Consider the following 115,343-nt stretch of genomic DNA (forward strand, 5'->3'; position numbering starts at 1 on the left):
TCGCAAACAACTCGTTTAGTGCAGATTCACAAAAGTCCTGCACCATCGCTAAAAGAAAAAATGAAAAGGCTTATCAATTTATAGGAGGTTCGTTATGAACGAATCAATGCAGAAAAGCATAAACTGGCACCCTTTGGGTATTCAGGGTCAAACGTTGCAGGGTGGGCTGGTGATTGTCTGTAGGCAAACGGCCGCACCACCCCGCACGTTTCTCACGATTGATCAATCTGAGAGTTACGGCTTTCGCCGTGATGCCCGTGTGATCAACCTCTAGTAGTCTCCGTCATCGCCAGGATGCGGGGGAACGGCTGGAAGTTGGCACACGACACTTCCAGCGAGAGCCAAAACCACTAATTTATTACAACTGAAAATCTTTGGGTAAGTGCATTGTGCTACACGGTTTGATGATGCCTGACGCCATTTTGGATAAACTGTTTTGCTTGCTCAAAATCTGCATCTGTGGCAAAAGCATTCCTGGGCAACCAATGTGACACAACTCTGTGCGTGTAAAGTAAAATACCTGCGTCGCTAATGAGTGCATCTTCCATATTCATCCAGGCTTGCGAAAACTCTCTGGCTGGTGTTTGCCCTGTTAAACCCTGTTTGTTGAGCTGCCAAACCATCTCGCTGCCCAAGATTGGTACTCTGCTGGCGTTTCTCTTGGCAAGTTGTTGCAGGATGCTGGGGACTGCCATCATAAAAAGCCCAGGTAGCAAAAGCGGCATGACGTTTATGAGTGATCCTACCTGAGAAATGTTGACGATTGCGAAAATGACAAGCAGGCCACCTAGATAAGGCAAGATTTTGATGAATCGCTGCCGATATTTGGCATGTAGCAGAAATCCTTGCAGGACGATTTCTTTTGTGAGGGTAACTCTGGCTTCAATCATAGGCTCATTTCCTTTTGCAGCCATTGGTTCAGTGCCAGGCAATCTGCACCCAAGTAGATGAAAGCATCAATGCCAGCGGCTTTGTGAGCTTCAATTTGGGCTTTGGGGTAGCCTGCCAAAATCAGGGCGGCGTCTGGCTGTTGCGCTTTGATGGCTTGCGCCAGCGTCGGCACAATCTCCGGGTAGGTGTTATCGGTGGAGCAGATGACGACGGCATTGGCTCCGGACGCAAGCGCGGCTTCGGCTGCAGCCGCGGGTGATTCAAACCCGCTAGGGTTTAGCAGCTCAAAGCCACCCACTTCAAAAAAGCCCCGCGTAAAGTCGGCCCGGGCTTTGTGCTGGCGCAACGACCCCATGTTGGCCAAAAAGATTTGGGGCGGATGACCATGCTTTTGGGCATACGCCTCTGCTTTTCGGCGAAGCTGAACGAAAGGTGCATCTGGATGGAACGGCCGTAACCCATCCACCACTACTTTTTCTTTCCCATCGAAAAGTGCATCGCTCAACTGCTCTAGCGTCGCACCTGCTTCGGCGGCGGCGATGGCCTGATCCATCTGCTCAGTAGGAGTGGCGGCGGTTAATACGGCCAGCGCAGGTTCGGGATTCCGTTCTGGTTGTCGGCTGAGCATGATCGGTTCCTGTTCTGGCTGTGGCAGCGGTTTTTCACCCACGTTAGGGTACATGTTGGTGCCCACCATGACGGCTTTACGTTTGGCTAAATCTTTTTGCCGGGCAACGGCCGTTGCCCCAATTTGCTCCTGAATCATTCCAGCCCTCAGAGCAGCCACCACGCCGCCCGCCGCTTCAATTTCCTGAAAATAAGTCCAGCCGCGCTGGGCCAGTTCGTCCGTCAGGTATTCTACCAGGTGCGCGCCACCTGCCGGATCAACCAGTCGGGACAGATTGACCTCTTCTTGCAAAATGATTTGCACATTACGGGCAATGCGCCGCGAGAAGTTATTGGGTTGGCGTTGCGAGGCGTCGAACGGGGCGATTTGGATGCTGTTTGCGCCGCCCAGCGCTGCGGCGAACGCTTCAGTGGTGGCACGCAGCATGTTCACATGAGGATCTAGCTTGCTCTTGCTGCTAAAGCTGGTTTGGGCGTGGATATTCAATTTTTCGGCAGCTTCGTCACCGCCGAAAGCCGCCACCATCTGTGCCCAGACGGTGCGGGCGGCGCGCAGTTTGGCAATTTCCATGAAAAAGTCGCTGCCAATGCTGAATACGGCCGTTATCCGCCTCGCAATCTCATCAATTGCCAGGCCGCGCTGCTGAAGCTGCCGGATGTGGTGAACGGCCGTTGCCAGCAGCAGCCCAGTTTCTTGCACTGCGTTGGCGCCACAGTCGCGGTAGATGGCCGGCATGACGGCCAGGGTGTGCAGCTTGGGGGCATGTGTGTTGGCCCATTGGGTGAGGACGGCCGTTTGGTTATACAAAGCGTCGAGCGGTTGGCTGCCTTCTGCTGCTAGCCAGGCAATCGGATCGTGCAGCAAGCTGCCGCGCAAGTTGGCTAAATTTTCGCCTTGTGCTGCAGCCAATTGTGCCAACACGGGCAGACCGTGCTGCCCAAGCAAAAAGAGCGGCGTTTGGGCTAAATCAACGTCGGCGAAGATGGTGCGGAGATCGTCGGCGGTGAAATGAGCTTCTGGTACCCAGAAAACGGCCGTTTGCCCATGTGCCAAATCGTGCCGTAGCTGTTCATTTAGCTGGTGCGGTTGACCCTCTGCCAGCCTTTGGGCAATGAGCCACGGCTTGCCAGACTCTATACCGCGCCGATAAGGTGGCTGGTTGGGTACGGCCGTTTGGCGCGGCGCAGTGGCATTCAGCAAGGGGTCAATGGGAATGCCTTCGTAACTGTGATGGGTTAACTTTTCGATTGGCTTACCTTTTAGCGAGGCAACCGTGGCGGCAATCCATTCTTCGGCGGTAGGTGGGGTAAATTCAGCAAAAAGTAATCTGTTTACTTGCGAATCATCAGACATGAACGATTTCTCCCTAGTTTGCATATTGTACCGATGTATCGTAAATGTCTCAATTTTGTCTGTCGAATGATCTCTGTCATGCGGTTCCGGGGTGAAGATCATATCTGTGGGGCGGGAGCTAGAGCGCAGCCGTTATCAAATCCGCAGCGGCCAGGTAACCACCTGATTTCTTGAAGGAGTTGCCAATTCGTTTGGCGTTTTGGCGGTAGCTGTCGTTGGTTAGCACCGTTTCTAGCGCGGTTTGCAGTTCGGTTGGGGTGGTACGGCCGTAGGGTGGATGGTCTCCCAGCACGATGGCCGCTCCGTGACGGGCTGCCTGACGGCCGTTCAGCGTTTGCTCCATTTGCTGCGGCACCACAATGAGCGGCACGCCAAAGTAGAGACCCTCGTTGACGCTGTTCATGCCGCCATGGGTAATAAAGGCACTCACACGAGGTAGGAGCTCTAGCTGCGGCACAAAGTTCTGCACAATGAAGTTGTCGGGAATGGGACCAAGCGTGTCAATTTCGGTGGTGCGCCCAGCGGAGAGGATAAATTGGGCCGGGTAGGTGGCAAATTGTTGAAATGCCGTCTGGTAAAAGGCTTCCTTTTTGTGGTAAACGGTTCCTAAGGAAAGGTAAATGAGGGGACGGCCGTCTGTTGCCAGCAAGTGCCAGGGGAAAGCGGCCGTTTCGCGGGTTTCTGTATTGAGCGACGGGCCAACAAAGTGAAAGGTGTCATCAATAAAACCTGTCTCTGGCTGAAATTCACGCGAGGTGTACACAATGTTGGTGCCGCTGATGCAAGGAAAAATGTGGGAGTAGGGGAAAACATCTGGGCCAAATTGGCGCACCAATCGGCGACGTTGCCGGATAAGGCCAGGCAGTTTGGGCAGCGCCTGCCGCACGATCGCTACCCCATCCCAAAACGTCATCATGCCGCGCACCCCTTCTTGCACAAAGGTAGAAATGGACGATACGGCTGGCAGCTTGAGCAGCGATGCTGCCTGCATTCCCCACAGGCAAATTGAATCGAAGACGACCAGATCGGGCTGTTCTTGTTTTAGTTCTTTTAGCAGCCAGGGCAGCAGCCGCTCGCTTTGTTCCAACAGCCAGAGCGTTACGTTTACCAAATTGCTGGCACGCTGGTTTAAATCCTCTGTGCTGGGCTGTGGCTCGGGATACGGCCGAAATTCAGCCCCGGTTTGGGCAATTTTTGTACCAAAATCGGCCGTGCTGTAATAAATGATGTCATGACCCCGGCGGATTAATTCGGCCGTTACTGGCAGGGTGGGGTTGACATGGCCGTGGCCCGGGACATTGAGAAAGATAATTTTCATGACTTATTCGCAGTCAGGGCGGCAATAATCAGGCTGGGTAGAATCGCCATCGGCAAAGCAGGCAATGCCGTTTTCAGATGAAATCCATAATCATCGTATCCTGCCATTCCTTCTGTGCCGGGCCAGATAATGAATTTTGGTTTTAGCGTTACAAAAATCAACCAATCCAGGATAATTAAGTCAAACAGCCAAAAGTAAAGAAAAAGGCCGTAAGCGTTCAGAAACGCTACTTTAAAGTCCAATTTGCCCTCATTTTGCCGTTTGAGCAGTTGGTTAGACCGGATAACGCCACCAAACAGGATGAGAAAGAAGGGAATGGCGGCCCAGAGGGTTTGTCGTTTTGCCCTTTCGCTTTTTGGCCCAAATTTTTCACGAATGTCTGGCGGGGCGTCATGCACCCAAATTTCAGGGTTGATGTATAGGGTGCCAAAGATAACGGCCGTTAAGCCCAGGTTAATGGCAGTGCCGTCTTTAAGGAGTCGGTTGAGTTGCAAATTGTCCATCCGTTTGCTCCAAATAATTTAGATATGTCTAAATTATAATTAAGGAATGTAAAATGTCAACCGCTTGTGAGAGAAGGTAGCAAAATTGCTACAGTATATTGGCAAATCATTTGCACGGTAGCTAAAATTCTGTTGCTATTAAAAAGTAAAAGATTTCATAAATAAAATCATAAAGCGTATTGCGTATTTCATCGGCTCTACGAAATACGCAATACGCACTATTTTTTTGAAGGAGTATGTTGCATGAAACCATTACCAATTATGTACCGGCTAGGGTTGGCCGTTGCTGTCATCCTGATTTTGGCTGGCTGCAATACTGAAGAGCCTACGCCAACACCAGAGCCAACGGCCGTTGCCGACGCTACTGATGAAGAACAGCCCGATCCAACGGCGGAACCGACGGCCACAGATAAACCCACCGCCACACCAGTTCCCCCGACAAACACCCCAGAACCGACGGCTACACCGGAACCAACCGCTACCCCGGAGCCTGCCTATGTCCCAATCTTTGAATCTGCAAATTGTCGCTTTGTCATTCCCGGCAACCGGGACGTGGAATGTGGCTTCCTGACTGTGCCAGAGAACCGTGATAATGTGGAAAACGGCCGTACCGTCCGTTTGCACGTCGCCATCTTCTCTAGCGAAAGCGACAGCCCCGCCCCAGACCCCATCATTTATTTAGATGGTGGCCCCGGCGGCGATGCACTGGAGACAGTGCCACTCGCCTTTGAGGATCGCTTTGCCCCCTTCCTGGCCAACAACGACTTCATCATGTTTGACCAACGCGGCACGGGCTATTCAGAGCCGTCGTTGGCTTGCCCCGAATCAATTGATCTGACGCTGGACACATTGAGCGACGATTTGAGCACTGAAGAAGGGCAGTTGCTGAGTTTAGAGGCGTTAACTGAATGCCGCGAGCGTTTGGTAGATGAAGGCGTTGACCTGACGGCATACAACAGTGCCGAGAATGCCGCCGACGTGGCTGACTTACGCATTGCTTTGGGCTATGAAGAGTGGAACTTATACGGAATCTCTTATGGCACGCGGCTGGCGCAAACCATCATGCGTGACCATCCAGAGGGGATTCGCAGCGTCATTTTGGACTCTGCTTATCCGCTTGCTGCCAATTTACAGTTGGAAACGGCCGTTAACGCCGAGCGTGCCTTCAATGTATTTTTTGAGGGCTGTGCTGCTGATCCCGCTTGCAACGACGCTTACCCAAACCTGGATGAGGTCTTTGCCCAACTGGTGGCAGATATGAACGAAAATCCACTGCTGCTGAACGTTTTTAACCTGACGGATGGGCAAAATTATGATGCGCTTCTCAATGGTGACTTCATGGTGAGCCTACTCTTTAACGCCCTGTACAGTGTTGAACTGTTTCCCATCATGCCGAAGCTCATTTACGATGTGCGCGACGGCCGTACCAGCGACCTTAACCCCCTCGTTACCAATCTGCTTTATCAACAAGAGTTTGTAAGCCAGGGGATGCAGCTTTCAGTGCAGTGCAACGAAGAGATCAGCTTCAGCACGCCTGGCGACACTGTCCCAACGACCGCCTACCCCTATCTCAATGAGCTGTTTGAAGCCAGCTCAGTGACGGGGCAATTCGGTTTTGCCGTTTGTGATTTGTGGCAGTCTGGCCAGGCAGACCCCATCGAAAATATGTTGGTCAACAGCGATCTGCCAACGCTTGTCCTAGCTGGCGAGTACGATCCAATCACGCCACCTGTTTGGGGGCAAGACGTGGCTCAAGGGCTTACCGACTTCTATTACTTTGAATTTCCTGGCATTGGGCACGGTGTCACCGTTTCTGGCGACTGTCCGTTGGCAATTACCCAAGATTTCATTGCAGACCCCACCACCGAGCCAGATGCAGCTTGCCTGGCAGAAATGGCTGGCCCGGCATTTGTTGTGCCTGCTGCCGTCATCGAGGTTGAGCTAGAAATGTACACAAACGCCGATTTTGCCATCTCTGGCGAGAAGCCTGTAGGCTGGGATGAGATAGTTCCGGGCACCTACGCGCGTGGCGAATCGGCACTGGATCAAACGGTCATCATTCAGCAAGCTGGCCCCCCCGGATTTGATGCGGGCTTTTTCCTCGACCTGCTGGCGAGTCAGCTTGGCCTGGAGGACGGTTTTGCAGAAAATGGCGAATATGTGGATGCAAACGGCCGTACCTGGACACTTTACGTCGCTGACTTCCAGGGTTTCCCCATCAACGCAGGTTTCTTTGCAGATGATGATGGCTTACTTATCGTAATCTTGATTAGCGAAAGCAGCCAAACCGACGCGCTTTACGATGCAGTTTTCACACCGGGCATGGATGCCTTAACCCACAATTAAGTAATTAGAAGGCTGCTTATGCCGAACCGTTTGCAAATTAAAGGCACATACATTTGCTACGGAGTTGAGCAGATGTCTACCAAATAACAGTCTTGGGCGGGTTGGTTGCCTTTTACCAACCCGCCTTTTCTTCCCCTCCAAAAAATCACAATCCCCACAAGATTCCAAAAATAGGAGAACAGTCCCGTTACTCCATGCCTGTCATAATTCTTGACAGATCATTCATCTAATTTTCACAAAGGGACCACATAATCCCCTGCAGGAAGTTTTCCAAGCCTTACATTACAAACCTACACAGTTATTGGCACACAAGGAAGTTATCGTGATGTCGTTTTTTCTTGCATTATTTTGGAGCAAATTTACCCCATTCGCAAAATAGCCCCATATTATGGACGTTCGCGCCAAAGCCATTTTTCGCTTCAATACCCCAATGTGGTGCAGGATTTTGTAAGATGGATTTTCAAGCGCAAAAACGATGTCAGCTAAGTACATTCATCACAAAAATTTGAAGTAGGGAAAATTATTATGGATTCGCAAAAAGTATCATTTAATTTTAATAACCAAAGCGTTTTCAAACGAGTTGGCATAGTATTGTTCACTATAACGGCCGTATTTATTGCCTTTCTTGGGTTATTTGCTTTTATGCAGCCCAATAATGTACTTGCAGCTCCCCCCTTTGCTGTAGAAATTTTGGGTGCTTATAACTATGTTGTTGACTCCAATGTAGAATCTCCATCCACTTATGCCCCTTCTGTGGCTACTGTGGCAGGAGAGTTTTGTAATACAGGAACTACCGCCCTAACCGATGTACAAGGGTATATTGGTGATGCAACGGCAGGGACACCCGGACTGTACCCTGTACGCGATAGTGCCGACGCTGGCTTTATTGCCGAGCATCCCCATTTAGCCAATACAGGCGACTACGCATTAACTCACGTTGGCGGCGCGGCTGGTCTAAACGATGCCTCCCGCTATATCGGCACCTTGCAGCCAGGAGAATGTAAGGTGCAATATTGGCATCATACCTACCCTCAAATTAGCAATGATGTTGCTGGCAATCCCCAGTTTCCCTACGACCCTGATGGTGTTGCCGTTTGGGGGGCTACCAATGACCCCAATGACGATTTATGGCTGGATTACGATATTTGGATGACATCAAATGAAGATCCGATGGCCTCGGCCACGAAACGGGTAACCATGCGTAACGAAATCTCCGCCATGGCCAATAAAATTCAGCCAAACGGCGGTTCGTGGTTCAATACCAATACATCTGTTATCCGTCCCGGAGATGTCATTACCTCCAACGGTGTTTTATACGAACTAGGCAACATCAATAAAGGGTTTGATAATGATGGCGATGGCAACTTCGATTACAATGCCTGGTTACAACCTGTAGGAGATCCATCTTACGATCCTAGCTGTTTCCGCCTTATCCGCACCAGTGGATTTATCACCGTTAGTCGCAGCGGTGGCAATCCAGACTTGGTGATCCCATTTTCAGATCAACTTTACTTCACCGACTTGCCACAAGATAATACAGGCGTCGTTGGCAATGTCTATTACACTTTCATGGCCTTGAATGGCCCTTGTAGCACTGGTTTGACACCTTACCAGGAAGTAGCCTCTGGTGCAGACAATGAAAAATTTAACGGTGATTATGGTGCTGGCATTCCCCCGGTTGCTAGTTCAGAACCAGAAGTTTCTATCTCGAAAAATGCCAACCCGGTAGCTGTAGACCCCACTGATAGTGGTAATAACACAATTACCTATACGTTGGACTTTGCCAATTCTGGGGCAGGCGCTGCTGGTTTGCCTTTGGTCAGTATGCCTCTTGTTTTGCGCGACAGCATTCCGGTGAGTACCACCTATGTCAGTGGAAGCGCTGAGGCCACGTTTAGCCATACGGGCAATGGGGCAACCATTCTTTATTCGACAGATAATGGTGCAACCTGGTCGGCAACTGAGCCTATTCCTGCCTCCAATGTAACTGATATTCAATGGTGGCTCAATGATGCTCTTCCTGCGGGGGAATCGGGCAGTGCTGCCTTTTCTGTGCAGGTTGATGCCGCTTATAATCCTCCATCCGCCTCCTCAACTTATGTGGAAAATACAGGTGAGGTTGGCTTTGGTGATGCGCTGCCCTTTGCTGAAGATGATGCTATTACGATGATTTTGGGCAGCAATGAAATAGGCGATCTCGTTTGGCAAGATGATGATGGCAGTGGGCTGCAAAATGGCAGCGAGGCTGGAATTGGCGGCGTGACGGTCAATCTTTATATTGATGTGAATGGGGATGGCCTGCTGGATGCCGGAGATTTGTTTGTGGAGAGTGCGGCAACGGCCGTTGACGGTAGCTACCTCTTCGATGAATTACCAAACGGTGATTTTCTGGTAGAAGTCGACACTACGACACCACAAATCCCCACTGGCTACAGTGCCACAACCAATACTCTCTTCGGGGTTACATTAGCCAGCAACAATGATTACACGGCCGACTTTGGTTTTGGCCCATCCCTTGCCCTGAGCAAATCATTATTATCAGGACAGGCAAACGAAGGAGAGTTGCTAACTTATCGCATCAATTTAACAAACTTACGACCAGGTAACGGCACTGGTGGAACTGCTTCTTGTCAATACACGGTCTGGTCAACAATTGATCACCCAACAACTGGCATTGTCCCAGTGGGTGGTGGTCCTTCTAATGCTCAATGGGCTAATACTTCTAATGCGTTAGGCCTTGTAGATGGCCTTTTTACAACAACCAACATGAATGACAATGCAGATGTACTCGGTTTAAGCGGATTCAACATGGCGCCGCAAACTGGAAATATCACATCTGTAGAAGCTGTCCTATATTTACGAGAAAACAGTGAATTCAAAGGGACTGATCAACTCCATGTCCGCACATATATTGCTGATGTTGAACAAGTAGAACATTCCTATTCAGGTGCTGCTTATTTTACAAGTCCTGCTGGCACATACTATATATTGAATATTGATGTTACAACTGATCATCCCACAGCTTGGGCATGGTCAGATTTTAGCAACAATACGGCCGAATTACAGCTTGAAGCAGACCCGGGAGGCGGTGCAGGGAGTTCTGGCGACATTGCCCTGGATGGTGTCGCCTACGTAATTACAACCGATCAAACATGTGACTATGGTAATGCCACCTTAAACCCTGTTCCCCTAACAGACACCTACGATGCCGACCGCATGGAGTTTGTTTCGTCAACACCATCAGCTTCTAGCGTGACAACAGGCGGCAGCAGCCCGTATGCCAATACAGGCACAATCACTTGGTCTAATGCAGGCCCAATCTATGCGGGGCAAACAACATCAGTTGAGGTTACTTTCCGTGGTTTGGAACCACCAGATAATGATGCTGATGGTGAAAATGATTCAGCAACGATTACGAATACCGCTTCTGTAACAGGTGCTACCTTTGTCACTGGTGAACCTGCCAATGATGCCCAGGATGATGCCGTTGCCACGATTAACCCCACCGGCACGATTGGTGATATTGTCTGGAATGATATGGATGGCGATGGGGTTCAGGATGCGAGCGAACCGGGCATTCCTAATGTTGCCGTAGAACTTTATGATGGTTCTGGTGATTTGGTTGCAACGGCCGTAACCGACGCCTCCGGGAACTATCTATTTGAAGGCTTGCTTGACGACGATTATACCATTGTCGTTGATCCATCCACACTGCCCGGCACATCCTTTACCCAAACAGGTGACCCAGAAACGCCTGGATCAATATGCCCCAGCAATGGACCAAACGCATGTGATGATGAGGGTGATACAACCTTGAATAATAATGATGGCGCCTCCACCAACGATGATGATTTGGGTATGGATTTTGGCTATCAGCAAACGCTCAACACCGTATTTGGTAATGTATGGCAAGACAATAATGGGGACAGCATGCAAGACGCTGGCGAAAACGGCCTGACAGCCATTACCGTTGAACTACAAGATGGTATATGTACACCTTCTGTAGATTGTCTAACAACAACAACTGATGCCAATGGTAACTATCTTTTCACCGATGTACCAAATGGAACTTACTCTGTCGTTGTTACCCCACCTGCTGGGTCTTGGTCACAAACCGTTGACCCTGATGCCACGATAGACAATATGACTACAACACCACTCAACTTAACAGGTGGCATGATCAGTGGTTCTCATGATTTTGCTTATACAGAAACCGGGTTATCAGATATTGGCGACACCATTTACGCCGATTGGAATGGAGATGGTACGCAAGATTCGCCAGGCGAAGAAGGCTTTGCTGGGGTCACAGTTACCCTGTATGAAGATGCCAATGGGGATGGCCTGATTGATACAGTGACAGATGCCGTTATTGGTACGGCGACGACCACGGCAACAGGATTTTATGAATTCACAAACTTACCTGCTGGCGACTATATCGTTGTCGTGGATGAAGATAATTTGCCCTATGCTGCGGGTGGCTTCCAACAAACAGAAGACCCTGATGCCACCGCAGACAGCCAAACGGTCGTTACTTTAGACGGAACGACCGATAACTTCACGCTTGACTTTGGCTACCAGCCCGTAGGCACAGTCTCCATCGGAGATTTGGTCTGGCAAGATAATGACCGCGACGGCATTTACGACGCAGGCGAATCAGGCATCGAAAATATTTTAGTTACTTTATACGAAGACCAGAACGGTGATGGCCTGATTGACCCTGAAGATGCCGTTATTGCTACAGCCTTAACGGCCGTAGATGGTAGCTATCTATTTGACAATCTACCGGCTGGTGACTATATCGTTGATGTCGATACAACCGACACTGATTTGCCAACAGATGGATATGGTAACCCCTATGTTTTAAGTACAAGTAATGACCCCCTTAGCGTAACTTTATCATCTGGAGAGAGCTATGAAGAGGCTGATTTTGGATTTTCTGTTGGTAGCATTATTGGTGACCTCATCTGGCGTGACGACAACCGCAATGGCAACTATGAGAATACGATTGAATCTGGCATTGCTGGTGTCGATGTTAATCTCTATCAGGATGTAGACAATGATGGTCTCTTTTCAACGAGCGATATTTTGGTAGATACAGCAACCACTGATGCGAATGGTCTTTACCTTTTCACCAGCTTGCCTGCCGACAATTATGTTGTAACTGTTATTACAACAACTTTGCCTGCCAATGTAGACACAGTGCCAACTGGCGACCCAGACGAATCGATTCCTTGTACTGTTTGTGATGCTCAAACCGGGCAAACTTTGTCTCCGGGACAAACGTTTATGGGCGCAGATTTTGGCTTCCCCGTAGCTGGCGTGATCGGTGATGCTGTTTGGGTTGATCTGAATGATGATGGCATTTATGACCAAAACGAAACGGGTCTTGCAAATGTAACCGTAACCATCACCAACAGCCTCGGCGTTGCCATCACGACAACAACAGATGCTGATGGATATTATTTATTTGCCGGTTTGACCGATGACACCTATACCGTCACTGTCAATCTCGCTGATATACCTGCCGGATATACCCTTTCTTATGATTTGGATGGAACGTTGGATGGAGAAACGGCCGTTACTATTACAGGCGGCAATATTAACCTAACCGCAGACTTTGGCTTTACCCCACCCGGCGACATCATCGGACATATTTTTGAAGATACAAACGGCAATGGTGTTCAAGATGCAGGTGAACCTAACTTAGCAAATGTGGACGTTAGTATCACCGATAGTTTGGGTCACACCCAAACCGTTACAACAGACATTGACGGTAACTGGATAGCCACCGTTCCCGAAGGAAGCACAACCGCTGATGTGGACGAAACAACACTTCCTGCCGGATATGTTCAAACAGCCGGTACAGACCCAACAACTCTCAACGTACCAGGTGGAGGAACGGGCGATGCCGGAGATGATGGTTACCAACCACAAGGTACAGTTTCCGGTCATCTATACATCGACACAAATGGCAACGGAACCCAAGATGCAGGTGAGCCCGATTTGGCAAATGTCGATCTGGAAATTACCGACAGCAACGGCATCACGCAAACGGTGACCACCGATGCCAATGGTGACTGGACGGCCACCGTGCCGCCAGGGTCAACCACGGCCGATGTAGATGAAACCGACCCGGATTACCCAACCGGGTACGCCCAAACAGAAGGCACCGACCCAACGACGGTAACGGCCGTTGCTGGTAGCGACACGGATGCAGGCAACGACGGTTATTACCAGGCAGCTATCGTATCTGGCCATCTTTACATCGACACAAATGGTAATGGCACACAAGATGCAGGTGAGCCAGACCTGGCCGATGTGGATGTCATTGTCACCAGCAGCACAGGTGTGACCCAAACCGTAACTACCGACGCCAATGGTGATTGGATGGCCATCGTGCCACCCGGCAGCACCATCGCTGACGTGGACGAGACCGATCCAGAATACCCAACCGGGTACACGCAAACCGAAGGGACAGACCCAACGACGGTAACGGCCGTTGCTGGCACAGACACATCCGCAGGCAATGATGGATACTACCAAGCTGGCACCGTCAGCGGTCATTTGTACCTCGACAGCAACGGCAACGGTACGCAAGATGTAGGCGAACCAGATTTGGCTGACGTAGACCTAACTATTACTAATTCACTTGGTGTGACCCAAACCGTGACCACCGATGCGAATGGTGACTGGAGTGCGACCGTGCCACCAGGGTCCACGACAGCAGATGTAGATGAAACAGATCCCGACTACCCGACTGGCTACACTCAAACAGAGGGAACGGATCCGACAACGGTAACGGCCGTTGCCGGAACCGATACCTCGGCGGGCAACGACGGCTATTATCAGTCTGGCACCGTGTCTGGCCATCTTTACATCGACACAAATGGTAATGGCACACAAGATGCAGGCGAGCCAGACCTGGCTAATGTAGACCTTGAAATTACGGACAGCAACGGCATCACCCAAACGGTGACGACCGATGCCAATGGTGACTGGACAGCGACGGTACCACCCGGCAGCACCACGGCCGATGTGGATGAGACCGATCCAGAATACCCAACCGGGTACACGCAAACCGAAGGGACAGACCCAACGACGGTAACGGCCGTTGCTGGCACAGACACATCCGCAGGAAACGACGGCTATTACCTACCCGGTACTGTCAGCGGTCATCTTTACATCGACACTAACGGCAACGGCACGCAAGATGCTGGAGAACCCGATCTACAAAATGTAGACGTGGTCATCACCGACAGCAACGGCATCACCCAAACCGTGACCACCGATGCCAATGGTGATTGGACAGCGACCGTACCACCAGGGTCTACGACAGCAGATGTAGATGAAACAGATGCAGAGTACCCAACCGGGTACACCCAAACAGAAGGAACTGACCCGACAACGGTAACGGCCGTTGCTGGCACAGACACATCCGCAGGTAATGATGGATATACACCGCCGACAGGCACCGTCAGTGGTCATTTGTACCTTGACACAAACGGCAACGGTATCCAGGACGTTGGTGAGCCAGACCTGGCCAATGTAGACATCATTATTACCGATAGCGGTGGCATTACCCAAACGGTGACAACTGACGCCAATGGTGATTGGACAGCAACCGTGCCACCAGGGTCAACAACAGCAGATGTAGACGAGACAGATGCAGAGTACCCAGCCGGGTACACGCAAACAGAAGGCACCGACCCAACAACGGTAACGGCCGTTGCCGGTAGCGATACAGATGCAGGTAATGATGGGTACTATCAGTCTGGCACTGTGTCAGGACATCTTTACATAGACACCAACGGCAATGGTACGCAGGATGTTGGTGAGCCAGACCTGGCTAATGTAGACCTTGAAATTACGGACAGCAACGGCATCACCCAAACGGTAACCACTGACGCCAACGGGGATTGGACGGCTACGGTGCCGCCTGGCAGTACCACCGCTGACGTGGACGAAAGCGATACCGATTACCCAACAGGTTATACCCAAACGGAGGGAACCGACCCGACTACGGTAACTGCCGTTGCAGGCACAGACACATCCGCAGGTAATGATGGTTATTATCAGGCAGGAACCGTCTTTGGTCATCTCTATATCGATACCAACGGCAATGGTACACAAGATGCTGGTGAACCCAACTTGGCTAACGTAGACCTGCTCATTACAGATAGTAATGGAATCACGCAGACAGTCACGACAAATGCAGATGGAAACTGGACGGCTACGGTACCGCCTGGCACCATTACGGCTGATGTCGATGAAACCGACCCAGATTATCCAACAGGCTATACTCAAACTGAAGGCACAGATCCAACGACGGTAACGGCCGTTGCCGGATCGGACACCCCTGCTGGCATTGATGGCTACTATTTGCCTGGCACGGTCTCTGGACACCTATACCTTGACAGCAATGGCAACGGTATCCAGGATGCTGGTGAGCCAGATCTGACCAATGTAGACATTATTATCACCGATAGCGGTGGCATTACTCAAACGGTGACAACTGACGCCAATGGTGATTGGATGGCCATCGTGCCGCCCGGATCAACGACGGCCGATGTTGATGAAACCGATCCACAGTATCCAACAGGCTACACCCAAACCGAAGGCACTGATCCCACAACGGTAACGGCCGTTGCGGGTACCGATACGTCCGCAGGCAATGATGGTTACTATTTACCCGGCACTGTCTCTGGGCACCTGTACCTCGACAGCAATGGCAACGGCATCCAAGATGCGGGTGAGCCAAATCTGACCAATGTGGATGTGGTGATCACAAATAGTAACGGGATCACCCAAACGGTAACTACCGATGCCAACGGCGATTGGACTGCCACTGTACCGCCCGGCAGCACCACAGCCGACATTGATGAAACTGATCCAGACTACCCAACTGGCTCCACACAGACAGAAGGTACGGATCCTACCATAGTAACGGCCGTTGCGGGCACAAATACACCAACCGACATTGACGGCTTTTACCTACCTGCCTCAATCGGTGATTTGGTTTGGCACGATAGCAACAGCAACGGCATTCAAGATGGTGGCGAACCGGGTCTGCAAAACGTGACCGTGAATCTGTATGACGGCACAGGTGCCTTCGCAACCAGCGACACCACCAACGCCTCCGGCATTTATGCCTTCACCAACCTGATACCTGGCGATTACTACCTGGAGTTTGTGCTGCCATCAGGCTATGCCTTCACTTACGCCGATAACAGCGCTTCTGATTTGAACGATTCAGACGCAAATCCGGCGACCGGACAGACGGCCGTAACCACCCTAACCGCTGGCGAAAACGACCCAACCTGGGACGCGGGGCTTTACCAAACCGTGCGACTGGGCAATCGCGTCTGGTTCGACACAAACAACAACGGCGTGCTGGATGGCAGTGAACAAGGCATTCCGAATATACAGATGGAGCTGCTAGACGGCACGGGCAATCCTGTTGTCTCGCCCGTTACTGGCTTGCCCATCACCACTACCACCGACGCCACCGGGCGTTACGTCTTCGACAGCATTCCGCCTGGTACCTACATCGTGCGGGTAGCCGAAGAGAACTTTGATGACTGGACAGACCCGCTTTACGGTTTTGTCAGCAGCCTAAACGAGTTGCCAACCGATCCGGCAGCTGATCCGGACGGAAACGACAGCGATGTGGACGATAATGGTCGTAACAATCCAGACCCAGCCAACGGCGGCATTGTGAGCTATCCCGTCACGCTTGCCGTCGGTGACGAACCCACCAACGAGGGTCAGGATGAGGATGGCAGTTATGCCAATGCAGACAGCAACCTCACCGTAGACTTTGGCTTCTTCGAACTGCTGACGCTGGGTAACTTTATCTGGCTAGACAATAACGAAAACAGCCAAATTGACAGCGGCGAACCGGGCGTGAGCGGCGTGGTCGTTTACCTGCTGGACGGCAATGGCGATCCGGTGCTGCATCCGGTGACCAATCAGCCCATCAACACCACTACCAACAGCAGCGGCTTTTACCAATTCACCAACCTGTACCCCGGCGAATACCGGGTGCTGGTTAGCGCAGAAAACTTCCAGATCGGCGGGGCATTAGAAGGGTATTGGAGCAGTCCAGGTGCAGTAGATCCAGACAATAATTCAGACTTCGACGACAATGGTGTAGACCAGGAAGAACCGTGGCTTACAGGCATTGCCAGTGAATCGGTGCAGTTAGATTACGACCTGGAACCGGACAACAATGCCGACACCGACGACAATGACAATACCAATCTGACGGTAGATATGGGCTTTGTAGGTACGCCAACAGCCGTTACCCTCACCTCCTTCACCGCCACCAACCTAGGTAACCAACAGGTACGCATTAGCTGGACGACCGAATCTGAAGTAGACAACTTCGGCTTCCGCATCTACCGGAGCAGCAGCAACAGCTTTGGTAGTGCCACCGAAGTTCATTTTGAACCAACGGCCGTTCCTGGTGGAACCGGCCCCGGTGCCAACTACAGCTACGTAGATGATGTGCCTGATAACGGCACCTACTACTATTGGCTCGTAGATGTAGAGACGGATGGCGATACGGCCGTACACGGCCCAATCTCCGTTGCCGTCACGCCATTTTTCAACCTATATTTGCCGCTGGTTATTGGCGGTAATTAAGCAGATGATGGTGGTTAGTTGCTGATTATTGGTATAAGCTACTAACCACCAGCTACAATTTGCACTAGGCATTTTCGGACAAACAGTAAGGAATGCAACCCGAAAATGCCTCTAGCCAGTTCCGAAAAAGACCGCTTTTTATCCCTACCTAATTTTCGGAATTGGCTTTATGAAGGAGACTGATGAATAAAATTGCCCCCTTATTTGTTTTAGTGGCTATACTGTTTGTTTTGATGCTGCCGCGTCAGGCTGCACTGGCTAGCAAAGCCCATATGCTGCCCCAACAGCCAGATGCGCCAGTGGCCGTTACCTCTACCCCAACAGCCATGCCCACGGCCGTACCTACTGGAACTGCACCTCCAACTATCCCTACGCCAGTTCCCGATGCGAATCAGGCCTGTCTGCGGATCAATTTTGAGGTCAGCGGCGATGTAGCCTTAGCCGGAATGTACGAAGTGGTAGAAGTAAGCGGCCGCTCCCTGGTCAGTTGGACAGCCCAAGCAGGTTGGCAAGATAGTGGCTGGCTGCGGAACATCTCTATCTCTTTTGAAGCTGTGCATGTGCAGGTGCTTTATCATCCTCCTGGTGGCGGTGATCCGGTAAACATGGTCATTGTCAATCCCGCCCCCGACCTCCCATATGGCTGGGTAGCAAATGGCATTTGCCACGCCCTTGAAGTCGGCTGGCCATAAGCGATGGATGAATCTGTAGAGTATAGAATTCCGTGTCAATTCTTTAACTTTTGTAAATCCAAATGGTTGTAAATCGGAAAATGACCGCAATAATCACTCAGCAAAGCCGCCCGCTGCTTTTGCTCCTCTTAGGGGTTGGCTGGCTAGTTTTGGGTGGGGAACAAACATATTCAGCCCTCCCAACAAGCGCTTCCCCCGCGCCACAAATAACGTTGCTGGCCGATGGGCTGCACCTGACCTGGAACCTCCCCCAAGTGGAGGAACTCCCTCAGCCTGATGGCTCGGTTAGCCTAACGATACCTGGGTTTGAGATGGAAGCGTTGCCCGGCTACCCGGTTTTGCCCCAAAGTTCGGTTTTGGTGGCTTTGCCGCCGGATGCGGAACCAGAACTGGCCTTTGTGGAAACGGCCGTAAACCACAAATCACTGTCTCACTCGCTCACCATCAATCCCCAGCCACAGGGCGTCCAGCGTGATGCCGCTGAGCAACTGGTTGGGGGTGCGATGGTGCCAGCCCCTCCGCAACAAGATGCACTCCCCATTCTTCAACTGACCGAAATTGGCACCATGCGTGGGGTGCGCCTGGCACGGCTCACCCTGCGGCCAGTGCAGCCAGATGGCGACCAGCTTCGCCTGACGGCGGCCATTACCGCTACGATCCAATTCAACAGCGTATCCAACGCCAGCCGACCTACTGAGACCACTTTTAACCCCCTGCAAACGGCCGTTGCCAGCCAGGTCATCAACCCAGACCAGCTAATCACTGAACAACCCTATAGCCAACCAGCGACAGTTGCTGCTACCGATCCCGCCGTTTTTATTGAAGTGGCCGCACCGGGAATAACGGCCATTACCCACAGCGATCTTCAAGCAGCAGGCTTTGCTGTAAATGAGATTGATCCCGCAAACTTACAGCTTTGGTATGATGGCCAAGAACGGCCGCTGGAATGGTTTGGCGACGGCGACGCCCAATTTGAACCAGACGAATCGTTCCGCTTTTACGCCGCCCCCTGGTTTAGCCGCTGGCAGACCAACGATATGTACAAATTGACCGTCGGCAGCAGCCCCGGCACCAGAATGGGTAGCCAGCCAGCGTCTCCCAGCGGTTTGACGACCGGTTCACTTTGGCTAACGGTCGTTGCCGAGCAAAACAATCTCTACACTCCCGACTGCCTTTGTGGATATTTGCCTGCTGGACGGGATGGCGACCGTTGGGTGTGGGAAGATTTGCGCCAGCCGGGACGGCCGTCTGCCAGCTACAACATCGAGCTACCTTATGTCAACCAGTCCCAGGCTGCCCAGCTAACCCTGTGGGCCATCGGCTTTACCAGCCTCGATGCCAGCCCAGACCACCACCTCAATCTGAGCTTTAACGACAGCGGGGTGGGGAGTGTGAGTTGGGATGGCAAAACGGCCGTTACCAACACCCTTTCCCTGCCTGCTAGCAGCCTACAGGCCAGCAGCACGCTCAACCTCTCCATTCCCGCCGTGCCTGGCGTCAGCATAGACGGCCTTTGGCTGGATGCCTTTGCCGTGCGCTATAGCTATAACGGTAGCCAAATCGCCGCTAACGAGCAGCTTTTTGTAGAGGGCGCATCTGCTCGCCGCGCCTACACGGTGAATTTAGGCAGCAGTGCTGGGCTGCGCCTGTACGATGTTACCGATCCCGCCGCGCCCGCCGTGCTGAACAGTACCAGCTTGCAGGGTAGCGAAATTAGCTGGGGCGATCCCGATGCCGCCGGACACAACTACCTCATCAGCAACAGCAGCAGCCTGCATACTCCCGCCGCCATTCGCCTGCCACAAACGCTGCCCGTGGGCAGTGCCGACATGATTATCATCAGCCACGCCAGCTTTGTACCTGCGCTCACGCCGCTGGTGAATTTGCGGCAAAGCCAGGGGCTTTCTGTGCTAACGGCAGATGTGCAGGCGGTGTATGATGGCTTCGGCAACGGCCGTATCACCCCCGAAGCGATCCGCAGCTACCTGAGTGACCTTTACCATAGCGGCAGCCCAGCCCCCACCTATGTGCTGCTTGTCGGCGACGGCACCAGCGACCCCAAACAGTACCGCACCGATTCACAAGCCACCTGGCTGCCGCCTTACCTGGCCGATACCGACCCCTGGATTGGCGAAGTCGCTGCTGACAATCGTTTTGTTACAGTTGATGGTGATGACTTTCTGCCAGATATGATCATCGGTCGCTTACCGGTGAACAGCTTGGCCGAAGCGCAAACTGTCGTGTCGAAAATTGTAGAATACGAGACGGAGCCGTTTTTTGGGGATTGGAACGGCCGTATCACCTTCATTGCCGACAATACCGATGCCGCTGGCAACTTTGCTGCTCACTCAGCCAATTTGCAGCAAAGCTATGTGAGCGATCCCTGGCAACCAACCAACATCAGCTACAACCCAGCAACCAACACGGAAACGGCCGTACAGACCCAAATTCAGCAAGCATGGCAAAATGGCCAGGGGTTGATGGTTTACACCGGGCACTCCTCCATACACCAGTGGGGGGCAGAACGCTTTTTTCATCTGGATGATGTAGAGAATTTGCAAAACGGCGGGCGATTGCCAGTGCTGTTGCAGATGACCTGCTTCACAGGTTCCTTTACCCAACCGTTTTGGGACACGCTGGATGAGTCGCTGCTGCGCCAGCCAGATGGTGGCGTCGTGGCCGTGTGGGGAGCCACCGGGCTGGGCGTCGGCACTGGCCATGATGCCCTAGCCGGAGGTTTTTTGCAGGCAGTGATTGGGGCAGATGAGGTAAGGGTGGGAACGGCCGTTCTTGCCGGAAAGCTCAACTTGCTCACCGACAAACCGGCCCATCAAGATTTGCTCGACACCTTCACCCTCTTTGGCGACCCCGCCACCCAATACAACACCGACTTCTGGGCAGGCATTCCCACCTACCTGCCACTCATCAGCCGCTAACCACAAATACCCAAAAACCAACGCCTAAAAATATCTGCCAAATAATTTGGAGATTATGCTATACTGACTTTGTGCCAAACAAACAAAGGAGGAAATGTGTCTGTTTCATATTATTTGCACACACCACTGCCTGATAATTCTAATGAATGGCCCGCCATCTCACGCTTGGGTCGGTTGATGCAGCGCCACTTTGGGCAAGCCCAAGACGAATATACCCTTGTTTTTAATATTGATCCCGGCAGAAAAATCATCACCGCCGAGGGTGATACCTTGACGCAGTTAGAAGCGTTACTCATTGGACCTAAATTTGTATCCATCATTGAGTTGAAAAACTGTTATGAACCCCTCCGGGTAGGTTCGCTTACTGGGGCATGGCTTTGTGGTGATTATGAGCTCCAGGGTGGTAAATCACCAAATCCATTTTTGCAGGTTAATTATGCACGCCAAGTTTGGTCCAGTTATTTGGCTGAAAAATGCGCGTTTCACAATCTTGGATTTCAGTTAGATGATTGGCGGAGGCGGTGGGAGCATTTGAGCGTTTTCCTTTTGTTTGTACCATTTTTGCACCCAGATTCAGTATTGCCTCCGCTTAAAAAGGCGGCTGGCTGGCTAAAAGTTGGCGGTATTGACAGTGTGCCAGATTTTGCGTTTCAGACGAAGTCTAAACGTCTTGGGCTGGCTCCTGCAACGATCAACACGATTGTGACGGATGTTTTGGGTGCGAAACCCTGGCCGGAGCTAGCACGCGTGCAGGATGAGCAAATTGGCAGCCTGTACATTGCGGAACCGGATCGGCCCTTAATTCGGATACCGCTGTATCAATTTGATGATATTTCAATCGGCCGTTCGGCAACGCAGTTAGTCCGGATTCATAGAGGATTTCGCCGCATTAGCAAGGCACACGCCCGCTTGGAGGTGCAAAATGGTGAGGTGGCACTGTATGATGCGGGTAGTAAAAATGGGACGTATGTTAAGCTGAACGGCCGTTTCCAACAGATAAAACCTGGCTATGTTTTGTCTCAAAACGAGAGAGCATTGCTTGGCTCTAAAAATAGTAAAAGAGCAGTCCAAGTTTGGTACAAGCTGCACACAAAAGCAGCCGTCAAGACGGTAGATACCAAAACAAAATTCGGCACATTAGACGACAAAGATTGATGAAATGATAGAGTTGCCAAAACGGTATGAATTAGGCGAAAAAATTGGCGAAGGGGCCATGGGGGAAGTCTACCAAGCCTATGATACCCAAACTGAACGAGATGTTGCCATCAAAATATTGCCTGCCGATTCCTTAAAAGGGTCGCGTCGGGCGCGGTTTCAGCGTGAGGCGCGCACCATTGCCCGCCTGGAACATCCTTCTGTAGTGCCGCTTTACGACTTTGACTTGCCAGAGGGACCCGATGAGCAGCCATTTTTGGTCATGCGCTACATGACCGGCGGAACGTTGGCAGGCAGAATTCGGCAAGGGCGTTTACCCAAAGATGACGTGATTCAAATTACCCGCCGCATTGGGCAGGCGTTGGATGCTGCCCATAAGCGGAAATTGGTACACCGAGACATCAAGCCGGGCAATATTTTGCTAGATGATGATGGCTACGCTTACCTGGCAGATTTTGGCATTGTGAAGGACAGTGAAGCGGAAGAGGGGCTTACCAAAGAAGGACAACCAGGCACTGCGCCGTACATGAGCCCTGAACAAGTAATGGGGGATGAGCTAGACGGCCGTTCCGATATTTACGCGCTTGGGGTCGTTGTTTTTGAAATGTTAACTGGCTCACTGCCCTTCAGCGGCAACCTGGGCATGATCTTCCAGGGACATGTGCATGAACCAGTACCGAGCGTCTTTAGATTTGTGGATGATTTGCCGGCTGAAGTAGATGAAATTTTGCGGAAAGTGATGGCTAAAAATCCGCAAGATCGCTTTCGCAAGGCAGAGCATCTGGCACACCTGCTGGATGCTGCCTTGAAATCGCCCACCGCATACATGACCTCGCGGGATGATCTTATTCGCACCCAAGCAGAGACCTTCGACACGGTAACGGACAGCGGTGATTCAACAGGTTCTTACTCATTCGGTTCGGCCGTTTCTGACACCAAACCAACGCCAGAGGTTCCTCCCACGGTGGAGACACAACAACGGCGACGCCTGCAGTGGCTGGCGGGTGGCTTAGGGCTGGCATTGTTGGTTGTTTTGGCACTTTTCATTGGCAGCCAATTGGGGCAATCACCCACACCCACGCTGGAATCCCGTGCCGTGATCATCGAACCGACTGCGTCTCCGAATGTGACTGAGACGCCCAGACCCCCTACGCCGATTGCCAACGTGATTCTGGTGTTACAAGCACACGACAGTGCCGTCTGGCGAAATGGAGAGAATCTGGAGAAGCTACCAGAAGACGGCCGTATTCCCTTCCTGGATACTGTGCTGTTGCAAACAGGGCAGGGGCCGATTGAGCTGTTGCTGCCAGACTTCACCCGCATCATTTTGGATGTAAATACCAAGCTGCTAATAGAAACGGCCGTTTCAGAAGATACCGTTCGGCTTCAGTTAGAAGAAGGGCGGATTCTTGTTAAATCTGAAAAAGCTGTACATATTTACCACGATGCAGGTTACCAAGCAGATTTAGTGAACGGTATTTTTGGGGTAGAGTTTAATCAAACAACAGAAATCTGGGCGGTAGATTGTTTAGAAGGGATGTGTCAGCTTAGCGAGACAGATGAAGCAGACCCTATTGCTTTAATTGATGGACAGTCGGCGCAGTTAGCAGAAGATGTGCCCCTCATCCCGGTGAACACACAGCTTTCACGCATTGCCGCCTACAATAACTTAGATGCCTCCATCGTTGTACCAACCCCTACCGCCACGCCCACGCCAACAGCCACCAACACAGCCACGCTTACCCCAACCAGCAGCGACACGCCAACCCGTACGCCCGATCCGGAATTTCTCGGGTCTGAAACGATTGTGTTAGGAACCTCAGTCGGTGGCCGAGAGATTGAGGTAGTGCGCTTTGGCAATGGGCCAGAAATCTTGTTGCTGGTTGGTGGTATCCATTATGGCTATGCTCCAAATACCGTCGTCCTATCGCAGCAGTTAATTGATTATTTTGAAGATAACATGACGGCCGTTCCCAGTGAGATTACCCTCTATATCATTCCAAACCTCAGCCCCGATGCAGAGGTTGCCCCAGGCACGGTAACGGGCCGCCTGAACGCCAACGGCGTAGACCTGAACCGCAACTGGGATTGCCGCTGGGAACCCAACCCTGAAGTTTTGGGGCAGGTTGTAGGCGGGGGAGGCGGAGCAGAAGTTTTCTCTGAACCAGAAACGCAACTGCTGAAGGATTTCATTGAAGAAAATCAGCCAGCGGCGGTGCTTTTCTGGGGAGCCAGGAACGGGCCAGGGCTGGCTGCCCCCGGCGCTTGCGAACCTGTGAGTCTAGTTTCTGCCCCGCTGGTGCATTATTACGCCCTCCCTGCCGGGCATGAGTTTGTGGCCAATCCAGAGGTGCAAACAAATCCAGATCTCGCTGGGGACGTGTCTAACTGGCTAGACAGCGAGGGCATTCCGGCCATCTTTGTGCTGCTACCTGGCTTTTTGGAGGTGAATTTTGAGCGCGAGTTGGCTGGGGTAACGTCGTTGTTCACGGCCGTCGCCAATCCAGAGAAAATCCAGCAAACACCCACGCCAGAAAGCTGCCCAGACCCCGTGAACCCGGCTTGGGCAGCCACTTACGCAACCTATCGCTTTCAGCTTGGCTGCCCCCAAAGCGGCGTGACCCAGCCCTTGAGCGTATGGCAGCAATTTGCCAACGGCCGTATGCTTTGGCGCGGAGATACAAATACTGTCTACGTGCTGTACGACGACCAAACACTGGATATTTTTGTCGTTGATCAACAAGAGCTGGGTGATTTTCGGGTAGATGAGCTGATCAAAGGTGCCATTGGCTATGTGTACGATAGCAACACGGCCGTTGCTGTCAAGCTCGGTCAGCCAGAAGATCAGGAACGCCAGGCCGCCGACGTCACTCTTCAGGAATTTAGCAAAGGCTTCATCATCTCCTGGCAGGATGAGGGCTTCCAGACCAATCTTATCTATCTAGACGCAAACGAATGGCAAAATCCGTAAGCAAATGGCTGGGATTGGCAGCGGTTGTGGCGGCTGGCGGGGCAATCTATCGGCAGCGGCGGCAATTGATTGCCCGTCTACTCAAGCTCCCGCCGCCCCAAAACAAATACAGTGTTGAACCCAATATGCACATCCCCATGCCAGATGGGGTTACGTTGGTTGCCGATTTGTACCGACCCACAAATTTGGCCGCTGCACCCACAGTTTTGATTCGCACACCATACGGCCGTAAAAACCTCAACCAATTCTTTGCCACCCTTTTTGCCGAACGGGGCTTCAACGTGGTGTGCCAGGACGTGCGCGGCCGTTTTGATTCCGAGGGTCACTTTGAACCCTACGTTAACGAAGCAGCCGACGGCGAGGCGACATTGGCCTGGATTGCGGAGCAGCGTTGGAGCAACGGCCGTATCGGCATGTGGGGGCAAAGCTACGTCGGCTTTGTGCAGTGGGCGGCTGCCTCTGCCGGCACGCTCCATCTGCATGCCCTGCTGCCCGCTATCACGCAATCTAACCTGGGTGGCCCAAACGACGAAGGCTTCATGTGGCTGGATCGCACCCTGCGCTGGATTCTGCTGCTGGAAGCGATGATGGATGATAGCCTGACGCCCTGGCGAAAAATGGGGCTTTCTTACTACGCGCCTGTGCAAAACCAGCGCATCGCCCCTGGCACAACAGAACTGCCGCTAGCAAACGCCGACGAGGCGGTGCTAGGCCATCCGCAAGATTTTTACCAGACGTGGGCAGAACGCTTCCAGCCGGACGATCCATATTGGCAAAATGTTGATTTGCGCGGCAAAGTGTCAGAAATTGACGTGCCGGTTCATCTGGTGGCGGGTTGGTACGATATTTTCCTCCAGGGTCAACTGGCCGACTATGCCGCCCTGCGCGCGGCTGGGCGCAACCCGTATCTCACCATCGGGCCGTGGACGCACATGGAATTTCCCGGCATGTTGGCTGCTGTTCGTGAAGGGCTGGATTGGTTTACGGCAAAGTTGAAGAGGGAGGTGGGCGCGACACGGCCGTATCCCGTCCACATTTACCTCCAAGGCGCAGAAAAATGGCTAGGGTACGAAAGCTGGCCGCCGCCAGCGCAAGAAACCCCGTTCTACCTGCAACCGCTGGCGGAGCTTGCTGCCAACCAGCTACCGCCAGAGTCGCCACCAGACCAATACCGCTACGATCCGGCCGACCCCACGCCCCACCTGGGCGGCGCACTGCTCTCCATTGAGGCAGGCAGGGCAGATAACCGTCCGCTGGAAGCCCGCCCCGACGTGCTGACCTATACCACCCAACCGCTCACCCAGCCGCTTACCATCATCGGCCATGTGCGCCTGCGGCTGTATGTGCACTCCAGCTTGGAACACACGGATTTTTACGGCCGTTTGTGTGATGTGGCTGCGGACGGCCGTTCCCTCAACATTTGCGACGGCCTCTTCCGCATAAAGCCAGGGCGTGGCCAACCCCAGCCAGACGGCAGCTTGCTCGTCGAGGTGGATATGTGGGCCACCGCCTACCAATTCCAGCCCGGCCACTGCATCCGCTTGCAGGTTTCCAGCGGTGCACACCCCCGCATCAGCCGCAATCTGGGCACAGACGACCCCATCATGCACGGCATCGAAATGCGCGTTGCCCACCAAACCATCTACCACGACCCAGCCCATCCCTCCGCCCTCATCCTCCCCCTCGCATAACCCGTGGTAGGGGCGAGGCAGGCGGCAACCGATCCTGCCAAAACGAAACACCATTTCCCCGCCTGCCTCGCCCAAAACTGCCAATATACCGACTGGAATTGTGACCCCGCCTCTGCTAAAATGCACCCAGCAAGGAGGACAGCGTGCCCACAGACAGCAGCGATAATGTGCAAGGCGATAAAGTTGGTCAAGACAAAATTAAGGTAGACGGCCTGGATGCTGAAGCGGCGGCAATTGGCACCAATGCCTCCGTCATCTTCAACAAAGGATATTCCCCCACCGAACTGGCGGAGCTGATTGATGAGTTAATCCGGCGCAGCCAGGCCAAACAGCCCGACGCTGATTTTACTTCTGAAGAACTACAGACCTACCACAAGCAGAGCGTGTTGGAACTAGTAGCACCACGCTACCAATTAGACAGCCGTTTTGTGCAAATTACCCTGCTCGTTGACCAGGGAGCCGAGGCGCAGGGAATTCGCTTTACCCCAGACTCCCAGCGCAAAAAATATAGCAGCCTCACCACCTTGCTGGCCGAAATTGACGACAAAGCGATTGTGCTGCTGGGCAAACCGGGCAGCGGCAAGACAACCCTGCTGCGCCGCTTGCAGCTAGAACATGCCTGGGCAGAGCTAGAAAACCCCACCGGGTGCGTCGCTTTCTTTGTGCCGCTCAACAGCTACCGCCGACCAAATTTAAGCCAACCGCTGCCCGAACCGCTCGACTGGCTAGCGGCTGAATGGCAGATTCGCCAACCCCGTTTGCCAGCGTTCGGCACCTTGTATGAAAACGGCAAGCTGCTCCTGTTGCTAGATGGTCTGAATGAGATGCCTCATAAAGATAAAGCAGATTACCGTGACCGCATAGGCCGCTGGCAAACCTTTTGGCAGCGTACCTGGCAATATGGCAATACGCTCGTTTTTAGCTGCCGTAGCCTGGATTACAGCGCTTCGCTGAGTGGCGAAGTGGCCGTGGTGCGCCAAACCCAGGTAGAGCCGCTTAGCCCAAGGCAAATTGAGGAATTTTTGCATTTACATTTAGATGATCAAATCGCTGAAAATGCCTGGGAAGTGCTGCGCCACGATCCGCAGCGGCTAAACTTGTTCAGTGCACCTTTCTTCTTGCGCCTGCTAGTAGACCAGATTGCGGCCACGGGAACCATGCCCACCGGGCAAGCTGCCCTGCTTACCAGCTTTGTGCGCCGCACCCTGTACCGGGAAATTGCCGAACGCCGCAATCGTTTGTTTGCCCCTGGCAGCTTGTTCAGCGAGGACGATTACCAGCAAACCTTGCACAATGCCTTTGCCGATCCCTACGCTTTGCCAGATGAAGGCGACCTGATCCCTAGCCTGGAGCAATTAGCTTACCAGATGCAGGCGGGTCGCCAAACGGAGGAAGCGGGACTAGTGCGCGCCAAAACGCGGCAGGCGCAAAAGTGGCTGCCGCCAGAAAGTGCCCAGGCAATTATTAACGCGGGCTGCCAGCTTAATATTTTGGACAAAGATATAGCTCGGCGGGAAATCACCTACTATCATCAGCTTATTCAGGAATATTTTGCCGCCCGCGTTATGGCGGTTGAGCCGCAGCCGGAACTGGTGCGCGTGCTCTGGCAGGTTGACGGCGTGACGCCCACTTTGGCCGAGACGGTGGCGGCGCTGGAGGTAAGCGACCCGCTGCCCCGGCTGCCTGCTACTGGCTGGGAAGAAACCACCACGCTGGCGGCGGCCATGAGCCAAAACCAGGAGCAGTTTGTGCGGGATTTGCTGACGCCCAACCTGCCGCTGGCCGCTCGTTGTGCCGCTGCGGCGGAAGTGACTGTTTCCCCACGCCTGACGCGGCAGCTGCAAGACGCACTGATTGCCCGCATTAACAACCCGCAGGCTGATTTGCGCGCCCGCATGGTGGCGGCAGAGACGCTGGGTGAGCTGGGCGACCCCCGCTTTGAGCGGCGTAGCGGACCACATGGTGACTATTTGCTGCCACCACTGGCAATGATTGCAGCGGGTGATTACCCGCTAGGCGACGATGGCAGTAGCTATGATAATGAAAAACCAGCTCATACCGTGACCCTGGCCGAATTTGAGATGGCTGTTTTCCCGGTAACCAATGCAGAATACCGGCTGTTTATGCGAGCAGGCGGCTATGAAGATGAGCAGTGGTGGCAAACGGAAGCGGCCCGCGCCTGGCGGCGTGGCGAAGGCAACAGTGAGGGGCGCAAACAGAGCGTTAGAGATGATTATCAACTTATTGCAGATTGGTCAGAGGATCGGATTCGTAATCTGCAAACAATGCCTGATCAAATAGATTACTTGTTGTGGCTTCAGAGTCTTTCCCCTGAAGAATTAGAGAAAAAAATGGAGGAAGGTTTTCCTTCCGGCCAGCTATATCGCCAGCCAGAATATTGGGAGGACAGTCGCTTTAATCATCCGGCGCAGCCCGTGGTGGGCACCACCTGGTTTGAGGCGAGAGCTTATTGTGCCTGGCTGTCGGCGCAGACGGGTGATTTGTACGCGTTACCCACCGAAGCAGAGTGGGAAGCCGCCACACGCGGGCAGATAGGCCGCATTTATGCCTGGGGCAAAGAATATAGTTCGAGCCGCTGCAACACCTTTGAAACCCACATTCGTGCCACGACGCCGATAGGGGTTTTCCCCGACGGCCGTACCCCAAAAACCAACATCGCTGACTTAAACGGTAACGTTTGGGAATGGACATCAACCATCTGGGGCAGCACCCGGCAAAAATCGGATTTCCCTTACCCGTATGATGCCCAAGACGGCCGTGAAAACCCAAACGACGCTAATTCTGGGCGCGTGGTGCGCGGCGGCTCGTGGCTCATCATTCAGAACAATATGCACGGGGCGTTTCGCTTCAGCTTCCGTCCTGGCAATCGTAGCCACGTTTTGGGTTGTCGGGTGCGTCGTTCCCCATCTCAATAGGGCTCTGGTCTTTGGTCGGCGGGCGCAGCGGTAGCGTAGTCCCGCCATCGCGCGCAGCGCGAGCTGTCAAGTTTTCTCCTCTTCGCCAATTGGAGAATACAAAAGTCTCCAAGACTTTTGTATTCTTCGCTATGCTGTGGCCGGTGTCGTCACCGTGCCACCTACCAACAAAAACTCGAGCATTGTTCAGCATCTTATCTGAGAATGTTTCCTGCTCTTGGTGTAGGGACGGCCGTAAGAAATCCCGGTATAATCCCCAACTATGCAGGTAGAGCGGATTTGTGTGGTTGGTTTGGGGTTGATGGGTGGCTCATTGGCGTTGGCTTTGCGCCTGGCGCGGCGATTGGCAATTCCGCAACGGCCGTTTCACCTTACCATCGTAGACACAAACCCCAAAACCCGCGCCGCCGCTGGCCGCATTGCCGATTTTGTTAGCGACGACCTCGCTTTGGGCGTGGAAAAAGCGGATTTAATCGTCCTGGCAACGCCCGTCCGCACCATCGTCAACGTGCTGAACCAATTACCCAGATTGCGCCCTGATGGCTGTCTGGTGCTTGATCTGGGCAGCAGCAAAACCGACATTTGTCAGGCAATGGACAATCTAACTGCCAATTTTCAGGCCATTGGCGGCCACCCGATGTGCGGCAAAGAAGTGGCGGGCTTTGGTGCCGCCACGCCCGATATGTTCCGCCAGCACACTTTCATTTTATGCCCCACGCAGCGTACCACGCCCCACATGGAAACCGTCGCCCACCAGCTTGTGGCCGATTTGGGGGCAAATCCACTGGTTTTACCGCCCACTTTGCACGACAATATGGTCGCCGTGGTGAGCCATTTGCCCTACATGGTGGCCACCGCGCTCATGCGGAACGCCGCCAGCCTGGACGATGACCGCCTCTGGCCTGTTAGCTCCTCTGGCTTTCGTGATACGTCTCGCGTCTCAGGCACCGATCCCCAGATGATGCTGGATATTTTGCTGACGAACAAGACGGCCGTTCTCCAGCAAATCGCTCATTACCAAAGCCAACTGGGCGAGGTCGCCGCCCTCATTGAGGCCAACGACGAAGAAAAGTTGATGGCATGGCTCACTGAAACCCAAGAGGCATATTGGGCGTATCGAGAAGCAAAGAGAGATATTTGAATTTGATATTGCGTAATGCGTATTGTGTAACCGGAGAGTCGCTACGCAATACGCATTACGCAATAAAAGCATCCTGCGTAATTTAGGAGGCAACTATGTATATGCTCATGATGGTTTTGGACGATACAGCCCATTTGAACGATGTCCTCAACGCTTGGGAAAGTGCAGGTGTGGGCGGTGTTACCATCATCGAAAGCACCGGGCTGCACCGCGTACTGCGCCGACACAGTGCCGACATGGCCTTTGTCGGCTTTAGCCAGATGTTTGGCAGTGCTCGAGTGGGGCACAACACCCTGTTCACCGTCATTGATGATTTGGAATTGGCAGAAGCGGCCGTTTCTGCTACAGAGGCGGTTCTCGGCGACTTGACAGAGCCAGACAAAGGCATCATTTTTGCGCTGCCTGTGGCTAAGACGTGGGGGCTGACATTGGTGAAGTGACAAGGTGAACGGGTGATGCTCTGCAAAAGTCACTCGCTACTCGCATACTTGCCCACCTGCAAACTTGCATACTTAAATTATGGTTTGGTTACGATTTTTACTCAGTGCGGCCGTTGTGGTTTACGCGGCCATTAAATTAGCCGAATATGGCGACATCATTGCCGTCAGAACTAAGCTGGGCGGGCTGTTTGTCGGCACTATTTTTTTGGCAGGAGCCACTTCTTTGCCTGAACTCATCGCTTCGATTAGTGCCTTCCAGGCAGGCTTTCCTAACTTGGCGGCGGGTAACTTTTTTGGCAGCAACATGGTGAACATGATGCTCCTAGCAATTGTGGATCTCATCAATTACCAATTGCCACTGCTGCGGCGCGTTGCCATTAGTCATGCGCTCACGGCCGCGCTCACCACTATCTTGATGCTCGTAGCCATCATTTCCATCATGGATGAAGTAGACCTGAAGATTGGCTGGGTTGGATTGGACAGCCTGGTGATTATTGGGCTGTATTTCGGCGGCATCTGGCTCATTCAGCAAGAAAGCAAAGGGCCAGGTGAACAACAAGCTCCAGCCCCCGAACCGGCAGATGATTTTCCATCCTTGCGTCGCGGAATGATTGGCTTTGGCATTACGGCCGTTGTTCTCGTCCTCATCGTGCCGGTATTAGTTAGCGCCAGCACCGAAATTGCCGAAATCACCGGCCTAGGCACAGGCTTTGTCGGCACGGCGTTGCTTAGTTTGGTCACTTCTTTGCCAGAGCTGCTGGCCGCCCTCGCCGCCATGCGGATGAATGCGTTTGACATGGCCGTTGGCAATCTGTTTGGTTCCAGCGTTTTCAACATGCTGGGGCTGGGTATTGCAGATTTCTTTTATCTGGACGGCCGTTTCCTGGGAGCAATTGATGAAAACTTTGTGCTAGTTGGGCTGCTGGGGCTGTTACTCACAAACATGGCGCTGGTGGGCAATCTCGCCCGCGTCGAGCGTAAATTCCTCTTCATAGAGCTAGACACCATCGCCACCATCATCGTTTACCTGTTGGGGATGTACCTGTTATTTATCCGGGGAATTGGGGCGTGAACGGCCGTTGCTAAACAGAGCCATTTCGTTTAGAATGAACCTACTATGTTGTTAACATAATTCCATGTTTTTGTTTCCTAAAATTAATTCTGTAGTGAGTTCTTGTGGACTTCCAACTGATCCTCAAAACGCTTCGCCATCTCTCACAGCAGGCAGAAAATGCGCTTGTTGCGGCCACCAAGAAAAAAAGTATCGAGGGTCGGAATCTGGTATCGGGACTCCAACACATTTTGGCAGAGTTAGAAGACCAGGTTCGGTTAACAAATGAAAGCAGCCGAGGTCAGCCGTACAAAGGCTTGCTGGCTCATGAATTAAGCGATACCGCCCTTTTTTTTGGTCGTGAAGAGGCAACGGCCGTATTGCTTGAACAACTGCAAAACAACCGCCTGACCATCCTCCATTCCGAATCAGGTGTAGGCAAAACCTCTCTACTAAAGGCCAGCCTGACCCCCCATCTGCTGGAAGCAGGACATCTTCCACTATACTTACGCCCTTATAAGCAAGACCCCGGTCAGGCACTCAAAAACAGCTTTCGCCCCCGTCAGGCATTGACAACTGATATTCAGCCCGCAAGACCAGACCAATCTGTGCTGACTGCCTTACGTCACATCATGAGTGACCGATTTAGCCAAGACGACCTGCAAAACTTGGCATTCGATATGGGCATTGATCTAGATGATCTACCCGCAGTAACCAAAAGCGGCCGAATTAGAGAACTGATCCTTTACTGCAAGCGTCACGGCCGTATTGCCGAATTGCGCCAGACTGCTTATGCGCTGAGACCAGACCTCAAGGCGTTAAGCGAGAATTACCTGTTTGATACGGCCGTACTCAACAACTTTCTTCGCCAAATCACCGAGATTTTAGGTGATGATGTCACAATTTATATCTTTGTAGACCAATTCGAAGAGTTCTTTAGCCAGCTAGAAGAGCCAGACCGTCTTCCCTTCGTTCACCAACTGGCCGACTGCCTCTCTGACAGATCGCTAAACGTCCATTGGCTGCTATCCCTGCGCGGTGAATATCTTAGCCAGGTAAGTGATTTGGCACCCCCTTTGCGTGAACCCTTGGCCAATGAATACCGGCTAAAGCATTTACGCGCTGCCGAGGCACACAAGGTCATCACGCACCCCGCTGCACAGTTTGGTATCGAATATGAGACTGGTTTAGTCAATGATTTGGTAGCTGACTTGGGGCAAAAGGTCATTGTGCCAGCGCATCTACAGTGGGTATGTTCAGCTTTGGTTGACGCTTTACCTCCAGGGCAAACAACTATTACCAAACAGATGTATAAAGCGCAGGGTGGTACAGAGGGCATTTTGGCAGAACATCTAGATCGTTTCTTAAAGCTTAAATTGCCTCCGGGTGAGCGCGTGCTGACCCGACAACTGCTAGAAAGCCTAGTGACCTCCGACGTGCGCCGCGTTGCTCAAACAGAAGAAGCGCTTCTAACGGAATTAACAAAGGCAGATGTGACGCCACAAACTGTGCAGGCGCTCCTACAAAAGTTAGTCAACAATCGCCTGGTGCGCCGCTACGATATGGCTGAAATGGGGCTGCTTTATGAGCTGGCGCACGATTTTTTGGCCGAGCGCATTGAATTAAGCGACGAGACGGTTGTCCGTAAGCAGGCAGAAGAGCTGTTACACCAAGGGCTACATAACTGGCAGCAGCTTGAAATCCTATTGAGTGCTTCTGCCCTGCAAATTATTGGTAAACAGAGAGATAGTCTTGTTTTAGATGACAGGGCGTTGGGACTTTTGCTGCGTAGTGCAGCCAGCCAAGGGCAAAATCCAGCTCAGTGGGTGCAGCATATGTCGCTGCAGGGTCGGCAGACCTTTATTCGCTCATTTCCCACAGATCATTCGTTACGGCTGGATGAGGTTGCTGCATTGTGGGCGGTTCGTAGCGAGCTGCCTCGTTCAATGAAGACGGCCGTTTATCGGCAACATTTAACCTACCGAGCCCTGGCCAATAAGTGGTGGCTTCTTGCAGCACTTGTTGGCTTGTTTTTGGGGGTGCAAAGCCTGGCTTTGATTCCACCATTCCAAACCGATTGGCGTATTGTGGAGGCAGTGCCAGCCAGCATAACTGGGGGAAATTCATGGGTGGTAGCTGCTGATGCTCATGATCCAAACCATGTATATCTGTCTGACCAAACGCCTGGTGGCCTATACCAAAGCCTGGATGGTGGTTTGACTTGGCGCACGGTAGGCGACAGCAATCTACAAGATGTAGCGATCCGAGATGTGGCTGTGTCCGATCAAACCGTCTATGCACTCTCTCAGGAGGCTATCTTTGTTAAAATGCCAGCCAGTGAAACATGGTCGCGCTTTGAACCGCAATCATTGCTAGAAGCAAGAGCAATGTTGCAGGCAGTTGCGCTAAATCCCCTTATTCCAGACCGCGTGTATATTACGACCTTGCCTGCTGGTTTGCTAATGACCCAAAATGGAGGTCAGCAGTGGCAGCCAGTGGACATCCAGCAGATGTCGGCTGAGGCAATCTATGCAGTGGCAGCAGATGGGCAGCGATTGATTGTAGCTACAGACAGTGGAATTTGGTGGCGCGAGATCACTGATGATGCTTGGTTTCAGAAGCCGTTGCCAGAACCAGACGCGACGATTACCGACTTGGCCATTCCCTCGCAAAGCGGCCGTTTTTATATCAGCACAGAGGGTAATAGAATATACGATGCGGATGTGGCAGGAGAACAATATTTCTCTTTATTTGATGCACCGTTGGAGATGACGGCCGTTTCTTCTTTATCCGTTGTCAATGATGCCTGGTATGTTGTCGCCAACAGCCAGCTGCTTTGTCGCCGCACCTGGTTTTGGTGGCAAGCCGAATGGTGGCTGGGGCGATTGGGGCGGCCGGTTCCTTGCCTGGGTCAACCCAATACACCCAACTCCCTTATTCAGTAAGAAAATAACGGAAAAGAGATGATTATCCACGTTTATATTTGTAGCAGTTTATAGTCGTAGTCGCCAATTTGGTGAGAGGAGATTGGGAAATGATTGCAAAAGAACGTCATATTCTGAATGAACATGCGCGTAATGTAAACCGTTGGCAAAAATTGTATCGTGATGAACCGGAAGAGCAGCCTGCTGACCGCCTCTTGGCAACTGTTCTTGCTGACTTTGCCGAGTTTGGGGAAGAGTACCTTGACTATTTCTTTAATCCAAGGGACGAGGAGATTGAGCAAGCATTAGCAACCAACAAGATAACCCGGCAGCGCCTGCAAGCCCGCGCTCTGAACGCCCTACAAGATTATTGGGACGTTGTAGGGCGCGTAGCCGAGCAGCGACAGGTTACCCATTACCGCGAGATTCTTGACGACGGAACGAGTCGAGCAAAGGATTTCCTTGAAAAATTGCCGTTTGAATTGCCTAATGTTCTCATCTGCTTTGACAATGTATGGAAGATTCGTCATGCGCCCTTCACAGATACGCCCTTCATTAGCACCCCTTACTTTTATGTGGCCGACGACGACCCCGCAGAGCGTGATTGGTACGCGATTCCGCATGAATTGGGCCACTATGTGTATTGGAATCTGGGCTTTCGTCAGGTGGATGGCGAACGGCAGTGGACGATTGGAAACCTGGCTGATGTTCGCCGCTTACAAGATGTCTTACAGAGTGACGTAACGGAGCTTCTGACTCAGAAGTTGCCTGATGACTTGACTCCAGAGCAAAAGGATTTGCTGCAAGCGTTGATTTTAGCCTGGTTAGAAGAGATATTTGCGGATGTTGTGGGTACACACTTGGGTGATGCTGGGTTTGCCGAATCTTTGCAAACCGTTATTTTGAATCGGGCTGGTACCTTCAAGGAACTTGCCGAGGATGACGGCAATCACCCTCCGTTGATCATTCGGCCGTTCATTCGAAATCGTATCTTAAACCCTGAGGCAGCAGAATTGACAGGTAATTGGCATGCGTTTTTTAAGGATAACTTTGGCCTTGACGACGTTGCCGCCCAGGTTTTGAAACTGGGTGAAAGGATTCCAGATGAAGAAGTTGAGGACCTGTCTGCTGATCTCATTCATCTTGAACTGACAGTTGCCCAAGTTAACCAGGCTGTATTGCCCGTCGTAGATTATTTACACCAGCAGCTTAAGACGGTTCTAAGCAACTATCCAGCAAATACAAATGATGGTTTAACGCGCTTTACCCGGCTCCGCTTATTGGCTCAGGAAAAACGAGAGGCAACGAAGAAAAAGATTCAGGCCGCTAAACAATCTGCTCGGGAAGCTGCATCAGAAGTTGTAGTTGATGTGAGAAACGAGGTAGAAGATGTTTACGAAACTTTATTGCAGCCACGTATTTTAGAGCGCGGGTACCAGCATACCCATAATCTTTACGGCTACCATCTTGGTATACGCAGATTGCATTTCTATGATTACACACATTACCATTGAGATTGGCAAGAAAGTAGGCAAGTAAACGCTTGCCTGCTTTCTTTGTTGGAGTGGTATCTCCTTCTAGCGGGGCAACGGCCGTTCCCACCCACACAGAACCAATCCCAAAAACAAAAAACGCACACCCCTCAATTGCTTCATGTCGCCTCCCGCTTGAACAGCGGCAAATACTTCGCGCCCAACGTAAATGCCAGAAACGCATACCCTAGCACGCCCACCGAAACCGCAATCTCTACCCAGGATGGCGTGTACGCTACTGCAATTGTGCGCCCCAGCACCCCTGGCGACCATTGGGGCGGCACCACTAGCCCAGACAGCGTCACGTTCCAACGGTTGATGATGACGCCAAATACCACCAGGAACAACGCCCCCATCAGCGGCCACTCCTGCCGCCGCATCCGCCGATTCAGCAAAATTGCCGCAGGCACCAAACCACACAAGAAAACCTCAATCCACCAAAACGACTGCGTGTAGGGCGTGGTGGCTTGCAGCCGGGTCAGCGCATCGGCCGTTCCGGGTGCTTGGCTGTAGTAAGAGGTTGCTGCCCAATCCCACAGCTTCAGGTATAGGTATGCCAGCAGCGTAAACGCCGCCAGCCGCGCCACATCCCGCCGCAAAAACTTGTTAATCAGCTCCCGATTGGTTAACTTGCTCACAATCATGGTGACCAGCAGCGTCGCCGCCACACCTCCGGCAATGGCTGACAAAATAAACATCACCGGCATGGATGGCTTATACCAAATGGCTCGCCCAGATAAAACACCGTAGGTAGCCCCCAACGATGATTGGTGCAGCATGGACAACGCCAGGCCCAGCACCGCCATCACGGGCGTGAGCTTATGCAGCTTGTGGCCAAAAGCACGCCACCGAGGACGGTTATCAAAGAGGCGGCTCTCGAACAAAATCGGCAGCACCTCGATCACCAGCACGGTGGAATACAAAATGACGCACAGCGTAATTTCCCACAGCACGGAATGCACATTCCAATACACCAGCGGATGCCAAAAGCGGTCTGGGCGACCAATGTCCATGGCTAGTGCCAGCATGGCGGAGGTGTAGCCCAAGAAGCCAACAAACACGGCGATTCTGGCCATTGGCTCAAACCGTTTGATGCGGAACAGGTAGACCACGGCCGAAAACGTAAACGCCCCCGCCCCCAGCGCAATCGCCGACAAATCATGCGTAATCCACAAGCCCCACGGCACCTGATCCGTCAGGTTGGTGACCTGCAAGCCGTGCCAAAGGGTTTGGTAGATGCCCCAGCCGCCTACGGCCAACATTGCTCCCAAGGAGACGAGCCAGATATGAAACGGCCGTATCCCACCCCGCTGCTTCTCAGGAATTTGTGTCACAGCCATCTCATGCCTCCTCACGTTCTGGGCGCACGTAATGCACCTTCGGCTCCGTACCAAAATCTTCCCGCAGCCGGAACGTCTCATGCTCATCCAGATATTTAGAAACTGGACTTTCTGGGTCTTTAATGTCACCAAAAATGCGCGCATTCACCGGGCAAATGTTCACGCAAGCAGGCGTCGCCTGCGGATCAACACCGGGCGTTAGCCCTTCGGCCATGCCCCGGTCAATGCGGTGGACGCAAAACGTGCATTTTTCTGCCACGCCCCGTTCCCGGCGTTCTACTTCGGCTACGCCCCAAGTGGGCTGGTACTGGTTTTCTGTCTCGATGGAGCCCCAGTTAAAGCGGCGCACGTCGTAAGGGCAGGCCACCTCGCAATAGCGACAGCCAATGCAGCGATCGTAATCCATGGCCACAATGCCATCTTCCCGCACCCAGGTGGCACCTACCGGGCAAACCTTTACGCAGGGGGCATCCTGGCAGTGCAGACACGGCCGTGTCATGTAAAAGTCGGTGCCGCCTTCCGTGCGCTCTGGGAAGCCAATGTTCCAGCGCATATTGTCTTCCGGCACGTCATTGGTCGCTTGGCAGGCCCAAATGCAATATTGGCAGCCGATGCACTGCGCCAAATCAATCACCATATGCCACTCATGGTCAGAGCTAGCATGGTGGGTCTCCCGTTCCAATCCTTCGATAGCCCCAGAGGATAAAGGCCCCGCCGTGACTGCCTGCGCGATAACGGCCGTTGCCCCCGTCGCCCCAATAATTTTCAGTGCATCCCGCCGACTAAGCAGCGGCGGTTTCGTATTATCGTTATTACTCATTGTTCATCACGCTCTTCGTGCTCGCGCCGCTGGCGAACGTTATTAGCTACAAACCAGGCGGTTGAACCGCCCAGCACTAGCCCCAACACACCCCCCTGAAACAGCAGCGCCAGATTTCGATTGGCCAATGCTGCTTCCAACGTTTGCAATTTTTGTTCTGGCGTTAGCTCATCTGCTTCTGCCTCACCAGCCGATGCCGTCAAAACGTCAATGAGTTCGCCCTCGGCAACTGCATCATGCGAGTAGTCGGGCAGGGCGGTGCCAGCATGAACTGTGTCGGTATGGCAAGCGACGCAAGTTTCGGAATTGATGGTGAATGAATGACCGGTGGGCACAACGCCATCGTCTGGCATCTCTTCTGGTGGAATCACCAACCCGTGACAATCCATACAGCCGATCCCTTCCTGAATGTGCAAATCTTCCAGATAGTTTTCGGCACTATCTTCGTGGCAGTTCAGGCACAGCGCGTCCGACTCTTCAAACAGTGGCTGTTGGCTATGCGGATCGTGGCAATCCATGCAGCCGATCTCTTCCGAGGCATGACCAGTCTGATGCCACTCGCCTAGCGAAGTCGTGTGGCAACTGCCGCAATATTCCGTGTCTGCCAGGATGGGCACTGGTTCTGGTGGATGCTCAGTGGTGGTCTCACCGTGGCAAGATTCACAGGCCACGCCCTCTTCATCAAATTCCCCCGTAGCGGGTTGGAAATTGGTGGTATGGCAAGCCAGACATTCCGCTGGCTCACCCAGGCCAACCCATTTTTCCTGAAAGACCTCATTGGCATACGCATTGGCGTGGGCACTCTCTTCCCAGTGGCTAGCCACATCCAAATGGCACTCCTGGCATTCCTGTGTGGGGATGATGGGCGCATCCGGCTCATCGTCCTGCGCCAGTGCAATTTGCATAGTAAAAAGCAAAACGGCCGTTCCCACCAAACCCCCCAGCAGTACCGACCAGCTTACTTTTAGACTCTTTAAAAACTGTTTCATAGTCGCCTCAATTCTCGGCAAGTTCCAAATTTTTACACCAAACAACTATTTGTGAAAATATTAACAATATAGGCATTCTAACACCGAAAAATAGCGATCTCAATAGGGTAGAGCCATAAAATAATTGGTTTTTGTTATGGATAGGTAGAAGCAAAAACAATAAGTAAAACCTTGAAAAACCATTGATTTCGCCCGCCCGTTGGCTATACTGTTAGTGAAAAAATTCACTAAAGAGTGGATGGTTGTTAGTGGTCAGTAGCTGGGAAAATCACATTTAACTAGCCACCAGCTTCTTGTTTGAATGTAAGGAGATCATTGTGGAACCGATGAAACATCCACAAAAAATAATAAGCTTTTGGGTGAGCCTGCTGCTGTTGCTGGGCGTGTGGGCATTAGCTGGCTGCCAATCGGCAGAGCCTGACGCTATAGAGGAGGCCGTGCAGGTGGCTGATGTGGAACCAGTGCTGGTAGAGGCGGCAACGGCCGTAACCCCCACCGAAGAGCCACTGACCGAACCCATCGAGGAGCCAGCGCCAGCCGATAACTGCCTGGATTGCCACACGAACAAAGACCTGCTCATCCAAACGGCCGACCCCGAAGAAGAGGTGATTAGCGAAAACGAAGGGGAAGGTTGAGGTGGCGAGGTGGCTCCGTTGGAGCCATGGGAGAAGGTTTTGGTAGACGGTGTGCTATTCCCCGAGGAAGTTCACGGACAGATAGCCTGTGCCGATTGCCACGCCGGACAAAACAGGCCCGACAAGTTTGAGGCGCACGTGGGACTCATCGAGAATCCCAGTGAAAATCCGGTGGAATCGTGCGGTGAATGCCACCCCGATGTGGTTGCCACCCACGATAATAATTTACATAACAATTTAGAAGGATATTGGACGGTACTGGATGCCCGCACCGTGCCGGAAGACCACGAAGCCATTGAGACGATGTTTGGCAACCATTGCAGCAGTTGCCATGCAACCTGTGGCGAGTGTCACGTCAGCCAGCCAAATTTGGTGGGTGGCGGTCTCATCGAAGGGCATCTGTTTAACGAAACACCCTCTATGACGCGCAACTGCACAGCGTGCCACGGCAGCCGGGTTGGGAATGAATATCTAGGCAAGCATGAAGATTTGCGGCCGGATGTACATTTTACGCAAGGGCGTATGTCTTGCGTAGATTGCCACTCTGGGCATCAGATGCACGGTGCGCCAGACGATTGCCAATCCTGCCATACCGGGCCAGAGGCGCAGCTAGCGATGTTGGAGGAGCCACCAAACCATAGGTACGACGGTGTGCAGACGCCGCGCTGCGAGACGTGCCATGCCACAGTGGCCATGCAGGGTGATGACATCGAAATGCACCAGGAGCACGGGGGCGACCTCTCTTGCCAAGTGTGTCACTCGGTTGCTTACACAAGCTGCGATGGCTGCCATGTGCAAATTAGTGAGACAACCGGCAATCCGTTTTTTGCCACAGATGATCATTACCTTACCTTCATGATCGGGAAGAATGCGTTGGAAAGTTACGATCGGCCGTATGAATACGTCACGCTGCGTCATGTGCCCATTGCTCATGATAGCTTTGCCTTCTATGGGGATGATTTGCTGAAAAATTACGATGCGTTACCCACCTGGGTGTACACCACGCCGCACAACATTCAGCGCACCACGCCCCAAACGGAATCTTGCGATGCGTGCCACGGTAATGCAGACCTGTTCTTAACCATTGACAAAGTTTATCCAGAAGAAGTGGAGGCGAATTTGCCCGTGATTGTGGACATAATTCCAGCACCAATTTCGGAAATTACAGCCACCACAACCATTACAACAACCACGGTGATTACCACAACAGGGGAATCGCCCTAGTTAAAAATTTTAGGCGGGAGCCAAATGACCACCCGCCAAATACTCAATGAGGAGTAAGAGATGAAGACTTACAAATATTTTGTGTTTTTACTGATTTTTGGTTTGATGATGGTTGCTTGCGGTGGTGACACTGCCACAGAAGAACCCGTTATTGAGCCAGATACCCCGGCTGTTGAGGTTGTCGAAGAAGAAGCCGAAGTAGCCGAAGATCCTGTAGAAGAAGTTGTTGAAGAAACGGTTGAAGAAGTTGTCGAAGCTGCGATTGAGCCAATTACGGCTGAGGAACTGGATGCTGCTTATGGGACTTTTGTAGCCTCGTTACAAGGCTATAATGCCTTGAAAGACTACAGTTTACTCAATGAACAATTAATTTCCGATTCCCCGCCATTCATCTTAGATGTACGTAACCCGGCAGAATTGGAAGAATTAGGCCATATCGAAGGGGCTGTCAATATTCCTCTAAAGGAACTCGTACAAAACCTGGATCTTTTGCCAAGTTTTGATACCCACATCGTTACCTATTGTAAAGCAGGCTGGCGTGCCGCTATTGCCATGACCACCTTAGGCGCGTTGGGATGGGAAAATGTGCAAGCTTTGCATTCCCCCAGCTACACTGGTTGGGTTGAGGAAGGGTATCCAACTGTTGAGGGATTAGCTCCTGAAGCAGAGGTCTTGAATGCCGCCAATCCAAATCCGGCAATGGTGCTTGCTTTGGATGAGGTTTTGAATAGCTACGCAGATAACTGGAATGGCATTGACTCAGATGGTTTGGCAACTGAGATTGTTGAAAACCCAGACCTTATCCTTATTGATGTTCGTACTCCAGGCGAGGTTGAAGCGGGCACAATTGATGCGCCTAATGTAGTTACAGTTGCCTTGGATGATTTCATTGGACTGCAAGAGAATTGGCCAGCAGATAAAGATGCACCCATCGTAACTTATTGCAAGGCTGGACATCGTTCTACCGTGGCGATGAACATTCTGAAATCTTATGGTTACACCAACGTACGCAGCCTGAAAGGTGGTTACACGGCATATTCTGCGGCCGGGTATGCCCTGGCTGGAGTACCTGAACCAACCTATGACATGGATGCGGCGTTCACCACTTTCCTGGACGATATGGAAGCGTACAACACCATCGGTCTGGATGCCTTAAATGTAGCTTTGGTTGAGGACCCACCACCATTCTTGTTGGACGTACGCGAAGTTGCTGAACTGGAAGAAAAAGGCCACATTGAAGGCGCTGTTAATATTCCACTACGTGAGCTGGCTGACAATATTCAATACCTGCCCAGCTTTGATACACCCATCGTAAGCTACTGCGGCAGCGGCTGGCGCTGCACTATTGCCCTAACGGTTCTGGAAGCCATGGGCTGGGAAGATGTTCGTTGCTTGAAGGGCGGCAGCTTTGGCGGTTGGGTAGAAGCTGGGTATCCAATTATTGATGGCGTTGCTGAAGAACCATTGTTGTTGGATGTAGCCAAGGTTGAGCCAGCAGCATTGGATGCAATGAAAACAGTTTTGCACAATGTTCCTGATGGGTTCGGCGGTATTTCTGTTGACGATTTCAACTTGGCATTGCTGGAAAATCCTGACCTGTTTGTTATTGATGTTCGTAGCACGGAAGAGCTGGAAGAGAAGGGCGTGATTGAGGCCGAGAATTGGGTACACATTCCGCTAGAAACCTTTGTTGCTATGCAAGACCAATGGCCAGCCGACCCGGATACGCCCATTGTGGTGTATTGTGGTTCTGGCCATCGCTCTACCATTGCCATGAGCATTTTGTGGGCGTATGGTTACTCAGACGTGCATAGTTTGAAAGGTGGTTTCGGCGGTTGGGTGGAAGCTGGATATCCGTCGGCCGAATTTGTAGCACCCTAACCAATATAAAGCTGTTTTTAATTGATGGCAAAAGTCCTTCGTGCATTGCGGGGGGCTTTTGTCATTTCCTACTTCTAGCATTGGCGTTGTTTTATGGTGGAGTGTGTCTTTTATAATGTTTGCCTATGACGTTTAGCACTATCGGTGGGGCACAGGTTGGGGCATACTGGTTGTGAAATAATGCACAAAGCGGGAGAAACGGCAGTTTCTCCCAATCCGCTTCAGTTTTCCCAGACTGGGGCTTTTGAAATTATAGAGAGAATCCAAACAGAATTTGGGCATTTTCTGGGGATTTTCTAACTGCTTGGTACAGTTTTGGAATTGACCAATTTGTGCCTGTCATTGCGAGGGTATCGTGTTAGATGCACATCAACTTAACGTATTTTTGACTGCGGCTAGAACCTTAAACTTTACTGCGGCCGCACGGCAGCTACATATGACGCAGCCAAGTGTGAGCCAACATATTCAGGCGTTGGAACAGCACTTTGATTTGCGGTTGTTTATTCGGTCTGGGCGGCATTTGCGGCTGACAGATGCAGGTGAGGCGTTGCTGCCGATGGCGCAAGAGATGGTGAGTATCTCGCAAAGCATAGATAATAAGATGGAGTCGTTGAAGGGGGATGTGTACGGCCGTCTCACTGTGGGATGCAGCACAACTGTTGGGAAATACGTTTTGCCATTTTTGCTAGCCAGTTTTATGCAGCAATACCCAAAAGTGGAGGCAAGTTGCTTTGTGACGCCGCGCAAAATTGCCGTGCAAATGTTGGTAGATGGCGAGGTGAATGTTGCTTTGGCCAGCAAGCAAGAACTGAATCCAAATTTGGAGTTTTGCAGGTTTATTACCGACAAGGTGAGTTTGATTGTGCCCCTGAATCATCCGTGGGCAGAGCGAGAGTGGGTTGAACCGAAAGAACTACTACAGGCGAACTTTATCTGGCGCGAGGAGGGGTCTGGTACGCGGTTTGTGGCCGAAGAGAAGCTGCGTGAGCATGGTATTGTCTTTGAACAGTTCAAAACGATCCTGACTTTAGGCAACTCGGAGGCAATTGCTTTGGCTGTGCAGGAAGGAATCGGCGTTGGCTTTGTGTCTCAGATGATTATTTCTAGGCTAGTCAAGGGCAAAGTTAAACCTGTGAAGGTACGCGATATGGATATTGAGCAGGAGATTTTTATTGGTCGAGATGCCAATCGCATGGGTACAACCGCCCAAACGGCGTTTTGGGAGTTTGTTACCGATCCGAATAATCCGGTTCTCACGCAGTTAATGCTAGCGTCTGATGAAAATGGTGATGATTTTACGTTGGCAAATGCCAAAATGAATGGCAAAATGCACGAAAGGGTTAGGTAATCACGGTTGTTCAGGCTGGAAGGGCGCCTCTGGCAGCAGATGGGCAACCAGCAGCTTAAGGAAAAAGAAGGGAATTAGCCAGCCCAAGCCGGGGCTGGGCAAGATGACACCGCTGTTGAGCAGCAGGATACCGCTGTACAGGAGCAGCGTCATCGGCCGTTTCAGATAGAGTGGCGTGCGTAGAATAACGGCCGTTCCCACCAACAAATAACCAAAATAAACGCCAAAGTAAAGCCAGTCGCCGCCGCGAAACAGCCAGGCAACGGCCGCCAGGTGAATGCCATGCACGGCCACAAAGCCGAAGTGGTGAATGAATTGCTGTCCGGCGCGGTGGTACCATCGTTTGGCGGTGGCCGTGGCGTTGGTGATGATGCCCCCCGACAAATCAAAGGCAAACAGCAGGAAAACAACCCATTGCAATGTAGACCATTTGAGTTCGGCGCGTTGGGTGATGTTGATGAGGGTGAGAACGGCCGTTAGACCTAACGCACCTAGTAGTTGTAACCATTGCTCTGCATCGGTGGCGCCTGGGCCAATGAATTTATCCCATGTGCCAGCCAGGCCGTCACGAGGTTTTGGGGGTGTCCAGGAAATTTTCATCGTGGCTCCAGGGCAATAAAGGGAATGGATTCACGCCCTAAGGTGCGATATTCTTCTTCGGTAGAGGCGGTGTAGCCGATGAACTTGACCAAGTTTTTGGCGGCAGTGGGATAGCGGCGGGCGTAATCTGCCATGGCTTCGCCTGATTGATCTGGAGTGAGGGGAACGGCCGTAACCGCCAATTTGCGCCAGCCAACCTGAATGTCCACTTTGGGCTGGGCCAAAATATTCAAATACCAGTCTGACTTTTTGCCAAAGCCGACGGCGATGAAGTGGGTATTTGTCTCCGGGTGATAGTTGACCATTTCTAGCACCGCCTGGCGTGGCTGGCCGCTTTTGCGCCCAATGTGGTTGAGGAGCAAAAATCGCTTGCCCAACAGACCGCCCAGCCCGATGCGATAAAAAAGCAGCGGTGCGCGGAAGAAAAATTTTTTGAGACCGGTAACTGGTTTGTGTTCTGTTTGTGTCATGAGATTTGGTACCTGTGTAAGCTCTAAACTTTTTGGTGTTGATTCAGGAACTGGATTAACTGATTTTTTGCGTCGTCCCATTCCGGGCTGAGCCAGATAAGATGTCCGCTGTGGGGCAGGGTGACGAGCTGGGCATCTGGCACAGCTTCAGCCACAAATTGAGCATTGTCGTAGGTAACATCCGCGTCTGCCCGGCCATGAATGATGAGCGTTGGCAACGGTATTTGTGCCAGAGGTAGTTGCAGTATGTTTGCCAACTGCGCCAGGTCGTTGTCTAAACCGGCTTTACGCAAGCTCATGGGGCCGGTGCTGCGAATGAGGGCTTTGTACCAAGCAATGCGCTCTGGATTGCGCTGCATGTAATTCAGATGATTGTTGATTTGCTCTAGCGGCAAATTGCTCTCGGTTTGGATCATCATTTTGGCGCTAGGCAGGGGGAAGCGGAGCGAGAATTGCTCAAAGAGCCAGGTGCCAATGTCCAGCAGCCAAAGGAAGCCATCGGTGAGGAACAGTTTGCCCAGGAGGGAATCGGCCGTTTCTGCATTTGGTTGGTATGGGAGCGATACCGCAGCCAGCATGACCAGCCCCCGCAAACGCTGCGGGTAGCGCAAGGCTAACTCCAGAGCAATTGGCCCACCTGCAGACACGCCGATGGTCACAACTTGCTCAATTCCTAAGGCATCTAGCAGAGCAATCATGGCGTCTGCTTGGGCGGAGATGGTTTGCCCCGCGCTGAGTGGAGTTCCCAAGTAGCCAGGGCGTGATGGGACGAGTACGCTGAAGCCTGCATCTACAAATTCGCGCATGGTTTCAATCTGGTCATAGCCACCGGGACCGCCGTGTGACACGAGCAGTACGGGACCTTCGCCTTGCCTGGCGTATTCGATGGGGCCAACGGCCGTTTCTACCACCGTTCCCTTTGTTTTTAGTTCTGCGGTGCGGGTCTGCCGCCAGCGCGTGAACTGCCAGCCAGCCCAGACCGTGCCAACCGCCAGCGTCGCAGCAATTAGCTTTTGTTTCATGATTTTCCTTCTTTGGCTGTCGTCATCGTCAGCGTGTTTTGGATGTCGGCGGCGTGGGAATCAAAATGGCGCTTGATGTAGCCAAACAGGTAAGCGACGGAGACGTCGCCTGCCAGCAATGGATCCCAATCTGGGTAACGAACGTCTGTTTGCAGGTCGGTTTCGTCGAGGCTGTGCAGGGTTTTCAGGATGCGCTGGTGGGCCTTGTCGTACTCATCGGCCAAAAATTGGCGGTTTAGGTTGCGGGCGCCGTACCGGGTGAGCCGCGCATTGAGCCAATGAAAGAGCCGTTCTGGGAATATTTTTGGCAGGAGTTTGAGCAGAAACGGCCGTCTTAAAATCAGCTTCACGTCGGCAACCATAAAGCGGGGGGCGATGCTCATGTGGTAAAGCAGCTCGCCAATGGTCCAGGCGGGGTTGCTGCTGGGTTGGCTAAATGCTTCATCCGGGACGCTGTCTAGCAATTGGTGGAATTGGTTTTGTGTGGCTTCAATTTCTGCCAGAAGCTGGGCTTTTGGGTTCATTTTGCTTGTAATCCTTGCAGCAGGTGCTGAACGGCCGTTTCTATATCTTGGCTTAAATCAATTAGCTCTGGTGAAACGGCCCAGACGAGCAGGGCACCTTCAAATAGCGCAATGAATGTTTTGGCAATAGCGTCACCGTCTACGTCACGGAATTCACCGTTGGCGATGCCTTGCTGCACCAGGCTGCTAATTTTTTGCTGGTAACTGTAAAAATGGGTTTGGAGCAGCGTTTTTAGCCCTTCTTCGCGGGCGGCCAAGGCGTAAAACTCCAGTGGGGAAGGGAACTGAGCGGCCAGGGTTTCTGTCTCTGTGCCGGACAGGGTGGCTAGCTGGGTGAATTTGGCAACGGCCGTTCCTTCACTGGCCAACACCGCATCTAGCAAGGCGAGCTGCCCCACAAAAAATTGATCAAACAGGGCGGTGATGAGCGCGTTTTTGCTTTTGAAGTGCCAATAAACGCCTCCTTTACTGAGGCCGCTGGCGCGCACGATGTCGTTCATGCTGGCTTTGGCAAACCCTTTTTCAGCAAAAACGGCCGTGGCTGTGGCTAAAATGTGTGCTTTGCTTTCGTGTTCAGTCATAAGTTTTCATCCAAGACCGACCAGTTGGTCGGTTTATGGGATATTAGCATGGAGGACGGCCGTTTGTCAAGCAAAATCGTTGCGATTTGTGGTACACTGAGCACAGCTTTTTCGTTTCAGTTGTCAGCTAAATGGAGGCAGTGCTGTGAAAACCACAATTTTTTCTTGGGCAAGATTATTTCTTCCGGTTTTATTGGCGACCATTTTAATCAGTGTTGTGTTTACGGCCGTAAGCAACCTCTCTGCTGCTCCCCCGGCTAAACCCAGCTTTCAACCGATAGGCGCTGGCACGTTCACTGTTACGGGAACTGTCACTTCTACAACCATGCCAATGGGCGTGCCTAACGTTCAGATTTTTGCCTTTAGTGGTGAGATTACGGGAGAAACGACAACAACGGCACAAGGCCTTTACACCCTTACGCTAACCAGCGGGATTTTCTACGATATTGTTTTTAACCCGCCTGGCGGCGCTGGCTTGGCATCTCAATTTGTTCGTGCTGTTGACGCGCCCCAAACCATCAACATGACGCTCCCGCCGGGATTCACTATTTCGGGCACGGTTTACGAGGATAGCAGCAAGACAGTTGGGGTGGAAAACACCGCCATCTATGCTTTTAACACGACTACGTTTTCTGGTTTTGGGCTGCCGCCCTCTACGGCCAATGGCAATTACCAAATCTCCCTGGAAGAAGGCAATTGGGACCTCACGTTTACACCGCCCCATTTTAGCGGTTTTGGGCCGACGCAAACCAATGTTACCTTGACCAGTAATATAATTTTGGACATCATCCTCCAGCCTGGTTTTACGGTTTATGGAACAATTAGCAATGCTTCTGCCGAACCAATCGCCAATGTAGAGATCTTTGCCAGGGACTTTTCTCAGCCCAACGGTTTTGGTTTTACGCCCAGCAATGGCAATGGCCACTATACAGGCACGCTTCCTAGCGGTAACTTTGACATTCTCTTTATCCCCCCTCCTTTTCAGGGTTTGGGCGTCACTGTTATCACGGATGTAGCAGGTCCTCCTGACCTGATGCGCGATCTGACTTTGTCGGCTGGGTTTACTCTTTCGGGGACTGTTCTTTCAGAGAACTGCACCGAACCAATCGCCAACGCCTTCATTTCGGCCACACCCCATACGCCAGGTTTAATTGGTCAATTTGACAATGTAGGGAAGTTTTCTGGTGCAGACGGCCGTTATGCGTTGCCCCTCCCGCCCGGTAGCTACACCATCACAATCGAGGCTCCTTCAGGATTGATGTTGCCACCGACAATTTATGCAATTGACCTTTCAGAGGATACATACGTCCCGTTTTCATTTTGCAAGCTGTATTTGCCAACCGTCTTTAAATAGAGAGGCTGTTGTGGCCTGTGCCTGGTACCACTAGGGTGTTATGATTGTGTTATGCAGGGATCACACACAATTTTGCTCATTGAGGATGATACGGCCGTTGCCACCAGCCTAAAAGAAGCACTTGAAGCAGAGGGATACGCCGTTACCTGGACGAAATTAGGGCGCGAGGGGCTTCGTATAGCCAGCGAGGCGCAGCCCCATCTCATCATTTTGGACGTGCGCCTGCCCGATGGCTCTGGCTTTGATTTTTGCCGCCAGCTACGCCAGCAAAAGCTGCGCCAACCGATCCTAATGTTAACGGCCCAGCAGGAAGAGATGGATAAGGTGCTGGGGCTAGAAATGGGGGCGGATGATTACGTCACGAAGCCGTTTGGCGTGCGCGAACTGCTTTCCCGCTTGCGGGCTTTGCTCCGCCGTGCCTACGGTGAACTGGCCGCCACGACCAACGCCAACCAGCTTTTTGTGGCCGATTTGGTGATTGATCTGGATCGCAGCCTTGTATTGCGCGGGGAGGCTCAGCTTGAACTCACGCCAACGGAGTTCCGTCTGTTTGTTTACCTGGCACGGCATGCGGGCCAGGCGCTAACGCGGGCGCAGATTTTGCAGGGGGCCTGGGGGTATGATACGGCCGTAGAAGATGCGCGCACCGTCAACGTCCACATCCGCCGCCTGCGTGAAAAAGTAGAGTTAACCCCCAGTCAGCCCACGCTCATCCTCACCGTTCCCGGTGTAGGTTACCGCCTTTCAAATTAAAGAAATGAATAAAAATTGAAGAAAGGTGCAAAATTGTGTAAACTCTTCAATAAATGGAGGTTTCATATGGCGGTAAATATTAAAAACCAAGACGTAGAGAATTTGCTGAATGAAGTTGTTAATTTGACCGGGGAAACCAAAACCGAGGCAATTCGCAAAGCGTTGGAAGAACGCCGTAGACGTCTGTCCTTACATTTTGCCAGCCCCGATAAGCATCAAAGGCTTGTTGCTTTGCTCGAAGAAGAAATCTGGCCCCAAATTCCCGCTAACCAATTGGGCAAACGGTTGAGCAAAGAGGATGAGGAAGCCATCCTGGGTTATGGGGAAATGGGCATATGATTTTAGACAGTTCCGCTATTGTGGCGATAATTTTCAAAGAGCCTGGACACGAAATTTTGATGACAAAGATGGCTGAGGCCACGGAAGTTGGGATAGGGGCACCAACTTTAGTAGAGTGCGGCATCGTCTTGTCTGCCAGGCTCAACCAGGATGCACGTGGCCTGTTGGGCAGGTTTTTGCGCGATGCGAATATTGTCACGATTCCGTTTAGTGAAGAACATTTTGGTACGGCCATCGGTGCCTGGTTGAAATATGGTAAGGGCAGGCATTCTGCAAGCTTAAATTTTGGTGATTGCCTTACCTATGCCGTTGCCAAATTAGCTAATATGCCGCTGCTGTTTGTGGGGGATGATTTTCCAAAAACAGATATAATCTCAGCCTGATACAAGATTGAAGTTTTAGTTTCTCTCTATGTTGTTAGTTTCCTAATAGCCTTTATTGATTTTGTGATGCTACTAGCCTTTTATAGTTGCTAAGATTTGAAATAAATGACTCATGAGCTCAAATTTACCTTTTGAAATTCGCGAAGCAATCATTTCTGTATTTGGCAAGATTTTTTGGTACAAGGATCCATTTCGATCTTTTCTTGTGCTAGATTGCGGCGTTCCCTCTGAACTGTACGATAGATATTCTGATGAATCAAAATATAAAATTGCGCGTAACATACTTTCCGATTTAGATAGGATGGGGCAAGAAGGATTTTTGATTGAGAGAAAGATTCTGACTGAGTTGTGTAACTTGCGTAATGTTCCTGACGACAATGTTCCAGATCGAAATGCAGGCTTAGATGCCTTGAGGCGATTAAAAAAATTGGCGTCGGAGCAAAAACTCGTTGCTAAGAAAGAGCAAACTGAATCCGATTTAAATTTGAAAGCAGCCCATCAAAGGCAAGCTGCATTAGAAACTCGTGCCAAAAAGATGGAGGAGCTTCGATTGAAATTTGCAGCAATGTCTACAGCAACAAGCCAAAGTGAATTACAGAAGCGTGGATATGAATTGGAAGAATTGCTGGCACAGTTATTTGAGTCCCATGAAATTGATTATCGTCGGCCTTATAGGGTGGCAAATGAGCAAATAGATGGGTACTTCAAATATAAGGGGTTCGATTATCTTGTAGAGGCAAAATGGCGCTCTTCGCAACCAACAGAATCAGATTTAGCTGCTTTAAAGCGCAAAGTTGACAAAAAGCTAGTTAGCACCAGAGGGTGGTTTTTATCGATGGCTGGCTTTCGACAACAAGTTGTTTCAGAATTTACCCGTGGGGTAGCTTCAAACATCATTTTGATGGATGGTCAAGACTTATTTCTCATTTTAGAAGGTCACGTTACTTTAATTGATGCAATCGATATAAAGATTCAAAAAGCTGCACAAGAAGGAATAATATACTTTCCATTGGCTCAAAGATTTAGCGCATAGCGCAATTAGAAAATTGTGTCTTTTTTGAAGCCAAGAAATAAGGTTTTCCCAAGTCAATTGGGTGTACGAACCATGAAGCATCTGATGGTACTTTCTCCATGATGTAGGCAAAAAGATTACGAAATTGTAACCACGTATTACCAAGCTGAAACTTCCCCATAACCAAACGACAACCTAGCCAGCTTATTCTGACACCATGTTGATGGAGGTCAGATGATGAAGCGTTGGATGATTATTTTAGCTGCCATGTTGGGGCTGGCGGTGGTTGGTGGGGCAGGCTATTGGGGGTATGTGTCGCAGCAAACGGCCGTTCCCACCACACCCCCAGCACCCGTTACCATTGCTGCCACCCAGGGGGATGTGCAGAAAACAGTCACTGCGCCCGGCCAGCTCGTTGGCACGCGGCAGCAAATGCTGGGGATGGATGTAGACGGCCGTCTCATCGAACTAAATGTACGCCCGGGAACGGCCGTATCTGCCGGAGACATCATCGCCAAAATTGATCCCACCTCCTACCAAAATGCCCTAAACATTGCCCAAATTGAATTAGCTCAAGCACAAGATGCGCTGGCGCAGCAGGTGGCTGAGGCTGAACTAGCAGCGGCAACTAATGAAGCGCTGGTTGGTTCCACCCAGGCACAATTTCCCCAGCTTACCGCTGCCGAAGTGAATTTGAATTTGGCGCGTGAGGCGGAGGCGTGGGCAGAAAATGAGTACAACAAAGCACTGGATCGCCACTGGGAGCCGCCGGAGGTGGTGGAAGCGTACCGGCTGGAGTGGCAACGCGCCATCGCCAACCGCCAAATTGCTGAGTCTGAGTACAACGCGGTGCTAAACCAGCGCTGGGCTGTGGGGCAGCAGGTGGAAGCACAGCAGACGGAGCTGGATCGCGCCAATTTGGCGGTGGATTATTTGCGGGAGACGGGGGTGAATCCTTTGCTGGAAACGGCCGTTGCCCAAGCAGAAGCCAATCTCGCCGCCACTGTTTTATATGCCCCGTTTGATGGCGTGGTGCTAGATGTGTTTGTCACCGCTGGCGAAGCAGTGGGGGCGGGAACTAATCTGGTTTTGCTGGCCGATCCAAGCCTCGGTGAAGTGCGGACGACGGTGATTGAGGAAGATTTAGCCGATGTGCAGCTTGGCCTGCCTGCGGAACTGTTCTTTGACGCCCGCCCTGATTTGGCGGTGCAGGGAACAGTGGCGCGGCTGGTGCCACAGCGGGTCATTGGTGAGGCGCGACCACTCTACCATGTTTACATAACTGTTGATGAGCAATTGCCCGATGGTGTCTTCCCTGGCATGACGGTAGATGCTTCGATCATCGTGGCTGAGGAGTTGGACATGGTGCGGCTGCCGCGCACGCTGGTTCGGCCGAGGTCTGATGGAACGGCCGTTATCCAACTGTGGCAAAACGGGCGGCGCGTTGATCGAGAGGTAACGGTGGGGCTGCGCGGCGATGTGTTTATGGTCATCCAATCTGGTTTGCAGCCGGGTGATGAGGTCGTGGGTGAATGAGTGCCGTCATTGAAACCTACGATTTGAGCCGCGAATACCAGATGGGCGACCAAATTGTCCACGCCTTGCGGGGTGTCTCATTCCAGGTGGCGCTGGGCGAATTTGTGGCCTTGATGGGGCCATCCGGCAGCGGCAAATCCACGTTAATGCACCTGCTGGGCTGTTTGGATTCGCCAAGCAACGGCCGTTACCTGCTGGCCAGTGAGGACGTGGGGCAATTTTCGCAGCGGCAGCGCGCCACCATTCGCAATGAGCAGATTGGCTTTGTCTTCCAGACGTTTAATCTACTGCCTCGATTGACGGCTTTGGCAAACGTGATGTTGCCGCTTCAGTATGGCGGTCGTCAGCCGGAGGTGCGCCAGCGGGCAGAAGCGGCTTTGGCACGAGTAGGCTTGGCCGACCGAATGCAGCATCGTCCCACGGAGCTTTCTGGCGGGCAGCGGCAGCGGGTGGCCATTGCCCGTGCCCTCGTCGCCGACCCGGCCATCATTTTGGCAGACGAACCAACCGGCAATTTGGATAGCCAAACAGGGGCGGACATCATGCAGTTGCTGGGTGAGTTGAATAGTGAGGGGGGGAACGGCCGTACCATCATCCTCGTCACCCACGACCCGCAAGTCGCCAGCCACACCCAGCGCATTTTGCATCTCCACGATGGTGAAATTGTTCGAGAAGAAAGGTTTACCACAGAGGACACGGAGAACGCAGAGGGTAGAAAAAACTCCGTGCCCTCTGTGCGCTCTGTGGTGCAATAAGATCATGACGCTATTTAATACCATTTTTACCGCCTGGAGCGGCATCATGGGCAACAAGCTGCGGGCAACGCTGACGACGCTGGGCATTGTCATTGGCGTGGCTTCGGTAATTAGCATGTTGGCACTGGGCAACGGGGCGCGGGCAGCGGTGGATGCCAACTTCCGCTATCTCGGCTCGGACATGGTGCAGATTAGCGTGAAGGAAAAGATTGACCAGGGGGAACTCGTTCCCATTGGCGAAATTCTTTCCTTTGAAGATGGGTTGCAGATGCCGGAGGCTGTGCCGCTGGTGCAGCGCGTCATTATGTCGGTGGGGGGCGAGGGCAAAATTCGACGGGATCGCAACGTGCTGGATATGGGCGTGCTGGGCACGACAGCCGACGGACTGGCTAACCTGGTGACGGAGGGGCAAGTGCAGCCGGTGGCCTGGCCGGACGGAGTGCCGCTGACGCCGGAGGGATTTTTGGGAAACGGCCGTTTCTTTACCCCCTCCGAAGTTATTGCCAATGCCGATGTCTGCGTGCTGGGGCATAAAACGGCCGCAGACCTGTTTGAAGGTGACGAGCCACTAGACGAACTGATTTGGGTCAATCGGCGCAAATGTTTGGTCATTGGCGTATTGGCCGAGCTGGAAGTGATCAATCCCTCGCTGCGGAACCAGCTGCGTCCGAATGAGGTGCTTTACTTGCCCATCAGCACCGCTATTTTGAACTTGTTCGATGAAGAGCCGTCGGTGGGCATCATCGCCCGCGTGAGTGACGAGGCGCAGATGGCAACGGCGCGGCAGCAAATCATCAGCTACCTGCGGCAGCGGCACGGCGTGGGGCAGGATGAATTGGGCGATTACGAAGATGATTTTGAGCTGACGACGCGCCAAGAGATTTTGGGGGCACAGCAGGCAGCGGCTCGTACTTTTTCCTTCTTGCTGGCGGCAATGGCGACGGTGTCGCTCGTCGTGGGCGGCATTGGCATTATGAATGTGATGTTGGTGAGCGTGACGGAGCGCACCCGCGAGATTGGCGTGCGGCTGGCAGTCGGGGCACAGCAGGGGGACATCGTGCGGCAGTTTTTGCTGGAAGCAGTTTTGATTAGTGCGGCGGGTGGGGTGTTGGGTACGGCCGTTGGCATTCTCACAGTCCCTTTGGCGGCGTCGCTCAACCGAGGCGTGGCCTTGCTAGACCCAGCGAGCATCCCGCTGGCCTTTGGCGTGGCCTTGCTCACAGGATTGGTTTTTGGGCTTTACCCAGCCGTGCGGGCGTCGCGCCTCGATCCGATTGAAGCATTACGGTATGAGTAAACAGGAATCAGTGAACAGTAAACAGTAATCGGTCAACGAACACTGATTACCAAATTTAAATTGAGGAGTTTTGAAATGAACCGAAAAGTGATGGCAATTTTATTGGTTAGTGTGTTGGTGCTGTTGGGGGCTGGGGCGTTTACGGCCGTTCGCCTACTCAATCCGCCAGAAAGTAATGATCTGCCCGCCGGGGCGCAGGTGTTTGAGGATGTGTACGATGACGGCAGCGGCAGTCCGGTGACGGTGAAAACCGTCATTTTGCCGGCAACTGAGCTGCCAACTGAGGAATTTGCGGCGGGCGGTGTCTTTTTGCGGCAGGAGGATAACAGTTACTTCGTTGGCACTGGCTCTACCAGCGTCAATGTTCAAATTGAAAATGGTGAGCCGCAAGTGGCAGTGGATCACAGCGGCCCAGAAGTAGAGGTGGTGGTAACGCAGGGCACCATCTTTTATGAAGACATCACTGAAGTGAGCTTTGAAGCCTCGGAATCGAAGGAGCAGACATTACAGCAGGCGGTGCGCCAGGTTGATCCGCCAACTGACTTGCAGGGCGGGGCATCCATCACGGCTTGGGGTGAGCGGCGTGGTGACCGGGTGGTGGCGACTTTGATTGTGTTTGCGGAGACGCGATGAGTAAAAGAGCGATTGTGATCGGCACGGCCGTTTTCGTCGTAATCGTTCTGTTGGCAGGCGGGGCGTATACGGCCGTGCAGCTTCTCACAGCCCAAGAAAATCCAAACCTCCCTGCCGGGGCACAGGTATTAGAGGATGGGTTTGATGATGGCAGTGGTAATCTCATTACGGTGAGAACAATCCTGTTACCCGCGCCGGAACTGCCCACAGACAAGTTTGCCGCAGAGGGCATTTTTCTTCGGCAAGAGGACAATAGCTACTACGTCGGGACAGGGGATAGCAGCGTCAACATTAACCTCGGGAGTGATACGCCGGAACTGTTTGTAGGTCATAGTGGGCCAGAGGTCGAGGTGGTAGTCAGCCGCGACACCATTTTTTATGAGGATATTACCGATGTGGGTCTTGCATCAGAATCGTCAGAATCGAAGGAGCAAACCTTGCAGCAGGTGATACGCCAGGTGGAACCACCAACAGATTTACAGCGCGGTTCGTCACTGATGGTGTGGGGTGAGCGGCGCGGTGATCGGGTTGTGGCCACGATACTGTTATTTGTGGAGGGTCGGTAATGAATAAGCGAACTTTTTTGATGAGGTCTATGGTTTTTGCGGTTATCATTTTGTTGGCAGGCGGGGCGTATACGGCCGTGCAGCTCTTGACACCAGATGATGCGGGGGAAACGGCCGTTGCCTCCGGCGGTGGACGTGTGATGCAATCCATCTCCTCCCAAAACGGCGGGCCATCTGTGGCCGTGCAGACCACCATCCTGCCCGCCCCAGAGCTGCCCGATGAGCCATCTGCTGCCTTTGGTATCTTGCAAAGCCGGGAAGACAATACCTTGCTGGTTGGCACGGGCAATATTGACCTGGAAGTAGACGTTGAGGTCAACCCGGACACCGGGCAAGAAAGCACCACCCTTATCCCCTCTACCGATGGCCCTGTTTTAGAAGTGGTGCTGACGCCAGACACCATTTTGTACCGGGACGTGACCGATCTGAGCTTACAGCCAGGGCAGGAAAGCGGCGAGCGCGAAATTGTGCAGCAAGTGCGTTTGGTTGATTCCTCCGACGACATTACGGGCAATTTGGAGCTGGAAGTGTGGGGCGAGCGGCGCGGCGACCGGATTATTGCCACGGTGCTGGTGTATGGGCCGCTTGGCGGCGGCGCGTTTGAGTAATTTTTGCCACAGAGGGCACAGAGATTTTTGAGGTTTTTCTCTTTTTACTCTGTGCTCTCTGTGGCTAATTAATTCAGGTATACTTTTTGCATGATTCCCAAATCGCTTCGCTTTCGTTTGCCCTTAACCTATGCCGGGATTGCCCTCATTGCCACGCTCGTGTTGGGGGCGGTGCTGCTATTGACTTTGCAGCAGGTGTATCGTCAGCAGGAGATCGATTATTTGACGGGCAATGCGTTTGCCATTAGCGAGCGGGTCTTGCCGCTGGTGCGGGAAGGCGATTTGGGGCAGCTACAGGCCAATGTGGAAGGGATGGCCTTCCTTTCGCAGACGCGTGTGCAGGTATTCAACGCGGATAATACTTCCCAAATGGCCGACTCTGGCAATCCCCGCGAGGTAGATAGCAGCACGGAGATCAACGTCTCGGTAGAGATTGATGGTGTTGAGCAAACGTTTGAGCAGCCTGTTGCCAACAGCAATGCGCGTGAAGTGACTGAGACGACCATCGTCATTGAGCCAGGGCTGTTTGGCAGCGTGGATGAAGAAGTGAAGTCACAATTGATTGAGGAGGGCTCAGTTGAAGAAGGGGTGGATGTTGCGGAGGAAGTTGAGGACGCAACAGGTGTCATTACGCGCACCACAACGGTGACACGAGAGGTTGTGAGTGACGTGCTGCCGGTGGTTGGCACGCAGTTTGGCTTTGGCTTCGGCGAGCAGCCAGGTGCAGACGGCACGGTGTCTAATCTGGCGGTGAGTCGGCCGATTGTAGATGAAAACGGCCGTCTTCTCGGCCGTGTTGAACTATCACAAGGGCCAGCCTACGGCCGTGACATTTTGCAAAGTGTTTTTTTGGGATGGCTGATTGCCTCAGCGGTGGCGGTGTTGCTGGCGGGGCTGGCGGGCTGGTTGGTGAGCAGGCGGTTGGTATGGCCGTTGCTCACCCTCACCGAAGTGACCACCCGCATGGCCGATGGTGATTTGGCAGCGCGAACGGCCGTGCAGCGGCAGGATGAGCTAGGCACGCTGGGCAGCAGCTTCAACAAGATGGCCGATCAGGTAGAAGGCACCATCACCACCCTGCGCCAATTTATCGCCGACGCCGCCCATGAGCTGCACACGCCCCTCACGGCGCTGCAAACCGATTTGCAGACGCTGGGGCAAACGGCCACGGCTCAAGAGCCAAATCAAGCCGCCAAGATTGAGCGAATGCAAGCGCAAGCCGTCAGGCTGCAAACGCTCACAGACAGTTTGCTCGATTTGTCGCGCATTGAGGCCAACAGCAATGGAGACAGCGAAATTGTGAATTTGAACCACCTGCTGCAAGAAACGGCCGAACTGTTTGCCTCCCGTGCCGAACAGGCCGACATCCAGTTTGGCCTGACCCTGCCAGACTTGCCGCTGCAGGTTTTGGGCAATCCCCTGCGTCTGCGCCAAGCCGTCCAAAATTTACTGGACAATGCCCTCAAGTTCACCCCCAGCGGGGGTGAGGTAGCTGTTTTGCTGGCGCGAGAAGATGATTTTGCCCACCTCACCATCACCGACACAGGTATTGGCATCCCAGATGAAGATTTGCCCCATCTGTTCGGCCGTTTCCATCGCGGGCGCAACACGGCCGATTTTCCGGGCAACGGCCTCGGGTTAGCTATTGTGCAGGCGATTGTGGTGGGGATGAACGGCCGTATCGCCATCAACCCCCTCACCCCCGGCACCCAAGTCGTCGTTCATCTCCCCATTTCCTGAATTTAGCCACAGATTACACAGATTTCCGCAGATTTTTTCTAATCTGTGTAATCTGCGAAATCTGTGGCTTTCTTGCTTTTAAGAAGGTGACAGAGTTCACGCCGCTTCGGTGCAGTTCCTCCTAACAGGCATTCCCTACAATTTAGTATCCTTACCAAGTGACAGTCACCTCCGAAGGTGACTGTCACTTTACGTCACTATTTGAAGAGGAAAATATGAAACAGATTGCTGTCCTGCACCTGAACCGCCCGGAAACAGCCGAAACCGTCACCTTTATGGGGCAATCGCTCCAGATTCGCCACCTGAACTGTGCCAACGACCTGGACAAAGCGCGTGAACTCATCACCCAGCTAGACGGTCAGGTAGATGCCATTGCCCTGCACGGCATGCCTGCCCAGCTAGAGCTTGGCCCGGCTAAACGCAAACATGCACAGGGGGCTGGCTTGACAGCCGTTGCCCAACAAACACCGGTGGTAGACGGCCGTATCATCCGGGCTGGCTTGGAGCGATGGGGCATCATTTTGGCTGATCGCGCCCAGCCAGGTATCTTTAGCCGCAAGCGGGTGCTGATGACCCCTGGCATTAACCACAATGGCATGTCCCGCGCCTTGGAACGACACGGTTGCACCATCCGCTACGCCGACCCTTTCATTTACTTCCATTTGCCCAAAGTGCCAGGGATCGGCTTCCGCCAGACGCGCAATCAGGCCGCACCGTTCACGCTGGATCGCCTGAAAGATGTGTCGTATGAAACCTTGTATCCGCAGGTGAACGGCCGTTCCCCCGAACCCAACCAAGCCCCCTTCGACTGGGCCGACGTGATTGCCGGGGACATCGGCACGATTCGCCACTTTGCCCCCGAAACGCTCAAGCGCAAAACCATCGTGGTAGAAAACGCCAGCGAGGACGACCTGGCCGATTTGCAAGCGCGGGGCGTGGATATTGTCGTTACCCTCATGCCCGCTCTGGACGACGCTGCTGGGCTGGGGCAATGGTCTGCCGCCACCGTCGAGGCCGCACTCACCGCTCTCCGCCCCGACCCTGCCGCACCCCTCAACGAAGACACCTACCTGGACATGATGGCCGATCTGGAATGGACGCCCGCCATCCGCACCCTCCAGCCGGAAAACGCCGACATCAACCGCTTTGCCTTTGTCATTCACCCGCTGAGCGTACGCTTCATCCATGGGCATCGGGCTTTCCGCTGGACGAAATATTTGCCCGATAGCATCGTCGAAGCAGTGGCCGCCTACATCCCGCCGCTCTCTCTCTCCCGCATCACCGGCGGGCAGTCGCCCACCACCGGGCAGCGCATTGAGGGACATCTCATCAGCCTGGGCGCCACGCCACGCCAGATGATGCGCCACGGCGAACGCTTCACCTACGACCGCCTGCACAAAGCGGCCGAAATGGCTGAACGCAAAGGGGCGCGGATCATGGGGCTGGGCGCGTTCACCAGCGTGGTGGGGGATGCGGGCATCACCGTCGCCCACGAAGCTGATATTGCCATCACCAGCGGCAACAGCCTCACCGTTGCGGCCACGCTGGAAGCGGCCAAGCAAGCGGTCATCAAGATGGGGGCAACCGATCTCACCAAGGGCAAGGTGATGATCATCGGCGCGACGGGTTCGATTGGCTCCGTCTGCTCTCGCTTGCTGGCGCAGGCGATTTATGATGTGGTGCTGGTTTCCATTGAGCCGGAGCGGCTGATTGACCTCAAGCGCACCATTCAGGAAGAAACGCCCGGTGCCAAAGTAGCCATCGCCACCCGCCCCGACGAACTGATTGGCGATTGCGACCTCATCGTCACCGCCACCTCCGCCTTTGGTCAGCGCATTGTGGACATCACCAAATGCAAACCGGGTGCGGTTATCTGCGATGTGGCCCGCCCGCCAGACATCAGCCCCGCCGAGGCCGCCCTGCGCCCCGACGTGCTGGTGATTGAAAGCGGCGAGGTACTCATCCCCGGCGACATTGATTTTGGCTACGACATTGGCCTGCCGCCTAAGACGGCTTACGCTTGTTTGGCTGAGACGGCGCTTTTGGCCATGGACGGCCGTTTCGAGGATTACACACTAGGCCGAAATATTTCAGTGGAGCGGGTCAAAGAAATTTACCGCCTCTTCAAAAAGCACGATTTCCAAATTGCCGATCTGCGCTCTTTTGACGAAGCGGTGACGGACGAGCAGTTTGCCCAAAAGCGCAAACTCGCCGCCGAACTCAAAGCAGATCCCGCCCATTTTGCCCAACTTCAGGCAGAAACAGGCGCAAAGCTAGCCAAAATTCCCGTCCAGGCCAAAGGTGTCAAATCTCGCCGCAAAAATTCTGGTGGGATGGTGGCGGCCATTGTTGCCGTCATTGGTGGGATTGCCATTTTGCTTTGGAACGGCCGTCGCCGTTAACCTGAAATCATTTGTAGGGTGAGGTGACCCATCGTGCGGTCATGCTACTCAAAACACCTATTCTCCCGGCGTGAACGGCCGTTCAGCAGCAAGGTAAATTGGGCATACAAGACAACAGAAGTAGGTATCAATAGAAGGCTCGGGTTGAATAGATAAATCTTCAACTCGAGCCTCTATTTGTTCAATTCCCTCTACCAGTTAGGTATACTTAGGAATTGCCTGGATCAATCTCCAGTAGCTGAAAGCCCACCTTCTAAGGTTTCCACATCAATTGGCGTTCTTTCAATAACTTCTTTTATCTCATGTGCATCTAAATGGTAAAGTTCTTCATGAAGCCCTTTACGTAAACTATAGATCATTATGAGCAGAACAATTGTAAAGGGTAAGCCAGCCGCAATTGACGCAGTTTGTAAAGCAGCAAGGCCGCCACCCAAAAGCAATACGGCCGCCAGCAGACCTTCCATTATCGCCCAAAAAACTCGCTGCGGCACTGGCGAATCAAGCTTGCCACCAGAAGTCAGGTGATCAACAACCAGCGAGCCAGAATCCGAGGATGTTACGAAAAAGAACACAACTAGAACAATTCCGACAAACGAGATTATTCCAGTTAGTGGGAGGTTCTGGAACATTTCAAACATAGCCGTTGCCACATTTTCATTGACGGCCCGGGAAATATCTACGCCTGTCTGTTCATTAAAGATAGCTGTACCGCCAAATACCGACATCCAGAAAAACGAAAGCAGCGTTGGCAGAAGCATCACACCAACAATGAATTCTTTGATCATACGACCTTTAGACACGCGGGCAATAAACATGCCAACAAAGGGCGACCAGGAAATCCACCAGCCCCAATAGAAGACGGTCCAGCCGGCTTGCCATTTATCGCCCACTTGGTATGTTTCAGTCCAAAGAGCCAATTGGGGCAACCTCTGGATATAAAAACCAACATTTTGGAAAAAGGAGCTAAGAATATAAACAGTAGGCCCTAAAATAAGGACAAAAAGAAGCAAAAGACCTGCAATGCGAATATTCCACTCGCTGAGCTTTTTAACGCCGCCATCTAATCCTGCAACAACCGACATCGTTGCAAAACCAGTGATAATTACAATCAGCAGAACTTGAAACCACGTTTCTGTTGGCAACCCAAATAAGAAATTAAGGCCAGCCGAAACCTGTTGTACGCCAAAGCCTAATGATGTAGCGAGGCCAAATAACGTCGCTATTACCGATAGAATATCAATAATGTTGCCCCACCAACCGTAAATACGGTCGCCAAGAATAGGGTAAAAGACAGAGCGAATGGTCAAGGGAAGGCCACGATTGTAAGCAAAAAAGGCAAGGCCAAGGCTTACAAGTGCATAGATACCCCAGGGGTGTAGCCCCCAATGGAAGTAGGTAACTGCAAAAGCCGCCTGCGCTGCCTCTGCGCCGCCCGCTTCAACCCCAAACATGGGCGATGGGCTGCTAAAATGGAAAATAGGTTCAGCAACGCTCCAGAACATAAGGCCAATTCCCATACCTGCGCTTATGAGCATGGAATACCAGGCAAAATTGCTGAATTCTGGCTTTGCCTCTGGGCCACCAATACGAATTTTGCCATATTTACTAAAGGCAAAAAACGCCATGGCAATGACAAATATGTTGGCCGCAGCAATATAAAGCCAGCCAAAGTTTGTGCTAATGCCTGTGAGAAGGCTGCTAAAAACAGAAGCAGCCTGTTCTCCGGCTAGCAATGTCCAAGCCACAAATACAAGTAATAAACCACCAGCAACTAAGGTTACTTGCGGATGGAGATCAAACCCGTACCCAACCCAGTTTGTATCTCCTGGCTCTCGGTGGGCGATCTCCTCATAATATTCAACTTCAGGATCAACCTGCAGGCCATAAAATTGGTCGCGCTCTTCAATTGCTTTGAGGCGCTCCAATTCTTCTTGACGTAAGCGTTCCTCAATCAGCTTACGCTGTTTTGTCCTGTTTTCCTTTTTCATGTTTTCGGTGACCGCAGTCATTTCTTCCTCCTTCTTCAACTAATATTGATAAATGGACATTTGAGGCATTTCTGCCAATTAAACAATTTGGCTGGGGATTACTGTTATTTAATTCACAGATTGGGTCGTATTCCCTGCAGCTTGCTGCGAGAAAAATTCCGATTCCCGGTCTTGATACCCCGCCTACTTGTAGCGGGGTAGTTCATTTAGCTTTTAGTTGGAGGTTTAGCCTGCCGCCCTTTTAGGCTGGTGGCTTACAGCAAAAATGTTGTTGATGTTTCGATGAAAAATTAGCGTAGTGTGTGGGTTGCTTATTTCTGATATATTAGTAATATATCAGTTGATGAGCCATTATAGCCTCCAATTGTCAATAGCGCAAAACACTGACTTATAGAACTCTAACCTACAGATTCAATAATAATCCTATGATGCAAAAACCAAATACGCTTTCACATATTTTTTGCCAATCAGGCTGCTTAAGGAGCCTGTTTTTCCTGGGCTGCTTGCTAACAGGAATGCTATTTGCTGTTCCGCTTTCTGCCCAGGAAGAAGCAAATTCGCCAATTGGCGGAAACCGGCCGATACGGATGGGGCGTGCGACCTGGGATACAGGTTGGTTTCAGGCTGAAGTATATCGGCAATTGCTGCTGGAATTAGGATATCAAGTTGACCGCCCACGCACCTTTGACAATGGTGAATTCTATGAGGCGTTGGCCAGAGGGGATGTTGATTTTTGGGTCAATGGTTGGTTTCCCCTTCATAATGCCTTCCTAACCGATGAGGTGACAGCACGTATTGAGATAGTGGGGACACAAGTGAAAGGTGGTGCTTTGCAAGGCTATATGGTTGATAGGAACTCGGCTGAATTGTTGAGTATTACATCACTGGCTGATTTTAATCGATCTGAAGTGGTGAACTATTTTGATAGGGATGGAAACGGCCGCGCCGATCTTATAGGCTGCAATGTTGGCTGGGGGTGTGAACAGGTTATTGAACATCATCTAGACAGTTATGATTTGCGCGGTGTGATAGAACATGTTCAGGGAGACTATGGCCCGTTAATGGTAAACACGGTTGAGCAATTTGCAGCCAACGAGCCGATATTTTTTTATACGTGGACACCCAATTGGACAATTGGTGCATTGGTTCCGGGACAGGATGTCGTTTGGATTGGTGTGCCACCCCTCGCTTTGTCAGAGGATCAAACAACCGTGGCTAATGTCGCTGGCTGTGTGGTCTCTCCTTGTCCAATGGGATTTCCTCCTAATGATATTCGTACAGTTGCCAACCGAAGTTTTTTAGAGACAAATCCTGCTATTCAAGCATTGCTAGATTCGATAGTCATTCCACTCGATGATATTTCAGCGCAAAATGCTCTGTTACTGGCAGGAGAAGAAGAGCAAACGGATATAGAACGACACGCTACTGAGTGGATTACAAATAATAGGCAAGTCGTTAATGTATGGATGGCAACGGCCGTTGCTGCACATGATGAAACATTGGTGGTTGAGGTTGGGAGTGAAGATTCTAATGAAACACTACAATCTTTGCCACCGTTGCGAATTGTTACAAAGCCTTTGGCTCCTTTTGTTATTTATGATGTTGAAACGCGACAATATACTGGTTTCAGCATTGAATTGTGGAAGTTGATTGCTCGTGAGGCCAACTTAGAGTATGAACTGTATGGAGTGAATACGGTGGCAAAACTTCTTGATGAGGTCGAACGGGGGGCGGCTGATGCGGCAACAGCAGGTGTTGGCATTACCGAACAGCGTGAAAGCAAGCTAGACTTTTCTCACTCTTATTTTCAGTCCGGTTTGCAAATTATGGTAACGACTGAAAACCGGGGGCTTTGGGGCAATAGTTTTTTGAGCCTCATCAATGCCATCTTTTCCCCACAACTGCTCAGGGTATTAGGATTTCTATTCATTTCTCTACTTGTAGCGGCGCATATCATGTGGTTCAGTGAACGACATATCAACGATGATTTTTCTGTAAATTACTGGCCGGGCATTTGGGAAGCATTCTGGTGGTCTGCAGTGACAGCAACGACGGTTGGATATGGCGATAAAACACCCAAAACAATACTCGGACGTATTGTGGGCTTGATTTGGATGTTTTCTGGCTTGTTTGTGTTGGCTTCTTTTACAGCTAGTATTGCGGCAACTTTCGCCGTAAATGAGGTTAATTCTCATATTGCTGGGCCTTCCGATTTGCCTGGTAAACGGGTAGCAACCATTGAGCGCAGTACGGCAGAAGATTATTTGAATCAGCAGGGAATCCGACCGATTTTGTTCCTGCATGAAGGCGATGCTTATGCTGCCCTTCTTAATGATGAGGTAGATGCTGTAGTTTACGATGCGCCTGTGCTACAGCATTACGTTGCCCTTGATGATAGTGGCTCAGTTGAATTAGCTGGCACAGTATTTCAAGAACAACAATATGGTGTTGCCCTCTCCCAAAATCCCCTGTTACGTGAAAGGATAAATCTTGCGTTGCTTCGACTAATCGAATCTGGTGAATATGCTACGATTTACCGTGAGTGGTTTGGGGAGGAGTAAACTTGCATTTTGTCAGTATTCTCTGACATTCTAAACAGCCGTATCACCTGGATCAATATCCAACCCAAGAAGATATTCAGGCTTTGAGGGCGCAGTATCCTATTACCAGTAAGCGTTCACCGATTACCTTCCCGTCAGGATGACCTCACTGGGCACGCCAAGCTGCACAATGACTTCCCGTTGTAGAATAGAAAAGCCGGCTTGCTCAACCAGCGTTTGCAATCGCAACGGCCGACAGCCGCCAAGAATGAGTGGGTGGAGGCGATAGGTGGTTTTCCACAGGCCAACAAGCAGACGGCTGGGCAAATTGATACCTTCGGTGAGGGAAACGAGGATGAGCTTGCCGCCCGGTTGGAGGACGCGGTGGAGTTCGGAGAGGGTTTGGGGGAGAACGGCCGTTTCAAACAAATCCAACACATACGTGCAAAACACCCGGTCAAAGCTACCACTCGCAAAAGGCAACTGCCATGCCATTGCCTGAGATAGCTGCGTTTCCGGCACCCGCTGCTGGGTCACTTTCAGCATCTCCCCAGATAAATCAATGCCAAACGTTTGTCCGCCAGGTGGCAAGACCGCCTGAATCGTCTGCTGCTCCTTGCCCGTACCCACACCCACATTCAGCAACTGCTGCGCGGAACCAGCCTCCAGCAGTTCTAATGCCCGTTCTTTGGCTCGCCGTTCAAAACGGCCGCCCCAATCATGCTTTTCGCCCAGCCAATCGTAAAAACGGCGGGCGGTTTCGGATGAGATTGTGTCGGTTGTCATGGTGTTAGCGGCGGGAAGAGAGTCTGGTTTTGGGCGTAACGGCCGTTCCATTACCGCGTCGTGCATGCAGTCGGCTCAAGCTCTTGTGCTGCGCCACCCACAGACCCACCAGGCCAATTTTTAGCTCGTACAGGGTATTGGCACCGTCATTGAGCTCTCGCATAATTTCCCGCTCAACCAGGCGATGCAAAGCGGCCGTAATTTCGGTTGGGGGTAGCTGGATGCCAAACGGTTCCAGAAAATCCACAATGTCGCTGGGGTGCAGGGTGGTGTCGTCGCTGCTCATGTGGGCAACGGCCGTTAGCACCACCCGCTCTGCCTCGCTGGAACGCTGCCACAGGTACGCAAAATGCACCTCGCCCAGGCTCAACATCTCGGCCAGCCCTGCATTCACATCAGAGATGGTGACATACCCCGTACGTTCACGGTTGGCGCGCTGCACCAGCGTGTAGCAAACAAGCTGCACAAAGTAAGGCTGCCCCGCCGTCACCCGCAAAATCTTGTCAATGGCCAGGTCGTCATAAACCAGATCGGGGGCGACGGGTTCGGTGATGAGGCGAACGGCCGCATCCTCTGATAAAAACGTAATGCGCTCATACAAGGCAATATTAAACAGCACCGACCAATAATCGGCGCTCATCTCCTCCAGGCGGCGCGTGCCTACAAAAATAAAGCTCAAACCCTCGCTGTGCTGCATTAAATGGCGCATAAAGCTGAAAAATGTGGGCGGCAGAATGCCATCTTCCACCAGATTTTCAAACGCTTCAAACTCGTCAAACAGTAGCAGCAGCGTGGTGTCTAGCGGCAGCAGCGATTTTGCTTTGGGGATGAAGCGGCGCTGGAATTCGCCAGTGGGGTCTGTTTGCCACATATCTGGCGGCGGCACATCAATCTCAATGTCGCGCAGGGCCAGCGCGTCGGAGATGAGCCAGGCCATGTCGTGGAACAGGGCACCCATGCCGGGGCTAACCCCCAGCGATTGGCAATCAATGTAGACTGGCAGCAGATCATCGGGCAAATGCTGCCCCAGGCGCAGCAGCGTGGAGGTTTTACCGGTGCGCCGCTGGCCAATGAGAATGAGGACGTTGCGCTGGGACCATTTTCCAGCGTTGTCGGCAATAAAGTGAAACAGTCGTTCTTGCCCAAAAAAGAGGGGGCTGTTGCTGCGAAGCGGCGTGCCGGGCAGGTAGGGGTTAAAAATTGGCTTAAAGTTGCGGGTGGGCTGCAGCAGATGAACCATATCGCCAAAGGCTATTTCCCGGTTGTGCTGGGTGCGATCTTTGTAGGAAACGGTCAGCCCCAGGCGGAAACGATCTGTGACTTGCGGCTCTAGCTGGAAGGAAACGGCACGGCTGCGCCCCGGCGGAAGCAGGGCGATGTATTGCGGGTCGCTTTGCACCAGGTAGCCGGGGTCTTCATTAAGTACAGTGATGACATTTTCGGCGGGGGAACGGCCGTTGTTGGTCAATAGCAGCGTTACACTGGTCTGTTCACTAGAGACGATGCGCTTTGTTTTAAGCTGCACAACCAGAGTCGCTTGCCCGCGCAGCTCCGCACTGGCAGCTGTGGCCACCCCCATCCAGCGACGCACAATGGCTGCCGCCAACGTCTTCTCTATTCGCACAGAAAAGGCCGGGAGTGCTTGCTGTAGTTCACTCAACAAGTGAGTGGCTTCGTTGAGGTAAACCAGCCGGTCATCTGGCAAATCTACCCGTTCACTATCTCGCAAGTTGGTCATAATAGGCAGCAGCGCATCTAGCGTTGGTGGCCATTTGTCTTGTTGCTCTAAATACTCTAGCAAATGGACTAATTGGGGACGTAGCAGCGAAATTTCCGTGATGGTTGGGGCTCCTAGCAAGGCTTGGCTTGTTTGAAACAGACGTTGCCACCGTTCCAACTGCTGCCAGCCGAGGCGTTTTTCCTGTGCATCGTCCAGCGCACCCAAAATAATTGTGAGCCCCACGCGAGGCCGATCTGCCAGCAAAAAGAGGCCGTCGGCTAGGCTGCTTACCAACGAGTCTCCCTGATGTCGGGCACGGCTGGCTAAATAAATGAGAAAGTCCGGCGAGGCGTTGGAGAGATTGTAGCGACTTTCTAACAGGGTAAGCGTAGCTTCTGATTGGTTTTTTAGCTGTCGGTAAAAGCGGCGGGCGCGATTTGCAGGCAGTTGACTTTGACGCACCAAGACGAAGAGGCTAACGGCCGTTACCAAACCAAGTATTGTTAGTGTGGCGGTGGTAGGTGGAAGCAGGCTGTTGTTGGGAACCGCCACGCGGCTTGTGAGTGGGGTTAATTCACCCTGATAAGCGCCATCGTCGTAAGTAAGGCGATACGTGACCGAGCCGTCATTTTCGGGCAGTTCAGAGACAGTCCAGAAGGTGCGATCATTGCCGTTGGCAATAATTTTTGCTCCCTGGCTTTCCCAAATGCCCGTTGCCGGATTTAAAATTTCCAGACGTACCGTTACCTCATCTCCCTCTACATCTGTTACCGAAACGCTAAAGTTGTACTGCCCTTCCACCTGGGGAGCTGTGAGGAGCGGCGGATGATTTTCCTGAGCACGAAACAGTTGCACGACCCCGTTTTCTGTGATTACCAGCAAATCGGCCGCAATTTGCCCATCATTACGAATGACAAGCAAGTCGAACACGCCACTGGAGAGTGGAATTTCATCAATGAGCTCTGTCTGGTTCGAGTAAAGGTAGATGTATCCCTCACTACCTTCGCTATTGCCCACCACAAACTCTGGCTGTGCATCCCCTGTAAGATCACCCCAGTAAAGGCTGGTAATGTTATTAAGACCAATGAGTCGCCACACCTGTGTCGGTTCACTATCCTGTACGCGCAGGCGGCTTAATACTGCCTGGTCGGTGGCAATGAGAAACGATTCAGACGGCCCTTCTTCAAACGTTTCCTCGACGGCATCATTGGCAGGTATGCTAATGATAGGATTCCCTTCAAGCGGCACGGGCCAGGCGGGCATCCGAATACCGCGCCAGGTTAAGCCGGAAACTTCACCATTTACAAATACGAGCAGCCGGATAGCCAGTTCTTCCCCCGGCTGGTTTAGCTGGTAAAGATCGCTAATAGGGCTGGCATACGTAGCGATGATGGGTGCTGGGAATGGGCTGCGAATTTCAACGGCGTAAAGCTGGTTATCGGCGGCGGCAATGAGCATTGGCTCTTGGGTAATAAGATGGTTGGTTAGCAGCAGATGGCTGATTGGTTTGCCTGGTTGCCCCTCGCCGACGGTGCGTTCACGCCAAAGTTCTGCGCCAGCAGTGGAAAAGGCCACAATTTGCCCATCATGCGTGCCGACGATGATTTCGGGATCGTTCTGTTCGTTGACGTTTTGCAGCAGCAAACTGGTGATGTTGGCAGATAGGGGTGCCTCCCATATTTGCTCGCCATTGATGTCGCGCACGTCTACCCAACCTTCAAATATTTGCTCGTTATCTGGCTCTTGGACACTGTTGTTGCGTATGACTACAATTTGTTGGCTTTGGTTTGCTTCTAGCAGGGCCAGGTGGGTGATGATGCCACCAGGGGAGACGAGCCAATCCAGTTCATTTTGCTGGTTGAGGTAGTGTAAACGGCCGTCTCGCGCACCAATTACCAACTCATCTTCACCGTCCTGGTTAAAGTCCACCACTAAAATATCGCCCGGTTCCGAATCAAGTGAATAGCTCCACTCCGGGGCGATTTCGCTGGTGCCTGCCCCCAGCCCCAGCAGCTCTACGGTGGCAAAGCGGGCCAGAAACAGTTCGTAACGGCCGTCCTGGTTAATATCTAGTAGCCGGGTAAAGCCGCTGTCGTCCACCGCTTCGTAGGTGGCCAAGGTGCGCCCGGTAGGCCCCAGCAGCAGCACATCATTCCCACCATCAACTTCGGCTGGAGGAGCCAGGGCTGCGGCTAACAGTGGGGCATTTTCGCCGCTGCCTAGCCGTGCGGCCGTGAGCGACACAACGGCGCGATTGGCTTCAGTTGCCAGGCGACGAGTCCAAAGGCGGCTGCCGTTGGCCCGGTAAGCAACCACCACACCAACCTCGGTGCCCGCCAGCAATAATGGTTCCCCAGCGTGCTCGCCCACCGTCAGCACCGTAATTGCTTTGTTGAGGGTGCGTGGCCACCAGGCACGTTGCCGTTCAGAGTTGATGAGATGGATCTGCCCACCTTCTGAGCCAATGGCAAGTAGCGGTTCTCCATTTTCACCAAATGGTACGACTGCCAGGGTAGAAACGCGGTTGGGAATGGGGTGCTTGTCGGCCCAAATATCTTGCCCTTGCCCGTTGATGAGGCGCAGTTGGCTAAAGCGGAGGGTGGGGTTAAAGTAACCGAGGGCGATCTCTTGTTGGCCATCCTGGTTGAGGTCTAGCACGGTCATGACGGCCGGGTTGTCGCGTAGCGGATAACTGTTACTGTCATCCACCCATATGCGACTGCCAGTTTCGCTATACAGTTGCAGTTGGCCATCGTCAAACAATAGCAGCAGCTCATCACGGCCGTTTCCATTATAATCAAACGATTCGATTTGCCGTACCTGAATTTGGTATTGTGCCTGCCACGCCTGCCCAGCTTCTTGGCTGCCAAAGGCAAGTAATGCCTGGGGCGGGGCAAGTGTATTTAGCACGCTCGACCACAGCTCCCTCCCTTCGCTGTTGAGTACAGTGAGGTTACGCTCAGATACAAACGCGATCTCCATTGCCTGATCGCCGTCCAGATTTGCGGTGCCGATGGCTTGGACAATATCACCTGCGGCATGGCTCCATTGCAGATCGCCAACGGAATTCAGCAGCTCAATACGGCCGTTTTCTGCAGCTATCACAAATTCATCTACACCGTCATGGTTGATATCTTCATTAAGGATATGGTTGATGCGTCGAGGGGCAGAGTGACGCCAGTAGGCAGGATTTTGCTCCTGAGCAAATGCGGTTTGTGGAGGAGATTGCCAAAGAAGAAATCCAGTGAGGAGAAGCAGAAATAGAATTGGCCAACCGAAACGGCCGTTTTTACCAAAACCAGCCAGTTGTGTGGTGCCCCTTTTCATGTTTTTAACCCAGCGGTTCGGTAATCCGTAATCAGTAATTGGAAATTGGATTACCGTTTACTGGCCTACTGGCCCTCAGGTGGTCGCAGCGCGTAGCCCACGCCACGCTCACTGATGATCCAGGTGTCGAAGGGGGAGATAGCCCGCCGCAGCCGCTTGATGAGCGTTTTGAGTCGGTCTGGGTCATCAACGAGAACATCCCCCCAAACGGCCGTTTCCAAATCGTCCCCGTGCACCACCTGGCCTGCGTTTTGGCACAGGCTCACCAAAATGGCAAATTGGGAAGTCGTCAGGCTCAATTCCTGACCCTGCCCCCAAACCTGATGCCGCTGTTGGTCAATAACAAATGGTCCCGCTTGGATGAGCCCGGCAACCTGCTGGCGGCGCACATAGCGGCGCAAAATGGCACTGGTGTATTGATAACCGTCGTCACTGGCCGTCAGCAAGCACTGTTGTTCCAGCAGGCGCAGGCTGTCAATCGGCCCGTCAGCAATGGCCAGTGCGTACTGTTCTTCAGCGGTTAGGTTTTGCCACAGATAGCCCAGGTGAGAATTAGCCTCTACTTCGATGGGGTCGTCTAGCTGGGCAAACTGTTCTTTACTCTCCAACGTGGCTCCCTGGGTGAGTGCCTGGAACGCATGGTAGGCAGCGATATGCAAAAAGAAGGGATGCGGCCCTACCAAATAAATCAAATAGTCAATGAGTTCTTTTGAAAACGAGCAGTCGCTATTTTCCAACCGATTCCGAACCATCTGTTGGCTGGCTTCGGTGCTGAAAAGCCCCAGCGGTAAGGTGACAAAAATGTTGAAGAACGGTGAACTAAGAATTTCTTCTTCGGCGGTGATGGCAAAAAGCGGCCGTTGACTGGCCGTGAGGTAAGCAAGACCATATTTGGTGGTTAGCCCCCGCAGCCGGGCAAAAAAGTAGGGGGTAAGCTGTTCATTGGCGGCCAACAGTTCAAACTCATCAAGGAGAACGACGACGGCCGTATCTTGCTTGTGAATCTGGTGTAAAACGCGGTCTAAAGCCCGGTAAGTACCGGGGGATTGGTTGGCTTTGATAGTGATCCCGGCATCTTGGGCAGCATCTAGCAGACCATCCAACAAAGCCTCATAAATTTCTTCTGGGGGTGAACCGCCAAACTCTTGACAATCAATCAAGACAAACAAAGCGTGGGGTGGATCGAGCTGCATTTGGGCGCGCACTGAAGCCCGCGAAAGGTGGATGAGTAGAGAGCTTTTACCAATGCGCCGCGGGCCAATCAGCGAGACGCTTTGCCCGTTCCGCAGCAAGCCCAAAATTTGGCTAATTTCTGCTTCCCGGTTGTGGAAATCTGGGGCGCGACGGATTGCGCCTCGGTGATAAAAAGGATTGTCAACGCTCGTGTTCCCGATCATACCGTAATTGTAGCGGGGAAATGTGAAAAGGTAAAATTTGGTGGCAACTGTGTGACAGCTTTTGCGGAAATTCGGGCAAGTTCATTGCTAGAAATTGTAAGGGGCAGCTCGGGTTAATTTAGGAAACGGCCGTTTCTTCCTTAGGCGCCAATCTGAAAACGCCAATTAGTAAGGGGAAGACGATGAGATTGATGGCTGCCAAGAGCCGAAAGACGTTGATGAAGCCAATGTTGTCTGTTAGGCCAGTGGCCACGCCGTCGCCAATGGCCGAGCCAATGTTAGAGACGGCCATGGAGATGGCAAACATGGAGCCAGCAATGCGGGCGTCGGTGCGCGTCATGGCGAGCACCATGTAAGTGGTCCAGTGCAGCCCCAACACAATGCCCCAAAAGGTGGCGAGGGTGAGAACGGCCGTAATTGATCCCGCAAAGCTAAACACCAGCCCGCCAAGCGAAACCAGACCCGCTACCAGCATCGCTGTTGTGCGGCGACTGGTTCGGCTAATGAGCCAGCTTGTGATTAAAGCCCCGACCACCGTGCCAACACCCTTGAGTGCCCCGTAGGTGCCAATTTGCGTTTCTATCGCCGCCAGTTCATCGCTCATGTAGAACGTTACCAGTCCCTCAATGCCCTGGTACGCAATCCAAGACAAAATGCCATACGCCGCAAAAATTAAATATTGCGGCTGGAGCAGTGCGCTAAAGGCGCGCCATTCAAAGCTGGGCTTGGTGGCATCGCGGGGCGGTTCCTGCACTTGCAGCACCCAAAAAAGCGGGATCGCCATCAGCAGGGCGATGATCATGAAGACCCAAAAGTAGCCCAACGTCGTGGCAATCCAGCCAATAAGCAGCGACATCACAATGATGCCAATGGCGCGGCCACTGGTCATGATGCTTTGCACACGACTTTGCTCTTCCAATGGCGTAATGTCTACCGCCAGGGCATCGGCTGTTGTGTCAAACAGAGCAACGGCAAATGAAGTTGCCAAAATTAGGATGAGGAAGAGGGTGTAATTTTCGCCCGGATTGATGAATCCTGCCAAAAAGATGCCCGCCATGCTGATGATGAGGGCAACAACGATGTAAGGTAGGCGATGGCCGCGCCCAAACAGATTGACCCGGTCGCTCAACATGCCGTAGAAAATTTTGAAGATGAACGGCACCAGCAGCAGCGTAAACAGCAGACCAATTAGATCGGCATCAATGTTGAAGGTGTTGAGGTAAGGCTTGGCAAAGTTGCCCGTAAAAGCAACAATGATCCCCTGTACAAAGTAGAGCATACCAAACATCAGGTAGCGGAAATTACGTGAGCGGTCTGTAACAAGGTTGCCAAAAGCTGAGGCGGGTATGTTCATCTGATTTGTCCTGTTGTGGCGTAGTGATTACTAGAGCAGAGTGTATCCGAAAGCGGCCGTTTGGACAGGGCGAGTTCACGGCCGTTGCTATCCGCAAATTATTCTCCGGCCGTGTGGATAGTGACTGCAACGCCACCGCTGCCGCGCTGGACATGGTAGCAATGCCCAGCGCCGAAAATTTGGTGGGAACGGCCGTTTACCATCAACATCGTATTTTCATCAATCGCCCAGCCTTCAGCTACCAACCCTAGCTCGACCGCATGGATGAGCCGGGAAAGTGTTCCCATTTGGCTGGCGTGTACGTCTACGGCAAATGGCACCAGGCTCAGGCCAGGGCGCACGGTAAGCGGATCGATCCCTTCGCCTGCGCCCATAAATAAAATCTCCCGCGCTACGTTTTGCCGAGTAGCTTGCCAGCCACCCAAAATGGCCGACTGTGCGGCAATCGCCGCTCCCGCCGACGTGCCCCCATAAGGAATCCCAGTCTCTTGCAAGTAGCGCGTCCAAGAGGTATCGGCACAAACTGCTTGATGATAGGTTGGGGTCATGCCGCCGCAAACAAACAGCCCGGCTGGGTTGGCTTGGGCAACCATTTCATAGGTGAGGGGCTGCGCGGCCGTTACAAACAGGGGGAGTAGCTGCTCGATTGGTACGTTGACGGCCGTAAAAATTACACTATAGGCTTGCCAACTTTCTTGTGCGGCCGTTTCATCCACTTCAGCAATCACCAAAGCCAATTTGTTTGTTGGCTGGCGCAGTGCTGCGGCCGCAAACAGCCCAAAGGTCGCCACACGGCTTTCAGCCTTATCTCCTCCACCATGTAAAAAGATTTTGCCTGCCATTTGAGCGTCTCTCCGCATTTCTTGGGCACTTGATTGATAAGGAAGATTCTAGAGGGTGGTTGTCGATTCAGCAAGGGGGACAGAACGCTAGCGTGTAAGGGCTTAGGGGGTTTGGTTTGAAAATTTTGCTTGACAAGCCGGCTTGGATTTTGTACTATATCGCTGTACGATACATCGCGACGCGACTAACTTGTTAAACAAGGAATAATATATGACAGAGCCTACTAATCCAACTCCCGAAAGTTTTTTACCCTTATCGCCTGCTGTCTTTCATATCTTGCTAGCTCTGGCTGATGAGGAGCGGCACGGTTATGGCATCATGCAGGAGGTCAAGTTTCGTACGGGTGGCCAGGTGCATTTGGTGCCAGGTACCCTGTATGGCGCCATTAAGCGGCTCTTGAAGCAGAAGTTGATTGAAGAGATGGATGAACGTCCTGATCCAGCGCTTAATGATGAACGCCGTCGCTATTATCGCCTGACAGAATTTGGGCAGCGGGTATTGAGTGCGGAAGCGGCTCGTCTGGCTCGGATGGTGGCGCAGGCGCAAGCGAAACAGCTTTTGCCCGGTTGGTCGCCGAATCCTGCTTGGAGAGGTTGATGATGTTGTCTCCGGCAAAATTGTTGGCTCTTTCCAATCGCGTTTACTGTTTGCTGCTGTATCTGTATCCAGTCTCTTTTCGTCGCGAGTATGGCACCCATATGGCGCAACTGTTTCGAGATGATATGCGCGGCACGTTGCGGGACGATGGTAGATTGGCCGTGGTGGGTTTGTGGCTTTTGGCCTTTTTTGATTTGCTGAAAACGGCCGTTGCCGAACATTTCTGGGAGATATTTCACATGCCTATTGAAAAATTAACACGTTGGAGTGGTCTTGCGGCTGCTTTGGGCGGTGCGTTTTTTGTCTTCATAATGTATTTTGAAGTTCCAGTAAACGAAAATTCCCTCTTTCGTTGGACTCTATTGCCGATGTTGCTCCTTTGGGGAGTGGCGTTAACCGGCCTTTACCGGCGTCTGCCAGCTGGGTCTTCTGCAGGCAACAAAATGACCTTCGGTTTAGCTTTGATTAGCCTGTTGCTTTTGGGGGCCGGAGCCTTCACGTTTTGGCTATCTGATCCCGATTTACCTTGGTATTTACTCGGCATTGGTTTCTATGGTCTGGCCATAGGTATTATCGGCATGGGCATTATTGCCCTGAAGCATCAGGTGCTGGGTGTCTGGCGCTTTGTACCCCTAATTTTGGGCGGTGTTTTCCTCGGTTTCATGGTCATCGCTACTATTGCACAACAATTATCATTAGCTTTTCTCATTCTCAACGGCGTTGGCTGGTTACTGCTGGGGATGGCACTTTGGCAAGAATACAGGGAACCACTAGAGCCAGGCTTATTTGCCTGAGTAGCATGAGAGATTGATATGTTTCCATCAGTTAAATTACTGACCCTTTCCAATCGTATTTATTGCCTGCTGCTATATCTGTATCCAGCTTCGTTCCGTCGGGAGTATGGCACCCACATGGCACAACTGTTTCGGGATGATGTGCGCGGCACATTGCAGGAAAGTGGTGGGTTGGCCGTGATGGATTTGTGGCTTGTGGCGTTTTTTGATTTGCTGAAAACGGCCGTTGCCGAACACTTCTTGGAGCTATTTCACATGCCCATTGACAAATTAACACGTTGGAGTGGCCCTGTGGGGGCTGTCGGCGGATTGCTTTATGCTGTGGGCGTTGCTTCGATTATCTACGGCGCCGCTCCCTTTACGATATCACTATTGGCAACAGTGCCTCTTTTGGCATTAAGGCTATTTGGACTTTATAAATGTTTGCCAGCAACAGAGAGCCGCTTGAACACGGTTGCCTTTGCTGCATCTGTGAGTGGGTTGCTCCTGAGCAATATTGGCTCAGTGATTTTAGTTTGGTCATCTAATCCGCGAAGCAATTGGGACAACATGATATTTATTGGTTTGGGTCTGTGGATTATGGGATTTGCTGGTATGGGGGCTATCGCTCTCGTGAATCGTACGCTAGGTCGCTTGAGTTTTACCCCGTTGTTGGCTGTGGTCGCCTTAACTGGTATGGGATCATTATACGGCACTGATCCCACTTCACCCATTGGGATTACACTGCTGACTACTTATGCGGCTAGTTGGATATTGTTGGGCGTGGCTCTTTGGCAGGCAAACCGGGAACCGCTAGAGCCAGGAACATTTGCGTGAAGGAAGATTAAGATGAAGCGAGTTGCTGGAATTGTACTGATTCTTGGCGTAATCTGTTTTATGATCGGTGTGTCTCGCCCCGTCATTCTCGATTACTTCGGCCCAGGCATGGGCTCCAAGGCGCAGCTTATTCGAGAAAGCCCTGACCAATGGCAATTCGGCAACTTGATGATGGGCTTTGGTAGCATCATCGTCGCAGTGGGTGTTGCGACATTCACATTGGCACTAAGGTCAAGAAGCGAAAGCAAACGATTATTTCTAACGGCCGTTGCTTGTGCATGTTCGATTTCACTCGCGGCTGCTTATTGGATGATAGTATCTTATAACCGATCCGTCCTGCCACCTTTAGTTACAGCAAAGAGTATAAGGCTTCCTGATTGGACATGGCCTGCATTTAACATTCTTATGCCACTCGGCATTGTCTTGTTAGGGTTTATCATCATGCAAAGATATTCAAAATGGGGCGGGGGCTTGATAATGGCCATTGAAGTGATCTCTGTCGCTACACAGCAAATCATTACGCAAGATATTATTCCAGGAACCCATTTTCTCCCGCTTCTGATTGCAGGAATTTCCCTCCTTATTTTTGGAGGAGTAGAAAATACACAAAATCCGGTTCGTATGACATAAGACATTTCATTGACTTTGAGTGAGGGAGTGACTAAACACAAAGGCATGGTATAAAAGGCACATGAACCAATGTCCGCACTGTCACCGAACAGATTCTCAAGTTAGAAATGGCAAAACTGTGGCTGGTAGCCAAGTATTCAAATGCAAAGCCTGCAATCGTAAATATGTACCCCAGCCTCAGCCAAATGGCCATCCAATTGCCATCCGCCAACAAGCCATTCGCTTGGTCTTGGATGGCAATAGCCAACGTCAGGCAGCACGACATCTAGGTGTTGCGCCACAGTCGGTCGCTAATTGGCTTAAAGCATACGCTGATAAGTTGCCATCAACCTTGCCCGGCCCTAATGAACCAGTGGAAGTAGCTGAACAGGATGAGCTCTTCACCTTTATCGGTGAGAAAAAAACGAAATCTACATCATGACCGTTGTAGACCGGCAAACCCGCTGTTTTCTAGGGATTGAGCCCGTTTTGCAACGCACGCAGGCAGTGGCACAAAAAATGATTGATGAGGCGCCTGCCGAGCAGTATTACAGTGACAAGTTCCCTCTGTACGACAGTTTGATTTATCGTCGCGGCTACCATTTATCGCTAAGAGATAAGAGCGAAACGTACTCAGTTGAAGGAGGCAATGCGGAACTGCGACACTATCTCACTCGACTAGTCAGAAAGAGCCGTTGCTTCTCACGCAGCTTGGTTTGGTTAAATCGTCATGTGAAAGCGTTTGCTCATGCCTGGAACCGACGTCAGTTGCACAATCGGATGCGGCCGTTTGACAAGAAACATGTGATTGAGTTCGTATGCCTACAGAATTAGCCACTCCCTTGAGTGATGACAAATGACAATTTGTGCTAACCTCCCGTATTTGAACGGGTAGTCGAGGACATTTAGAAAGGTGTTGATATGCAATTTCGACAAGAGGCTGACAGAATTACGGGCTGGTTGGCCATTGGGATCGCTGGGGCTATCGTCATCACAATCGCCTTCTTGATTCTCTTTTTTACGATTGGGACACCTTACGGAAAGGCCAGTGACATTTCGATTGTCCCTGCCGCATTCCTCAGCGCAGTTCTGGCGTCCCGTCTATATGCCATAAATCGTCGTCGATTATCTCAATCCGTGGCACTTAACTCGATTGTCCTTGCCTGGGCGGGGGCGATAGGAGTCTCCATTGGCAGTTTTCTGGTGGTGTCTGGCAATACCGGATACTTCCTCTCCGGTTTAGTGAGTGCACTGGGCTGGGCATTCGTTGGTGTGTGGCTTTTCCTTGCCTGCATGGCAAGGCTCCGACCCATTGCTGAAACTTCAGCGCTGCGGCGCTACGGGCTTTTAACCGGGCTGACGATGATGGTTGGCTTTGTGGCACTACCAGGCATCCTGGCGCAAAGCGATTTGCCCTCTCGTGCATCAATTCTGGATAATATTGCGGTTAGCAGCAATGGCTTCACCTATCTGCTTTTGCTCATCTGGGGATTGTGGGTGGGTCGAAGGGTGTTCAGAGCAGGTAGTTAGCATTTTCGTGCTGTTAGGCCGCTTAGTTGGATCAAGTAAATTAAACGCATCTGTCCTTACCCGCAATAACTGGAAACGCTGCTGTCTCTCAAAGCGTCTGTGATCGATAGACTAAATGATCGCCCCAAGTCACTTACAGGAGAAAGAGGCATATGACACGTAGAATATCCGGCCTGTTTATGTCAGTCGGTGCGCTCGTTTTCATAATCGGCGTTACACGTCCGGTGATTTTGGACTTCGTTGGTGTTGCATCGTCCTGGCATCGGCGTCAGCTCATAGAGCTAAATTACGGAGAGTGGCTGTTCGGAAATTTAGGCATGGGTGTGGGTGGCCTTATCATCGGCGCCGGGATCGTTATTTTTGCCTTCGCCGTGCATAAAAGAACGCCAAACTGGATTTACAGATTGCTGGCCTATGCAGCGGCAATCACAGGAATCGTTGCAACCTTTTGCTGGATGTATACCAGGGTTGGTCACCTTATCGTGCCGACAGAGGTCGTTGTTTTCGGTCTTCCAGAGAGTTACAACATCGCATACGATCTTTATACCGGCTTGATCATCTTGAGTCTCATCCTAACAGGTTTTGTGACTTTATTAACCTTTTCGCGGATTGGGGGCGTACTTATCATGGCGGCCGAAATTGGTGTGGTATGGATCGCGCTGGCGCTTTGGAATGAGATTATTCCCGGTGTTCATCCACCCGCCGCTTTTGTGGCGGGCGTTATCCTCATGATTGCGCCATCGCTCGAACTACGCCGCAATACCGAGCCATTATTGGATACATCACACTGTTAATACGGCCGTTTCCAAGCTCCACAGTGGGTCTGTTAAATATGCCTGCTGGTGGACGGCCGTTCAGGAGAACATTCTCATGCGAAAAACCTTGAAGAGGCTTGGTGTCATTTTGGGCAGCTTAATTGGTCTCATTGTCATTGCCGTTGTGATTGTGTTAGGCATTGGTCGCGCCCGCTTTAACGAGACGTATGACGTTGCTGTACCATCTTTGGAGATTCCCACAGATGAAGTTGCTTTGGCCAGAGGTGAGCATTTGGTAACGGCCGTCACCCATTGCGGCTACTGTCATGGTGACGATCTTGCTGGCGATATTGTCGTCAACAACCCCAATGCCCAGGGAGTCATCGTCGCACCTAATTTAACGGCTGGCGCAGGGGGCGTTGGGGCAACCTACACCAGTGAAGATTGGGTTCGCGCCATTCGTCACGGCGTGACACCTGCCGGGCGCAGCGTCATCATTATGCCCTCTCTCTTGTTTAATGTGATGAGCGAAGCAGATTTGGCCGCGATGGTTGCCTATCTCCAAACCATTCCCCCGGTTGACAATCTGTTGCCAGAGAGCAAACCAGGACCCATGTTTTATGCCTTAATTGGGGCGGGGCCGCTGGCTGAAGGTCTGTCGGGACGGGTGATTGATCATTCTGCGCCATTTACACCGGCATTGGCCGAAGGGGAAACGGCCGAATATGGCGAATACTTCGTGGCACTTGGTCAATGTACAGCTTGTCACGGAGCAGAACTGGCCGGTGGGCAGGCGTGCCGAGACTGCCCCATTGGTCCAAATCTCACCTCCGGTGGCGAACTACCGGGCTGGACGCAGAACGACTTTTACACGGCGATGAGAACGGGGATGCACCCAAACGGCCGCCAGCTCAGCGAGGTCATGCCCTGGCAATACTTCCAACACATGACAGATACCGAACTGGCGGCAATTTGGGCATTTTTACAGGCTCAACCGGCGCTAGCTAGCCAAATGCCTTGAGGAGAGAACACGCATGAAAAGTGAATCTACGACTATTGTGACAGGAATGGCCGTTCAGGAGATAGAATCATGATCAACACAAAATCTAATGTTGAAAATCACTTTGTTCGCCTCCGAATCTTGTTTGAGCCCAATCAATTTTTAGGCAGTGTGCTGGTGGGTATTGTTAGCGGAATCGCGGGAGGGCTTGCAGTGGGAGTTGCCGCTCGCATTTCCATGCGAGCCGTGGCCTTATTGGCCGATATGCCTCCCAGTTTTTCCTTCGATGGCACATTGACCATTATTGGCCTTGGCGCACTATTCGGCGCACTGGCTGGTGTGGTTTACGGATTTGTCTTGCCGTTTTTACCGGGTTCAATCAGAGAAAAGGGGTTGGTTTTTGGGGGGATATTTTCTTTACTTATCACCTTCATCATCTTGTTTATTCAAACAGAAGGTGAACTGGCGCTAGTATCCAAATGGGTCTTATTCGCTCTGTTTGCCTCACCGCTATTGGTTTATGGTTTTGTTTTGGGTCGGGTGGCAGCCTGGGTGGTTCCCAATAACGCGAAATTAGTTGGGGAAAGCGGCCGTTTCGCCCAAACGGCCGCCCTCATAACCATCGCTGCCGCCATAGCGCATGGTCTTATTGAACTCACTCTGGTCATCTTTTATCCGGCCGTTTCCAATTTAGGCTATGATGCCTCAGCTTTTTTAGATAACGCTGCTGGCGCCACCTTGTTGTTGATGGCAATCACCGGCACGGCTGGGTTGCTGCGTTCAACCGCAACGGGCAAAAGCGTCATAGCTAAGATCGGTTTGGGTTTGGCTTTATTGATCCTATCTCTGCTGGGCTCAGGCACAATCAGCGAGGGCTCGAACACAGTAGAATTGCACGGACTTGTAAGAATAATGACGCGCCTGGAATTTGATGAGAATCTCGCGGTGCTACTCGCTTTTTTCTCGGTAGGTTTGTCAGGCTTAGTATTGGCCGGAATCGCTGCCTTACGGGCACAGCGTTGGCAGGGCTGGCATCGATATAGTCCACTGTTGGTGGGAGCGTATCCTTTTCTAAGCCTGCTTTTCCTGCATCCCGCTCTGTTCCCGGCCTTGTTAGAAATTCCAATTCAAAGCCGCAACCAACTGGCACATGGGATAGGCGCACTTTTTGCCCTGTGTTGGCTTATGCTAGGCATTGCTTTACGCGCAGAAACGGGTCAGATTGGGTCAAATGAAATCGATACCTGATTAGGTATTCATTTTACGACTCAGCTTTGCCTAGACCTGCTTCCCGCGCCTTGACGATGGCTTGGCTGCGGCTGGCGACCTGTAGCTTGCTAAAGATGCTGGACACTTGATTGCGAATCGTTTTGGGGTTGAGAACAAGCTTTTCGGCAATAGCGGTATTGGTTAATCCTTGCGCTAGGAGTTCCAAAATTTCCCATTCACGCGGTGGCAATTTCCAAATCGCTTCCTCGCGCAGCGCAATCGTGCCTGTTAATACGCCATCGGCAAAAGTCACCAGATGAATAGGGATACCGCTTCGGTTTGCTTCCAAGACAAAATCTTGAGCAATATCCATCAGTGTGCGCCCTGCGTAATAGTCCGGCCTTGGGTTTGAAACCATATGCTTAGGGTAGGAATAGTCTTAGGGCAATCTGCGAGAGAGGTGATTTTAATCGTGTGCTGTTTTTGCATTAATGCCAGGGGCCTTGCAATGCACCCAACTCCCGCATCATCTCGGCTGAGTTTGCTTGAGAATGTTGTTGGACAATTACACCGTCTACAACCCGGTGAAACATCAACACTTCCGTTTTTATGCGCTTGTTCGTCGCTGGAATGCCCATGAAGGTGCCGGTATGCGTCTGGTGATAAATCGCTTGCGTTGCTACCCAATCGCCATCACAAAATTGAAGCGGAATCTCTGATTCCACATCCGAAAAAGCAGTCGCTAGCATTTCCAACATGGGAATCTCTTCAGCCAATCCCGGATGTTGCCGTGCTACCTCCACATTCCTTGAGAGAATCAGTTCTTTTACCAATGTCATTTTTTCTTCATTTGTCATCTTGAAAATCTCCTTTTAGAAATTCAAACTACCGATATTCAGGTTAAGTTTCGCTCTTGCCCAGACCCGCTTCGCGAGCCTTGACAATGGCTTCGCTACGGCTGGCGACCTGTAATTTGCTAAAAATGTTGGAAACTTGATTGCGGATAGTTTTAGGGCTAAGCACCAGTTTCTCTGCAATGGCTGTATTGGTTAATCCTTGCGCCAGCAGTTCCAAAATTTCTCGCTCGCGGGGTGTCAATTCAGGAAATGGCTCTGCTCTGGCCGAATCGGTGGTCGCCATTTGCCGACCGCCTTTCATAAAAAAGTCCATCATCTGTTCCGCTACGCCGGGGCTAAAAATCACTTCGCCATTGGCGACCGCGCGGATGGCGCGGAGCGTTTCGTCGCCCTGCGCTCCTTTGAGCAAATAGCCCCGCGCCCCGGCCTGCATAGCGGTAAAAACGGTGTCGTCGTCGAACATGGTAATGATGAGAACGGCCGTTTCCCGCAAACTATCTATAATCTGCTTCGTCGCTTCAATGCCGTTGATGCCCGGCATGTTGATGTCCATCAAAACGACATCTGGCTGGAGGGATTGGGTGAGGGTTACGGCCGTTTCGCCACTTTCCGCCTCGCCCACAACCACCATATCGGGCTGGGCTTCCAACAATGCCCGCAGGCCAAAGCGAAACACGGGATGATCATCGGCAATGAGAATGTGAATGGATTCCTCAGACATCATTTACCTCCAGCGGCAACTGTGCTTGCACCTGCGTGCCTCCTTCCGGTAAAGATTGTATCATGCAACGGCCGTTCAGTTCTTCAGCCCGTTCGCGCATCGAATTCAACCCCACACCTGCCTGATATTTCGGCGACAGCCCTTGTCCATCATCCTGAATGGTCACAGTAAGGGTGTTGTCGGTGCAGTCCAGGCGAATGGTGCAGGTGTTGGCCTGGGCATGGCGCACGACGTTGGTCATCGCTTCTTGGGTGATGCGGTAAACGGCCGTTTCCACCGCCGCTGGTAATGCTGGCAAGGGGCGGTGGAGATCAAACGAAAAGCGCAACTCTTCAGTTTCTAAACGGTTAGCACTTTGCTGCAATGCCGCCACCAAGCCCAAATCATCCAGCGTGGGCGGGCGCAGCGCATACACCAGACGGCGCACGTCCACAATCGCTTCCTGCGCCTGTGTCTGCAGAGAAGCCAGCAGGTCACGCGCTTTTTGGGGATTGGTTGTCATGAGTTGACCAATCGCCTCCAGCCCCAGCGTTTGGCTGGCAAGTTGTGGGCCTAGCCCATCGTGCAAATCGCGCCGCAAACGTCGCCGCTCATCTTCACGCGCCGTCACGATGCGCTGGCGCGACTGGCGCAGTTCGTCTGATAGCTGCACGGCACGGACGGTGCTGGCAGTGAGGGCGGCGATGGTGTGCAAAAGTTGCTGTTCGTGGCGATCGAATGATCCACCTTCATCACGCGGCGCGACGGCCAGACGCCCAATTGTCTTGTTCTGGTAGGTCAGCGGCATCATTTCGATATGTTTGGGCGATTTGCCCCAGACGGCGACGGGGTCGAACTGATTTTCGGACACGGGCAGCCAGATGGCGGCGTGGGGGATTTTGAGGGTGTGGGCGATGGTTTGGACAAGATTGGCAAGAATATCGGTTGAAGCGGCCGTTTCCATCTGTTGGGCCAATCGGGTTAATACGGCCGTCGGGTCATCCCGCTCGCCGTACAACAATCGGTTCACGCCGCGCTGTAACCCGTCACGCAACGGCTGAAACAAGACGGCGATGATGCCCGTCGCCACCAAGCCGATGAGGGGGTTGGTTTGGATCTGGAACAACAGCCCTAGCCCGCCGACGATGCCGATGTATATGGCGACGATGAGTAGTGTCAGCCCACCATACACCAGCGTGCGGTTGAGGATGGGGTTAATGCCCCACAAGCGGCGGCGAAAAACGGCAAAGCCAAAGCAAATGCCAAGTGCAAACTGGCTCAGATGAGACAAGGTATCTTGCCCCAACTCCCAATAGACAGCTTGTTGACCATTGGAAAGGGGATAGCTACCAGTAAAGGTTTCATACAGGTCAAACACGGCAAAATCAATCAAAAAATTAAAGGCGATGAGCACCATGCCTAAGGTAATCCATTTGATTTGTTGCCGCTGAATGGCTGTTGCTTGCTGTCGATAGCGAAAAATAATGATGCCAATCCCCAGCAGTACATAAACAAAGGGAACCAGGGAATGAAGGGGAAAGAGCCAGTTGCCCATCGCAAATATGGTTTCTGGCAGAAAAATATTGCCGGCCGATAACAGCAGCCAACTGCCAGCTAACCAGCGTGACCAGCGCGGCACAAAACGGCCGTTTGGAAAGAGGCAAGCAAACAAGAATGCACCACACACCAACAAGTAAGTAAGAATGGGCGAAAAAATATGCAGTGCGGGATATGGTGAAAATTCTTCAAGCCACCAGCCACCCCACTCCCAAAAAGGATTGAACCATGTGCCAGAAATGCCAATCACCAACAATAAACCAGCGAGCAGTAAAATGCGTAACTCTTGGCTATGCCGCCGCACCAGCAAGAGACTAAGCATAAAAAAGGGAAGTGCGGCAATGACACGCAAGCCAACAAAATAACTTTCAAAAGCAACGGCCGTTACCCTTAGATCGGCAATTGCTTGAAACCATTCAGTGCACCAGTTGCCCTGGGCTGCCCATGCTGCATTGTAGATTGAATCACAGCCTGAAGTGCCTTGCATAAATTTGTACCATAAGCTGGTACTAAACATACCCAAGCAAATCAAGAACAGCAGCAGGTAAAGTAAACGACTAGCAAAGAGCAGACGGCCGTTTAAGCGAATAGGCATCGGTGTGCTTAAACTGTTCATGATTGCATTCCTTTTGTTTACGGTACTCCTACTGCGTACATTATTTACAGCAGATCGCCATTGGTTTGATCGGCCGTTAGCAAAAACGTGATCTGGTGGCCGATGGTTGGGTTTCTGATGGTTTTATTCATTTCCATATCTACCTTAAATAGATAACTTCTGTTTGGAACCACCGAGAGCAAGCAGGATGGTTAGGACAGTCCAGATGATTGTAGGAGGCAATCCTTGGGCTGTGGTGTAAATGTCCAAGAGTAGGATCAAAGCAAATGTTAGAACGTGCAAGATACCGAATAGTAACAAGAATTGATATTCCCCTTTTCTGATCTGCCCACGCACAGCAGTCGCTAGACATAGAAACGCGATAGCTAGATCGGTTGTGCCGTGAATCATGGCTGTGGCGCGATCGGGCAGCGATATCTGCAATAGCGACTCGGCAGGTGAGGGAGCTAGCGCATAGAGAACACCAATAAAAATGAGATAGATGCCAATGATCAATAAAGTAATACGTAGGAAACGGGTCATGATTACCTCCAAAGGTTAGATGTTTCTCGTTTTCTAATCGCTTTAGGCTTTGTCAAGAAAATAACGATCCAGAGCAAAGAACTAAAGCCTCAAGCCAATTCAAAAAAATCCTTCAATTCTGGATAATTTATTTTTTAAATTGGCCTTATTCTTTCTGACCATCTGTCCGAAAATGCCTTAACAACTTGCGCATGAAAAAACGCTTGTGCTCATCAGGAAACGCTTCTAGCGTGCCAAAAATTTCATAGCCACATTTTTCATAAAATTCGGGAGCCTGAAAGCTAAAAGTGTCGAGGTAGGCACTATGGCAGCTGCGCCGCCCGCCCTCTGCCTCAGCCATATCCATGAGCTGCTTGCCATATCCTTGGCCGCGCAGGGTCTCGTCCACCCACAGGCTGCCAATTTGGAGCCAGCCGCGCCCCGCTTTGGCGATGAGGCCACCGAGAATACGGCCGTCCGCATTACGCAAATAAACGGCAAAATAGCTGTCGCTGGCAGCGGGAGCAAATGCCTCATTATACTGGCGTAGCCCTTCACCAATGATTTTCAGTGCATCGGGTTTGGGTGAGAGGTCAACTTCGATACTTATAAAATCCATTAGTTTGACGTCACGGGCTTGAGGATAGCCACTGGCAGTAGGCTAACTATTAGATAGTCCCGGGCCAATTCTGCCCCACTGCCGCTGTTAATCTTATCGCTGAAACCATACAATAAGCCATGGGTGCAATCTGGATTGGACAATGTTGATTTCCAATTTTCAACTTCTAATGTGATATGCCCAGATTTGGTGTCAATTCGTACAGTCAAAGAGTCTCTTTCATGCGGATTAAATGGATAGGGGGTTGCCGAAACAGTGCCTTCTAAGGGATCATTATCAGTTTTTCCGGGAAAGCCAAACCGCTCCTGATTTTCATAAAGCGTTGCTGTGCCCATCAAATATTGGCGGACTATTTTAAGTTGGCCTTCAGCATATCGAACGACGCCACCCATGACACTTGCTGAGAGAGCAAGCTGTATGGTGTGATCAAAATCATCTCCCTCCGGTTTGTTCTTAAGCCATTGTGCTAATGACCCTAAAAACTCAGTACAGGACACTGTGTCATTACTATTTATCTGACCAACTTTCTTTATGGCTTGTGTTATTGTCATTTTGAACTCCTTTGTATTTTTCTTCAAAAGTGATCTGGCCGATTAATTTAGCTATCGCCACGCTCATGCGTGTACTCCTTCAGCCAAAATGTTTTGGTAGACGTTGCAGTTGCGATGTAGAGGGGGACGAATGGCGAAGCCCAAAAGCAAAACTACTGTACCGCCCATTAGCAATCCCAGCCATAGAACGGGCAGAAGGGATGGCGTAGCTGGCATCACAGATTCCATTGCTGCGCTTGCGGGTGTTGGCACGGGTTGAGGGTCTGGCTGACTGGCTGGCTGGGTATTGCCGGATGCGGGAGCAGGTGTAGCTTTGGCCGGAGCCGCGATGGCCACCGGTACAGCCACAGGCTGCAGCTGATTGTTCGTACTCGTCCCGTTTGCTGAATTCCCTGCGGTCTGCAAACTGGTCAGTTCCAAAATCAGGAAAAAACCAATCAATCCGATAGCTATAAACCGTGCGAATCGTTGTTTGCTCATCATTTGTCTCCTTTGCGAAGTGATAAGCATACGATACACGTCCCCGTGTCCCGCTGTCATGAGGCGGGCATCACGACTTGGTGGGACACAATGTCCTTAATTTACTTTTGTGTGGGGTAGGGGCAGACAAATGTATCTACGTGTTGGGTGCACACGAGGGTGGGCGCACGCGGGAATGTGCCCTACCTTTCTGTGTTTTGTAGATAGTGGTACAGCACGCCCATCACCGTGGCGGGTTCGGCGTCGCGCTCTTTGTTGTAGCTGCGGGTGGCGCGGCTGCGGCTGAGCTGCAAAAAGCGGCGGGCGCGGGTGATGCCCACGTACAGCAAGCGCAGCCGCTCGGCAATAATGTCTATGTGGGCGGATTCGGTGGCGGAACGGCCGTTATAAATCCCCGCATCCCCTTCCATCAAATACCGCAGCTGGGCCACCACTTCGGCCGTGGGATCGCCGCCCAAAATGTCGCTAACCCCCATAAAATACGCATCCAAATTGCTGGGAACCCAGGTGCCATCGACGCCAATCATAAAGACCGCATCCCACTCCAGCCCCTTGGCGCTGTGCTGTGTGGTAAGCGTGACGCGCCCCGGCACTGGCTCGTAGCCAAAATCGGTGGGGCTGCTCAGCGGCAAGCTGCGCCGTCCGCTCACAATGTTGCCCAGCTCGGCCACCAACTCCGGCAGCCGCCAATCGGGCTGGCTGTCTCGCCAGCGGCGCAGCAGGGTCGCTATTTGGTACGCTATCGCCAGATCGCCTTCGTGTACATCTCCCCAGGCAAACAGTTCATCCCCTAAAGCTAGGGCTAGGTCGTCGATGGGTAACGGCCGTAACGCCAGCAGCTCCCGCAAAAAGGCACCAAATCGAGCCGCCACCTGCGTTTGGGTTTCTGTGGCGACCCCGGCGGGCAGCGCCTGAGCCGCGTCATTCTCACCGTGCGGGTAGAGCAATCGTTCTGGTTGATGAATGCTACGCAAAAGCGTGTGAAATTGTTCCAGCTCCTCGTCTGGCAACAGCGCCACGGGATGCCCCAGCGCGTGCAGGCTGGCATGGGCGGCGGTGATCGCCTTGGTGTCCAGCGGGTCGGCCAACACCTGAAAGACGGCGTGCATGGCGGCGGCAATTTCCCGCTCGCGCGTGCCGCCGCGCAGCAAATTGTCGTAATCGGCGTCCAAGCCATCCAAATGCTCCGCCATCTGGTGGCCGAGGTTGTTGGTGGGCACCAAAATGGCGACGGTGTGCTCTGGCCGCTTTTGGGTGTAGCGGACGGCAAGATTGGCGACTTCCGGCAGCTCCTCATCCTCGCGGTGCTTGTAGACGCGAATGCGAATGGCGGCTTCGCTGTCTGGCGGGTTGGGCTGGGCGTCGCCCGGTGGGGTCGGCTCGATGTTTTGGCGGCGGAAGGTGCTGCTTTGCACTTCCGGCACGGGATGTTTGTCCATCACCCAATGCAGCAAACGGTTGGCCGCGCCGAGGATGAGCGGGGCGCAGCGGCCGCTGTTGGGCAGGGGGAGGGAGACGACATCGGGTCGATCGGCGAAGGCGTTGAAGAAGCGGGGGTGGGCGGCGGTGAAGGTGCTGGTGATCGCCTGGTTAGGATCGCCGACGCGCACCCAGTTGCCGCCTTCACCAATCAGGCGGCTGATGAGCGCTTCTTGCAGCGGCACGCTGTCTTGCGCTTCATCTTCCAGCACGTAGGGCCAGCGGTGGCGTAGCTGCTCGGCCAGCCCGCCGCGCTGATCCAGCAGCTCTACCGCTTGCCAGATGAGGTCGTCAAAGTCTAGGGAGCCTTGTCTATCTAAGATGGTTTGGTAACGGCCGTAAATCCCACCCATCATCCATAGCAGAGGAGATTGATTGATTGGAGATTGGAGATTGTCATCTTCGCCGTTTAATCTCCAATCTCCAGTCTCCAATCTCTCTAAAATCTGTTCCGGCTTGTACCGCTCATTCTTCGCCGTGCGGATGAACGCTTTGGCCATTTTTTGCGTTACGTCCCGCCAACGGGCGCGGGTTTGCGGGGCGTCGTCGGTGAGAAATTGCCCCCACTCGCCGGGATGGGTCTCAATCCAGCCATCCACGGCGCGGGCGAGGAAATGATTGCCTTGCCCCTCGTCTAGCACCACCGGGCCGCTGTCGTCGCCAAGTCCACTGTTGGCCGTTCGCACAATTTCCAACGCCAGACTGTGTAGCGTCCGCACATCGAAGCCAATCGGCGGCAGATCTTCGGCCTCCAGCCGCTGGCGAATGCGGCTTTTGAAGTTGTCTACGCTGGCATTCAGGTAGGTGACGATGAGGATTTGCTGTTGGTTGGGGTCGATACGGCCGTTTCCAATCAACTTCGCCGCGAGGAGAGAGAGGGTAAATGTTTTGCCACTTCCTGGTACGGCACTGATGGCGAGACGGCCGTTTTCGTATTCTAAAATCTTCGCTTGAGCAGGTCGCAACTGGAGGTCGTTCATGCAGCTATTTTAGCTGATTTTTGAGGGCAGCCGAATGCGAATCAAATGTAGCGGATCTGGTTTTCCATTTCATCAGCCGTGACATTATTGAGAACACGCATGAGGCGGCGTACAAGCTCGTAGGGAGAATGCCGTGTAGCCAGTATGATGCCATAATGTTTCTGACCAGAAGTTGCATATTTACGAGCCAATGCTTCAAAATCGGCTCGGTTGTGGGTAAGGAGCGTTTTCTGATGGCTAACGGCGTATGCTAGTTGGGCAGCATCGCTGTTTTGCAGTTGTTCTTCATCGCGTGTTGTGACAGCCGAAAACCCGCGCCCTCGCAGCAAATCTGCGATGAGTACGTTGACGTCTTCATCTAGATAAAGCTCAATGAAAAGCCGGGACATGATTACTTTACGAGGGGATCGATCAGTTCGTCGGGGATACGGTTGCGTTCGATGTGAGCATTGATTTGCTCTTGGTGATCACTGTAGAAGCTAAGAGCATCAAACACTTGAGCTAAAGTTAGATGTGGAAGTTGTTGTGGAATTTCTTCGGGAAGAACGCCTTGTCGCCAAATTTCAACGATGGCACGAACCGGCGTGCGTGTACCTTCAATGATCGGTTCCCCGCTCAAAATGGCTTCGTCAGAAATCACGTAACGGTGTTTTGTAGCTTGAATCATCTTACTTGTTCTCGCTTTTCAGACTATTTAACTTCTGGAACAGTATAGACGTTATTGTCCCGTGATTCAATTAAAAGGCAAAAAGAAAGGAGACTGAAGTTATTCTCCAGTCTCCTTTCTCTAAAAAGCTACTGCTTCACTATCGGCAGGTAGATGAAGTAATCTGTGCTGCCGCCGGGGTTTGGCGTGGGCGTCATCGCCGGGGTGGGGGATGGGCCAGGCGTTGGCGTAAAGGTTGCCGTTGGAATAGGCGTGTTTGTCGGCGTGGGTGTGTTGGTTGGAATCGGCGTTGGTGACGGTGTGGGCGTCGCCGATGGCGTTGGCGTCGGGAACAGATTCTCGGTGGAATCCGCCGCGTAGGTGCCGCGCGTCAAATCGGCCGTGTCGAGACCAGTAATCTGGAACCTGCCTCCCTGTGTGGAAACGCCTGATACCAAATCCCAACAGGAGGCATTGCCCGGAGCCGTACAATCTGCCGTGCTGCCCACTTCCATCAACCGCTGCTGGCTCAGCACATCTGCCTGGCATTCAGGATTGCTATCAACCGGCACGCGCACTGTCCAGGTGGTGCTGTCAATCGGCGTGCCCCGCACGAAAAATTCATAATAATCGGAGCAGAGGCTGGTGCTGGACGTATTTAATGGCGTGTCGAAGGGGGCGTTGGTGAGGGAACGGCCGTAGCTCACAATCACTGGGGTACCAGAATTGCTGCTGCTTGCCAGTTCTGCATCACCCAATTTGGTGCGACCCAAGCGGCTAGAAATTTCAGACCAGTCCACCACGTTGGCTGCCAGGCGAGCATCCCAGGCCAGTTGCGGCACGCCGGAGCCTGCCGGTGGCGTTTCGCCGATGGCCACGCCCCAGAAGTTGTTCTCCAGATTGGCCGTCCCGCTGATGGATTGGCTGTAGGCGATGCCAAAATCGGAGATGTTGTTGGCATAGGCCTCAATGGTGCCGTCCGTTTGCTGGATGGCAGTGCCATTGTCGAACAGCGTGTTCCCTTTGATGATCACTTCGCTGAGGCCGTTCAGGTTGATGGCCTGGTTGAAGCCGGAGATGGTGTTGTTTTTGATGAGGATACGGCCGTTACCCGCAGCCCGAAGTGCTGTCATCGAATCACAGTTGGCAGAGCAGGTGATGTTCAAGCCAATCACAGAGATGTTGCCTACCCCTTGTGCAGAGATAACTCGGCTGTTGGCTCCGCCTACCCAGTTTAAGGTGCTGTTTTGGCTGTAAATAACCACGCTGTTGATGCCGCTTCGGCCAGAAACCAGCGGGGTGCTTACGTCAAAATCGCCAATCAGCGTCAGCGAATCGCCATCTGGAATGGTGTCCAGGGCGGTTTGGATATCGGTAAAATCACAGCCGCTGGCGCACACCGACCACGGCTCAACCAACGCTTCCAGGAAGTCCAGAATACGTTCCGCATTTTCAGAACCGGGTATCACAGACGGCCGTCCCACCTGCCCAAAGGCTGGCGATTCTTCAAATTCTGTGCCGCCGTAGAAGGTGATGGCACGTCGCAGATCAACACGGGTGTGATTGTGGAAGAAGGGCGCGGTGAGGTTCGTGCCAAACAAGCCCGGCGTGCTGTATTCGCGGGTGCTAATACCATCGCCATCCGGTAGTTCAGGCGGCATGCCGTCCAGCGCATTAACTGGAATTTCATCGGTACCGGTGTCGAAGACGCCATTTTCACCTTCGGCAAAGCCACGGATGGTGCCATCAGTTGTGGCGAGTACCGGGCCAGAGTGGCAGCGGGAGCATTTGGCAGCAGAGCCAAAGAAGATTTCGCGGCCTAGCACTTGTTCGTCGGTTACGGCAAAGCGATCCAGGTCGTAGTTGCCGTCTTGGGGCAGGCGGATGCCAAACTGGAACTCTTCCAGAGCCGTGCGCTCTTCTTCAGTTGGCAAGCGGAAATCAATGCCTTCGCGCCGCAGCAGGCTGCGTGGGGCGTGTTGCTCCACTGCGCCAGCGGAAAAATCGCCCAAATCGGGTTCTTGTGAACTAAAACCGTAGGGCGCAGTATGTTCCAAGTTGAACAATGCTGGCGAGGCGCGGAACACCTCAATCTGGTCGAACCCATCAATATTTTCCAGGATGAGCGCACGGCCGTCTGGGAAGCTGACGGTATTGGCAGAGGGGCCGTGCATCAAGTCAAAGTTTTCTAGCCCGTTGACGCTGCCGTTCACCGGATTTGGCCCGGCCAAATCGCCATTCGTGAAGGAGACGAAGGTGGCGCTGTTGCCAAATTCATCGGTTATGGAGCCAGAGAGATCATCGCCGCCGTAGATCAGGAAGGTGTCGCCGTAGCCAGCGATGACGGTAGCCGAGCCGGTGCTGCCGGTAATTTCGCCGCGTAAGTCGCTAGGTTGGGCAAAGCCGCTGGGCGCGCCAGAGGTAACGACGAGGGTATTGACGTTATACTCATTCACGAACAAAACGTCATCGGCAGGTTTGTTTAGCACCTGCTCCGGCGAGAGACCAAAGTCGCCATTATCAGGTACATGGCAAGAACCGCAGGTACGGCCGTTTCCCAAAAATGTCTCCTCGTTAAACAAAACCTCGCCCTGGTCTGCCAATGGTGCAGCAGAGGGAACCACCATGAAGGTCTGCCCCGCCGTATTGATGGGATTGGGGGCACTCATGGCAAAATCGCTGTTGCTTTGCGTGCCTGTGCCAAAACCAAATCCGGATTGACGGCTGAGGGCAGCGGTGTTCAAAATGGGCAAATCAGCAGAATGTGCGCCATCGTCTGCGCCAGCAGTGCTACCGGTGTAGCCTGCTCCGCCGTAAGAAAGTGCCACATTGACGCTGGTGCTGTTGATGTTGTCTGGATTGTTTTGGAAGGCGACCTTGCCCGCAATGGGGATAATGTCGGCGGACATGATAAAGTCAGGGGTGGGTGCGCCAGGGAGGGCGGCAAATGCGGCCGTGGCCACCAGTACGGTGTCATTGCCATCGGCGGGGTCGCTAGGGAAGACGTAGCGACCTGTTTCCATCCCCAATGAGTTGTAGAAAACAAGCATCGCGCGCCCAGGAGACCCCGCCGGGTCTTCAGCTTGCGGCCCCCACGCTTTTTGGGAATCGTCGGCGGCCTCCAACACAATGTATTGCACTTTAGAATCGCCATTCATACCAGCCATCACCTCGTTGATGCGTACCAGGTGGTTGTTGGCGCTAGCCAGGCGCGTAGTTGTAAAAACGGCAACGGCCGCCAATAACAAAAAGGCGGCAAAAATGAGTAGCAAATTCAATCTTTTTACGGGAATGTGCATGTTTCCTCCAAAAATACATCAACTATTCGTCGCAAGCTTCCCAGCCCGAGTTAGCAACCGGCTGATCTGATTGGGGATCGGTGCATAAAATTTACGTAAGCGGGCTTACATACGTGCTTAAGAGATGATTTTGTGGAGAGGATGGAAAACTGGAGATTGGAGAGAAGAGACTGGAAATCTTCAATCTCTAATCTCCAGTCTCTTTTTACTGCTGAATGAGGGGAAGGTAGGTTTCTAGGCCAATTGCTTTTTGGATCATGACGGTAGGTTGGGAACGGCCGTTGCTTTCCCACAAATCATACAAAATCTGCCCGTTGCTGTTGGGGTCGCCAAAAAACGGACTTTCATCCCGCAAAAACTCAATATATTCACGAGAGGCAACCTGGTGCAGCAGGCGCACAATTACCGCCTCTGGTTCGGCGGGTAGTGTGTAGGTAGTTGTGTCCCAATATTGCCCGTCGGCGTAGCGGCTGGGATCAGCTGTGCTGTTGGTGTAGGGTGCAGCCCCGGCTGCCTCGAAGGCGTCAAAATCGTAGCCGCGTGGCGGAATGCGGTTGTCGTGCAAAATCTCGTTGTTCAAGACAAAATGGAACGATTCGCCCGCAGGTAGGCCCACCTGCACCGCCAAATCCGCAGAAATGCCGTGCTTAACCTCATACAGTTGGATTTGGGCATCTTCGGTGAGGGTTCCCGTGGCGGCATCATACGCGCCAGAGCTAAAGATGAGCAGCCCATCGGCGTCGTATGCTTCCACTTGCAGCCACATGCGCCGCCCTTCGGGGTAGCCCGTAGGCAGCTTGTGGCCGCTGTTGTTGGTGACGGTAACAACAAGCTGTGTACCGGTGAGCGAAATGTCTAGTTCGGCGGCGTTTTGTAGCATGGTGGTGGCCCGATCCACCCCGGCATTGAGCGCAGCCAGCCGCTCTGGGTTGCTGTTGAAGGTGGCGCTGAAGACGGGGTGCTGGGGGATGATGGTGGGCACCCAGTTGTTGGCTCCGGTTAGGTCATGCAGCGGCAGATCATTACGGATGGGGCTGCTGCTGGCATTGCCAAAAAATGCGCCGCCGACGCCGGTTACATCTCGCATGTGGCAATCTTGGCAGGTAGAAACGCTGCTTTTATTGCCGCCAAATTGGGGCAGCACCACACCCTGCGGCGTGTTAAAGTCGCTGAGCAGCCATTCGCTGTACGTGCGCTCGACGGGGAACATGGCGGTGGTATCGGTGAACGGCTGGTTGACGTCGTTGAGGATGTAGCTCTGGCTTGGTTCATCCCAGGTGAGGGCGGGATTGCTGATATCGTGGCAGGTGCCGCACAGGGCGGAATCCTGATGGTAAGGCGAAACCAGCGTGTCTTGTGCGCCTGCGGCAGGATTGTGTGGATCGAAACCAACATCGGTCACCACATCGAAGGGGCCGCGCCGGTAATCGGCGGTGTCGAGGACGAAGCTGGCGTTGCCTGTAAATTCGACCGGGCTGGTGATGGCAGACAGGACGGTGAGGTCGCGGTCGGGGTTTTCTGCGCTGTAGGTGGGATCAACCAGACGGTGGCATACTTCGCACTGGATGCCTTCCTGGTCTTCGAGGGTCATAGCGGAGCCGTCGGTGGGCGTGGAACGGCCGTCTAGCCATCCACGCGGCATATGACAACGCAAACAAAAGTCGCCACCAAAGGCCACATCGGCATTGGCAATGTCTAAGGCGGCATAAAAGAGCGGGTCGCGCCCGGCCTGGGCCATCATACTGCCTTGCCAGCCCATCCACGGCTCGTACTCAGCGGGCTGGTCAATTTGGCCGCTGTAGCCAGAGTGGCAGCCGAGGCATTGTTGGGGCGAGTCGATGGTGTCGGTAATGTGGTTGGGCTGGGTGCCGGGCTGGAAGAAGTCTAGCAAGGTGGTGGTGGAGACGATGGACGTTGGAGGGAGGGCGTTGGGGGCAACGGGCGGGTGGTTTGGTGGGAGGGCGACGGCGGCAGTAGGCTGTTGTAAGGTGGCAAAAAGTGCCCAAATCATTAAAAAAGCAAAGCTGCTGGCAAAGAATATGGTTAATGTTTTTCGCATACGTTTCCTCTACGATTTGTTATGAGAGTACCCGGTTGGTTACGGCCGTATTATAATCCCGTCCGCAAATCATGACGATTAAAGGACAACTATGTTTTTGAAACAAAGTTCACAATGGTTGAAATTGTTACTGTTATTTCTGCTGGTTGGCGTGTGGGTTTGGCCAGAAACGGCCGTTCCCCCCACATATGCCTCAAACGCCCAACAATCAGCTATTGATTCCCGCTTTGGGGCGGTGGAGTCATTTTGGGCACCGGGCGAAGCGGCCGAATTGGGTGTTGGCTGGGAGCGGATTCTCTTTTACTGGAATGAAATCCAGCCCGGCGGACCAGACGATTGGAACACGCTACACGTTCATGAGGAGTGGCTGGCCGAGGCAAGCGCACATGGGCGAACGGTGGTCGGCCTGCTGAAAAACACGCCCAACTGGGCCACAGATGGCTCATTTGCCGCCGGGGTGCCGCGTGGCTTGTATCTGCCCGTGGACGATCCGGGCAATTTGTGGGCCAACTATGCCCGACGGGTGGCGTCTTACTACAGCGTGCGGGGGGTACACAACTGGATCATCTGGAATGAGCCGGACATCGCCCCAGATGTGTACGGCCATGAGTTTAGCGGCTCGATGGAGGATTATTACCAACTGCTCAAAGTGGCGTACACTGTGATTAAGCAGGTAGATCCTAATGCCACAATTCATTTAGGTGGGATGACCTATTGGCATGATCCTACCTGGCTTGGTCGTTTTTTGCAGATGGTGGCCGCCGACCCGGACGCTGCGGCCAATAATTATTATTTTGACGTCATTTCGCTGCACATTTACTTCCGCCCAGAGACGATTCCGACGATTGTGGGGAATGCGTTTGCAGTGCAGCAGCAGGCAGGCATTCCGTTGAAGGCGGTGTGGATCAATGAGACAAATGCGCGTCCCAGCTCTGACCCGGAGTGGCCGGTGGAAGTGCAAGCGTTTCAAATTGATTTGGAGCAGCAGGCGTGGTACATCGTACAGGCGTATGCGCTTGGGTTTTATTCTGGCGCGGGGCGGATTGCGGTGTACAAGCTAATTGACATCAACATTTCTCCTGGGGAAGAGTCTTGGGGGTTGATACGGCCGTACGACTTCAGCAAACGACCCGCATTTTACGCCTACCAAAACACCATCAAATATTTGGCAGGATTTACTTACCCCATCCAGCGCGAACAGGGGGGCAACTACACCATTGTGCGCTTTGACAGGCCGCAGGGCGTAACGCGCGTGCTGTGGGCGCGGACGGCCAGCAGCGTGACGCTAAACGTGCCTGCGCTGGCTGAATCTGGCGTGATGGTTGATCCGATTACCGGTGTGGAAACGCCAGTGACGCCAACGGGCGGCAGCTACTCGATTTCGCTGTCTGGGGCGCGCTGTGCGGGAGAGTGTTACATGGGCGGTGCGCCGGTATTTCTAGTGGAAGAAGGTGCGGGAGGCGGTGGTTCGACCACACCGCCAGTTGTGTCGTCATCAGACACGCCGACGCCAGCACCGGAGGGCGAAACAGAGGCTGAGGAGCCAACTGCAGCGGCAACGGCCGTTCCCACCATAGATGCGACCGCGACACCAACCAACACCCCGGCACCGACGGAAACGCCATTCCCTACAGCTACCAACATGCTGCCTCAACCCCTGCCCAGCAACACGCCCACGGTGACGTATACGGCCGTTCCACCCACAGAAATCTCCACTGATTCACCACCAGCTACCGAGGTGGCTGCCGTTCCCACCCCCACCGAAGCGGCAGAGGGTGTTGCTGCTGATGATGGAGCGATTGGGGTGGAAGAAACGGCCGTTTCTAACGAATCAAATTCAGGCTTGGGTATCTGGTTGCTAGGGGGTGTCGGTCTTGGCGCACTCCTGCTGGCCTTTGCCCGGCTACGCCGTCGTTAACGTGTAGAGACGCTGCATTGCAATGTCTCTACACCAAATGAGTTGTTCCCAAATAAGAAATGGGGCGCAGACAAGCACGGAAAAACGCGGATTTTATCATTTCATCCGCGTCCCAATCATCATGAAAGAAATTACAAATTGATGAGCTTCACTTGGGTAATGGCCGGTATTTGCTCCAGTGTGTCCAGCACTTCTTTGCTTGGCTCACTATCTAAATTGATGAATGAAAGTGCCTCGCCGCCCGGCTTATCACGGCCCATGCGCCACTCGGCGATATTGATTTCATAGGCTGCCAGGATGGTTCCCACTTGCCCTGTAACACCGTTCACATCTTTGTTTTGCATGAGCAACACGTAGCCATCTGGGCGGGCGTCCAGCTTGTGCTCGTCAACCTGCACAATGCGGGGTTCCACGCCGCCAAACAACATGCCTGCTAGCGTGCGTCCGCCTCCATCCCAGCTAACGTGGCAGGTAATCAGATTGGCGTAATCAAGGGAGCCAGTTGCTTTGGTCTGAGCAACTGAAATGCCAATCTCTTCTGCCAACATAGGTGCATTGATGTAGTTGACCTCATCGCTGATTGATTTTTCCAAAATGCCTTTTAGCAACCCGGCAGCAATCGGTTTGATGAGTTCATTGACTGTTTCGCCTCGCGCTTCAATTTCGACGCGGCGTAGGGGGGCATCGGCCAGATAGCAGTGGAGTTTGCCCAGTTTTTCACCGAGTTCCATGTACGGCCGTGTTTCTGCAAAGTCGGGGCCAGCCTGGAAGGGTAGGTTAATGGCGTTGCGGAAATCAGTGCCACGAAGCGCGTCTAGCACTTGGTCTACGATTTGGGTGGCCACATCGCGCTGCGCCTCTTTGGTGCTAGCACCCAGGTGTGGCGTATGGATGACATTGGCCAAGCCGATGAGCGGACTATCTTTTGGCGGCTCTTTTTGGTATACGTCGAGAGCGGCCGTTTTAACTCGACCATTCTTCAACCCCTCAGCCAACGCATCTTCATCCACCAATTTGCCTCGTGCCGCATTGATCAAAATCATGCCCGGCTTCATCTGGGTAATGGTTTGGGCGTTGATAATGTTTTCAGTTTCGGGCAATAGGGCGGTGTGAAGGCTAATATAGTCGGATTGTGCCAGCAAATCGTCCAGATCAACTAGCGTAACACCCAGCTCTAGCCCCACCTCTTCAGACACGTATGGGTCATAGGCCAGAATTTCCATGCCAAAGGCTTGGGCACGCTTGGCAACCAAACGGCCGATCCGCCCAAAGCCAATGAGCCCCAACGTTTTGCGATACAGCTCTGTACCAACAAATTGGGATCGCTTCCACTCGCTATCTTTAAGCGAGGCGTGAGCCTGCGCCGTATGCCGACTGGCTGCTAGCATGAGAGCCATTGCTTGTTCAGCAGTAGCGATGCTGTTGGCACCGGGAGTATTCATCACAATGATGCCGCGCATGGTGGCCGTGCGAACATCTACATTGTCTACGCCGATACCTGCGCGGCCAACGACTTTCAGCTTACTGCCTGCGGTCAGCACATCGGCATCGGCTTTGGTGCCACTGCGAATAATGAGGGCATCATATTCGGGCAGAATAGCCAGCAGTTCATCTTTGCTGAGGCCAGTTTTCATGTCGTAATGGGCGTCTTTGGCCTGATCAAGTCGGTCCAGTCCGTCTTGCCCCAGTTTGTCTGAGATCAATATTTTGAACATGGGTCTCCCTTTGGAATTTTTAATGGTTGGTTAGGTGGTAAATGTGCATGGGGTACACATTCCAAGTAAATTATAGTCGGGGTTAGGTGTGGGGCAAACAGTCTTTAAGGAGCCGCTGGCACTGTTCCGACGTGAGCTTTGCTAACGCGCCACCTATAAAGCGTGGATCTTTGGTGACTTCGCGCAGGGCAAAGTCGGGGTGGGGAACGGCCGTCAGGCTTTGTAAGTTTGGCTGCTCAATTTCCGCTAAAACCAAGCCGGTGAGTGGGCTGCTAAATTGATCAATGCTGAATTGGAAACGGCCGTCCTCCAACTTATACCTTTTCTTCATCAATATTTTGGCTGGCAATGTTTCCAGCAGGGCGTAACTTCCCTCATCTAGGTAAAAGTTGGTAATGGTCGTGGCGTAGGCGGTTTGATCGGGCGCTTGATACTTTTGAGTAAATTTGCGGGCGGTGACGTTGCCTTGTGCGTCGGTCATGCGGCGCAGGCGCAGTGGCGTACTAGTTATGTACCGGTCTTCGATAAGCTGGTAATCTTGGCTGTTTTGCAGCGATTTTGGCAACGTTGCCAGCAGCCAACGCCTTTCCAGCTCAAATTGAGCATATTTGTGAGCCATTTGAACTGTTATACGCCACCAAATAGTGGATGGTAATAAACGATGCCGTGTTTGTTTTGCAGCGCACCGGGCGTGAGTTCCAGCACCATGAACGCCTCATCCGGCACGTCGAACTGGCAGTGCAGGCCATGTGGGGCGGAACTCATGAAGCCAAAGCGGGGGTAATAATCGGAATGGCCTAGCACAAAGGCAAGTTCGTAGCCAGCTTCCTGGCAGGCAGCTAATCCGCTGCGGCATAACTCTGCGCCAATGCCTTTGTTTTGGTGGTTGGGGGAAACTGCGACGGGGCCGAGGGCAACGGCCGTAAACGCATCTTCACCATCTTTCACCGTCACAGGCGAAAATAAAATGTGCCCCACAAGTTCATCGTCTAGCAAAGCAACCAGTGAAATTGTGTCAACATTGGCTTGCTGTAATTTTTTTGCCAGTTCCGCTTCGGCTGGGCGGCCAAAGGCAGCCGCCTCCACATCATAAACGGCAGGGGTGTCTTCAATTGTCTCCGGGCGAATAATCAATGACATCGTTGTATTAGCCAGGGAGCGGCTTGTACCCGAATGTGTATAGGTAACGGCCGTCTTTAGCTGCGCCTTTTGCATTAGGAACCTCAAACTCAAATGCGTCGGCTAATCGGACAATAGTGCTAAACATTAAACATACGTAGCTTGCTTCATAAATTGCTTCATCAGTCAGGCCACATTCACGTAAATGGATAATATCTGCTTTTACCAAACTATCTGGCGCTAAAGTCAGCTTCTCTAAATAGCCCAATGCTGCGCGTAGCCGTTCATCAATGGGGGCTGTTCGCCAATCTTTGAGCACCGCATCAACAATATCTTCATCCATGCCTAACACCGCAACTGCGGCGTGATCTTGCGTTCAATATTCACATTGGTTTAGGTGAGATACGAAGGTCGCAAATAGTTCCAACTCCGCTTTTTCCCATACAGTGGAGTCGCGCATCGCTTCCTGGAGTGCTAGGGAAAAATGATCCCCAAAAAATTTCTTGCGGTAGCTAAGTAGCAGCAATGGTCCAGGTACACGTCCAATCATTAGATTAATAAAAAACATTGGGATTTTTTGCTTCCAATGATGCCCATTGTCTAGAATGCTTAATCTCATGTCGCACCTCCACCTAATAACTCCATCGTTTTTTCCATTCGAGCCAGCCCGCTGCCAAGCGCAGCGCACACCGTTAGCTCAAATAGTTCATCTTCGCTGTATCCAGCATCAATAAGGCGTTGAATATCTTTGTCGGTTACTTTGTATGCAGTGAAGATGACTTTTTCCAGATACGGCCGTAACGCTTCTGGCAACGCTGCTGTCGGCATTCGCCGTGCCCCCCAGCGTGTCGCCGCGACCGCTTCCACCGTCTGGCGTAACTCTGGGCTACAGTGACCAGGGCTTGTCAACACAGCCTCAACTAAATCTTGGACTTTTGGGGAATAAGACAAGGTATCCAACTATTTTCTCCTTAACTTGATTAGTGGGAGCAATGTAAGCCCGGTGAAAATAAAAGAGGGATCGAACAAACAAAGATTCGTTTATGTGCAAGACGCTGCAAAGCAAACGGCTACATCTTTTGTAAGAGGTATTTAGTTGAGGTAACGATACAGTTGGGTTCCTGTTCCTACGCTGAAGTATACAAAACAAGTGGCCTAAGGGCGAATCATCCGTTCATTGGCCGATTACCTGTGCAATGAGCTCTCTTTGCCGGGGGCGGTTGTCAAAATCCACGAAGATGATTTGCTGCCAGGTGCCCAGGGTGAGACGGCCGTTTACAAAAGGCACCGTCAGCGAAGGCCCTAACAGCGCCGCCCGGACGTGGCTGTGGCCGTTGCCATCTTGCCAGCGAGCATTGTGGGCATAATGACGTTGGGGATCAATGATCTCATCAAACAGTCGGCGCAGATCGCTAATGCAGCCAGATTCATACTCGATGGTGGTAAGGGCGCTGGTGGCTGAGGGAGTAAAGAGAGTAATGGTGCCGTCGCGTAAATTACTGTTGCGAACGGCCGTTGCCACCTGTGTCGTGATGTCTAAAATATCGGCATTGCCCTTAGTTTGCAGTTGAATGGTTTCAGTTTGAACAGTCATTCTTCTCCTCGAAGGTAAACCTCCCGCAGGCTTGTGCTCGAACACTGATTGCAGATGGAACCTACGGGAGGTTGCTTGATACGTGTACTTTATGCAACCCAACCCCAAATAAAAAACTGTGCCGAAAAGTAAAGGTATAGCAGCAGCGAAGGATACAAAATCAGGCGATGGATTTTACCGTCTGCTCCCCAAATTGCCAGCAGAAAAAAGGTGGGGAAAAAGGCCAGCGCATAGCGAGAAAATGAGTAAAGTGGCTTAAATTCTGAACTGGGCAGCAGCATGAACAGCAGCAGCATGGCCGCATATAGCCCCCAGCCGAGCCGATGCTGCCAGCGGAAAAAAGCCCAAATAGTGGTGATGAGCAGCAGCCAGGTGATGAAAAAGTCGAACCAGAGCGTGAACTCCCCGACGCGCCCCGTGCCGAAGCCAAACATGCCTTGCAAGGCTCGGAGTAAATCGGTACCGGGGATGCCGGTGCGCTGGAACCAATATTCGGCATACACATTGCCCAGCGGCGGCAGCCCCAGCCAGGCACGGTATAGCAGAAAAAGCAGCAAGCCAAAGCCAGGCAGAAAAACCGCCGCCGCTTTTCTAATCAGTCGCGGGCTCCAGCCGCCAATTGGGTCAATCTTCCATTTGCCATTGCCCAGATGCCGCTGCCAAAAATGGTAAGCCAGCGGCACAACCAGCACCCAGCCAGTAAGCCGGGTAAGGGCTGCTAGTAGCCCCAACACCCCTGCCCACTCAAAATGGTCGTAGCGAAACGCCAGCCAAAGCGAAGCCAGCGTCATCAGCAAAAAAAGTGATTCTGTGTACGGCGCGAACAGAAAAAAACTGGTGGGGAATAGGGCAAAGTAGACCAGCAGCCGGGGAGCATGTTTTTCCCCCAGCAAATCACTACCGACCTTGTGCAGCAATATCAGCAAGCCCAGCAGCGCAACGTTAGAGACGAAAATCCCGGCAGCCAGATGTGCTTTGTGTGAGCTACCAAACAGCCCGCCTAGCCCCCACATCAACAGTGGGTAGAGTGGGGGAAAGACAGAATCATCAGGGTTAGCGTACCCTTCGGCGGCGATGCGCGTGTAATGGAGGGTATCGAACCGCTGCCAGGGGCCCAGCAGCAGTCCAGCAAGGCCGTCGTTGAGGATGGGTTGGCTGAGATACGGCCGTAACACCTCATCCACCTCATCTGGCACAGGGCTGGCTAGCTGCGCCACCACCGCCCAGCCTGTTAAAAAAAGGCGTAGCACCACAAAAATGATGAGCGCATAGCGCACGGCAGGCTGTTGCCAAAAAGATTTCAGCAAATCAATTCTCCGGGTGACAAATATTGAGCGAATCGTATCAATCGCTGGGCAAACAAGCAACCAATACCTCAGAGAATTTCATTTGTATGAAGGTTGGTTGAGGGTAGTGTGAAGGTGGGGGGAACGGCCGTAAAAAAAGCCCCCGACGCACCGTTTTGCACATCGGGGGCTGAAATCGAATTTACACGTCGCCCATGGGGACGTTGTTTTTGCGGTAGTTGAGCATAAGCCAGAACAGCGCGCCACAAATGGCAACGGCCGTTGTCGTAATAACAATTTGCGTCAGGTTATTGAACGGAATCAGCCACAGGGTCGTAACCAACTCCAAACCAATCAAGAAGAGTAGGAACTTGATGATGCCGTCGCGGTTTACTTTAGAAGCAACATATGCACCAAAGGGTGCGCCCAAAATGACAATGGGCACGGCAACCAGCCAATAGTTCCAGGCAATACCAATATCCTGCGACACAACGCCGTGCAAGAAGAAACCAACCACAGAGTTGAGACCCATGATGACCACTGTCGTGGGGGTGCTGATTTTTTCATTGATGCCAAACGCCAGCGTCAGCACAATAAAGGTAAGCATGTCTATGCCAGATCCTGTTTGGGCAGCAAAAGAGCCGCCCAGGATCCCACACAACAAAAAGAGTGCCCGATACCGATTATTCCAGCCAGGTAGTTCACTACGTGGCTCCCATCGAATGAGCCAACGGGAAATGACCATGGCAACGCCAAATGCGGTGGCAACGAATGTAAACAAAATTTTGGGATATGGATTCGGAATTGTGAACAGATAAGTGCCAATGAGCTGACCAAAAATGCCGCCAACAGAGACCCAGCCAATAACGTGGGGCAAGGTGCGGACGCGCTGGGCATAAATCATAACGCCAGCCATCGTCATACCCACTGCCTGGATCATCAGGCCAAAGGTGCGGGCATCGCCGGAGGGAATATGCAGCACTTTGGTGAAAACAGGGAACGCGACGGCTGCGCCACCTTCGGCCGTTGCCCCAGCCACAAATGAGCCAATGGTCATCGTGACTGAAACGGGCCAATACTCCTGAAACAGTTCCCAGCGATTAGCAAGGAACATATAGCTAAACCAAAATGCGTATACAATGGCGAGCAGCGTGGGGTAAAGCCACTTTCGTGAGTTTGTGGCAGCGGCCTGTTGGGGCTGCTCCGCAGAAATGTCTACTTTCATGTAAATTACCTCGTCTTGGTGAATAAGTTAGGTGGAATAAACTCCCTAATATTGCAATGCCGCAAGTTTATGGCGCGGCACAGTTGATGTGTGAGGTAAGTGTATGTAGAGTAGCTTACAAAAAAACTTTCTTGAGGGTTTGGTGTAAGGTGATTATTGAGTACTGTCGGCAAACAGGGTGTTTTGGATGAGGCGGAGGGCTTGCTGGAGGGATTCGGGCATGTCTGGGGTGGCTTCCAGGGTGGTAACAGTACGAAAGGTGGTTTGTTGTACGGCCGTCATTTCATACAAAAAGCGGTCGCAGCAGGCGTCTTCGGGCAGGTACGTGGGGTTTAGGCTGAAAAAACCACTGCTATCCAGGCTGTCTAGCAGTTGGCTAACATCTTCTGCAGAAAGTTGGGGTTGGATGGCGGTGTTGGTTTCAATACGGCCGTCTACAAAAATAATCCACTCTTCCTCAACCCCGGCAATGCCACCGGAGCGTTTAAAGACGACGGCCGTATTGGGGGCAAAGGTGGCAGTAGGAACGGCCGTTGGCGTCTCGGTCAACTCATCTACCGGGGCATGGGCAGTTTCTACACGGCAGCCAGAAACAAATGGCAGAAATAGCAAACAAGTGAACCAGACTAGAAGCAAGCTGTTTCTCATTTAATAGCCACCGTACACAGTAGAAATTCGTACAGCCAGAATTATACACACATCTACCAGCAGCAAAGCAAACAATGTCCAGTTGAGCAGTTGCCCCCAATGAACCGTTGTTACGGATTGAGGCTTTAGCTTTAACAGCAGATGATCTTCAAAACAACGGCCGTAAAAAGGAAAATTGTTCTTTGGGAAGGATGATTTATATGGGTGAGAATGAGGCGCATCACGCTGCGACTGTTAAACTGGCAACCAATAAATTCAGTGCCGTCACCATATCATTTTTACCGGTTTTCACGTCCACATCAATGCTCAGTAAGTGGCGGTATATTTGCTCTAGCTGGGGCAGGCTGAACCCCTGGCATTGTTGATACAGCTTCCCCGCCACGAAGCTGTGCATCTTAAGTTCCTGGCTAATGGCGGGCGGCCGTTTGCCGTCGTCGGCCAGCTCTTTTACCTGAATAAGCAGCCGAAACTGGCGAATAAACATGGAAAACAGGTAAAACGGATCGGCCCCTTCCCGAAACTTCTCTTGCAGAAGTTGAGACGCTTTTTTGCTGTTGCGATTGCCTAGCGCATCAACCAAATCAAAAATGCTGGCCTCGGCCGCGTAGGGACTCAGCAGTTTCACCTGCTCAGACTGAATCTCTTCACCATTGCAGTAAAGTAATAGCTTTTCAATTTCGCGGCTCAAGATTTCCATCTGGCTGCCAATATTTGCCGCAAGCATGTGAGTGGCCTGGTTAGAGATACGGCCGTTCTCCCCCTCTACCTTCTGCTTAATCCACCTCTCCAACGCTGCCCCCTGTGGCTTGCTAAACTGCTTCACATAGCCAGATTTCTCGTTTTCTGCCAGCTTTACCAGTGGATTATTAGCCTTGAGTGCCTTCGATTCCAAAAAAAGCAGGCGCGTTGTTTCCGGCACGGTGGGCAGGTACTCTAAAAGTTGCTTTTGGTACGATTTTTCCAGCTTGTTACTGAGCAAATCCCGCACGATCACCAACCGTACATTTGCCAAAAACGGAATGGCACTGGCCGCTTGCTGCAATTGTGAGAACGACACGTTGCTTTCCAGCTTTGTCGTGTTCAAATCCAGCATTGCCGGATCGCCCATCTTGCCGATGAGCTTGGCAACCGTTTCCTGTTGTGCGTGGCTGTCGTCGCCGTGGAAAATGTAGAACATGGTTGGGAGTTTTCACCCTCGGCCTAGCCCTGAGGGGTCAATTTATGGTCGTCACCCGGTAAGATTTCGCATTGGTCTGGCTGCCCCCAGTGAGCAGCAGTTGGAACAGCCGCGTCACGGGTGAAGGCTGCACCGGGCGAATGCTTTGCAGTTCCATTTCCTGCAAATCTCCTTCTACCGTATATTTGGCCTGTAGCTGCACCCCAATGGGCCGGGAGACAATGAGTGAAAAGACAACAGCCAGAATCGCGGTAGGCAATGCCCCAAGCAACACAGCCAAACTCATGCTGGATTGCTTTTGGCGACGTTGCTCGAAGGCAAAGGATGCTTGCGCTGCCAAAGCAGCCATCGTCGCTGTGGTCAGCAGCACGGTGCCGCAGTTGGGATGCACCGCCAACTGACGTTCGCCTTTTTTCATGCGCCGAAACGCTTCTTCCACTGCACTGGCTACATCTTCTTCTGAGATGTTGCCATAAATGTTTAGGCTAAATCCTTTGTGGTTTGAATTTCCTTGAGCGCTAAAATTTTTGTACTTTTCGCTGAGCACATGAATGGTGGCGTGTTCCAAACCATGATTACGGCGCACGCGGCTGATTAGTTGAGCAAGCATAAGGCCTCCGGCAATTTTCGATTTACGATTTTGGATTGACGATTCCACTGACAATCGTAAATCGTTAATCGCTAATCGTCAATTTGTAATTTCTGTTCACAATGTTGAGCTGTTAGCCAAGTGCCAGTCACGGGGTGGACGATTTTGCATGAGTGGGGGGCTTCAACCCCGTGACTGGCACTTCGATCAAGGTAGTTGGAACTTTGGATCAAAGGTGGGCAAACCTAGATCGGGCATGGGTTTGTTAGCTAGAAAAGCATCCAGGGCGGCTTCGGTGGCGTGGATGTCGTCCCAGGGGTGTTCGGTGGTGATGAAGCACATGGATTGCTCATGCCCTTTGCCGCAAACCAATACAAAATCTTCCGGGCGTGCCAGGTGCAGGGCAAAGTAGATAGCTTGCCCGCGGTCAGGGATGCGCCAGAAGGTTTGGCCTTCTACGCCACCCCGTGCTTCGCAACCTGCGGCCATCTCTGCCAAAATGCCCTCTAGCGGTTCGGTGCGTGGGTCTTCAGCGGTGAGGACGGTACGGTCAGCCAGTTGGGTGGAGATTTCGGCCATCATGCGGCGTTTGGCTGGGTCTCGCTTGCCTGCGCTGCCAAAAACGGTGATGATACGGCCGTTTCTTCCCATCTGCTCCAAAATGCCACGAGCCGCCTCAATGGCTTTCTCTAAACCGTCTGGCGTGTGGGCAAAATCTACATGCACGATGAAATCTTGCCCCCGCTGAATTTGGTGCATACGGCCGTGAATCTGCCCCACCGCTTGCACCCCTTTTTGGATGATTTCTGGTGCAATGCCTAGCGCGTGGGCAGCTCCGGCGGCAGCCAGCATGTTTGCCACGTTGAAGATGCCTAATAGCCGCGAACGAATGGGCAGCTCGTGGCCATCTAGGTGCAGTGTGAAGCTCGAACCGCTGGGATCGGTCACTAAATTGGTGACGTGCAGATCGGCAACGGCATTGTGCTGGCTGTAGCTAATTTGCCGTGGAGCCGAGATGGCGGCGAGGCGTTGGTAGGAGCTGTCGTCCAGGTTGAGGACGATGGTTTTTGTAATTTGTTCTGGTTTGTTTGGCGTGGGGTCGTTGCCAGCTACGTTGCGGAACAACCGCTCTTTGGCCTGGGCATAGGCTTCAAAACTGCCGTGGTAATCCAGATGCTCATGGGTGATGTTGGTGATGATGGCGATGTCGAAGGAAACGGCCGTTACTCGATGTTGCGCCAAGCCGTGCGAGGTGGTTTCCAAAACGCAGTGGGTCATGCCCGCATCTACCATTTGGCGCAGATACCGCTGCACCACGGGCGCTTCTGGGGTACTCACATGCAGTTCCAACGCTTCTTCATGATCGCCAATCATCGCTTTGAGCGTGCTAATCATCCCGGTTTGGCAACCTGCGGCGCGCAAAATGCCGTGCATCAAATCGGCGGTGCTGGTTTTGCCGTTGGTGCCCGTCACGCCAATCATGATCATCTGCTGGCTAGGGAAGCCGTACCAGGCGGCAGAGAGCCAGGCGAGGGTTTCGGCCGTATCCGGCACTTGCCAGTAAATTGCATTTTCCGGGATGGTTAGCCCCAATTCTTCTGCTGATTTTTGCGCCAGGATGAAGGTCGCGCCTAGCTTGATGGCTTTGCCAATCCAGGGATGGCCGTCGCTGGTGGTGCGTACACGGGCGACAAAGCTGCTGCCGGGCGTGACCTCGCTTGTTTTTTCGGTAAACATCTGGATGGCAACGTCTGGGCCGTGGTAGGGCGGGGGCTGCAGGTGGGGGGTGTTGGTAACGGCCGTTTGCCAATCGGCCAGAAGTTGCTTAATTTGGCGGGTGGGAGATTGCTTTGCGTTCATATTCGTTTTATGGAATTGATAGTCAGTTGTGTTTCTTGAGCCAATAATCCTTTAATGCCTGATCCGGCAATGTCCATCACGCGGCTGTCAGCAAAGTAGGGGAAGTCGAAGGTGACGGGGTCGCCAGCGAGCAGGCCTGGCAGCGGCATGAGCCGAGCGGTGAGTGGCTTGTTGAGGCGGCTAGCTAACATGGCGACGTCGAGGAGAACGGCCGTTAACGCCTCCTCACTAATGTGCCCCGGTAAAGGAATGGTGTCTAACCCCACGCCGCACACTGCGCTGTAGCTGAGTAAATCTTGCACGGAAAGCGCGCCCTCGGCCGCACGTCGCGCCAGTACAGAATCTTCTAGCACGGGCAGCATAAGGCCAGAGAAGCCGCAGCTAGGAAAGCTGGCGCGGGCAATAGCCTCGGTGACAAAGCCAGCCGCAAACAGGCTGCCTGCACTGCCCAAATAGGGTAGCCCTAATGCCTCCAGTGCGCCGCCCAAACTTTTATCGTCGGTGGGGAAGGGTGCCAGCGAGAAATCAATACCACTAAAGCCAATATTGTGTTCTACGGCGATTTTTTGGGCAATGGGGATGAGTTGGGCAACGGCCGTTTCTATCCCGTCCACTAGATTTTGCCGCGCTTCTGCCAATGTTTTGGCCGATTGGATCGCCTGCAAAGCGATGTCGGCAGACTCCACCGCAATGGCAAAATGAGGAGTTCCCCCCTGGTGGTATGCCACCGGGAAAAAAGGTGAACCAGGCGGACAGTTGGCTAACGCCGCCAGAAAAAGGTTGCCAAAACCGAAGCCAAAGTTCTCCACTTCAATTAAGCTAACAGTTTTGATTAGCTTTGCCGCTAGCTGGCAGCGAGCGGTATCAATTTGCCCTTGCGTGTCGGCAATTTCTGCGGTGGCAAACAACGCATCGGTAATTGCAAGTAACGGGGAGATTCGGTTCAGCCAGATTGGGTCGTGCCGCAGCAGCACCGGCCCCAAACTAATGTAATTTGCCCCTGCCTCCTGCCATTTTTGGACTAAAGCCAGGGCTTGTTTAAAGAGAGGCTCTTTTTCAGGCCACCAATCGGGGAAGGGTGGCAATGCTAGCCGGGCAGATTGCAGGGGGTAGGGGAAGGGGGTGCGAACGGCCGTAAAGAAATCAGCCATCCGCACCAATGAAAAATCAGCGTCACAAAACAATGTCACAGAGCGAATATCCATAGGCATTCTATTGTAGCCCAATTTGACAGATGGCATGAACCGCCGCTAGAATCCGCCATCCGACGGCTTCCGAATGAGGAAAATGTTAGGCCGTCGTGAAAAATGGACACTTTCTATGGATACGTCTGCAGAAACAGACAAGCAACCAAACGAAGAAAAAACGCCAGAGGCTGCGGATTCATCTGAAGCACAAGCAGAGCCTGCTACAGAAACCTCTGAAGCGGCGCAAGCCACAAACAAACCTGAAAAGCGACATTCTAAAAAGGGACAACGCTCAAAACCAAGAGGCAATAAGGGTAGCCCTACGCTAAAGCATGTGTCAGATCGATTTGCGGCGTGTGGTCGGTGTAGCTTCTTTTGGTCTGGGTATCGGGTAATTTTGGGAGAAGCAGGGCAAGAAACGGCCGTTGCTGAAAGTCAATCGGGCTGGCTAAACCTTGAGTGGAATTCGCAAATACACGATTTGCTCTTCAAATCCTACGGCATTCGCCTGGACGTAAATTTTTATCATTACGAAGGGTGCTGCAAAGAGTGTCGCCGCCGCTTTACCTACCAAGCTCCAGAAAAATCTGATGCACCAAGTCAGTGTGCAATAGAAATTTCCCCCCACGGCGCAAATTAAGAACTGCTGTTACGTACTTCCTCCGTAAAAGATTTCAAAAGTCTTCTCGACAATTCGTTCAACACTAGAGAAAAACAAGACTTTTGAAATTTACGCTGCGTAACATGGGTTAAGAAGAATGGTCAAGCTGATTCATTAATCAGACGTTGTCGTGCTGCTTCAAAAAGAATGATGCCGGTGGCAACGGCCGCATTAAGTGATTCTGTGGCGGCAGGCATGGGGATGGTTAGGTGGTGATGGGTAAGTTGCCTGGCATCGTGACCTGCGCCAGCCGCCTCGCTGCCAATAATGAGTACGCTGGGTCGAGTCCAGTTAACGGCCGTATACGCCGTCTCAGCGTCAATGGTTGCCAACCAAACCTGCATCGTTTGCACTGTGTTGGCAATCTCAGCCCAGCTTTGGCTATGTACCGGTAGCCGCAAATGGGCACCCATGCTGCCCCGCACCACTTTGGGATTGTACAAATCCACACAGTCCGGCCCCAGCAACACACCATCTACACCTGCTGCTCCAGCAGTGCGTAGCATCGTGCCCAGATTTCCCGGCGTGTTGATGGCATCAAGCACCAGTAGCAGGGTTGGGTTTTGGGGAAGGGGGCGCGGCTGCATGGACAACACAGCCAGAATGCCGGCAGGGGTGCTGGTGTCGCTCATTGCCTGCATCACAGATTCACTTACAAGCAGCGGGGCGGATTGTGCCAGGGTACTAAGTTGTTGTAAAATTTGGGCGTGAACGGCCGTTCCCAGCCACTGTTCTGTGTAACAAAGCAGCTCTGGGGGACGTGCCATCTTTACCAACTCTGTCAGCCAGCGTGTCCCCTCTACCACATATTGCTGCTCACGGTATCGGAAGCGACGATCTGTTTGTAACCGCCGCACAAATTTTACTTTGGCATTGCTTGGGCTGGTAATCATCAACCCATTGTATCTTTTTTGTGGGTTTTGGGTTAAGTAAATTAGGTTCAATGAATTACGATGTGTGCTTTTCGGAGGCGATTTCAATGGTAAGTGAATTGAAAGGATTGTTCAAAATCAGCCGACCGCTGACAACGTTGACTGGTGGCCTGGCCGTGCTGCTGGGTGGCTACGTGGCGGGGACGGGTGCTTGGGGCAAGGTAATTTTAGCCATTTTAGCTACCTGGTTCATTAGTGCCGCTGCCAACGCCTGGAACGATTATCGAGACATTGAGATTGACAAGATCAACCAGCCCAATCGGCCGTTGCCTGCCGGCTTGGTTTCCCCCAGCTCGGCACTTATATTTTCTTTGGTGATGACGGCCGTTTCCATCATCCTCGCTGCCTTCATCAACACCACAGCCTTCATCATTGCCCTCGTCTCGGCTGGGATGCTCTACCTTTACTCCTGGCGGCTCAAAAGCACTGTCCTCATGGGCAATGCTGTTGTCGCCGCCATTTCGGCCATGAGTGCCATCTTTGGCGGCATTGCCGCTGGCAACCCGCGCCCGTCGTTCTGGCTGGCGGCCATCATCGCCTCGGCCATCATGGGGCGCGAAGTGCTAAAAACCCTCGCCGATTACGAGGGGGATTTGCGCCAGCGCTGCCGTACCGTTGCTACCGTTTGGGGGCGGCGGGCCGCCAGAGTGGTGTTCTACATTTTGGCTTCGGCTACGCTTGTGGTGATGATGCTGCCTTACTTGCTAGATGTTTACCAACCTGTGTATGCCCTGGTGGTTGCGCTGGGTGTGTATCCGGTGCTTATCTATGTGCTGGTGCGCGTTACCCGCGAACGTACCGGCTCCCAACTAGAAAAGCTCAGCCAGCTTATGAAGTACGATTTTATGGTCTGGTTTGTGGCTGTGTTGCTAGGCGCAGCAGCTTAACCGGTAATCAGTGTCAATAGAAGCCACTTTAACTGATTACCGATAGCCGCTTACTGTTTACCGCCTCCCGGTGGGGGTAGCTTGTCGAGGTTAAACGGGGGTGGGTCGTCGGACTGATGACCGTTTAGCAACCAAAGTTGGCTGTTAAATGGCTCTTCCACTTCCTCTAACTGATCGATGGCTGGGAGGTAACGGCCGTCTGATTGCAGCAGATGTGCTTTAGCCGTGTCATGCAAATACGTCGCCAAAATGGTGATAATTTGCTGCCGTTCGGCCTCCTCCTCAACCGGGAAAAGTACTTCCACTCGACGGTTGATGTTGCGCGGCATGGGGTCTGCGCTACCCACATAAATGTCTGGCTTTCCCTTGCTGTGGAAATAATAAATACGCGTATGTTCTAAAAAGCGCCCTACAATGCTCTTCACCCGAATATTTTCACTCACGCCCTTCACACCTGGGCGCAGGCAGCAAAAACCGCGAATGATCAGATCAATTTGCACGCCCGCCTGCGATGCGCGATACAAGTTGCGAATCACCTCCGGATCAACCAGCGAATTCGCCTTGATGATGATGCGCCCTTTTTTGCCAAGAGCCGTTTCTTGCTTAATGAGGCGCATCAAATTTGCCCGCAAGTTTACTGGAGCTACCAAAAACTTGCGGTAATCCACCTGCTTGGAATACCCGGTTAGGAAATTAAACACCTCAGACGCATCGGCTCCCATTTCATCATCGCTGGTGATCATGCCCAAGTCCGTATAAAGACGGGCGGTAATAGTGTTGTAATTGCCCGTGGCCATATGCACATACCGCCGAATGCCGTCTCGTTCGCGTCTCACCACTAGGCACACTTTGCAATGTGTCTTCAGCCCTAGCAAGCCGTAGGCCACATGAACCCCCGCCTTTTCCAGAGCTCTGGCCCACTCAATATTGGATTCTTCGTCAAAACGCGCTTTTAGCTCTACCAAAACCGCC

The 115,343-nt window shown here is 52.4% G+C and carries 91 protein-coding genes and 1 pseudogene (1 of these 92 running past the window's edge); 45 read left to right on the forward strand and 47 right to left on the reverse strand.

The features are described 5' to 3' along the window. The first annotated feature begins 94 nt into the window (after positions 1 to 94). On the forward strand, positions 95 to 274 hold the full coding sequence (locus ACOQPM_RS25960; protein ID WP_420631299.1) for a hypothetical protein: 180 nt from the start codon (positions 95 to 97) through the stop codon (positions 272 to 274). A 118-nt stretch (positions 275 to 392) separates the two neighbouring features. Here ACOQPM_RS25960 and ACOQPM_RS25965 read toward each other — a convergent pair whose 3' ends face one another. The 4 genes from ACOQPM_RS25965 to ACOQPM_RS25980 all read right to left on the reverse strand — a co-directional run bounded on the left by ACOQPM_RS25965 (position 393) and on the right by ACOQPM_RS25980 (position 4,693). Continuing rightward, a complete protein-coding gene (locus tag ACOQPM_RS25965) occupies positions 393 to 890 on the reverse strand; it encodes a hypothetical protein (RefSeq protein ID WP_420631300.1) in 498 nt (165 codons plus the stop codon). Continuing rightward, a complete protein-coding gene (locus ACOQPM_RS25970; protein ID WP_420631301.1) occupies positions 887 to 2,872 on the reverse strand; it encodes a methylmalonyl-CoA mutase family protein in 1,986 nt (661 codons plus the stop codon). The genes ACOQPM_RS25965 and ACOQPM_RS25970 overlap by 4 nt, the downstream gene beginning before the upstream one ends. A 118-nt stretch (positions 2,873 to 2,990) precedes the next feature. Then, complete coding sequence (locus ACOQPM_RS25975) at positions 2,991 to 4,190, reverse strand: macrolide family glycosyltransferase (protein WP_420631302.1); 1,200 nt, start codon at positions 4,188 to 4,190, stop codon at positions 2,991 to 2,993. Next, a complete protein-coding gene (locus ACOQPM_RS25980; protein ID WP_420631303.1) occupies positions 4,187 to 4,693 on the reverse strand; it encodes a nitroreductase in 507 nt (168 codons plus the stop codon). The genes ACOQPM_RS25975 and ACOQPM_RS25980 overlap by 4 nt, the downstream gene beginning before the upstream one ends. Before the next feature lie 243 nt (positions 4,694 to 4,936). Here ACOQPM_RS25980 and ACOQPM_RS25985 point away from each other — a divergent pair, with 243 nt between their 5' ends. The 13 genes from ACOQPM_RS25985 (at position 4,937) to ACOQPM_RS26045 (ending at position 37,134) form a co-directional block, all read left to right on the forward strand. Then, the gene (locus ACOQPM_RS25985; RefSeq protein WP_420631304.1) at positions 4,937 to 7,039 is read left to right on the forward strand and encodes an alpha/beta fold hydrolase; all 2,103 of its coding nucleotides are present in this window, start codon (positions 4,937 to 4,939) and stop codon (positions 7,037 to 7,039) included. Positions 7,040 to 7,564: 525 nt separating this feature from the next. Beyond that, positions 7,565 to 17,683 (forward strand): SdrD B-like domain-containing protein, encoded by a 10,119-nt coding sequence (locus tag ACOQPM_RS25990; RefSeq protein ID WP_420631305.1) that lies wholly within the window; start codon positions 7,565 to 7,567, stop codon positions 17,681 to 17,683. Between the two features lie 182 nt (positions 17,684 to 17,865). After that, positions 17,866 to 18,375 carry a hypothetical protein gene (locus ACOQPM_RS25995; protein WP_420631306.1) on the forward strand — a complete coding sequence of 170 codons (510 nt, stop codon included), beginning with the start codon at positions 17,866 to 17,868 and terminating at the stop codon, positions 18,373 to 18,375. 80 nt (positions 18,376 to 18,455) lie between these two features. Further along, positions 18,456 to 21,311: a C25 family cysteine peptidase gene (locus ACOQPM_RS26000; RefSeq protein ID WP_420631307.1), complete on the forward strand. Its 2,856-nt coding sequence runs from the start codon at positions 18,456 to 18,458 to the stop codon at positions 21,309 to 21,311. 96 nt (positions 21,312 to 21,407) lie between these two features. Then, positions 21,408 to 22,466, forward strand: a complete 1,059-nt coding sequence (locus ACOQPM_RS26005; RefSeq protein ID WP_420631308.1) for an FHA domain-containing protein — start codon at positions 21,408 to 21,410, stop codon at positions 22,464 to 22,466. A 4-nt stretch (positions 22,467 to 22,470) separates the two neighbouring features. Next, entirely contained in the window at positions 22,471 to 25,437 is a 2,967-nt protein-coding gene (locus ACOQPM_RS26010) for a protein kinase domain-containing protein (RefSeq protein ID WP_420631309.1), read from the forward strand. Next, positions 25,422 to 27,128, forward strand: coding sequence for a CocE/NonD family hydrolase (locus ACOQPM_RS26015; RefSeq protein WP_420631310.1), 1,707 nt, complete (start codon positions 25,422 to 25,424; stop codon positions 27,126 to 27,128). Before ACOQPM_RS26010 ends, ACOQPM_RS26015 begins: the two co-directional genes overlap by 16 nt. A 143-nt stretch (positions 27,129 to 27,271) precedes the next feature. Continuing rightward, positions 27,272 to 30,064: an SUMF1/EgtB/PvdO family nonheme iron enzyme gene (locus tag ACOQPM_RS26020; protein ID WP_420631311.1), complete on the forward strand. Its 2,793-nt coding sequence runs from the start codon at positions 27,272 to 27,274 to the stop codon at positions 30,062 to 30,064. A gap of 262 nt (positions 30,065 to 30,326) precedes the next feature. Continuing rightward, complete coding sequence (locus ACOQPM_RS26025; RefSeq protein ID WP_420631312.1) at positions 30,327 to 31,205, forward strand: prephenate dehydrogenase; 879 nt, start codon at positions 30,327 to 30,329, stop codon at positions 31,203 to 31,205. Positions 31,206 to 31,300: 95 nt separating this feature from the next. After that, positions 31,301 to 31,645: a hypothetical protein gene (locus ACOQPM_RS26030; RefSeq protein ID WP_420631313.1), complete on the forward strand. Its 345-nt coding sequence runs from the start codon at positions 31,301 to 31,303 to the stop codon at positions 31,643 to 31,645. A gap of 79 nt (positions 31,646 to 31,724) precedes the next feature. Then, positions 31,725 to 32,717 (forward strand): sodium:calcium antiporter, encoded by a 993-nt coding sequence (locus tag ACOQPM_RS26035; RefSeq protein WP_420631314.1) that lies wholly within the window; start codon positions 31,725 to 31,727, stop codon positions 32,715 to 32,717. A gap of 104 nt (positions 32,718 to 32,821) precedes the next feature. After that, positions 32,822 to 35,641, forward strand: a complete 2,820-nt coding sequence (locus ACOQPM_RS26040; RefSeq protein ID WP_420631315.1) for a hypothetical protein — start codon at positions 32,822 to 32,824, stop codon at positions 35,639 to 35,641. Positions 35,642 to 35,730: 89 nt separating this feature from the next. Further along, positions 35,731 to 37,134 carry a hypothetical protein gene (locus tag ACOQPM_RS26045; RefSeq protein ID WP_420631316.1) on the forward strand — a complete coding sequence of 468 codons (1,404 nt, stop codon included), beginning with the start codon at positions 35,731 to 35,733 and terminating at the stop codon, positions 37,132 to 37,134. 137 nt (positions 37,135 to 37,271) lie between these two features. On the opposite strand, the gene nrfD is transcribed toward ACOQPM_RS26045, so the two are convergent. From nrfD to ACOQPM_RS26060, 3 genes are read right to left on the reverse strand one after another with little or no spacing between them, the layout of a single operon-like run. Further along, positions 37,272 to 38,492, reverse strand: a complete 1,221-nt coding sequence (gene nrfD, locus ACOQPM_RS26050; RefSeq protein ID WP_420631317.1) for an NrfD/PsrC family molybdoenzyme membrane anchor subunit — start codon at positions 38,490 to 38,492, stop codon at positions 37,272 to 37,274. A gap of 1 nt (position 38,493) precedes the next feature. Next, a complete protein-coding gene (gene dsrO / locus ACOQPM_RS26055; protein ID WP_420631318.1) occupies positions 38,494 to 39,312 on the reverse strand; it encodes a sulfate reduction electron transfer complex DsrMKJOP subunit DsrO in 819 nt (272 codons plus the stop codon). Beyond that, positions 39,309 to 40,301 (reverse strand): multiheme c-type cytochrome, encoded by a 993-nt coding sequence (locus tag ACOQPM_RS26060; RefSeq protein ID WP_420631319.1) that lies wholly within the window; start codon positions 40,299 to 40,301, stop codon positions 39,309 to 39,311. The genes dsrO and ACOQPM_RS26060 overlap by 4 nt, the downstream gene beginning before the upstream one ends. Positions 40,302 to 40,618: 317 nt before the next feature. Here ACOQPM_RS26060 and ACOQPM_RS26065 point away from each other — a divergent pair, with 317 nt between their 5' ends. From ACOQPM_RS26065 to ACOQPM_RS26080, 4 genes are all read left to right on the forward strand, one after another. Next, positions 40,619 to 40,936, forward strand: coding sequence for a hypothetical protein (locus ACOQPM_RS26065; RefSeq protein ID WP_420631320.1), 318 nt, complete (start codon positions 40,619 to 40,621; stop codon positions 40,934 to 40,936). Between the two features lie 18 nt (positions 40,937 to 40,954). Then, positions 40,955 to 42,160 carry a hypothetical protein gene (locus tag ACOQPM_RS26070; protein ID WP_420631321.1) on the forward strand — a complete coding sequence of 402 codons (1,206 nt, stop codon included), beginning with the start codon at positions 40,955 to 40,957 and terminating at the stop codon, positions 42,158 to 42,160. A 60-nt stretch (positions 42,161 to 42,220) separates the two neighbouring features. Continuing rightward, a complete protein-coding gene (locus tag ACOQPM_RS26075) occupies positions 42,221 to 44,041 on the forward strand; it encodes a rhodanese-like domain-containing protein (protein ID WP_420631322.1) in 1,821 nt (606 codons plus the stop codon). 355 nt (positions 44,042 to 44,396) lie between these two features. Beyond that, a complete protein-coding gene (locus tag ACOQPM_RS26080) occupies positions 44,397 to 45,389 on the forward strand; it encodes a LysR substrate-binding domain-containing protein (RefSeq protein WP_420631323.1) in 993 nt (330 codons plus the stop codon). Here ACOQPM_RS26080 and ACOQPM_RS26085 read toward each other — a convergent pair whose 3' ends face one another. From ACOQPM_RS26085 to ACOQPM_RS26105, 5 genes are read right to left on the reverse strand one after another with little or no spacing between them, the layout of a single operon-like run. Beyond that, entirely contained in the window at positions 45,390 to 45,989 is a 600-nt protein-coding gene (locus ACOQPM_RS26085; RefSeq protein ID WP_420631324.1) for a hypothetical protein, read from the reverse strand. It lies immediately after the preceding gene. After that, positions 45,986 to 46,459: a nitroreductase family deazaflavin-dependent oxidoreductase gene (locus ACOQPM_RS26090; protein WP_420631325.1), complete on the reverse strand. Its 474-nt coding sequence runs from the start codon at positions 46,457 to 46,459 to the stop codon at positions 45,986 to 45,988. The genes ACOQPM_RS26085 and ACOQPM_RS26090 overlap by 4 nt, the downstream gene beginning before the upstream one ends. 23 nt (positions 46,460 to 46,482) lie before the next feature. Beyond that, on the reverse strand, positions 46,483 to 47,481 hold the full coding sequence (locus tag ACOQPM_RS26095) for an alpha/beta fold hydrolase (protein WP_420631326.1): 999 nt from the start codon (positions 47,479 to 47,481) through the stop codon (positions 46,483 to 46,485). After that, positions 47,478 to 48,005 (reverse strand): DinB family protein, encoded by a 528-nt coding sequence (locus ACOQPM_RS26100; RefSeq protein ID WP_420631327.1) that lies wholly within the window; start codon positions 48,003 to 48,005, stop codon positions 47,478 to 47,480. Before ACOQPM_RS26100 ends, ACOQPM_RS26095 begins: the two co-directional genes overlap by 4 nt. Then, positions 48,002 to 48,586 (reverse strand): TetR/AcrR family transcriptional regulator, encoded by a 585-nt coding sequence (locus tag ACOQPM_RS26105; protein WP_420631328.1) that lies wholly within the window; start codon positions 48,584 to 48,586, stop codon positions 48,002 to 48,004. The genes ACOQPM_RS26100 and ACOQPM_RS26105 overlap by 4 nt, the downstream gene beginning before the upstream one ends. 145 nt (positions 48,587 to 48,731) lie before the next feature. Here ACOQPM_RS26105 and ACOQPM_RS26110 point away from each other — a divergent pair, with 145 nt between their 5' ends. From ACOQPM_RS26110 to ACOQPM_RS26170, 13 genes are all read left to right on the forward strand, one after another. Continuing rightward, the gene (locus ACOQPM_RS26110) at positions 48,732 to 49,940 is read left to right on the forward strand and encodes a carboxypeptidase-like regulatory domain-containing protein (protein WP_420631329.1); all 1,209 of its coding nucleotides are present in this window, start codon (positions 48,732 to 48,734) and stop codon (positions 49,938 to 49,940) included. A gap of 51 nt (positions 49,941 to 49,991) precedes the next feature. Next, entirely contained in the window at positions 49,992 to 50,693 is a 702-nt protein-coding gene (locus ACOQPM_RS26115; RefSeq protein WP_420631330.1) for a response regulator transcription factor, read from the forward strand. A gap of 66 nt (positions 50,694 to 50,759) precedes the next feature. Continuing rightward, entirely contained in the window at positions 50,760 to 51,032 is a 273-nt protein-coding gene (locus tag ACOQPM_RS26120) for a type II toxin-antitoxin system VapB family antitoxin (protein WP_420631331.1), read from the forward strand. After that, entirely contained in the window at positions 51,029 to 51,415 is a 387-nt protein-coding gene (locus tag ACOQPM_RS26125) for a type II toxin-antitoxin system VapC family toxin (RefSeq protein WP_420631332.1), read from the forward strand. Before ACOQPM_RS26120 ends, ACOQPM_RS26125 begins: the two co-directional genes overlap by 4 nt. 112 nt (positions 51,416 to 51,527) lie before the next feature. Continuing rightward, complete coding sequence (locus tag ACOQPM_RS26130; protein ID WP_420631333.1) at positions 51,528 to 52,448, forward strand: restriction endonuclease; 921 nt, start codon at positions 51,528 to 51,530, stop codon at positions 52,446 to 52,448. A gap of 213 nt (positions 52,449 to 52,661) precedes the next feature. Further along, positions 52,662 to 53,963 (forward strand): HlyD family efflux transporter periplasmic adaptor subunit, encoded by a 1,302-nt coding sequence (locus ACOQPM_RS26135; RefSeq protein WP_420631334.1) that lies wholly within the window; start codon positions 52,662 to 52,664, stop codon positions 53,961 to 53,963. Continuing rightward, the gene (locus ACOQPM_RS26140) at positions 53,960 to 54,718 is read left to right on the forward strand and encodes an ABC transporter ATP-binding protein (protein WP_420631335.1); all 759 of its coding nucleotides are present in this window, start codon (positions 53,960 to 53,962) and stop codon (positions 54,716 to 54,718) included. Before ACOQPM_RS26135 ends, ACOQPM_RS26140 begins: the two co-directional genes overlap by 4 nt. Before the next feature lie 4 nt (positions 54,719 to 54,722). Continuing rightward, on the forward strand, positions 54,723 to 56,015 hold the full coding sequence (locus ACOQPM_RS26145) for an ABC transporter permease (RefSeq protein ID WP_420631336.1): 1,293 nt from the start codon (positions 54,723 to 54,725) through the stop codon (positions 56,013 to 56,015). A gap of 75 nt (positions 56,016 to 56,090) precedes the next feature. After that, entirely contained in the window at positions 56,091 to 56,648 is a 558-nt protein-coding gene (locus ACOQPM_RS26150; RefSeq protein WP_420631337.1) for a hypothetical protein, read from the forward strand. Beyond that, a complete protein-coding gene (locus ACOQPM_RS26155; RefSeq protein WP_420631338.1) occupies positions 56,645 to 57,214 on the forward strand; it encodes a hypothetical protein in 570 nt (189 codons plus the stop codon). Before ACOQPM_RS26150 ends, ACOQPM_RS26155 begins: the two co-directional genes overlap by 4 nt. Continuing rightward, positions 57,214 to 57,822, forward strand: coding sequence for a hypothetical protein (locus ACOQPM_RS26160; protein WP_420631339.1), 609 nt, complete (start codon positions 57,214 to 57,216; stop codon positions 57,820 to 57,822). Before ACOQPM_RS26155 ends, ACOQPM_RS26160 begins: the two co-directional genes overlap by 1 nt. A 90-nt stretch (positions 57,823 to 57,912) precedes the next feature. Next, positions 57,913 to 59,562, forward strand: a complete 1,650-nt coding sequence (locus ACOQPM_RS26165) for an ATP-binding protein (RefSeq protein ID WP_420631340.1) — start codon at positions 57,913 to 57,915, stop codon at positions 59,560 to 59,562. A 215-nt stretch (positions 59,563 to 59,777) separates the two neighbouring features. Continuing rightward, positions 59,778 to 61,964 carry a serine carboxypeptidase gene (locus ACOQPM_RS26170; RefSeq protein ID WP_420631341.1) on the forward strand — a complete coding sequence of 729 codons (2,187 nt, stop codon included), beginning with the start codon at positions 59,778 to 59,780 and terminating at the stop codon, positions 61,962 to 61,964. A 224-nt stretch (positions 61,965 to 62,188) separates the two neighbouring features. Here ACOQPM_RS26170 and ACOQPM_RS26175 read toward each other — a convergent pair whose 3' ends face one another. Next, positions 62,189 to 63,973 (reverse strand): BCCT family transporter, encoded by a 1,785-nt coding sequence (locus ACOQPM_RS26175; RefSeq protein ID WP_420631342.1) that lies wholly within the window; start codon positions 63,971 to 63,973, stop codon positions 62,189 to 62,191. A 404-nt stretch (positions 63,974 to 64,377) separates the two neighbouring features. Here ACOQPM_RS26175 and proX point away from each other — a divergent pair, with 404 nt between their 5' ends. Beyond that, positions 64,378 to 66,513, forward strand: coding sequence for a glycine betaine/L-proline ABC transporter substrate-binding protein ProX (proX, locus tag ACOQPM_RS26180; RefSeq protein WP_420631343.1), 2,136 nt, complete (start codon positions 64,378 to 64,380; stop codon positions 66,511 to 66,513). Positions 66,514 to 66,636: 123 nt separating this feature from the next. Here the strand turns inward: proX and ACOQPM_RS26185 are convergent, their stop codons facing one another. The 5 genes from ACOQPM_RS26185 to ACOQPM_RS26205 all read right to left on the reverse strand — a co-directional run bounded on the left by ACOQPM_RS26185 (position 66,637) and on the right by ACOQPM_RS26205 (position 75,918). After that, the gene (locus ACOQPM_RS26185; protein WP_420631344.1) at positions 66,637 to 67,344 is read right to left on the reverse strand and encodes a class I SAM-dependent methyltransferase; all 708 of its coding nucleotides are present in this window, start codon (positions 67,342 to 67,344) and stop codon (positions 66,637 to 66,639) included. Continuing rightward, positions 67,283 to 72,325 carry an AAA family ATPase gene (locus tag ACOQPM_RS26190; RefSeq protein WP_420631345.1) on the reverse strand — a complete coding sequence of 1,681 codons (5,043 nt, stop codon included), beginning with the start codon at positions 72,323 to 72,325 and terminating at the stop codon, positions 67,283 to 67,285. Before ACOQPM_RS26190 ends, ACOQPM_RS26185 begins: the two co-directional genes overlap by 62 nt. Before the next feature lie 65 nt (positions 72,326 to 72,390). Beyond that, complete coding sequence (locus ACOQPM_RS26195) at positions 72,391 to 73,722, reverse strand: winged helix-turn-helix domain-containing protein (RefSeq protein ID WP_420631346.1); 1,332 nt, start codon at positions 73,720 to 73,722, stop codon at positions 72,391 to 72,393. Positions 73,723 to 73,840: 118 nt separating this feature from the next. Beyond that, positions 73,841 to 75,076: an MFS transporter gene (locus tag ACOQPM_RS26200; RefSeq protein WP_420631347.1), complete on the reverse strand. Its 1,236-nt coding sequence runs from the start codon at positions 75,074 to 75,076 to the stop codon at positions 73,841 to 73,843. Positions 75,077 to 75,174: 98 nt separating this feature from the next. Then, a complete protein-coding gene (locus ACOQPM_RS26205) occupies positions 75,175 to 75,918 on the reverse strand; it encodes a hypothetical protein (RefSeq protein ID WP_420631348.1) in 744 nt (247 codons plus the stop codon). Between the two features lie 211 nt (positions 75,919 to 76,129). Between ACOQPM_RS26205 and ACOQPM_RS26210 the strand changes: the two genes are divergently transcribed. The 10 genes from ACOQPM_RS26210 (at position 76,130) to ACOQPM_RS26255 (ending at position 83,268) form a co-directional block, all read left to right on the forward strand. Then, on the forward strand, positions 76,130 to 76,516 hold the full coding sequence (locus ACOQPM_RS26210) for a PadR family transcriptional regulator (RefSeq protein ID WP_420631349.1): 387 nt from the start codon (positions 76,130 to 76,132) through the stop codon (positions 76,514 to 76,516). Between the two features lie 125 nt (positions 76,517 to 76,641). After that, positions 76,642 to 77,310, forward strand: a complete 669-nt coding sequence (locus tag ACOQPM_RS26215) for a hypothetical protein (protein ID WP_420631350.1) — start codon at positions 76,642 to 76,644, stop codon at positions 77,308 to 77,310. Between the two features lie 18 nt (positions 77,311 to 77,328). Continuing rightward, on the forward strand, positions 77,329 to 78,126 hold the full coding sequence (locus ACOQPM_RS26220) for a hypothetical protein (RefSeq protein ID WP_420631351.1): 798 nt from the start codon (positions 77,329 to 77,331) through the stop codon (positions 78,124 to 78,126). 12 nt (positions 78,127 to 78,138) lie between these two features. Next, complete coding sequence (locus ACOQPM_RS26225) at positions 78,139 to 78,756, forward strand: hypothetical protein (protein ID WP_420631352.1); 618 nt, start codon at positions 78,139 to 78,141, stop codon at positions 78,754 to 78,756. 61 nt (positions 78,757 to 78,817) lie between these two features. Continuing rightward, positions 78,818 to 79,177, forward strand: a complete 360-nt coding sequence (locus ACOQPM_RS26230) for a helix-turn-helix domain-containing protein (RefSeq protein WP_420627217.1) — start codon at positions 78,818 to 78,820, stop codon at positions 79,175 to 79,177. Next, positions 79,174 to 79,569: an IS1 family transposase gene (locus ACOQPM_RS26235; protein ID WP_420627216.1), complete on the forward strand. Its 396-nt coding sequence runs from the start codon at positions 79,174 to 79,176 to the stop codon at positions 79,567 to 79,569. The genes ACOQPM_RS26230 and ACOQPM_RS26235 overlap by 4 nt, the downstream gene beginning before the upstream one ends. Before the next feature lie 87 nt (positions 79,570 to 79,656). After that, complete coding sequence (locus ACOQPM_RS26240; protein ID WP_420631353.1) at positions 79,657 to 80,265, forward strand: hypothetical protein; 609 nt, start codon at positions 79,657 to 79,659, stop codon at positions 80,263 to 80,265. A 152-nt stretch (positions 80,266 to 80,417) separates the two neighbouring features. Next, a complete protein-coding gene (locus ACOQPM_RS26245) occupies positions 80,418 to 81,059 on the forward strand; it encodes a hypothetical protein (protein WP_420631354.1) in 642 nt (213 codons plus the stop codon). Between the two features lie 76 nt (positions 81,060 to 81,135). Continuing rightward, positions 81,136 to 82,041, forward strand: a complete 906-nt coding sequence (locus tag ACOQPM_RS26250) for a c-type cytochrome (protein WP_420631355.1) — start codon at positions 81,136 to 81,138, stop codon at positions 82,039 to 82,041. A 69-nt stretch (positions 82,042 to 82,110) separates the two neighbouring features. Further along, entirely contained in the window at positions 82,111 to 83,268 is a 1,158-nt protein-coding gene (locus ACOQPM_RS26255; RefSeq protein ID WP_420631356.1) for a hypothetical protein, read from the forward strand. A gap of 13 nt (positions 83,269 to 83,281) precedes the next feature. On the opposite strand, the pseudogene ACOQPM_RS26260 reads toward ACOQPM_RS26255, so the two are convergent. The 13 genes and pseudogenes from ACOQPM_RS26260 to ACOQPM_RS26320 form a co-directional block, all read right to left on the reverse strand. Continuing rightward, positions 83,282 to 83,479 (reverse strand): annotated as a pseudogene (locus tag ACOQPM_RS26260) (response regulator transcription factor); the annotation flags it as partial. A 238-nt stretch (positions 83,480 to 83,717) separates the two neighbouring features. Continuing rightward, positions 83,718 to 84,086: an ester cyclase gene (locus tag ACOQPM_RS26265; protein WP_420631357.1), complete on the reverse strand. Its 369-nt coding sequence runs from the start codon at positions 84,084 to 84,086 to the stop codon at positions 83,718 to 83,720. A gap of 43 nt (positions 84,087 to 84,129) precedes the next feature. Beyond that, positions 84,130 to 84,810: a response regulator gene (locus ACOQPM_RS26270; protein ID WP_420631358.1), complete on the reverse strand. Its 681-nt coding sequence runs from the start codon at positions 84,808 to 84,810 to the stop codon at positions 84,130 to 84,132. Continuing rightward, positions 84,800 to 86,959, reverse strand: a complete 2,160-nt coding sequence (locus ACOQPM_RS26275; protein ID WP_420631359.1) for a GAF domain-containing sensor histidine kinase — start codon at positions 86,957 to 86,959, stop codon at positions 84,800 to 84,802. The genes ACOQPM_RS26270 and ACOQPM_RS26275 overlap by 11 nt, the downstream gene beginning before the upstream one ends. A gap of 144 nt (positions 86,960 to 87,103) precedes the next feature. After that, on the reverse strand, positions 87,104 to 87,481 hold the full coding sequence (locus ACOQPM_RS26280) for a hypothetical protein (protein ID WP_420631360.1): 378 nt from the start codon (positions 87,479 to 87,481) through the stop codon (positions 87,104 to 87,106). Between the two features lie 145 nt (positions 87,482 to 87,626). Next, positions 87,627 to 88,079 carry a GNAT family N-acetyltransferase gene (locus tag ACOQPM_RS26285; RefSeq protein ID WP_420631361.1) on the reverse strand — a complete coding sequence of 151 codons (453 nt, stop codon included), beginning with the start codon at positions 88,077 to 88,079 and terminating at the stop codon, positions 87,627 to 87,629. Further along, positions 88,079 to 88,630 (reverse strand): hypothetical protein, encoded by a 552-nt coding sequence (locus ACOQPM_RS26290; RefSeq protein WP_420631362.1) that lies wholly within the window; start codon positions 88,628 to 88,630, stop codon positions 88,079 to 88,081. The genes ACOQPM_RS26285 and ACOQPM_RS26290 overlap by 1 nt, the downstream gene beginning before the upstream one ends. A 63-nt stretch (positions 88,631 to 88,693) precedes the next feature. Further along, positions 88,694 to 89,113, reverse strand: coding sequence for a hypothetical protein (locus ACOQPM_RS26295; RefSeq protein WP_420631363.1), 420 nt, complete (start codon positions 89,111 to 89,113; stop codon positions 88,694 to 88,696). A 179-nt stretch (positions 89,114 to 89,292) separates the two neighbouring features. Beyond that, entirely contained in the window at positions 89,293 to 91,569 is a 2,277-nt protein-coding gene (locus tag ACOQPM_RS26300) for an ATP-dependent helicase (protein ID WP_420631364.1), read from the reverse strand. A 41-nt stretch (positions 91,570 to 91,610) separates the two neighbouring features. Continuing rightward, positions 91,611 to 91,958 carry a DUF5615 family PIN-like protein gene (locus ACOQPM_RS26305; RefSeq protein ID WP_420631365.1) on the reverse strand — a complete coding sequence of 116 codons (348 nt, stop codon included), beginning with the start codon at positions 91,956 to 91,958 and terminating at the stop codon, positions 91,611 to 91,613. 2 nt (positions 91,959 to 91,960) lie between these two features. Continuing rightward, positions 91,961 to 92,236, reverse strand: a complete 276-nt coding sequence (locus ACOQPM_RS26310; RefSeq protein WP_420631366.1) for a DUF433 domain-containing protein — start codon at positions 92,234 to 92,236, stop codon at positions 91,961 to 91,963. A 128-nt stretch (positions 92,237 to 92,364) separates the two neighbouring features. After that, positions 92,365 to 95,514: a hypothetical protein gene (locus ACOQPM_RS26315; protein ID WP_420631367.1), complete on the reverse strand. Its 3,150-nt coding sequence runs from the start codon at positions 95,512 to 95,514 to the stop codon at positions 92,365 to 92,367. 205 nt (positions 95,515 to 95,719) lie between these two features. Further along, complete coding sequence (locus tag ACOQPM_RS26320; RefSeq protein ID WP_420631368.1) at positions 95,720 to 97,573, reverse strand: hypothetical protein; 1,854 nt, start codon at positions 97,571 to 97,573, stop codon at positions 95,720 to 95,722. 124 nt (positions 97,574 to 97,697) lie between these two features. On the opposite strand from ACOQPM_RS26320, the gene ACOQPM_RS26325 reads away from it, so the two are divergent. Then, positions 97,698 to 99,491 carry a hypothetical protein gene (locus ACOQPM_RS26325; RefSeq protein WP_420631369.1) on the forward strand — a complete coding sequence of 598 codons (1,794 nt, stop codon included), beginning with the start codon at positions 97,698 to 97,700 and terminating at the stop codon, positions 99,489 to 99,491. Between the two features lie 131 nt (positions 99,492 to 99,622). On the opposite strand, the gene serA is transcribed toward ACOQPM_RS26325, so the two are convergent. The 14 genes from serA to ACOQPM_RS26395 form a co-directional block, all read right to left on the reverse strand. Further along, a complete protein-coding gene (gene serA, locus ACOQPM_RS26330) occupies positions 99,623 to 101,206 on the reverse strand; it encodes a phosphoglycerate dehydrogenase (protein ID WP_420631370.1) in 1,584 nt (527 codons plus the stop codon). An 82-nt stretch (positions 101,207 to 101,288) separates the two neighbouring features. Continuing rightward, positions 101,289 to 101,825, reverse strand: coding sequence for a hypothetical protein (locus ACOQPM_RS26335; RefSeq protein ID WP_420631371.1), 537 nt, complete (start codon positions 101,823 to 101,825; stop codon positions 101,289 to 101,291). Positions 101,826 to 101,833: 8 nt separating this feature from the next. Next, positions 101,834 to 102,346 (reverse strand): GNAT family N-acetyltransferase, encoded by a 513-nt coding sequence (locus ACOQPM_RS26340; RefSeq protein WP_420631372.1) that lies wholly within the window; start codon positions 102,344 to 102,346, stop codon positions 101,834 to 101,836. 7 nt (positions 102,347 to 102,353) lie between these two features. Then, on the reverse strand, positions 102,354 to 102,668 hold the full coding sequence (locus ACOQPM_RS26345; protein ID WP_420631373.1) for a hypothetical protein: 315 nt from the start codon (positions 102,666 to 102,668) through the stop codon (positions 102,354 to 102,356). A gap of 33 nt (positions 102,669 to 102,701) precedes the next feature. Further along, complete coding sequence (locus ACOQPM_RS26350) at positions 102,702 to 102,944, reverse strand: hypothetical protein (RefSeq protein WP_420631374.1); 243 nt, start codon at positions 102,942 to 102,944, stop codon at positions 102,702 to 102,704. Then, the gene (locus ACOQPM_RS26355; RefSeq protein ID WP_420631375.1) at positions 102,941 to 103,285 is read right to left on the reverse strand and encodes a hypothetical protein; all 345 of its coding nucleotides are present in this window, start codon (positions 103,283 to 103,285) and stop codon (positions 102,941 to 102,943) included. The genes ACOQPM_RS26350 and ACOQPM_RS26355 overlap by 4 nt, the downstream gene beginning before the upstream one ends. Before the next feature lie 214 nt (positions 103,286 to 103,499). After that, on the reverse strand, positions 103,500 to 103,919 hold the full coding sequence (locus ACOQPM_RS26360) for a secondary thiamine-phosphate synthase enzyme YjbQ (protein ID WP_420631376.1): 420 nt from the start codon (positions 103,917 to 103,919) through the stop codon (positions 103,500 to 103,502). A gap of 89 nt (positions 103,920 to 104,008) precedes the next feature. Next, positions 104,009 to 105,226 (reverse strand): hypothetical protein, encoded by a 1,218-nt coding sequence (locus tag ACOQPM_RS26365; RefSeq protein ID WP_420631377.1) that lies wholly within the window; start codon positions 105,224 to 105,226, stop codon positions 104,009 to 104,011. Positions 105,227 to 105,407: 181 nt separating this feature from the next. Continuing rightward, positions 105,408 to 106,430, reverse strand: coding sequence for a sulfite exporter TauE/SafE family protein (locus ACOQPM_RS26370; protein WP_420631378.1), 1,023 nt, complete (start codon positions 106,428 to 106,430; stop codon positions 105,408 to 105,410). A gap of 153 nt (positions 106,431 to 106,583) precedes the next feature. Beyond that, positions 106,584 to 107,078, reverse strand: coding sequence for a hypothetical protein (locus tag ACOQPM_RS26375; protein ID WP_420631379.1), 495 nt, complete (start codon positions 107,076 to 107,078; stop codon positions 106,584 to 106,586). A gap of 220 nt (positions 107,079 to 107,298) precedes the next feature. Continuing rightward, positions 107,299 to 108,255, reverse strand: coding sequence for a DNA polymerase III subunit delta (gene holA, locus ACOQPM_RS26380; protein ID WP_420631380.1), 957 nt, complete (start codon positions 108,253 to 108,255; stop codon positions 107,299 to 107,301). Positions 108,256 to 108,292: 37 nt separating this feature from the next. Then, positions 108,293 to 108,865: a DUF6391 domain-containing protein gene (locus ACOQPM_RS26385; protein ID WP_420631381.1), complete on the reverse strand. Its 573-nt coding sequence runs from the start codon at positions 108,863 to 108,865 to the stop codon at positions 108,293 to 108,295. A 186-nt stretch (positions 108,866 to 109,051) separates the two neighbouring features. After that, entirely contained in the window at positions 109,052 to 110,704 is a 1,653-nt protein-coding gene (locus tag ACOQPM_RS26390; RefSeq protein WP_420631382.1) for a UDP-N-acetylmuramoyl-L-alanyl-D-glutamate--2,6-diaminopimelate ligase, read from the reverse strand. Continuing rightward, entirely contained in the window at positions 110,701 to 111,909 is a 1,209-nt protein-coding gene (locus ACOQPM_RS26395; protein ID WP_420631383.1) for a DUF711 family protein, read from the reverse strand. Before ACOQPM_RS26395 ends, ACOQPM_RS26390 begins: the two co-directional genes overlap by 4 nt. 73 nt (positions 111,910 to 111,982) lie before the next feature. On the opposite strand from ACOQPM_RS26395, the gene ACOQPM_RS26400 reads away from it, so the two are divergent. Continuing rightward, complete coding sequence (locus ACOQPM_RS26400) at positions 111,983 to 112,531, forward strand: hypothetical protein (RefSeq protein WP_420631384.1); 549 nt, start codon at positions 111,983 to 111,985, stop codon at positions 112,529 to 112,531. 122 nt (positions 112,532 to 112,653) lie between these two features. Here the strand turns inward: ACOQPM_RS26400 and ACOQPM_RS26405 are convergent, their stop codons facing one another. Next, a complete protein-coding gene (locus ACOQPM_RS26405) occupies positions 112,654 to 113,445 on the reverse strand; it encodes a TrmH family RNA methyltransferase (RefSeq protein WP_420631385.1) in 792 nt (263 codons plus the stop codon). An 86-nt stretch (positions 113,446 to 113,531) separates the two neighbouring features. Between ACOQPM_RS26405 and ACOQPM_RS26410 the strand changes: the two genes are divergently transcribed. Continuing rightward, positions 113,532 to 114,371, forward strand: a complete 840-nt coding sequence (locus tag ACOQPM_RS26410; protein WP_420631386.1) for a geranylgeranylglycerol-phosphate geranylgeranyltransferase — start codon at positions 113,532 to 113,534, stop codon at positions 114,369 to 114,371. Between the two features lie 50 nt (positions 114,372 to 114,421). Here ACOQPM_RS26410 and ppk1 read toward each other — a convergent pair whose 3' ends face one another. Then, on the reverse strand, positions 114,422 to 115,343 hold the 3' portion of the coding sequence (ppk1, locus tag ACOQPM_RS26415) for a polyphosphate kinase 1 (protein ID WP_420631387.1). The gene runs 1,208 nt beyond the window's last position; 922 of the gene's 2,130 nt are visible here — the last part of the coding sequence; its start codon lies beyond the right edge, outside the window; the stop codon is at positions 114,422 to 114,424.

Origin of the sequence: Candidatus Leptofilum sp. (assembly GCF_965223525.1) — a bacterium.
GTDB lineage: Bacteria > Chloroflexota > Anaerolineae > Promineifilales > Promineifilaceae > Leptofilum.

Coding starts and splice junctions, on each gene's coding strand:
- ACOQPM_RS25970 (WP_420631301.1), bottom strand. CDS start 2,872: ATGTCTGATGATTCGCAAGTAAACAGATTACTTTTTGCTGAATTTACC.
- ACOQPM_RS26200 (WP_420631347.1), bottom strand. CDS start 75,076: ATGAACATACCCGCCTCAGCTTTTGGCAACCTTGTTACAGACCGCTCA.
- dsrO (WP_420631318.1), bottom strand. CDS start 39,312: ATGAGTAATAACGATAATACGAAACCGCCGCTGCTTAGTCGGCGGGAT.
- ACOQPM_RS26035 (WP_420631314.1), top strand. CDS start 31,725: ATGGTTTGGTTACGATTTTTACTCAGTGCGGCCGTTGTGGTTTACGCG.
- ACOQPM_RS26310 (WP_420631366.1), bottom strand. CDS start 92,236: ATGATTCAAGCTACAAAACACCGTTACGTGATTTCTGACGAAGCCATT.
- ACOQPM_RS26275 (WP_420631359.1), bottom strand. CDS start 86,959: ATGAACAGTTTAAGCACACCGATGCCTATTCGCTTAAACGGCCGTCTG.
- ACOQPM_RS26375 (WP_420631379.1), bottom strand. CDS start 107,078: ATGAGAAACAGCTTGCTTCTAGTCTGGTTCACTTGTTTGCTATTTCTG.
- ACOQPM_RS26315 (WP_420631367.1), bottom strand. CDS start 95,514: ATGCACATTCCCGTAAAAAGATTGAATTTGCTACTCATTTTTGCCGCC.
- ACOQPM_RS26385 (WP_420631381.1), bottom strand. CDS start 108,865: ATGCTTGCTCAACTAATCAGCCGCGTGCGCCGTAATCATGGTTTGGAA.
- ACOQPM_RS26125 (WP_420631332.1), top strand. CDS start 51,029: ATGATTTTAGACAGTTCCGCTATTGTGGCGATAATTTTCAAAGAGCCT.
- ACOQPM_RS26195 (WP_420631346.1), bottom strand. CDS start 73,722: ATGATCGGGAACACGAGCGTTGACAATCCTTTTTATCACCGAGGCGCA.
- ACOQPM_RS26000 (WP_420631307.1), top strand. CDS start 18,456: ATGACCGCAATAATCACTCAGCAAAGCCGCCCGCTGCTTTTGCTCCTC.
- ACOQPM_RS26095 (WP_420631326.1), bottom strand. CDS start 47,481: ATGAAACAAAAGCTAATTGCTGCGACGCTGGCGGTTGGCACGGTCTGG.
- ACOQPM_RS26245 (WP_420631354.1), top strand. CDS start 80,418: ATGACACGTAGAATATCCGGCCTGTTTATGTCAGTCGGTGCGCTCGTT.
- ACOQPM_RS26370 (WP_420631378.1), bottom strand. CDS start 106,430: ATGAAAGTAGACATTTCTGCGGAGCAGCCCCAACAGGCCGCTGCCACA.
- ACOQPM_RS26305 (WP_420631365.1), bottom strand. CDS start 91,958: ATGTCCCGGCTTTTCATTGAGCTTTATCTAGATGAAGACGTCAACGTA.
- ACOQPM_RS26335 (WP_420631371.1), bottom strand. CDS start 101,825: ATGGCTCACAAATATGCTCAATTTGAGCTGGAAAGGCGTTGGCTGCTG.
- ACOQPM_RS26190 (WP_420631345.1), bottom strand. CDS start 72,325: ATGAAAAGGGGCACCACACAACTGGCTGGTTTTGGTAAAAACGGCCGT.
- ACOQPM_RS25985 (WP_420631304.1), top strand. CDS start 4,937: ATGAAACCATTACCAATTATGTACCGGCTAGGGTTGGCCGTTGCTGTC.
- ACOQPM_RS26060 (WP_420631319.1), bottom strand. CDS start 40,301: ATGAAACAGTTTTTAAAGAGTCTAAAAGTAAGCTGGTCGGTACTGCTG.
- ACOQPM_RS26390 (WP_420631382.1), bottom strand. CDS start 110,704: ATGAACGCAAAGCAATCTCCCACCCGCCAAATTAAGCAACTTCTGGCC.
- ACOQPM_RS26290 (WP_420631362.1), bottom strand. CDS start 88,630: ATGACAATAACACAAGCCATAAAGAAAGTTGGTCAGATAAATAGTAAT.
- ACOQPM_RS26400 (WP_420631384.1), top strand. CDS start 111,983: ATGAGGAAAATGTTAGGCCGTCGTGAAAAATGGACACTTTCTATGGAT.
- ACOQPM_RS25975 (WP_420631302.1), bottom strand. CDS start 4,190: ATGAAAATTATCTTTCTCAATGTCCCGGGCCACGGCCATGTCAACCCC.
- ACOQPM_RS26140 (WP_420631335.1), top strand. CDS start 53,960: ATGAGTGCCGTCATTGAAACCTACGATTTGAGCCGCGAATACCAGATG.
- ACOQPM_RS26030 (WP_420631313.1), top strand. CDS start 31,301: ATGTATATGCTCATGATGGTTTTGGACGATACAGCCCATTTGAACGAT.
- ACOQPM_RS26230 (WP_420627217.1), top strand. CDS start 78,818: ATGAACCAATGTCCGCACTGTCACCGAACAGATTCTCAAGTTAGAAAT.
- ACOQPM_RS26250 (WP_420631355.1), top strand. CDS start 81,136: ATGCGAAAAACCTTGAAGAGGCTTGGTGTCATTTTGGGCAGCTTAATT.
- ACOQPM_RS26175 (WP_420631342.1), bottom strand. CDS start 63,973: ATGACTGCGGTCACCGAAAACATGAAAAAGGAAAACAGGACAAAACAG.
- ACOQPM_RS26135 (WP_420631334.1), top strand. CDS start 52,662: ATGATGAAGCGTTGGATGATTATTTTAGCTGCCATGTTGGGGCTGGCG.
- ACOQPM_RS25990 (WP_420631305.1), top strand. CDS start 7,565: ATGGATTCGCAAAAAGTATCATTTAATTTTAATAACCAAAGCGTTTTC.
- ACOQPM_RS26075 (WP_420631322.1), top strand. CDS start 42,221: ATGAAGACTTACAAATATTTTGTGTTTTTACTGATTTTTGGTTTGATG.
- ACOQPM_RS26160 (WP_420631339.1), top strand. CDS start 57,214: ATGAATAAGCGAACTTTTTTGATGAGGTCTATGGTTTTTGCGGTTATC.
- ACOQPM_RS26120 (WP_420631331.1), top strand. CDS start 50,760: ATGGCGGTAAATATTAAAAACCAAGACGTAGAGAATTTGCTGAATGAA.
- ACOQPM_RS26350 (WP_420631374.1), bottom strand. CDS start 102,944: ATGAGATTAAGCATTCTAGACAATGGGCATCATTGGAAGCAAAAAATC.
- ACOQPM_RS26155 (WP_420631338.1), top strand. CDS start 56,645: ATGAGTAAAAGAGCGATTGTGATCGGCACGGCCGTTTTCGTCGTAATC.
- ACOQPM_RS26130 (WP_420631333.1), top strand. CDS start 51,528: ATGAGCTCAAATTTACCTTTTGAAATTCGCGAAGCAATCATTTCTGTA.
- ACOQPM_RS26240 (WP_420631353.1), top strand. CDS start 79,657: ATGCAATTTCGACAAGAGGCTGACAGAATTACGGGCTGGTTGGCCATT.
- ACOQPM_RS26210 (WP_420631349.1), top strand. CDS start 76,130: ATGACAGAGCCTACTAATCCAACTCCCGAAAGTTTTTTACCCTTATCG.
- ACOQPM_RS26345 (WP_420631373.1), bottom strand. CDS start 102,668: ATGGATGAAGATATTGTTGATGCGGTGCTCAAAGATTGGCGAACAGCC.
- ACOQPM_RS26215 (WP_420631350.1), top strand. CDS start 76,642: ATGCGCGGCACGTTGCGGGACGATGGTAGATTGGCCGTGGTGGGTTTG.
- ACOQPM_RS26090 (WP_420631325.1), bottom strand. CDS start 46,459: ATGACACAAACAGAACACAAACCAGTTACCGGTCTCAAAAAATTTTTC.
- serA (WP_420631370.1), bottom strand. CDS start 101,206: ATGTTCAAAATATTGATCTCAGACAAACTGGGGCAAGACGGACTGGAC.
- ACOQPM_RS26320 (WP_420631368.1), bottom strand. CDS start 97,573: ATGCGAAAAACATTAACCATATTCTTTGCCAGCAGCTTTGCTTTTTTA.
- ACOQPM_RS26145 (WP_420631336.1), top strand. CDS start 54,723: ATGACGCTATTTAATACCATTTTTACCGCCTGGAGCGGCATCATGGGC.
- ACOQPM_RS26360 (WP_420631376.1), bottom strand. CDS start 103,919: ATGACTGTTCAAACTGAAACCATTCAACTGCAAACTAAGGGCAATGCC.
- proX (WP_420631343.1), top strand. CDS start 64,378: ATGATGCAAAAACCAAATACGCTTTCACATATTTTTTGCCAATCAGGC.
- ACOQPM_RS25965 (WP_420631300.1), bottom strand. CDS start 890: ATGATTGAAGCCAGAGTTACCCTCACAAAAGAAATCGTCCTGCAAGGA.
- ACOQPM_RS26085 (WP_420631324.1), bottom strand. CDS start 45,989: ATGAAAATTTCCTGGACACCCCCAAAACCTCGTGACGGCCTGGCTGGC.
- ACOQPM_RS26205 (WP_420631348.1), bottom strand. CDS start 75,918: ATGGCAGGCAAAATCTTTTTACATGGTGGAGGAGATAAGGCTGAAAGC.
- ACOQPM_RS26300 (WP_420631364.1), bottom strand. CDS start 91,569: ATGAACGACCTCCAGTTGCGACCTGCTCAAGCGAAGATTTTAGAATAC.
- ACOQPM_RS26395 (WP_420631383.1), bottom strand. CDS start 111,909: ATGGATATTCGCTCTGTGACATTGTTTTGTGACGCTGATTTTTCATTG.
- ACOQPM_RS26010 (WP_420631309.1), top strand. CDS start 22,471: ATGATAGAGTTGCCAAAACGGTATGAATTAGGCGAAAAAATTGGCGAA.
- ACOQPM_RS25980 (WP_420631303.1), bottom strand. CDS start 4,693: ATGGACAATTTGCAACTCAACCGACTCCTTAAAGACGGCACTGCCATT.
- ACOQPM_RS26185 (WP_420631344.1), bottom strand. CDS start 67,344: ATGCACGACGCGGTAATGGAACGGCCGTTACGCCCAAAACCAGACTCT.
- ACOQPM_RS25995 (WP_420631306.1), top strand. CDS start 17,866: ATGAATAAAATTGCCCCCTTATTTGTTTTAGTGGCTATACTGTTTGTT.
- ACOQPM_RS26150 (WP_420631337.1), top strand. CDS start 56,091: ATGAACCGAAAAGTGATGGCAATTTTATTGGTTAGTGTGTTGGTGCTG.
- ACOQPM_RS26100 (WP_420631327.1), bottom strand. CDS start 48,005: ATGAACCCAAAAGCCCAGCTTCTGGCAGAAATTGAAGCCACACAAAAC.
- ACOQPM_RS26015 (WP_420631310.1), top strand. CDS start 25,422: ATGGCAAAATCCGTAAGCAAATGGCTGGGATTGGCAGCGGTTGTGGCG.
- ACOQPM_RS26115 (WP_420631330.1), top strand. CDS start 49,992: ATGCAGGGATCACACACAATTTTGCTCATTGAGGATGATACGGCCGTT.
- ACOQPM_RS26165 (WP_420631340.1), top strand. CDS start 57,913: ATGATTCCCAAATCGCTTCGCTTTCGTTTGCCCTTAACCTATGCCGGG.
- ACOQPM_RS26265 (WP_420631357.1), bottom strand. CDS start 84,086: ATGACAAATGAAGAAAAAATGACATTGGTAAAAGAACTGATTCTCTCA.
- ACOQPM_RS26225 (WP_420631352.1), top strand. CDS start 78,139: ATGAAGCGAGTTGCTGGAATTGTACTGATTCTTGGCGTAATCTGTTTT.
- ACOQPM_RS26405 (WP_420631385.1), bottom strand. CDS start 113,445: ATGATTACCAGCCCAAGCAATGCCAAAGTAAAATTTGTGCGGCGGTTA.
- ACOQPM_RS26025 (WP_420631312.1), top strand. CDS start 30,327: ATGCAGGTAGAGCGGATTTGTGTGGTTGGTTTGGGGTTGATGGGTGGC.
- ACOQPM_RS26235 (WP_420627216.1), top strand. CDS start 79,174: ATGACCGTTGTAGACCGGCAAACCCGCTGTTTTCTAGGGATTGAGCCC.
- ACOQPM_RS25960 (WP_420631299.1), top strand. CDS start 95: ATGAACGAATCAATGCAGAAAAGCATAAACTGGCACCCTTTGGGTATT.
- ACOQPM_RS26255 (WP_420631356.1), top strand. CDS start 82,111: ATGATCAACACAAAATCTAATGTTGAAAATCACTTTGTTCGCCTCCGA.
- ACOQPM_RS26170 (WP_420631341.1), top strand. CDS start 59,778: ATGAAACAGATTGCTGTCCTGCACCTGAACCGCCCGGAAACAGCCGAA.
- ACOQPM_RS26105 (WP_420631328.1), bottom strand. CDS start 48,586: ATGACTGAACACGAAAGCAAAGCACACATTTTAGCCACAGCCACGGCC.
- holA (WP_420631380.1), bottom strand. CDS start 108,255: ATGTTCTACATTTTCCACGGCGACGACAGCCACGCACAACAGGAAACG.
- ACOQPM_RS26280 (WP_420631360.1), bottom strand. CDS start 87,481: ATGACCCGTTTCCTACGTATTACTTTATTGATCATTGGCATCTATCTC.
- ACOQPM_RS26270 (WP_420631358.1), bottom strand. CDS start 84,810: ATGATGTCTGAGGAATCCATTCACATTCTCATTGCCGATGATCATCCC.
- nrfD (WP_420631317.1), bottom strand. CDS start 38,492: ATGGCTGTGACACAAATTCCTGAGAAGCAGCGGGGTGGGATACGGCCG.
- ACOQPM_RS26045 (WP_420631316.1), top strand. CDS start 35,731: ATGATTGCAAAAGAACGTCATATTCTGAATGAACATGCGCGTAATGTA.
- ACOQPM_RS26220 (WP_420631351.1), top strand. CDS start 77,329: ATGTTTCCATCAGTTAAATTACTGACCCTTTCCAATCGTATTTATTGC.
- ACOQPM_RS26340 (WP_420631372.1), bottom strand. CDS start 102,346: ATGTCATTGATTATTCGCCCGGAGACAATTGAAGACACCCCTGCCGTT.
- ACOQPM_RS26410 (WP_420631386.1), top strand. CDS start 113,532: ATGGTAAGTGAATTGAAAGGATTGTTCAAAATCAGCCGACCGCTGACA.
- ACOQPM_RS26295 (WP_420631363.1), bottom strand. CDS start 89,113: ATGATGAGCAAACAACGATTCGCACGGTTTATAGCTATCGGATTGATT.
- ACOQPM_RS26285 (WP_420631361.1), bottom strand. CDS start 88,079: ATGGATTTTATAAGTATCGAAGTTGACCTCTCACCCAAACCCGATGCA.